Origin of the sequence: Actinoplanes sandaracinus, assembly GCF_030009775.1 — a bacterium.
In the GTDB taxonomy this organism is placed as follows: domain Bacteria; phylum Actinomycetota; class Actinomycetes; order Mycobacteriales; family Micromonosporaceae; genus Actinoplanes; species Actinoplanes sandaracinus.
Window position 1 is genome coordinate 143,088 of sequence record NZ_JASCTH010000018.1, and the last position, 90,677, is coordinate 233,764.

Annotated in this window: 74 protein-coding genes and 1 riboswitch; of the genes, 32 read left to right on the forward strand and 42 right to left on the reverse strand. The window is 70.9% G+C overall.

Annotated features, from left to right (window positions below; genetic code table 11):
• Positions 1–117: 117 nt before the first annotated feature.
• Positions 118–309: a CsbD family protein gene (locus tag QLQ12_RS26615; RefSeq protein WP_282763215.1), complete on the reverse strand. Its 192-nt coding sequence runs from the start codon at positions 307–309 to the stop codon at positions 118–120.
• A gap of 219 nt (positions 310–528) precedes the next feature.
• On the opposite strand from QLQ12_RS26615, the gene QLQ12_RS26620 reads away from it, so the two are divergent.
• A complete protein-coding gene (locus QLQ12_RS26620; protein ID WP_282763216.1) occupies positions 529–1,290 on the forward strand; it encodes a class I SAM-dependent methyltransferase in 762 nt (253 codons plus the stop codon).
• Between the two features lie 111 nt (positions 1,291–1,401).
• The gene (locus tag QLQ12_RS26625; protein WP_282763217.1) at positions 1,402–2,277 is read left to right on the forward strand and encodes a hypothetical protein; all 876 of its coding nucleotides are present in this window, start codon (positions 1,402–1,404) and stop codon (positions 2,275–2,277) included.
• Between the two features lie 26 nt (positions 2,278–2,303).
• Here QLQ12_RS26625 and QLQ12_RS26630 read toward each other — a convergent pair whose 3' ends face one another.
• Positions 2,304–5,435, reverse strand: a complete 3,132-nt coding sequence (locus tag QLQ12_RS26630; protein WP_282763219.1) for a BTAD domain-containing putative transcriptional regulator — start codon at positions 5,433–5,435, stop codon at positions 2,304–2,306.
• 271 nt (positions 5,436–5,706) lie between these two features.
• Here QLQ12_RS26630 and QLQ12_RS26635 point away from each other — a divergent pair, with 271 nt between their 5' ends.
• On the forward strand, positions 5,707–6,270 hold the full coding sequence (locus QLQ12_RS26635; protein ID WP_282763220.1) for a hypothetical protein: 564 nt from the start codon (positions 5,707–5,709) through the stop codon (positions 6,268–6,270).
• A 12-nt stretch (positions 6,271–6,282) separates the two neighbouring features.
• On the opposite strand, the gene QLQ12_RS26640 is transcribed toward QLQ12_RS26635, so the two are convergent.
• Positions 6,283–6,861, reverse strand: a complete 579-nt coding sequence (locus tag QLQ12_RS26640) for a maleylpyruvate isomerase N-terminal domain-containing protein (RefSeq protein ID WP_328518310.1) — start codon at positions 6,859–6,861, stop codon at positions 6,283–6,285.
• 35 nt (positions 6,862–6,896) lie between these two features.
• Here QLQ12_RS26640 and QLQ12_RS26645 point away from each other — a divergent pair, with 35 nt between their 5' ends.
• Both QLQ12_RS26645 and QLQ12_RS26650 read left to right on the forward strand, forming a co-directional pair.
• Positions 6,897–7,469: a TetR/AcrR family transcriptional regulator gene (locus QLQ12_RS26645; protein WP_282763222.1), complete on the forward strand. Its 573-nt coding sequence runs from the start codon at positions 6,897–6,899 to the stop codon at positions 7,467–7,469.
• Positions 7,470–7,519: 50 nt separating this feature from the next.
• Complete coding sequence (locus QLQ12_RS26650; RefSeq protein ID WP_282763223.1) at positions 7,520–8,725, forward strand: pyridoxal phosphate-dependent aminotransferase; 1,206 nt, start codon at positions 7,520–7,522, stop codon at positions 8,723–8,725.
• A gap of 1,669 nt (positions 8,726–10,394) precedes the next feature.
• On the opposite strand, the gene QLQ12_RS26655 is transcribed toward QLQ12_RS26650, so the two are convergent.
• The 4 genes from QLQ12_RS26655 to QLQ12_RS26670 are packed head-to-tail and all read right to left on the reverse strand — an operon-like array spanning position 10,395 to position 13,607.
• On the reverse strand, positions 10,395–10,847 hold the full coding sequence (locus QLQ12_RS26655) for an Lrp/AsnC family transcriptional regulator (protein ID WP_282763224.1): 453 nt from the start codon (positions 10,845–10,847) through the stop codon (positions 10,395–10,397).
• A gap of 54 nt (positions 10,848–10,901) precedes the next feature.
• Positions 10,902–12,044 (reverse strand): acyl-CoA dehydrogenase family protein, encoded by a 1,143-nt coding sequence (locus tag QLQ12_RS26660; protein WP_282763225.1) that lies wholly within the window; start codon positions 12,042–12,044, stop codon positions 10,902–10,904.
• 19 nt (positions 12,045–12,063) lie between these two features.
• Positions 12,064–12,801 carry a response regulator gene (locus QLQ12_RS26665; RefSeq protein WP_282763226.1) on the reverse strand — a complete coding sequence of 246 codons (738 nt, stop codon included), beginning with the start codon at positions 12,799–12,801 and terminating at the stop codon, positions 12,064–12,066.
• Positions 12,798–13,607, reverse strand: coding sequence for a sensor histidine kinase (locus QLQ12_RS26670; RefSeq protein WP_282763289.1), 810 nt, complete (start codon positions 13,605–13,607; stop codon positions 12,798–12,800). Before QLQ12_RS26670 ends, QLQ12_RS26665 begins: the two co-directional genes overlap by 4 nt.
• 150 nt (positions 13,608–13,757) lie before the next feature.
• Here QLQ12_RS26670 and QLQ12_RS26675 point away from each other — a divergent pair, with 150 nt between their 5' ends.
• A complete protein-coding gene (locus QLQ12_RS26675) occupies positions 13,758–14,447 on the forward strand; it encodes an ABC transporter ATP-binding protein (RefSeq protein WP_282763227.1) in 690 nt (229 codons plus the stop codon).
• The gene (locus QLQ12_RS26680) at positions 14,444–16,762 is read left to right on the forward strand and encodes an ABC transporter permease (RefSeq protein ID WP_282763228.1); all 2,319 of its coding nucleotides are present in this window, start codon (positions 14,444–14,446) and stop codon (positions 16,760–16,762) included. The genes QLQ12_RS26675 and QLQ12_RS26680 overlap by 4 nt, the downstream gene beginning before the upstream one ends.
• Positions 16,763–16,889: 127 nt before the next feature.
• Here the strand turns inward: QLQ12_RS26680 and QLQ12_RS26685 are convergent, their stop codons facing one another.
• Entirely contained in the window at positions 16,890–18,422 is a 1,533-nt protein-coding gene (locus QLQ12_RS26685) for a GGDEF domain-containing protein (protein WP_282763229.1), read from the reverse strand.
• Positions 18,423–18,506: 84 nt separating this feature from the next.
• On the opposite strand from QLQ12_RS26685, the gene QLQ12_RS26690 reads away from it, so the two are divergent.
• A complete protein-coding gene (locus QLQ12_RS26690) occupies positions 18,507–19,688 on the forward strand; it encodes an acyl-CoA dehydrogenase family protein (protein WP_282763230.1) in 1,182 nt (393 codons plus the stop codon).
• Between the two features lie 235 nt (positions 19,689–19,923).
• Here QLQ12_RS26690 and QLQ12_RS26695 read toward each other — a convergent pair whose 3' ends face one another.
• The 4 genes from QLQ12_RS26695 to QLQ12_RS26710 form a co-directional block, all read right to left on the reverse strand.
• Positions 19,924–20,583 carry a GNAT family N-acetyltransferase gene (locus QLQ12_RS26695; protein WP_282763231.1) on the reverse strand — a complete coding sequence of 220 codons (660 nt, stop codon included), beginning with the start codon at positions 20,581–20,583 and terminating at the stop codon, positions 19,924–19,926.
• A gap of 80 nt (positions 20,584–20,663) precedes the next feature.
• Positions 20,664–23,717, reverse strand: a complete 3,054-nt coding sequence (locus tag QLQ12_RS26700) for a putative bifunctional diguanylate cyclase/phosphodiesterase (protein ID WP_282763232.1) — start codon at positions 23,715–23,717, stop codon at positions 20,664–20,666.
• A gap of 177 nt (positions 23,718–23,894) precedes the next feature.
• The gene (locus tag QLQ12_RS26705) at positions 23,895–24,803 is read right to left on the reverse strand and encodes a 5'-3' exonuclease (RefSeq protein ID WP_282763233.1); all 909 of its coding nucleotides are present in this window, start codon (positions 24,801–24,803) and stop codon (positions 23,895–23,897) included.
• A 171-nt stretch (positions 24,804–24,974) separates the two neighbouring features.
• Positions 24,975–25,178 carry a hypothetical protein gene (locus QLQ12_RS26710; RefSeq protein ID WP_282763234.1) on the reverse strand — a complete coding sequence of 68 codons (204 nt, stop codon included), beginning with the start codon at positions 25,176–25,178 and terminating at the stop codon, positions 24,975–24,977.
• Positions 25,179–25,412: 234 nt separating this feature from the next.
• Between QLQ12_RS26710 and QLQ12_RS26715 the strand changes: the two genes are divergently transcribed.
• Together QLQ12_RS26715 and QLQ12_RS26720 are read left to right on the forward strand one after the other, a co-directional pair.
• Positions 25,413–26,060 (forward strand): HNH endonuclease family protein, encoded by a 648-nt coding sequence (locus QLQ12_RS26715; RefSeq protein WP_282763235.1) that lies wholly within the window; start codon positions 25,413–25,415, stop codon positions 26,058–26,060.
• Positions 26,061–26,187: 127 nt separating this feature from the next.
• On the forward strand, positions 26,188–26,427 hold the full coding sequence (locus QLQ12_RS26720) for a hypothetical protein (RefSeq protein WP_282763236.1): 240 nt from the start codon (positions 26,188–26,190) through the stop codon (positions 26,425–26,427).
• On the opposite strand, the gene QLQ12_RS26725 is transcribed toward QLQ12_RS26720, so the two are convergent.
• From QLQ12_RS26725 to QLQ12_RS26735, 3 genes are all read right to left on the reverse strand, one after another.
• On the reverse strand, positions 26,381–27,052 hold the full coding sequence (locus QLQ12_RS26725; RefSeq protein ID WP_282763237.1) for a GNAT family N-acetyltransferase: 672 nt from the start codon (positions 27,050–27,052) through the stop codon (positions 26,381–26,383). The genes QLQ12_RS26720 and QLQ12_RS26725 overlap by 47 nt on opposite strands.
• Positions 27,053–27,072: 20 nt before the next feature.
• A riboswitch (SAM riboswitch) is annotated at positions 27,073–27,189 on the reverse strand.
• A gap of 13 nt (positions 27,190–27,202) precedes the next feature.
• A complete protein-coding gene (locus QLQ12_RS26730; RefSeq protein WP_282763238.1) occupies positions 27,203–28,273 on the reverse strand; it encodes a serine hydrolase domain-containing protein in 1,071 nt (356 codons plus the stop codon).
• A 74-nt stretch (positions 28,274–28,347) separates the two neighbouring features.
• Entirely contained in the window at positions 28,348–29,181 is an 834-nt protein-coding gene (locus QLQ12_RS26735; RefSeq protein ID WP_282763239.1) for an SDR family NAD(P)-dependent oxidoreductase, read from the reverse strand.
• Positions 29,182–29,284: 103 nt separating this feature from the next.
• On the opposite strand from QLQ12_RS26735, the gene QLQ12_RS26740 reads away from it, so the two are divergent.
• Together QLQ12_RS26740 and QLQ12_RS26745 are read left to right on the forward strand one after the other, a co-directional pair.
• Positions 29,285–29,896, forward strand: coding sequence for a molybdopterin-dependent oxidoreductase (locus QLQ12_RS26740; RefSeq protein WP_282763240.1), 612 nt, complete (start codon positions 29,285–29,287; stop codon positions 29,894–29,896).
• 71 nt (positions 29,897–29,967) lie between these two features.
• Positions 29,968–31,014, forward strand: coding sequence for a hypothetical protein (locus QLQ12_RS26745; RefSeq protein WP_282763241.1), 1,047 nt, complete (start codon positions 29,968–29,970; stop codon positions 31,012–31,014).
• On the opposite strand, the gene dacB is transcribed toward QLQ12_RS26745, so the two are convergent.
• The 6 genes from dacB to QLQ12_RS26775 all read right to left on the reverse strand — a co-directional run bounded on the left by dacB (position 30,996) and on the right by QLQ12_RS26775 (position 39,011).
• Complete coding sequence (gene dacB, locus QLQ12_RS26750; RefSeq protein WP_282763242.1) at positions 30,996–32,513, reverse strand: D-alanyl-D-alanine carboxypeptidase/D-alanyl-D-alanine endopeptidase; 1,518 nt, start codon at positions 32,511–32,513, stop codon at positions 30,996–30,998. The two genes, QLQ12_RS26745 and dacB, sit on opposite strands and share 19 nt — an antisense overlap.
• Positions 32,514–32,578: 65 nt before the next feature.
• Entirely contained in the window at positions 32,579–32,995 is a 417-nt protein-coding gene (locus QLQ12_RS26755) for a DUF1810 domain-containing protein (RefSeq protein ID WP_282763243.1), read from the reverse strand.
• Positions 32,988–33,383, reverse strand: a complete 396-nt coding sequence (locus tag QLQ12_RS26760; RefSeq protein WP_282763244.1) for a ChaB family protein — start codon at positions 33,381–33,383, stop codon at positions 32,988–32,990. The genes QLQ12_RS26755 and QLQ12_RS26760 overlap by 8 nt, the downstream gene beginning before the upstream one ends.
• Positions 33,384–33,437: 54 nt before the next feature.
• Positions 33,438–35,795, reverse strand: coding sequence for a calcium-binding protein (locus QLQ12_RS26765; RefSeq protein WP_282763245.1), 2,358 nt, complete (start codon positions 35,793–35,795; stop codon positions 33,438–33,440).
• Positions 35,796–35,831: 36 nt separating this feature from the next.
• The gene (locus QLQ12_RS26770) at positions 35,832–37,838 is read right to left on the reverse strand and encodes a fibronectin type III domain-containing protein (protein WP_282763246.1); all 2,007 of its coding nucleotides are present in this window, start codon (positions 37,836–37,838) and stop codon (positions 35,832–35,834) included.
• 66 nt (positions 37,839–37,904) lie between these two features.
• On the reverse strand, positions 37,905–39,011 hold the full coding sequence (locus QLQ12_RS26775) for a glycoside hydrolase family 32 protein (RefSeq protein WP_282763247.1): 1,107 nt from the start codon (positions 39,009–39,011) through the stop codon (positions 37,905–37,907).
• A 78-nt stretch (positions 39,012–39,089) separates the two neighbouring features.
• Between QLQ12_RS26775 and QLQ12_RS26780 the strand changes: the two genes are divergently transcribed.
• A complete protein-coding gene (locus QLQ12_RS26780) occupies positions 39,090–39,449 on the forward strand; it encodes a MerR family transcriptional regulator (RefSeq protein ID WP_282763248.1) in 360 nt (119 codons plus the stop codon).
• Positions 39,446–39,787, forward strand: coding sequence for a VOC family protein (locus QLQ12_RS26785; protein WP_282763249.1), 342 nt, complete (start codon positions 39,446–39,448; stop codon positions 39,785–39,787). Before QLQ12_RS26780 ends, QLQ12_RS26785 begins: the two co-directional genes overlap by 4 nt.
• Position 39,788: 1 nt before the next feature.
• On the opposite strand, the gene glgX is transcribed toward QLQ12_RS26785, so the two are convergent.
• The 3 genes from glgX to QLQ12_RS26800 all read right to left on the reverse strand — a co-directional run bounded on the left by glgX (position 39,789) and on the right by QLQ12_RS26800 (position 44,412).
• Positions 39,789–41,897 carry a glycogen debranching protein GlgX gene (gene glgX, locus QLQ12_RS26790; RefSeq protein WP_282763250.1) on the reverse strand — a complete coding sequence of 703 codons (2,109 nt, stop codon included), beginning with the start codon at positions 41,895–41,897 and terminating at the stop codon, positions 39,789–39,791.
• Positions 41,898–42,001: 104 nt separating this feature from the next.
• Positions 42,002–43,390 carry a sensor domain-containing phosphodiesterase gene (locus tag QLQ12_RS26795; protein WP_282763251.1) on the reverse strand — a complete coding sequence of 463 codons (1,389 nt, stop codon included), beginning with the start codon at positions 43,388–43,390 and terminating at the stop codon, positions 42,002–42,004.
• Entirely contained in the window at positions 43,387–44,412 is a 1,026-nt protein-coding gene (locus QLQ12_RS26800; protein ID WP_282763252.1) for an ATP-binding protein, read from the reverse strand. The genes QLQ12_RS26795 and QLQ12_RS26800 overlap by 4 nt, the downstream gene beginning before the upstream one ends.
• Before the next feature lie 303 nt (positions 44,413–44,715).
• On the opposite strand from QLQ12_RS26800, the gene QLQ12_RS26805 reads away from it, so the two are divergent.
• Positions 44,716–46,737 (forward strand): SpoIIE family protein phosphatase, encoded by a 2,022-nt coding sequence (locus tag QLQ12_RS26805; RefSeq protein ID WP_282763253.1) that lies wholly within the window; start codon positions 44,716–44,718, stop codon positions 46,735–46,737.
• Positions 46,738–46,870: 133 nt separating this feature from the next.
• On the opposite strand, the gene QLQ12_RS26810 is transcribed toward QLQ12_RS26805, so the two are convergent.
• The gene (locus QLQ12_RS26810) at positions 46,871–48,448 is read right to left on the reverse strand and encodes a methyl-accepting chemotaxis protein (RefSeq protein ID WP_282763254.1); all 1,578 of its coding nucleotides are present in this window, start codon (positions 48,446–48,448) and stop codon (positions 46,871–46,873) included.
• 115 nt (positions 48,449–48,563) lie between these two features.
• Here QLQ12_RS26810 and QLQ12_RS26815 point away from each other — a divergent pair, with 115 nt between their 5' ends.
• On the forward strand, positions 48,564–49,409 hold the full coding sequence (locus tag QLQ12_RS26815) for a transporter substrate-binding domain-containing protein (protein ID WP_282763256.1): 846 nt from the start codon (positions 48,564–48,566) through the stop codon (positions 49,407–49,409).
• Positions 49,410–49,436: 27 nt separating this feature from the next.
• Here QLQ12_RS26815 and QLQ12_RS26820 read toward each other — a convergent pair whose 3' ends face one another.
• Entirely contained in the window at positions 49,437–51,377 is a 1,941-nt protein-coding gene (locus tag QLQ12_RS26820) for a hybrid sensor histidine kinase/response regulator (protein WP_282763257.1), read from the reverse strand.
• A 29-nt stretch (positions 51,378–51,406) separates the two neighbouring features.
• The gene (locus QLQ12_RS26825; protein ID WP_282763258.1) at positions 51,407–52,762 is read right to left on the reverse strand and encodes a hypothetical protein; all 1,356 of its coding nucleotides are present in this window, start codon (positions 52,760–52,762) and stop codon (positions 51,407–51,409) included.
• Positions 52,763–52,942: 180 nt separating this feature from the next.
• Here QLQ12_RS26825 and QLQ12_RS26830 point away from each other — a divergent pair, with 180 nt between their 5' ends.
• On the forward strand, positions 52,943–53,278 hold the full coding sequence (locus tag QLQ12_RS26830) for a spore photoproduct lyase family protein (protein ID WP_282763259.1): 336 nt from the start codon (positions 52,943–52,945) through the stop codon (positions 53,276–53,278).
• Between the two features lie 964 nt (positions 53,279–54,242).
• Here the strand turns inward: QLQ12_RS26830 and QLQ12_RS26835 are convergent.
• A complete protein-coding gene (locus tag QLQ12_RS26835) occupies positions 54,243–54,599 on the reverse strand; it encodes a hypothetical protein (RefSeq protein ID WP_282763260.1) in 357 nt (118 codons plus the stop codon).
• A 56-nt stretch (positions 54,600–54,655) separates the two neighbouring features.
• Here QLQ12_RS26835 and QLQ12_RS26840 point away from each other — a divergent pair, with 56 nt between their 5' ends.
• The 6 genes from QLQ12_RS26840 (at position 54,656) to QLQ12_RS26865 (ending at position 57,651) form a co-directional block, all read left to right on the forward strand.
• On the forward strand, positions 54,656–54,895 hold the full coding sequence (locus tag QLQ12_RS26840; RefSeq protein ID WP_282763261.1) for a hypothetical protein: 240 nt from the start codon (positions 54,656–54,658) through the stop codon (positions 54,893–54,895).
• Positions 54,896–55,146: 251 nt separating this feature from the next.
• Entirely contained in the window at positions 55,147–55,941 is a 795-nt protein-coding gene (locus QLQ12_RS26845; RefSeq protein WP_328518311.1) for a helix-turn-helix domain-containing protein, read from the forward strand.
• 9 nt (positions 55,942–55,950) lie between these two features.
• Positions 55,951–56,277, forward strand: a complete 327-nt coding sequence (locus tag QLQ12_RS26850; protein ID WP_282763263.1) for a PCC domain-containing protein — start codon at positions 55,951–55,953, stop codon at positions 56,275–56,277.
• Positions 56,278–56,383: 106 nt separating this feature from the next.
• Positions 56,384–56,692 carry a hypothetical protein gene (locus QLQ12_RS26855; RefSeq protein WP_282763264.1) on the forward strand — a complete coding sequence of 103 codons (309 nt, stop codon included), beginning with the start codon at positions 56,384–56,386 and terminating at the stop codon, positions 56,690–56,692.
• 75 nt (positions 56,693–56,767) lie between these two features.
• Entirely contained in the window at positions 56,768–56,938 is a 171-nt protein-coding gene (locus tag QLQ12_RS26860; RefSeq protein ID WP_282763265.1) for a hypothetical protein, read from the forward strand.
• A gap of 32 nt (positions 56,939–56,970) precedes the next feature.
• Positions 56,971–57,651: a recombinase family protein gene (locus QLQ12_RS26865; RefSeq protein WP_282763266.1), complete on the forward strand. Its 681-nt coding sequence runs from the start codon at positions 56,971–56,973 to the stop codon at positions 57,649–57,651.
• A 161-nt stretch (positions 57,652–57,812) separates the two neighbouring features.
• Here QLQ12_RS26865 and QLQ12_RS47115 read toward each other — a convergent pair whose 3' ends face one another.
• The 3 genes from QLQ12_RS47115 to QLQ12_RS26875 form a co-directional block, all read right to left on the reverse strand.
• Positions 57,813–57,983, reverse strand: coding sequence for an HNH endonuclease (locus tag QLQ12_RS47115; protein ID WP_407651586.1), 171 nt, complete (start codon positions 57,981–57,983; stop codon positions 57,813–57,815).
• Positions 57,984–58,404: 421 nt separating this feature from the next.
• On the reverse strand, positions 58,405–58,878 hold the full coding sequence (locus QLQ12_RS26870) for a hypothetical protein (protein WP_282763267.1): 474 nt from the start codon (positions 58,876–58,878) through the stop codon (positions 58,405–58,407).
• A 478-nt stretch (positions 58,879–59,356) separates the two neighbouring features.
• Positions 59,357–61,045 (reverse strand): recombinase family protein, encoded by a 1,689-nt coding sequence (locus QLQ12_RS26875; protein ID WP_282763268.1) that lies wholly within the window; start codon positions 61,043–61,045, stop codon positions 59,357–59,359.
• Between the two features lie 59 nt (positions 61,046–61,104).
• On the opposite strand from QLQ12_RS26875, the gene QLQ12_RS26880 reads away from it, so the two are divergent.
• Entirely contained in the window at positions 61,105–61,884 is a 780-nt protein-coding gene (locus QLQ12_RS26880) for a spore photoproduct lyase family protein (protein ID WP_282763269.1), read from the forward strand.
• A 53-nt stretch (positions 61,885–61,937) separates the two neighbouring features.
• On the opposite strand, the gene QLQ12_RS26885 is transcribed toward QLQ12_RS26880, so the two are convergent.
• Complete coding sequence (locus QLQ12_RS26885) at positions 61,938–63,035, reverse strand: alpha/beta fold hydrolase (protein WP_282763270.1); 1,098 nt, start codon at positions 63,033–63,035, stop codon at positions 61,938–61,940.
• A 190-nt stretch (positions 63,036–63,225) separates the two neighbouring features.
• Complete coding sequence (locus tag QLQ12_RS26890; protein ID WP_282763271.1) at positions 63,226–64,485, reverse strand: erythromycin esterase family protein; 1,260 nt, start codon at positions 64,483–64,485, stop codon at positions 63,226–63,228.
• Positions 64,486–64,543: 58 nt separating this feature from the next.
• On the opposite strand from QLQ12_RS26890, the gene QLQ12_RS26895 reads away from it, so the two are divergent.
• Positions 64,544–65,041 carry a group II truncated hemoglobin gene (locus tag QLQ12_RS26895; protein WP_282763272.1) on the forward strand — a complete coding sequence of 166 codons (498 nt, stop codon included), beginning with the start codon at positions 64,544–64,546 and terminating at the stop codon, positions 65,039–65,041.
• A 97-nt stretch (positions 65,042–65,138) separates the two neighbouring features.
• Here QLQ12_RS26895 and QLQ12_RS47120 read toward each other — a convergent pair whose 3' ends face one another.
• Genes QLQ12_RS47120 through QLQ12_RS26905 form a run of 3 tightly spaced genes read right to left on the reverse strand, consistent with a single transcriptional unit; the run spans position 65,139 to position 67,926 of the window.
• Positions 65,139–65,318 (reverse strand): hypothetical protein, encoded by a 180-nt coding sequence (locus tag QLQ12_RS47120; protein ID WP_407651587.1) that lies wholly within the window; start codon positions 65,316–65,318, stop codon positions 65,139–65,141.
• Positions 65,319–65,330: 12 nt separating this feature from the next.
• On the reverse strand, positions 65,331–65,741 hold the full coding sequence (locus QLQ12_RS26900; RefSeq protein WP_282763273.1) for an NUDIX domain-containing protein: 411 nt from the start codon (positions 65,739–65,741) through the stop codon (positions 65,331–65,333).
• A gap of 7 nt (positions 65,742–65,748) precedes the next feature.
• Entirely contained in the window at positions 65,749–67,926 is a 2,178-nt protein-coding gene (locus QLQ12_RS26905) for a SpoIIE family protein phosphatase (protein WP_282763274.1), read from the reverse strand.
• Positions 67,927–68,426: 500 nt separating this feature from the next.
• Between QLQ12_RS26905 and QLQ12_RS26910 the strand changes: the two genes are divergently transcribed.
• Positions 68,427–68,741: a type II toxin-antitoxin system PemK/MazF family toxin gene (locus tag QLQ12_RS26910; RefSeq protein WP_282763275.1), complete on the forward strand. Its 315-nt coding sequence runs from the start codon at positions 68,427–68,429 to the stop codon at positions 68,739–68,741.
• Between the two features lie 113 nt (positions 68,742–68,854).
• On the opposite strand, the gene QLQ12_RS26915 is transcribed toward QLQ12_RS26910, so the two are convergent.
• Positions 68,855–70,261, reverse strand: a complete 1,407-nt coding sequence (locus QLQ12_RS26915; protein WP_282763276.1) for a GGDEF domain-containing protein — start codon at positions 70,259–70,261, stop codon at positions 68,855–68,857.
• Positions 70,262–70,399: 138 nt separating this feature from the next.
• Between QLQ12_RS26915 and gndA the strand changes: the two genes are divergently transcribed.
• Positions 70,400–71,839 carry an NADP-dependent phosphogluconate dehydrogenase gene (gene gndA / locus QLQ12_RS26920; RefSeq protein ID WP_282763277.1) on the forward strand — a complete coding sequence of 480 codons (1,440 nt, stop codon included), beginning with the start codon at positions 70,400–70,402 and terminating at the stop codon, positions 71,837–71,839.
• 36 nt (positions 71,840–71,875) lie between these two features.
• On the opposite strand, the gene QLQ12_RS26925 is transcribed toward gndA, so the two are convergent.
• The 4 genes from QLQ12_RS26925 to pgm all read right to left on the reverse strand — a co-directional run bounded on the left by QLQ12_RS26925 (position 71,876) and on the right by pgm (position 78,866).
• Entirely contained in the window at positions 71,876–73,342 is a 1,467-nt protein-coding gene (locus QLQ12_RS26925) for a GGDEF domain-containing protein (protein WP_282763278.1), read from the reverse strand.
• 96 nt (positions 73,343–73,438) lie between these two features.
• A complete protein-coding gene (locus QLQ12_RS26930) occupies positions 73,439–74,794 on the reverse strand; it encodes an MFS transporter (protein WP_282763279.1) in 1,356 nt (451 codons plus the stop codon).
• A gap of 52 nt (positions 74,795–74,846) precedes the next feature.
• The gene (locus QLQ12_RS26935) at positions 74,847–77,153 is read right to left on the reverse strand and encodes a putative bifunctional diguanylate cyclase/phosphodiesterase (protein ID WP_282763281.1); all 2,307 of its coding nucleotides are present in this window, start codon (positions 77,151–77,153) and stop codon (positions 74,847–74,849) included.
• A gap of 87 nt (positions 77,154–77,240) precedes the next feature.
• A complete protein-coding gene (gene pgm / locus QLQ12_RS26940) occupies positions 77,241–78,866 on the reverse strand; it encodes a phosphoglucomutase (alpha-D-glucose-1,6-bisphosphate-dependent) (protein WP_282763290.1) in 1,626 nt (541 codons plus the stop codon).
• Positions 78,867–78,960: 94 nt separating this feature from the next.
• Between pgm and QLQ12_RS26945 the strand changes: the two genes are divergently transcribed.
• Both QLQ12_RS26945 and QLQ12_RS26950 read left to right on the forward strand, forming a co-directional pair.
• Positions 78,961–80,709, forward strand: coding sequence for a copper resistance CopC/CopD family protein (locus QLQ12_RS26945; RefSeq protein ID WP_282763282.1), 1,749 nt, complete (start codon positions 78,961–78,963; stop codon positions 80,707–80,709).
• A 21-nt stretch (positions 80,710–80,730) separates the two neighbouring features.
• Positions 80,731–81,528 (forward strand): YaaA family protein, encoded by a 798-nt coding sequence (locus QLQ12_RS26950; protein WP_282763283.1) that lies wholly within the window; start codon positions 80,731–80,733, stop codon positions 81,526–81,528.
• Between the two features lie 20 nt (positions 81,529–81,548).
• Here the strand turns inward: QLQ12_RS26950 and QLQ12_RS26955 are convergent, their stop codons facing one another.
• Positions 81,549–82,082, reverse strand: a complete 534-nt coding sequence (locus QLQ12_RS26955) for an FKBP-type peptidyl-prolyl cis-trans isomerase (protein WP_282763284.1) — start codon at positions 82,080–82,082, stop codon at positions 81,549–81,551.
• A 199-nt stretch (positions 82,083–82,281) separates the two neighbouring features.
• Here QLQ12_RS26955 and QLQ12_RS26960 point away from each other — a divergent pair, with 199 nt between their 5' ends.
• From QLQ12_RS26960 to QLQ12_RS26970, 3 genes are all read left to right on the forward strand, one after another.
• Entirely contained in the window at positions 82,282–83,055 is a 774-nt protein-coding gene (locus tag QLQ12_RS26960; protein WP_282763285.1) for a hypothetical protein, read from the forward strand.
• A 40-nt stretch (positions 83,056–83,095) separates the two neighbouring features.
• Positions 83,096–88,513, forward strand: a complete 5,418-nt coding sequence (locus QLQ12_RS26965; protein WP_282763286.1) for an MMPL family transporter — start codon at positions 83,096–83,098, stop codon at positions 88,511–88,513.
• Positions 88,514–88,877: 364 nt separating this feature from the next.
• Positions 88,878–90,305 (forward strand): SDR family NAD(P)-dependent oxidoreductase, encoded by a 1,428-nt coding sequence (locus QLQ12_RS26970; protein WP_282763287.1) that lies wholly within the window; start codon positions 88,878–88,880, stop codon positions 90,303–90,305.
• Positions 90,306–90,677: the final 372 nt, after the last annotated feature.

The following is a 90,677-nucleotide window of genomic DNA, read 5'->3' on the forward strand; positions in this document are numbered from 1 at the left end:
GCGGGGCTCCCCGCCCCCCCGCGTGGGGGCGGCCCCCCTGCCCCCCCCCTCGACTCGTATCCGACAAACCACTCCCGCCGTCACGGCCCGGGCCCGGTGGCCGGAACCGGCGGCCGGCTAGCTGAGGGCGTCGCGGACGTCGCGGCCGGCGTCCTTGACGTGCTCGCCCGCCTGCTTGGCGTGCGCCGCCGTCTCCTGCGCCTGGCCCTCGGCGTAGAGGCGCTCGTTGTCGGTCGCCTCACCGATGCCCTGCTTCGCCTTGCCGGTGACTTCCTCGGCCTTGTTCTTGACCTTGTCGGCGATGCTCATGCGTCAGTCCTCCTTGGTCGTTCGGCGCTGCGGCAGTCGATCTGCCGGTCGCGCCCCTCTGCCGATCGAATCGCCGCGCCCTGATCACGCCGTGGTCCGATCGATCAGATCGTTCGCTCTGACGATCAAGGAGTGCCCGGTCCGGGGAGTTTTGAAACGGCTTGCGCCACCGCACATCCGGTACGGCATCCTAGGACAATGCCGGTTAGGCTCTCCGCCGTGAACGAACCCGGCGGCCCGTCCGGTCCTCACCCTCCGCGGGCCCCCGGCGGCCCTCCCGCTCACCCCGGCCGCGCGCCGCGGAGCCGGCGGCCTCCGTACCCCGACGAGGCCCTCGACTGGCTGCTGCCCCGTGACGCGCCGCGCGTCCTGGATCTCGTCGCCGGCACCGGCCGCCTCACCCGCCGGCTCCGGTCCCGCGGCCTCGACGTGGTGGCCGTCGACCCGTCCGCCGCGATGCTCGCCGAACTCCGCCGCACGCTGCCCGGCGTCCCCACCCACCAGGGCGACACGGCGCGGATCCCGCTCCCGGACCACTGCGCCGACGTGGTCCTGATAGCCGAGGCCTGGCACGGCCTCGACCCGCCCCGGGCCCTGCCGGAGATCGCCCGTGTCCTCTCCCCCGGCGGCCGCCTCGGCCTGATCCGCAACACCCGCGACGAGCGCGTCGACTGGGTGGCCCGCCTCGGCGCCATCATCGCCGGCGCCGGGCCGCCCGGCGGCCCCCGCCTCGGCCCGCCCTTCGGACCCGCCGACCGCGCCGTCTTCGCCTGGAGCCACCAGCTCAAACCCGACGACCTGATCACCCTGGCCGGTTCCCGGAGCCGGGAGATCCTGCTGCCGGCCGACGAACGCGCGGCCGTCCTCGCCCAGATCCGCCAGCTGATGGCCACCCATCCGGCCCTGCTGGGCCAGGCCTTCCACACCCTTCCCTACGTCACCGAGTGCGTCCACGCCACGCTGCTGACACACCCTCCGTGACCGGCCCGCGCGGGCCCGCACCGGTCACGCGCACCATGACGCCACCGTGACGCACGTCCGGAGGATCGGTGACGGCCGCCCCGCACGGGACGGCGCGGACCGAGGAGAGACATGAGCACTGCGAAAATCGGGCGGCGTACGGCGGCCGGCGCGATCGTCCTGGCGTTGGGGACGGGCCTCGCGGCGACGCCGCACGGGCCGGCCCACGCGGGGGGATTCGCACCGGCACGGATCGCGGAGACCACCGACAACGACGACAGCACCACCAAAACCGTGACGGCGACCTGCACACGAGGGTCGGTCTTCGCCGCCGGCGCCCGGATCGTCGACGGCTCCGGAGGGGTGGCCCTGACCTCGATGGCGCCCGACCCGGGCCTTAACTCCGTGACGGTGACCGCCGCCGCCCGGAGCGGGCACACCGGCGACTGGGCGTTGACGGCGTACGCGACCTGCGCCTTCTCCGCACGCGCGCCGCTCTGGGTGTCGGCCACCGTGCCGTCCGGCTCGACGGCGGAGGTGGACTGCCCGGGCATCACCAAGGTGGTCGGCACCGGCTTCCGTGTCGAAGGGCCGGTGGATCACACGTACGTCGACGAGGTCGCCTTCGGGGCCGGGCTCAACGGGGTGCGGGTGCACGCGGGCGGCGAACCGGACGAACTCACCGCCTTCGCGATCTGCAAGGAACCCACCCCGCTGACCGGACCGCCCGGCGTACGCGTCCAGGCCGCCAGCGCCGGCGACACCTGGCCCCGCACGGCCGTCACCGGCGGTTCCGGCCCGGACCAGCACGTCTACGCCGTCGGCGCCCGTGTGGTGAGCTCCGGAGCGGCTTTCCTCAGCGTGCTGGCGCCCGGCCCGGACTCGCACCTGGCGCACGCCGAGGCCGTCCAGGCCGGTCCGCTCCCGGGTGCGCCCGCCACCGCACGGACCGGCGAGGACGACGCCTCGCTTACGGTCTCCGGCCTGCTCATGGGCGCCTTCCACTGACACCCGGTACGCGCCGGGCGCCGGTGCTACGGCGCCGGGGCCGGCCGGTCGGCGGCCGTCACCGGTCCGCCGGCCGGTGACCGCCGGGCCGGCCGGCGGGGCGCGAGGACCAGTTCGTCGGGGGGATGCACCCCGATGGCCCGCATCGCGTCGCGGTACCGGGCGAAAGCCCGGCGCGCCTCACCGTGCTGGCCGCCGGCCACCAGCGCGCGGACCAGCGCCCGGTGGGCCGGCTGGTCGTACGGATCCCGCTCCAGCAGCCTCAGCAGATATCCCACCGCGGCCGCCGGGCCGGACGTCGCGGCGCTGCTGCGGGCCAGCATCCGCAGCAGGCTGAGGAACGCCGCCCGGGCCTGTTCGCGCAGCGGGCCCGACCAGTCGGCGTACGGCTCGTCCTCGAACGCGTCGGCGCGGTACTGGCGATCGGCGGCCACCAGCACCTTCCGCCCCTCCACGAGGGCGTCCCGTTCCATCAGGCGACGGGCGTGCGCGACATGGTCGAGGAACTCCTCGACGTCGACCCGTACCCGGCTGATGTCGAGCGCGATGCACGCCTGATCGGCGACGAGGAAGTGATCGGGGGCGAACGTCTTCGCCGGGTCGAGCACGCCGCGGACGATGGAGAGCAGGACCGACAGCCGGTGCCCGGTGCGTTCCGCGTCGTCGTCCGGCCAGAGCAGCTCGCACAGCTCACCGCGCGGCACCGGCCGGCCACGCCGGGCGACCAGGATCCGGACCAGGTCGCGGGCCTTACGGGACTGCCACCGCGAGGCCGGGACGGGACGGCCGTCCAGGCGCACCTCGAACCGGCCGAGAGCCTGGATCGTGACGGTCTGGTAGGCCGGCCCGGCCCCGGACGCGCGCGCACCGGACATGCCCGCCGCCCGGTCGGTCAGCACACCGGCGGAGACGAGTTGCTCGGCGGCGAGAAGTCCGCCCAGCCGATCACCGTTCCCGGCGCCGGGAAGTCGCCCGAGCACGACGAGGATCCGGGCCGCCTCGACCACCGCCCCCGCCCGGCTCCAGATCGCGTGCGCCTCACGCAGCGCCTCGCGCGCCCGGTCCAGGTCGTGCTCGATGGCGGCCCGCAGTTCGAGCGCGTCGGCCAGCCCGGCCAGGTCGCCCTGAGCCCGCGCGATGTCGGCCGCCCGCCCGGCCGGGACGGCGGCCTGCTCGGGCCCGGCCGTCCGCAGCACGACCCAGCCGTGTGCCAGCAGAGCCGGGACGACGATCTCGTCAGCGGCGCCCCGGACGGCCTGCTCGGCGTGCATCGCCGCGGCCTTGGCGTCGTCGTCGAGCCGGACCAGCGCCAGCCCGGCCAGGGCGGGCACCAGAACATGGGCGTTGCCGGCCTCCTCGGCGACCCGGACCGTCTCCTCGTACGCCGCGCGGGCCTGTTCGCGCCAGCCCCGCCGGCGGTACAGGTCGCCCAGCCCGAGCAGCGCCGTGGTGAACCGGCGGGAGCCCTTGCTCTGATAGTGCGCCAGTGCCGCCTCGTACCGCCTGACCGCCTCGTCGTAGCGGCCGAGCATCGCCAGCGCCTCCGCCTCGTTACTCGTCGCGATGGCCCGCAGGCTGGGCGCGCCGGCCAGCGCGGCGTACCGGGCCGACTGCTCGGCCATCGCCAGCCCTTCGGCGAACCGGCCGGTGCGCAGCAGTTGATGCGTGCGGTTGATGTGGATGCGGGCGAGGAGCAGGACGTCGCCGGTGCGTTCCGCGATCGGCAGGGCCAGGGCGTAGTGCTCCTCGCCGCCCGCGATGTCGCCGGCCACGCTGAGGCACAGCGCGACGCTGAGGTGGGCCGAGGCCAGCACGCTGTCCTGCCCCGACTCCCCGGCGGCGGCCAGTGCCCGGCGCGCACATCCGCAGGCGGCGCCGGTGTCGCCGGCCAGCAGGTGGGCGTGCGCGGTCCAGGACAGCAACAGCGCCAGTTCGGCCGGCGCGGCGGATTGCGGACGCTGTTCCAGGATCTCCAGCGCGGCACGGGCGTCACCGCGCTGGTAGTGGATCCGGCCCCGCCGCCACGCCAGGCCGGCGTCACCGGCGGGCTCGGCGGCGGCCACGGCCTCGTACTCCCGTGCGGCCGCGCCGAGGTCGCCCAGGGTGCGCAGGGCGTCGCCGAGCAGCAGGCGCAGCCGCCGGCCGCGATGTCGCTCCGGCAGCCGGGGCACCAGCTCCACCACCGCCCGCGACCGGCCCTCCGCGATCATCCGGTCACCATGAGCGTCGAGCACCCGGGCACAGCGCGCGTGGTCACCGGCCCGCAGGTACTCCCGGGCGGCGGCGACCGGCGGGCCGTGGTCGTCGAACCAGGCGGCGGCGGTGGCGGCCGTGCCGGCGCCGGTGGGCGGCCGCCGCTGCCCGTGCCGCACGACCTCGGCGATCACCGGAATGACGTGCTCCTCCGGGGCCGGCGCGCCCGGGCACAACGCCGGCCAGGCGGGCCGGGTCAGCAGGCCGGCGCGGCGCAGCAGACCGACGATCCGTGGGGCCCCGCGAAGGCCGAGCGCGCCGCACAGGCCCGCGCTCACCGGTGACAGCTCGCCGACCTGGCGGAGCAGCCGGATCGCGTCCGCCGACAACGCGGTGAGGACCTCGTCGGCGACGTACCGCGCGATCGGGCCGCCGGGCTCGGCCAGGACCGGGGCCAGCGGGCCGGACGGCACCCCGCCCAGGCGCAGACTCTCGGCGGACAGGTGAACGAGCGCCGGCCAGCCCCCGGTCGCGGTGTACAGCCGATCGGCGAGGTCCGGGGCGGACAGGCCGTACTCGCCGGCCACCAGATCGGCGATCCGCTCCGGGGACAGGGCCAGGTCGAGCGGGCCCAAATCGGTCCACAGGCCACTGCCCAGCCAGCGGGTGGCCTGCGGCGGCAGCGGCCACCGTGAGGCGAGCACCACGGTCACGTCGTCCTCGCCGCTCTCGACCGCCTCCAGCAGGGGATGCAGGTCCTCCGCCGACATCCGCGGCAGCCCGTCGACGATGACCAGCCGGTCACCGGCCGTGACGGCGCCGGTGACGAACCGGTTCAGCGGGACGCTGTCGCCGTCGCGCGGGCGGACGGCCGCACCCGGGAACCAGCGGCGCAACGCGGTCGTCTTGCCGTAACCGGCGGCCGCCACGAGGCAGCGGACGCCGCGCTCCCGGGATGCCCGCAACGGATGCACCGTTCTCCCCCCTGCCACGCTCGCCGGCCGGGCGCGTCCAGGCTCACTGGACTCGGCCGGTGTGGCGGGGCTCTTGGCGGGGCGAGGCCCCTGGCATCGCCACTCATCGATCAAATCACGATCGGGGCGCCCACCGCGGCGGCCGGCACTGACGCCTCCCTGACACCACACTGACGGTCCGGTGTGACCGTCGTGGCAGGACCGCAGACAGCGGCTCGGACGACAGGGAGCAGACGACATGAGAATGTCAGGAAATTGCAGAATGCTGATGATTCCGGCGCTGGCGGTGCTGGCGCTCGGCGCGGCGGGCGCGGGCCCGGTGAACGCGGCGGCCACGCCTGCGGAAGGCACCGCCGGCCGGGCCCTGGCGGTCTCGGAAGACCTTCACCGGTGCGACGGCAAGGCACAGCTGAACGCCGCCGTCCTGACCAAGTCCGCGGCCGAGACCATCGGCGAGAACGGCGTTTTCGTCCCGGTGACGGACGCGTCCATCCAGGTCACCGGCCCGGCGGCGGCCGTCGCCACCGACCAGCTGATCGTGACCTTCACCGGCGAGGCCGAACTCGGCGGGCAGCCCAACGTCCTCAACCCCGTGGTCGACTCGATGCAGGTCCGCATCCTGGTGAACGGTGCGCCGCTGCCGCCGGGAGCCGTCGCCTTCACCACCGACGCGGGCCAGTCGGACGCCCTGCAGGCGTGCACCACCGTGAGCGGACCCGGCCCCCACGTCGTGACCGTGGAGTGGCGGCTGTTCGACTTCGCGAACAACAGCGCGCTGACCGGAACGCTGAACAGCTGGGAACTGCACGTCGAGCAGAACGACTGACCCCGCCCCGGCTCAGCCGGGGACGGCGGCCCGCAGCTTCCAGGTGGTGAGGCGGGGGCGGCCCGGGAGGGCGATGCGGCCGGTGCACCAGAGCAGCGCCTCGGCCGGGTCGCCCGGCGGGGCGTCCGGGAACAGACGGGCCAGGACCGCCGCGCACAGATCCCCCGGCGGGTTCCAGGGCACTCCCAGTCCCTGAGTGATGTCCCAGGTGTGGTTCAGGGTCTCGTTGACGCCGAGCGCGGCGAAGCCGGCCCCGTCGGTCGGGCCCCAGTGCCACGCCCGGGCGCCGGGGGCGGCGGCGCGCAGGGCGGCGCTCAACAGGCCGCCGCAGGCGGCGACGATCCGCAGGATCGTGGACGGGGCGGCGCCGGGTCGCACCTCCAGGTCCAGCGGCAGGTACGCGTCGGAGGCGCCCGACGTGACCTGGGTGGCGTACGCGGTCAGGTCGTGCGCCAGATGGGCCGCCGTCCGCCGGCAGTCCCAGTCCAGCGGCCCGGCCCGTACCCCCCAGTCGCGGTCTTGAACCGGTGTCAGGATCCGGAGCGTCTCCGCCACCGCCGCATCGACGTCTTGTGCATCCACGGGGCTCATCATCGCTGAAGAAGCACTGTGACAGCATCGACGGCATGCCCAAGAAAGTGGACCGTCGGGAGCGCCGCACCCAGATCGCCGACGCGCTGATGCGGGTCGCCGCCGATCACGGGCTGGAAGCGGTCAGCCTGCGCCACGTGGCCGCCGAGGCCGGGGTGTCCGCGGGGATGGTGCAGCACTACTTCCGCACCAAGGACGAGATGATGGCGTTCGCGCTGGAGGTCGTGCGGGAGCGCAACCAGGTGCGGGTCACCGAGGCGCTGGCGCTGCTGGGAGCCGACCCGGCCCCCCGCGAACTGCTGCGCACCATCCTCGCGACACTGCTGCCGCTGGAGGAGGAGACCCGCGCCGACGGACGGGTGGCGCTGGCGTTCCTCGCCTACTCGGCGGTGCGGCCCACGGCGTCGGCGACCCTGCGGGACGACACCGGGCAGATGATCGACTTCATCGCGGGCCTGCTCCCCGTACCGGAGAAGGAGACAGCGGCCCGCAGCCTGCTCGCCCTGATGGAGGGGCTGGGGGTCTATCTGCTCGGCGGGCAGTACACGCCGGGTGAGGCCCGGGCGGCGCTCGACGCCCAGCTGGACCTGATCTTCAAAGGGCCATAGGCCGGGGATTGGCCGTGCCTCGTCCCGAGCGGATGTGTCAGGCTGATCCGGTGAAACAGGCGCAGAGGCTCAAAGCTGTTCGTTACGACATTCGCGGGCCGGTGCTGCGCCGCGCATTGGAGCTCGAGGACGCGGGACACCAGATCCTCAAGCTGAACCTCGGCAACCCGGCGCCGTGGGGCCTGGCCACGCCGGAACCGATCGTCGCCGACATGATCTACAACCTGCGGTCGGCGCAGGGTTACAGCGACGCCCGTGGCATCTACTCGGCACGCGTCGCCGTCGCGCAGTACTACCAGACCCAGGGCGTCACCAGCGTGCAGCCCGAGGACGTGATGCTCGGCAACGGCGTCTCCGAGCTGATCGTGATGGCGTTGCAGGCGCTGCTCGACACCGGCGACGAGGTGCTGGTGCCGAGCCCCGACTACCCGCTGTGGACCGGCGCGGTGACGCTGTGCGGGGGCCGGGCGGTGCACTACCGCTGCGACGAGGACGCCGGCTGGCAGCCCGACCTCGACCATCTGGAATCCCGGATCACCGCCGACACCCGCGCCATCGTGATCATCAACCCGAACAACCCGACCGGCGCGGTCTACTCCCGCGAGGTCCTCGAAGGCATGCTCGACCTGGCCCGCCGGCACGGGCTGTTGGTCTTCGCCGACGAGATCTACGACCGGATCGTCTACGACGGCGCCGTCCACCACACCGCCGCCGCGCTCGCTCCGGACGTGCCGATGATCAGCATGGGCGGCCTGTCCAAAACCTACCGGGCCGCCGGATTCCGCTCCGGCTGGCTCGCGATCAGCGGCTTCACCGGCCGCGACACCGACTACCTCGAAGGCCTGCAACTGCTGGCCAACATGCGGCTGTGCCCGAACGTGCCCGCCCAGCACGCCATCCAGACCGCCCTCGGCGGATACCAGAGCATCAACGCGCTGATCCGCCCCGGCGGCCGCCTCCACGAGCAGCGCGAACACGCCTGGCGGCAGATCACCGCGATCCCCGGCGTCGACTGCGTCAAGCCGGAGGGCGCGCTCTATCTCTTCGCCCGCCTGGACCCCGAGGTCCACAAGATCCACGACGACGAGCGGCTGATCATCGACCTGTTGGAGCAGCAGAATCTGCTGCTGTCGCACGGGACCGGCTTCAACATCGACACGCCCGACCACCTGCGGCTGGTCTTCCTGGCTCCGGTCGACGTCCTGGACGACGCCGTCGCCCGGCTCCGCACGTTCCTCTCCACCTACCGCCAGTAACGGCCCCGCCCGCCGCCACTCACCCGCCCGCCGCCACCTGCCCGCCCGCACGCCAGCCGCCACTTACCCACCTGCCGCCACCTACCCACCATCCGGCCCGCCAGCCGCCGCCTGCCCCACCGCCACCTGCCCCACCGGCCCCATCGCCACCTGCCCGCCAGCCGCATGCCCGGAGACAGGCCGACCGCCGGCCTGCTGTCGACCGCCGGCCTGTCTGCGGGCCGTCGCTCAGGCACGTCAATCACCACATATTCCACGGACCCGGTGGTCATCGCATCAAGGTCTGTGGGGGCGGACAGTTGGCGACCTACCCACCGCGACCTTGATGCAGTGACCACCCCACGCGGTAGCCAACGCTCCAAGGTCTGTGTGTGGCGATTGTCGGCGATCTACTTGCCGCGACCTTGATGCGCCGCCCACCCAGCGCGGCAGCCAGCGCTTCAAGATCTGCCCGACGGGCGATGGACGACCCGACCACCGCGACCCTGAGGCGCCACCCACCCGGCGCGACGGCCTCAAGGCCGGTGGCCAACGCTTCAAGATCTGCGGATGGCGCACGGTTGGCGACCCCACCATCACGACCTTGATGCAGTGACCACCCCATGCGGTAGTCAACGCTTCAAAATCTGTGTATGGCGATTGCTGGCGATCTACTTGCCGCGACCTCGATGCGCCGCCCACCCAGCGCGGCAGCCAGCGCTTCAAGATCTGCCCGACGGGCGATGGACGACCCGACCACCGCGACCCTGACGCGCCACCCACCCGGCGCGACGGCCTCAAGGCGCGATGGCCTCAAGGCGCGGTGGCCTCAAGGCGCGATGGCCTCAAGGTCGGTGGCCAACGCTTCAAGATCTGCGGATGGCGAATGCTGGCGAGCTGCTTGCCGCAATCTTGGCGCACCGCCCACCCCGTGCGGTGGTTAGCGCTTCAAGGTCTGGGGTGACGGGTGGTTGGCGGGCTGCCTTCCGCGATCTTGATGTGTCGCCCACCTGGTGCGGTGGTCAGCGCTTCAAGGTCTGGGGTGACGGGTAGTTGGCGGCCTGACAACCGCGATCTTGATGCGCCGCCCACTCCATGCGGGGTCAGCGCTTCAAAGCATGCGGGAGGGCCAGTAGTCGTCGGTCCGGCCGCGGCGATCTTGATGCGATGACTCCCCAGCACGGTGGCCACCGCATCAAGGTCCGTTGGCGCTGGCGCGGTCCTTGTTACTCCCTGTTGATGCGGGTGCAGGGTGACTTTCGGGGCTCGGCTCTCGGCTCTCGGCTCTCGGCTCTCGGCTCTCGGCTCTCGGCTCTCGGCTCTCGGCTCTCGGCTCTCGGCTGTGATTTTGATGCGTTGACTACCTGATTCGGTGGTCAACGCAACGAGGTTGGTGAGCGGCGCGGATCGATGCCAGCCCAGTGTGATCTTGAGCAGCGCTGGCAGGTGCCTCTCGATCTGGCGCTGCGCCTTCGCAGGTGGTGATCTTGATGCACTGACTTCCTCGAACGGTGGTCGACACATCCACGCCTGAGAAACGGCTGAGCGGACCAGCGGAGCAGCTGGGCGGCTGGGCGGCTGGGCGGCTAGACGGCAGGGCAGTTGGACGGCGAACGGCTGGACAACGGGGATTGGCCGCCGCCGCGAACCCGTCGCTTGACGGGAGTCGGTCGTCGCGGCTCTGCGGTGATCAGTCGGTGGGGGCGATGCGTGGTGGGCGGTTCTCGTAGGGAGTGGACAGCACCACCGTGGTCCGGGTGGTGACGTTAGCGGCCGTGCGGATGTCCTGCAGCAGCCTCTCCAGGTCGGCGGGACTCTTCACCCGGACGAGAAGGAGGTAGAAGTCCTCCCCGGCCACCGAGTAGCAAGAGTCGATCTCGGCGAGATGCGCCAGCCGGTCGGGCGCGTCGTCGGGCTGGGAGGGGTCGAACGGCCGGATCGCCACGAACGCCGTCAACGGCAGGTCCAGGGCCTCATAGGAGACCCGGGCGGTGTAACCGTTGACGACGCCGCGCTGCTCCAGGCGGCGGACACGCTGGTGCACGGCGGAGACGCTCAGGCCCACCCGTTCGGCCAGGTCGGTGTACGACAACCTGCCGTCCGCGGTCAGGGCCGACACGATCGCCCGGTCGATCTCTTCCACGCCGTCACATTACTGGCCTGTCGCGGATGGGCCGTCAGCGGATCAGCGCCGCGATCAGCTCCCGGTCATCGAGCGGGCGATCACGAGCCGCTGGATCTGGTTGGTGCCCTCGACGATCTGCAGGACCTTCGCCTCCCGGAACCAGCGCTCGACCGGGTGGTCGGCGACGTAACCGGCACCGCCGAGCACCTGCACCGCGTCGGTGGTGACCCGCATGGCCGCGTCGGTGGCGAACAGTTTCGCCTTGGCCGCCTCGATGGAGAACGGCCGGCCCGCGTCCTTGAGCCGGGCCGCGTTGAGCAGCAGCGCACGGGCCGCGGAGACCTGGGTGGCCATGTCGGCGAGCATGAACCCGATCCCCTGGAACGACCCGATCGGCTTGCCGAACTGCTCGCGCTCCCGGGCGTAGGCGGTGGCGTAGTCGACGGCGGCCTGGGCCAGCCCGACCGCGCACGCGGCGATGCCGAGGCGGCCGGCGTCGAGGGCCTTCATGGCGATGCCGAAGCCCTCGTTCTCGGTGCCGACCAGGCGGTCCCGGGGGATGCGGGCGTTGTCGAGGACGATCTGCGCGGGCGCCGACGAGCGCAGGCCCATCAGCTTCTCCGGCGCCTGCGGTTGGAGGCCGGCGGTGTCAGCGTCGGCGAGCAGGCAGGAGATGCCGCGGGCGCCGGGGCCGCCGGTGCGGCAGAAGATGTTGTAGAAGTCGGCACGGCCGGCGTGCGTGATCCACGCTTTCGTGCCGGTCACCACGTAGTCGTCGCCGTCGGCGACCGCGCGGGTGGCGAGGGCGGCCGCGTCGCTGCCGCCCTGCGGTTCGGAGAGGGCGTACGCCCCGAGCAGCTCACCGCCGAGCATGTCCGGCAGTTTGGCCCGCTGCTGTTCGGTGCCGTAGGAGGCGACCGGGAAGCAGGACAGGGTGTGCACGCTGACCGCCTCGGCGATGCCCAGCCAGGTGCCGGCGAGGATCTCCAGGACCTGGACGTACACCTCGTAGGGCTGGGCGGCGCCGCCGTCGGCCTCGGGGTAGGGCAACCCGAGGAGCCCGGAACGGCCCAGAGTGCGCAGGATGTCGCGGGGGAACTCGCCGCGCGCCTCGAAGTCGTCGACCTTGTCGGCGAGCTCGCGGGTGGCGATCTCGGTGGTGAGGTCGAGCAGGTCGTGCGCTTCGGGGGTGGGAAGCAGTCGATCCACGGTCATCCTCGAACTTTAACGCTCGTTAACCAGCCGGTGTGACCAGGCCGGTCTCATAGGCCAGGACGACGGCCTGGGCACGGTCGCGCAGATCGAGTTTCGCGAAGATCCGGGCCACGTGGGTCTTCACCGTAGCCTCACTGAGTGTCAGCGATCCGGCCAACTCGGAGTTCGACAGACCGCGCCCCAGCAGGGTCAGCACCTCGAGCTCGCGCGGGGTCAGGGCGGTCAGATCGCGGTGCACCGCCGGCGGCTCGCCGGTGCTGGCGTACCGCTGGACCAGGCGGCGGGTGATCGACGGGGCGAGCAGGGCGTCACCGGTGCCGACCAGGCGGATCGCGGCGGCCAGGTGGTCGGCGGTGACGTCCTTGAGCAGGAAGCCGCTGGCGCCGGCGGCGAGCGCGGCGTAGACGTACCGGTCCAGGTCGAACGTGGTCAGCATGAGGATCCGGCAGTGGCGGTCGCGGGCCAGGATGCGCCGGGTGGCCTCGATGCCGTCCATGCCGGGCATCCGGATGTCCATCAGGATCACGTCGGGGCGCAGGCGCCGCTCGGCCTCGACCGCGGCGGCGCCGTCGGCGGCCTCCCCGGCGACATCGATGCCGCGGGCGCTCAGGATCAGCCGGAACCCGGTGCGGATCAGCTCCTGATCATCGACGATCAGCACCCGCGGGACGCCACCGACGCCACCGACGGCACCGACGGCAGGATTCCGCTGATCGGCCCCGACGCCACCAACGGCAGGCGTGTGCGGGGCGGTCATGGCGCGTCCAGCGGGAGGCGGGCGCGGACCCGGTATCCGCCGCCGAGGCGGCGCCGGGCGTCGAGGTCGCCGCCGTAGACCGCGACCCGCTCGCGCAGGCCGGCCAGGCCACGGCCGGCGCCGTCACCGGCGGCGGGCGGGGCGGGGTCGCCGGTCAGCACGCTCGGGCCGGTGGTCAGCACCTCGACCCGCAGGGCGTGACCGGCATAACGGATGGTGACCTCGGCCTTTCCCCCGGTGCCGTGCTTGAGCGCGTTGGTCAGGGCCTCCTGCACGATGCGGTAGGCGGTGACGTCGATGCCGGCCGGCAGGGGCCGCGGCTCGCCGGAGACCCGGACATCGACGGGCAGGCCGGCGAACGCGATCCGGTCCACCAGCGGGCTGAGCCGGGCCAGCGTGGGCTGCGGCGCGAGATCGGCGTGCTCGTCGTCGGGGTCGTCGCCGTCGGGGGCCGGCGCCAGCAGGCCCAGCAGGTGCCGCAGCTCGGTCATGGTGTCACGGCCGGCGCGCTCGACCGCGCCGAGCGCCGCGCCCGCCTCCTGCGGCATGGTGGCCAGGATCTCCCGGGCGGCGCCCGCCTGCACGATCATGACGCTGACGTTGTGGCTGACGATGTCGTGCAGCTCGCGGGCGATCCGGGCACGTTCCTCGCCGACCGCCGCCTGGGCGGCGGTCTCCCGCTCGCGTTCCAGGAGCCAGCCGCGCTCTCCCAAGGCCCGCTCGTGCCGTCGGCGCGCCCGCCGCAGTGCGACCCCGAGCCCCGCGGCGACCGCGCACGCCACCGCGAGCGCTGCCGCCATCCACATCGTCCCCACACCGGACACCCTGTCAGAACGGGGCGAGCGCGCGCATCCGCCCCGGTGTCCACACCGCGTACATCTGCGGGATGACGGCCGCCGTCGATTGCATCCGGCAGCCGATGCCCGCACGACGGCCGGTCCGTAGCGTTCCGGGCCATGACGACAGAGACGGTGGTACGCCTCGACGGGGTACGCAAGGAATACGGCGGAACAGCTGCCCTGGACGGCGTCTCGCTGGAGATCCGCCGGGGTGAGGCGGTCGCCGTGATGGGCCCGTCCGGATGCGGTAAATCCACCCTGCTCAACATGATCGCCGGGCTGGACCGGCCGTCCGCCGGCGAGGTGACCGTGCACGGCGAGCGCCTGGACCTGATGAACGAGACGAGGCTGGCGCTGTTCCGCCGGCACCACCTCGGCATGATCTTCCAGTTCTTCAATCTCCTCGACGATCTGTCCGCACTGGACAACGTGGCCCTGGCCGCCCAGCTGACCGGCTCGTCGGCGGCCACCGCCCGGCGCCGCGCCCTGGAACTCTTCGACGAGCTGGGCATCGCCGGCCGCCGGGACGTCTATCCGGCCGCGCTCTCCGGCGGCGAACGGCAGCGGGTGGCGGTGGCCCGGGCCCTGATGAACCGGCCGGCGCTGCTGCTCGCCGACGAGCCGACCGGCGCGCTCGACAGCAAGGCCGGTGAACAGGTGATGGACCTGCTGATCGACCTCAACCAGATCGGGCAGACCCTGCTGATCGTCACCCACGACGAGCGGCTCGCGCACCGCTGCGCGAGCCGGCTGGTGGAACTGGCCGACGGCCGGATCGCCCGCGAGTCCGCCCTGGACCGGGTGTGAGCGCGGTGTGGGCGGCCGCACGGGCCGCGATCCGCCGCCGGAAGCTGCAGACCTTCGTGATCGGCCTGGTCGTGCTGCTCTGCACCACCACGACCGTGGTGTCCCTCGCCCTGCTCGACGCCACCTCGGCGCCGTTCGACCGGGCCTTCGCCGAGCAGCGTGGCGCGCACGCGGTGGCGGTCTACGACCCGGCGGTGGTGACCGGCACCCGACTCGCCGCCGCGAAGTCCGGGGTGGAGAGCGCGGCCGGACCGTTCGGGCAGGTCGTGCTGGACCCGGAGAACGATCCCGGGCCGCTCCTGCGTGGGCAGATCACCGTGGTGGGACGGGCCGACCCGGGCGGCGAGGTGGACCGGCTGGACCTCTGGCGTGGCCGCTGGCCGTCCGCGCCGGGCGAGATCGTGCTGAACGAGACTCGCATGGACGATCCGATCGGCCTGCAGATCACCGACGACATGAAGACGGTCCAGGCGGGCGGGGTGACGCTGACCGTGGTCGGGTGGGCGTACAGCCTGAGCGCGACGGCGGACGCCTGGGTGACACCGGAGCAGATGACGGCGCTGCGGCCGACCGGGACACAGATGCTGTACCGGTTCTCCGGGGACGTGTCGACCAGGGAGGCGATCGAGCAGCGGCTGGCCGGGGTGACCGCGGGGCTTCCCGGCCAGGCGCTGCTCGCCGCCCGGCCGTACCAGGTGATCAAGGAGGAGATGGCCGAGTCGGCCGGCGTCTACCTGGCCCTCCTGGGCGCCTTCGGGGTGCTCGGCCTCCTGGTCGCGGTGATCATCGTGGGGAACGTGGTGAGCGGGGCGGTGGTCTCCGGGTTCCGGCACATCGGGGTGCTCAAGTCGGTGGGCTTCACCCCCCGCCAGGTGGTCGCGGTCTATCTGACCATGGTGACGGTGCCCGCGATGGTGGGCGCGGTGACCGGCACGGCGCTCGGCAGCCTGGCGGCACAGCCGCTGGTCGCGGACACCTTCCGCGACCTCGGCCTCGGGCAGGACGCCGGCGTGCGGATCTGGGTGCTGGCGGCGGGGCTCATCGGCGTGCCCGGGCTGGTCCTGCTGGCCGCGCTGCTGCCCGCGACGCGCGCCCACCGCCTCTCCGCCGCCGAGGCGATCAGCGCGGGCAGCTCGCCGCGACGCGGTCGCGGCCTGCGCATCCAGAGAGCCCTCAGCGGTACGCGCCTGCCGCGCTCGGTCAGCCTCGGCCTGGGCCTGCCGTTCGCCCGCCCGGCCCGCACCGCGCTGACCATGGCGTCGTTGCTGCTCGGCGTGACCACGGTGACGTTCGCGACCGGGCTCTCCGAATCGATCCTGCGGGTCGCCGCGCTCTCCGCGGAGGCGGGCGGCAACGTCGGTGTCGTCTCCCGCCCGCCCGGGCTCGGTGAGGGCACGCAGCGCACCCCCGCGGAGGTGGAGGCGATGCTGCGCGCCATACCCGGCACGGCGCAGGTCGGGGTCGCCGCCCGGAAGGACGTCGTCATCCTCGGGCACAGCGAACCCGTCGAGTTCGGCTTCGTCCGCGGGGACGTCGCCGCGATGGGATACGAGCGCCAGCTGCTCGAGGGCCGCTGGCTGAGCGGGCCCGGCGAGGTGGTGGCGCCCGTCCAGTTGCTCAACGCACGCGGCCTGAAGGTCGGTGACACCCTGACCGCCGACCTGGACGGCGCCAGGCTCAGCCTCACCGTGGTCGGCGCGATGTACGAGGGCCTGCCCGGCCCCAGCGACGGACTGATCGCGGCGTGGCGGGACCTCGACGGTCTCTCCAAGGACGACTTCTACTACATGGTGCAACTGCGTGACGGCGCCGACATGGAGGGGTACCTGGCTGCGGTGCGGGCGGCCGACCCGGGCCTGGACGCCTGGGACAACACCGGCGACGACGAGCTGACGGTGATCGTGACCGGGTCGTCCGCCCTGTTCGCCGTGCTGCTGGCCGCGGTCGCCGCCCTGGGGGTGCTCAACACGGTCGCCCTCAACGTCCAGGATCGCCGCCGCGACCTGGGCATGCTGAAGTCGATCGGGATGACGCCGCGTCAGGTGATCGCCATGCTGGTCACGTCGATGGCGGCCCTCGGCGTGCTGGGCGGGCTGATCGGCATCCCGGTCGGCATGGCCGCGCACCGGATCGTCGTCCCGGCGGCCGCGGACGCCGTCAAGCTCACCCTCCCCGACTACGTGCTGCGGGTGTGGGAGCCGGGGACGCTGGCCCTGATGGTGCTCAGCGGCGTGCTGATCGCGGTGCTGGGGGCGCTGCTGCCGGCCCGCTCGGCGGCCCGGCTGACGATCGCCCGGGTCCTGCACAACGAGTGACACCGGAGCGCCGGTCACCCCCCGTACCCGAAGATTCAGGGTGACCGGCGCCAGGCCGTCAGTGGCGCACGCACCATGGGCCCATCCAACACGGCCGATCTGCCAAAAATCTGTCAGCGGCCGGCGATCAGGCGGCGGCGAGATCCACCACCGGGGCCGACGGCTCCAGGGACTCGTGCCAGATCGCCCACCGGGTGTCCGGTCCCATCGACTTCGCCTTGTACATGGCCAGGTCGGCGCGGTGCACGATCTCGTCGTGGGTGAGTTCGCCGGGTTCGGTCACCGCCACGCCGATGCTGGCGGCCAGGGTGAGCAGGCGGCCGTCGACGACGACCTGGCCGAGGGCGCCGGCGAGACGCCCGGCCACCTCGTACGCCTCCTCGGGCCGCCCGACCTCGGGCAGCACCACGGCGAACTCGTCACCGCCGAGCCGGGCCGGCAGTCCCGGCCGCGGCACACAGCGGCGCAGCACCTCGGCGAACTCCACCAGCACCCGGTCGCCGGTCTGGTGCCCGAGGGTGTCGTTGATCTCCTTGAACCCGTTCATGTCGATCACCAGGATCGCCGCCCGCCGGCCGCGGCCCAGCGCGCGGCAGGAGGCCTGGCGGAACAGGCTCCGGTTGGCGAGCCCGGTCAGGCCGTCGGTGAGGGCGCGCTCGTCGCTCTCCCGCTGCGCCAGGGTCTGCCGGTAGAGCACCAGCACACTGAGCATCGCCCCGCCGAGCGCCAGGCCACCCCACGGGAAGAACCGGCCGTCCTGCCAGGCCTGCGCCAGCATCAGCAGGTGGGCCACGGCGACCGCGAGGAACGGCAGGTAGCGGCCGGCGCGGAGGGCACGGCGGGGCTCGCCGGCCGCGACCGCGACGAAGCCGGCCCGGCCCTGTGCCACGGCCGCGGCGGCGAGCAGCGCGTCGGCGGTGATCCAGCAGATGAACTGCCAGGACGCCGGCATCTCGGCGCCGTCGTGACCGCTCAGGTAACCGTGCACCGCGTCGCCGGTGAACAGGATCAGGGCGCCGGCGGTGAGCAGCCGCAGCGGCCGCTGCGCGGACTCGTCGGCGCCGCGCAGCAGGGCCCGGACGGCACTGAACAGCAGCGCCAGGTCACCGAGCGGGTAGACGGCGGCGCTGAGCATGACGTCCGCGGAGAAGCCGGTGCGTTCCAGCAGCGGGCCGATCGCGGTGTACCAGAGCACCACCAGGCCCCCGGCCATCACGGTCAGCGCGTCGACGGCCGCCTTGAGCCGGTCGCGGCGGCTGGTCGGCGCGAGCGGGAAACGCTGCAGGGCGATCAGCAGGGCGACCACGAACACCACGTGCGTCGCGTCGTCCCACCGGCCGGCGCCGCCGACACCGAGGACCATCAGCAGCGGTACGGCTACCACGAGCGCCGAGAAGCAGGCGGCGACCGCGCCCCAGGCCTGCCGCAGCCGGGGTGGCAGCTGCGGCATCCGGGCCGCACGCACCGCGGCGACCAGGCCGAACACCGCGAAGGCGAACCGGGCGGCCTCGGCGGCGGATTCGTACCAGGCGACCGGAGCGAACAGGTTCACCGCGGAGAGCGCCAGCACGACGGCGTAGAGCGCGCCCGCCGCCAGATAGACCGGCGGCAGCCCGCCGCCCGGGTGACGGCGCCGCGCGAGTCGACTTCCCGTGTGCAAGACGCCTCCTCCAGGGCCGTGCCGGACGAGCGTGCTGATCGGTGGCTCCCGGGCCGACCTGAGGAATGACCATAGGATCGGCGGATGGCCGTACCCCAGACGCACGACGAGGCGGTCGCCGCCGCCCACCAGCTCGCCGAGGCCCTGATGCCGGGCGCGGCCCAGCGCGACCGCGACGGCGCCGGCGTCGTCCCGCACGAGGCGATCGGGGCCCTGGACTCCTCCGGCCTGCTCGGCATCACCGTGCCGCGCGCCGACGGTGGTCCCGGTCTCGGCATGCGCACGCTCGCCGAGGTCACTCGTATCATCGCCGCCGCGGACCCGGCGATCGCCCAGATCCCGCAGGGCCACTTCCTGATCATCGACGTGCTCGCCGTGCACGGCGGCGCCGAGGCCCGTAAGCGGATCCTCGGTGACGTGCTCGCCGGGCGGCGGCTCGGCAACGCCCTCGCCGAACGCGGCGGCAAACACGCCCAGGACCTGCGGACCCGGATCACCGGCGGGCGGCTCGACGGCGTCAAGTACTACACGACCGGCGCTCTGACCAGCGTGTGGATCGCGGTGAGCGCCCTCGACGAGGACGGCCGCCTGGTCCTCGCCCTGGTGCCGCGGGACGCCGAGGGCGTCACCGTCGACACCGACTGGGACATGGTCGGCCAGCGCGCGACGATCAGCGGGACGGCCAGGTTCGAGCGGGTGGCGGTGGAGCCGGGGCTGCGCATCGACTACGCGCACGCCTATGAGACGCCGCAGCAGCTCGGCGCCCGCGCCCAGCTCGTGCACGCCGCCATCGAGGTCGGCATCGCGGGCGCCGCGCTGCGCGACGCCCGCGAGTACCTGCGAGAGAGGGCCCGCCCGTCCAGCGAGGCGGTGCGGCACGGCGCCGCGGCGGCCACCGACGACCCGCATGTACGGCACCGTTACGGGCGCCTGGCCACGCGCGTCCGTGCCGCTGAGGCGCTGCTCGAGTCGGCTGCCCGTACCGTCGAGGAAGTGGGGTTGGTCCCGGCGGACGCCGACGCCGCGGCGCGGGGCTCCCTCGCGGTGGCGGCCGCGAAGGCGTTCGGCAGCGAGATCGCGGTGGAGGCCGGGTCGGAGTTGTTCGCGCTCTGCGGCACCAGTTCGGCGGCCGCGAAACACGGCCTCGACCGGCACTGGCGCAACGCCCGCACCCACAGCGTGCACGACCCGGTGGACTGGAAGTACGCCCACATAGCGGCCTACGAGCTAGCCGACCAGCAGCCCCCCAACCACGGCCAGCTCTGAAAGCGCCAGCCGCACCACCGGGCCAGCAAACCGCAACCACCGCTACCCAGCTCTAACCGCACCCACCCCTACATAGTCTCCGCGAGGACGTATCCACAGAACTGCCCGCAAAACGCCGCCGGTGGGGAGGCAAGCGATTTACCGACGCCCGCGCTCTTTGCGGGCGGCGGGAAATCGCCTGCCTCCCCACCGGGTACAAGGCGTTTTGCCGCGGAGCGAAGCGGAGCCAGCAAGCTCAGCCCAGCCGGTAGGAGGCGAAAACGACGTCGGCGCTGTGCACGAATCCGAGGCGGCCGTAAAGCCGGATGGCGTTCTCGTTGTCATGTGTCGTGTGCAGGAACGGCAGGTCGCCGCGGGCGAGGATGCCGGCCGCCACGGCGAGCGTCAGCCGGGCGCCGAGGCCCTTGCCGCGGAACGCGGGGTCGGTGCAGACGGCGCTCACCTCCGTCCAGCCGGGCAGCCGGAACCGCTCGCCGGCCATCGCGATCAGGCGGCCGTCGCCGTCCCGGATGCCGAGGTAGCGGCCCAGGTCGATGGTCCGTTTCAGGAACGGGCCGGGCTGGGCGCGGGCGACCAGGTCGAGCATCTCGGGCACGTCCTTCTCGGTGAGCTGGACGGCGTCCGGGTCGTCGACGCCGGACATGCTCTGGCCGATCATCTGCACGCCCTGGGTCACCTCGACCTGTTGCCAGCCTGGTGGCGAGGAGATCGACGGGCCGGTGAGGACGGCTTGATCGGTGATGGTCGCCAGGTCGCGCCAGGCGGCCGGATCGGCGGGGTCGCTCAGCGCGGCGAACGGAGCGATCTCGGGCAGGAATCGGGCGGCGTTGCCCGCGGCCTCAGCGAAACACGCCTGCGGCCCGGTGAGGGCGGCCCACACGGGGTTGTTCAGCACACCTCGACCCTGCCTCTATCCGGCCCGCCGCGCCAGTAGATATCCGGCGAACCACCCCCACGCTTATCTGTCGGGTTCCGTCACACGCGTGCCGCCTGCCGCGCCGGGGCCGGCTCCGGCTCCACCGCCAGGGCCGGGATGTCGGCCGGCCACAGCGGCTTGGCGAACAGGTAACCCTGGCCGTACTGGCAGCCCATGGCGCTCAGGGCGGCACGCTGGCCGACCTCCTCGATGCCCTCGGCGACGACCGTCAGGTCGAGGTTGTGCGACAGCGTGACGATCGCGTCGACGAGCGCGTGCTGTTGCCGGCTGTGCAGGATGTCGTCGATGAATGACTTGTCGACCTTCAGCACGTCCACCGGCATCTGCCGCAGGTAGCTCAGGGACGAGTAGCCCGTACCGAAGTCGTCGATCGCGATGCGCACGCCCATCGCCCGCAGCGCCTTGAGGTCCGACAGGACCTTGGCGGCGTCCCGCAGCACCAGGCTCTCGGTGATCTCCAGCAGCAGCCACTCGGGCCGCGCGCCGGTCTCGGCGAGCGCCTGGCGCACCTCGACGGCGAAGTCCGCGTTGCGGAACTGCCGGGCCGACACGTTCACGCTGACGTACCGCAGCGTCGTGGCCGGGTTCTCGGCACGCCACTGCGCGAACTGCCGCAACGCCTCCTTCAGCACCCACGACCCGATGCCGACGATCGCGCCGCTCTCCTCGGCCGCCTCCACGAAGTGGAACGGGCCGAGCAGCCCACGGACCGGGTGCTGCCAGCGCACCAGCGCCTCGACACCGGTGATCCGCTGGTCGGCGAGTTCCACGATCGGCTGGTACTGGAGCACGAACTGCTCCTGTTCGATCGCCTCGTGCAGGGCGGTACGCATCTCCAGCCGCTGCATCATCGCGGTGTGCAGGTCGTTCTGGTAGCGCTGCCAGCCGCCCTTGCCGTTGCCCTTGGCCAGGTAGAGCGCGAGGTCGGCGTGGCGCAGCAGCTCGGTCGCGTTGTCGGCGTCCCGGTTGGTGGCGACACCGACGCTGCTCGCGGCGCTCACCACGTGCGTGCCGCCGAGACCGTCGGACACCTCCACCGGCACCGCCAGCGCCTCCACCAGCCTCGCCGCCACCGCCTCGGCCGCGTCGACCGAGTCGCTCTGCTCGACCAGGACGGCGAACTCGTCGCCACCCATCCGGGCCGCCGTGCTGCCGGTCCCGATGATCGCCGAGATCCGCTCGGCCACGGTGAGCAGCAGCTGGTCGCCGACGGCGTGTCCGAGAGTGTCGTTGACCTCCTTGAAGTCGTCCAGGTCGACGAAGAGCACACCCAGGGTGGCGCCGTCCCGCTCGGCCACACCGAACGCCTGCTCCAGCCGGTCCTTGAAGAGCACCCGGTTGGCCAGCCCGGTCAGGGCGTCGTGGAACGCCTGGTGGGTGAGGTCCTTCTCCAGACCACGCCGCTCGGTCACGTCGCGCAGTGTCACCACCAGCCCGGCCACGGTCGGGTCGTCGCGCAGGTCCCGCAGGTCGCACTCGATCTCGACGGTACGGCCACCGGCGCGCACCGCGGTCAGCTCGATGTCGTCGAGGTCGCCCGCCCCCGAGCGGATCCGGTACATGACCTCGCGCAGCGCGTCCTGCGAGGAGTCGGCGATCAGCCCGGACAGCGCGGTCCCGGTCGGGTCCTCGCCGAACAGCGCCTCGGCCGACGGGGTGGCGTACCGGATGGCGCCGTCGGGGTCGAGGATCAGGATGACGTCGGCCGCGCTCTGGATCAGCGTCCGGAACCAGGCCTCGCCCTCACGGCGGCTCACCTCGGCGGACAGCGTGATCCGTTCCAGCACCACCGCGATCTGCGCGCCCAGCGTCTCGAACGCCGGCAGCAGCCGGTGCAGCACCTGGTCCGGCGCGCCGATGACCACGGTCGCGACCCGGTCGCCGGCCAGCGGCTGGGTGGCGTACAGGACGTTGCGGAACCCGCCGGACCGCAGGCCCACGGGCAGTTCGGCGGTCGCCATCAGACGCACCCCCAGCTCGGCCGCGCCGATGGCCGGCCTCGGCTCGGGCATGTGCACGTGATAGGGCTCGTTCGCCGGCATCAGCCGGGCCACCGCCTCGCGGACCGCCTTGGACACGTCGCGCTCGGTGGCGGTCGCGAACAGCAGCGCACCCGCCTCCCGCAGCGCCCGCTCCAGGATGCCGGCCTGCCGCTGCGACCGCGCGAGATCGGCGACCCGGGCCAGGACCAGCAGGAACATCACGGCCGCCGCGGCCGCGATCACCGGCGCGTCCACCACGCCGTCGCGAGCGACCTCGACCTCCGCGCCCTGCGTGAACTCCAGCACCAGGACCGCCGGGGCGATCAGCGCGGCCGTGCTCAGCCAGAACAGCCGGTGGCCGCCCATGCCGGAGTGGGCGCCCTCGATCGGCTCGGACAGCTCCCGCATCGACGGTTTCAGGGCGGCGAAGCCCATCGCGGAGTAGAAGACGATCCAGCCCAGATCGACCGGGCCGCCCACCGCCCAGGCATGGTTGAGCTGCGACTGGCCGTAGAAGACGTCCGAGATCAGCATGCCGATCACGGCGATGCCGAAGACGCCCACCGCGCCCAGGCGCTTGCCCGACCCGGTGAGCATTCGCAGGACCATCGCGAGCACCAGCACGTCGCCGAGCGGGTAGCCGATCGAGACCAGCTTCTCCAGCAGCGACAGGTGGTCGGCGCGGGTGAACGGCGCGATCCAGTACACCCAGGCCAGCAGGCCCAGGCCGACCGTCGGCACCAGCGCGTCCAGCAGCGCCGCACGGTTCGCGTCACCGCCGTCGCGGGCCCGGATCAGCATCAGCAGGCCGGCCGTCAGCAGCGGATAGAACGCCAGGTAGAAGAAGTCCGCGACACCCGGGAACGACGGCTCACGGCCCATCGCCAGGATCAGGTTGTACGCGCTGTCGCCGGTGGTGAAGCACGCCAGGGAGGCACTGATCAGGTACCACGGCAACCGGCGCTGTGGCCGGTGCAGGCGTACCCCGACCAGCACCGCGATCGCGCACGAATATCCCAGCGCGGCCCAGCTGTACAGGTGAGCGTCCGGGAAGGCGTAGTAGACGCCGGTGATGGCCAGCGTCCAGGCGCCGAAGCACGCGCCAGCCACTCGGGTCGACAATGCGGACTCCGTTCGTCGGGCGGCGTTCTGCCAACCCGCCGATCGGCCGCGACCGGGTCCGACTTGAGGACCTTCGGCCGTCCGCACCCGGACGGCAACCTCGCCGCCGCGGTCAGGCGGCGAGAGCCTCCGTCAGGGCTTCCGTCAAGTCTTGTGTCACCCCGGTCAGGCGGCCATCGCCTCGACCAGGCGGCGGGCCGAGCCGGCCAGGTTCCAGCGCTCGGCCAGGGCGAACAGGGCCTCCGGGTCGCGCGGCGAACCCGGCAGGACCGGGTCGAAGTCCGGCAGCGGCACATCGGTCGCGACTCGGCACACCGGCAGCGCCCGGGCCAGGTAGTCGCGGGAGACGTCCAGTTTCGCCCGCACTCCCGGGGCGAAACCGGCGTCCGGATCGTCGAGGGCGGCCACGATCTGCTCGACACCGCCGTACCGCTCGATCAGCCTCGCCGCCGTCTTCTCGCCGACGCCGGCCACACCCGGTAGGCCGTCGCTGGGGTCGCCGCGCATCGCCGCGAAGTCCGCGTACCAGCGGGCCTCGACCCCGTACTTCGCCAGGACCAGCGCCTCGTCGGCGTCCTCCAGCTTCGCCACACCCCGCCCGCAGTACAGCAGCCGGGTGCCGCGGGCGTCGTCGACGAGCTGGAACAGGTCGCGGTCGCCGGAGACCACCTCGACCGGCCCCGGCTGCCCGGCCGCCAGGGTGCCGAGCACGTCGTCGGCCTCGTAGCCCTTCACCCCGAACGCCGGGATCCCGATCGCGGCCAGCGTCTCCAGCAGCACCGGGACCTGCCGCTCCAGCGACGCCGGCACCTCCTCGACCGCGCCGTGCGCGACCCGGTGCAACTTGTACGACGGCACGAGCTCCACCCGCCAGGCCGGCCGCCAGTCCGCGTCGAGCGCGCAGACCAGCCGGTCCGGGCGACGGGTCCGGATCAGCTGGGCGAGCATGTCGAGGAAACCGCGGATCGCGTTGACCGGCTCACCCGCCGCGGTCTGCGCCGCCTTCTCGGGAATGCCGTGGAAGGCGCGGAAGTACAGACTGGGGGCGTCAACGGCCAGCAGTGGTCGGCTCACCCGGCCCACCCTAGACCGTCGGAAACCGATCAGCGGGTACGGCCGGCCGGGTATCGCCGCCGGGCTGGGAACGGCCCCGCGGCCACCCCCCGGCACCCACGCCCATCCGGCCCGGCGGCGACACCCGGGACACCAGGCCGGCGGCCGAACCGGTGTGGCCGGGTCCGTCACTCAGCAGACCCGGGCGCTCCGGATGCGGTTGTTCCAGTTGCCGCCGATCGCGGCCGAGTCCAGCGACAGGTTCGCCCGGTAGCCGTACGCGTGCTGGTAGCCGTGCAGGCCGCTGCCGCGATGCCCACCAAACCCTTCCTCATTGTCTGTTCCCCTCGTGTCGAACCGGCCGGAAGAGCATCCGGCCGATGCCACAACTTTCACAGCCGTCGATACGATGGGGACAGGCTGTAGATCGGCGGCGGCGGGTGTCGCGGGGACCGCCACGGTTCGCCGGTTCGGTGGCCGTACGAAACAGGCATTTATTAACGTCTTGTTTCGGGGTCGGGTTTGTTCTTGTTTGTTCGGACACGAGAAATTCATGGTCCTCATCCTCCGGGGACGCCCGGCTCCCGTAGACATGTGTGGTCCGAATCGGACGACACGAAGGAGCCGTTCATGCGCCTCTCCCCCCGCCCTCTCCGTCCCCTGATTTCTGGTATCACCGCCGGTCTGATCGCTTTCGGCCTGATGGCCTCCCCAGCCCAGGCCGCTCCGACGGGTGTCCCGTCGAAGTCGACCGCCCAGACCTACCTGACCGCGCTGACCGTCGCCGCCGAGGCGAACGCCGGCACCTACGACCGTGATCTGTTCCCGCACTGGATCACCGTCTCCGGGACCTGCAACACCCGCGAGACCGTCCTCAAGCGGGACGGCACCAACGTCGTCACCAGCTCGGCGTGCGCGGCGACCTCGGGCTCCTGGCGCTCCCCCTACGACGGGGCCACCTGGACCGCGGCGTCGGACATCGACATCGACCACGTGGTGCCGCTGGCCGAGGCGTGGCGCTCGGGCGCCAGCGCCTGGACCACCAGCAAGCGGCAGAGCTTCGCCAACGACCTGACCCGCCCGCAGCTGATCGCCGTCACCGACAACGTGAACCAGTCGAAGGGCGACCAGGACCCGTCGACGTGGCAGCCGTCGATCACCTCGTACCGGTGCACCTACGCGAAGATGTGGATCGCGGTGAAGCACCACTGGGCGCTCAAGCTCCAGTCGTCGGAGAAGACCGCCCTCCAGACGATGCTCGACACCTGCTCCAGCTGAGGCCACGCCGGGTGAGGCCACCGCGCCCCGACGGGCACGGCGGCCTCGCCCGATCGCCGATCGTCCGGCGGGCGGGATCCGGGCCGCAGGACAGACAGGCCGCCCACGATCTGCGAAGGTGACCGATATGACGCCTGAACAACATGCCGTGCGTGCCGAAGAACTGGCCGCCGAAGCAGAACAGCTCTACGTCGACGTCCGCCTCGAGGTCGAGGCCGGAGACGACATCGACGAACCCATATGGCGATGGCTCGACACCACCGTCCAGCTCGGGCAACTGCACGCCACCCTCGCGCTGCGGCAGCCGGCCGGGCAGCCGTTCACGGCCGGCTACGAGGGTGCGGGGCCGGACGACCCGCCGGCGTGACCGGCGCGCTCCGGCTCTGCGCCGTCTCGGCCAGGCGGTGTTCCAGGTAGGCGCGGCACTCCGGCCACTCCTCCGCGACGACCGAATAGAGCGCGGAGTCCCGGAGGCGACCCTCCTCCCCCGGCACCCACGACCGGGACCAGTTGCGCAGCACCCCCTCGAACCGGGCTCCGATCCCGGCGATCGCGGCGCGCGAGCGGGCGTTGCGGACATCGGTGCTCAGGCCGACCCGGACCACCCGCCACACCTCGAACGCGTGCCGGAGCATCAGGTACTTGGCCTCGGCGTTGATGCCGGTGCGCTGTGCGGACGCGGCCAGCCAGGTGAAACCCACGTCGATCGCGGCGAGCCGGCCGCCGTCCGGGAACGGGCGCGGGTCCCAGTAGGCGGTGGCGCCGACGGCCCGGCCCGAGGCGAGAGAGATCTGGGCGTACGGCGTGAGTCGTCCCGTGGCAGCGGCCGCCCGCTGCTCGGTGACGTAACGTTCGACCTCCTCGGCGGCCGGCACCCAGGTCCAGGCGTAGGCGCCGCGGTCCTCCCCGGCGGCGCGGGTCAGGTCGGCGACGTGCTGGTGGCCGAGCGGTTCGAGGCGCACGAGGCGCCCCTGCAGAACAGGGCTGTCCATCGAAGAACTCCAGGCGGGGAGAACGCGGCTTGCCCGGCGCAGGTCGCGCCGGACCCGGTCATCACCCGGGGCACCCCGCCCGCGGTGCGGAGGGTTGCCGGCCAGCGAGCCGGGGCTTGACGCTGGCGCTCATGACCTGTCGGCAACCTATCACCGTCGATCGGTTTCGGCGGTCAACTCCGCCGCGGCTCGCGATGCGTTTCGCCCGGCCGTTTCCGTCAGGAGTGTGAAGCCGGGCCCGTCGACGGCCATCGCGGTCGCGGTCACGATGACCACTCCGGCGCCCGCGGCCCGGTCCAGTCCCAGCCACGACCGGAACCCACCGGTGCCGCCGTTGTGCCAGGTGATCTTGCGGCCCTCATGCTCGAGCGTGATCCATCCGGCCCCGATGTCCACGGCGCGTCCGGCGACCCCGGCGAATCGCGTAGTCGGATCCAGGGCGCTGAGGCCGGGAGCCGAACCGTCCAGCAATGCGGCGATCAGGCGGGCCATCGCCTCGATCGAGGCCCGGATGCCGCCGGCGGGACCGACGGCCTCGCCGGTCCACGGCTGCCGCTCACGCCCGAACCGGCTCACGCCGGTCAGTGCGCCGGGTCGCAACTCCGCCGGGATCGCCGGGGCATAGAAGACGTCGAGACCGAGCGGGTCGGCGATGCGTGCGCGCACCAGCTCGCGGTAACTCACTCCGGCGGCGGCCGCGATCGCGTGGCCGAGCAGTTCGAACCCCAGATTGGAATACCGCGGCCGGGGTTTGCCCACCGTCACCGACCTGGCCTGAACGATGAGCTGGTCCAGGCTGTCGCCATAGGGATTGGCGCCGTGACGCCACAACGCCACACTGCGCCGCACCAGCCCGGCCGACCGGGGCAGGATCGGCAGCCCTGAGCGGTGAACGCTCAGTGATGCCAGGGTCACCCGTGCGGCGGGGCAGCGCCCGAGCGGCAACAGATCCCCGAGGGTCGCCGTCCGGTCGATCTCACCGCGGGCGAGTGCCTCGGCATACAGCAGGCCCGTCACCCCCTTCGAGACGGAGCCGATCTCGAAGTCCGCCCCGGCGTCCGCGCCGAGGCCCGCCACCCGCCGCTCTCCGGGTGAGATCGTGGCGGCCGCGGCCACCGGGTGCCGGCCTCCCAGGAGGGTGCGAAGCCGCGCCGCGAGCGCCTCGTCGCCGTGCTGGATCGACACGGCCGATGTTCGACGGGGTTCCGATGATCGCTTCATCCGTCAACCGTAGTTGACAAGCCTCGGCGGCGTCAACTGACGTTGACACTGCCGAGGCGGATGTTCCTGGTGATTCAGGCGGCTTCCGGATCAGGGCCGTTGGCCGCTCGCCCTCCGTCAACGGGCAGGATGGCGCCGTTGATGAAGCCCGCCGCGGGTGAGAGCAGGAAGGCCACGGCGTCGGCCACCTCTCTCGTCGTCCCGACCCTCCCCAGTGGGTGCAAGGCAGCCATCTGCGCGTCCACGTCAGGGTGCTCCAACCGGTACTCCTCGAACCGGGCTGTGGCGATGGAGCCGAGCGCGACCGCGTTGGTGCGGATTCCGGCCGGTCCGTGATCGACCGCGATGGCGCGGGTCAACCCTTCGACGGCGGCTTTCGCCGTGGCGTACGGCAGGGCCCCGCGAACGGGGCGCTGCGCTTGATGGGAGGAGATGTTGACCAGGGCTCCTGGCCGTTGATGGGCCAGGAAGTGGTTGACCGCGACGTGACAGCCCGTCAAGGTCATGGCGAGGTTTGCGGTGATGAGCTCCATGACCTGAGCGACTGAGGAGTCGGCGAGCCCGGCATCCTGGAGGACGGCGGCGTTGTTGACCCACCCGGCGAGCGGGCCGATGGCTTCAGCGGTCAGGGCTGCCTGTCGCGCCACCTGCGGGTCGCCGGCATCACCGACCACCTGGACGACCCGGTCGTGGTGCCGGTCAGGTGAGGCGGTGACATCCAGAGTCACGACATGACCATCGCCGGCCAGGCGCTCGGCGATGGCTCGACCGATGCCTCGGGCGCCTCCCGTCACCACGAACGACGGCATGAAGGGCATGGCGAAAGGGCCTCCTGTATCTCGCTCGTCGTTGGCGCAATCTACCCGGGGGAAGCCATCCCGACATCCGCGTGCACGTTGTACTGTCATCCACCGACCTAGGGCGCGACACGACTGAAGTAGGTGCCGCATGATGCGCTACTGGCCACGGCGCGCTGATGGACTGCCACCGGGGCAACGCCTCATGGCGGAGATGCCCCGATTCAGCGATCTGCCCCACCTCCCTCCGCCCGCGATGCCGAGCGAGCCCAGACTGGAGATCAAGAACGCGGGCGAGCTGGTCGCCGTCCTTACCGCCGCTGACCTGGAGGCGCTCGGACCGCGCGACCACACGGCTGACTTCCACTGCGTCACGACGTGGTCCGTGACCGGGTTGGTGTGGACGGGCGTGCCGCTACGCGAGGTTCTCGCTTCGGTGGGGATGTCCGACGCGCCGGCACCGTACCTGGTAGCCCGCGCAGGCGATCACCGTAAAGCCGTCTTCACCTGGAACGACGCCGTCGCTGACAATGTGCTCCTGGCAACTCGTCTCAACGGCGCTGCCCTGGACGACCGGCACGGTGCTCCCCTGCGGCTCGTGTCGCCCAGCCAGTACGGCTACAAAAGCGTCAAGCACCTCATCGCCATAGATTTCCGCTCGGAGCAGCCCCGGGTCGGCTCGAAGGAACACCTGCGAGCCCGCGTCGCCCTCGAAGAACGGCATCCGCGACTGCCGAGTTCGGTGGTGAAGCTGCCGTACCGGCTGACGATCGCCCCGACCGCCTACCTGGCCGAGCGGACGTTGAGCCACCGTCGTACCGGCTGACGCCGAGTGCGCGATCCGGTCCGGCGAAAATCCACGTTGGGCTACCGGCCTGGTGGTATAGCCTTCGCCAGATGTCCCTGCAGGTGCCGGTATCGCCGTCCGCCGTCGATGTTCCACCGCCGATCGGCAGCGCGGCCTGGGATCGAGAACTCGTGGGGCTCGGCATCGATCGCGCGACCGTCGACAGGGAGTTGCGGCTGGCCGTCGAGGACGCTGTCGACGGCGGAACCGCCGAACCGGACGGCCACGACGTGTACCTGAACGACGCGTCGCCCGAGACGGCGGCGGTGCTGGTGCTGTTCCATCAGGAACACCCGTCGTACTCGGCGCTGATGTATCTGCGCTTCGTCTGGAACGACGGCGACGGCCGGCTGCGCGACTGGATCGTGCGCCAGTACGCCGCCATGCTCGTCCACGGCCCCCGGCCGGTCGCCGAATCGGGCGAGTACGGGCTGGCCATCGACTACTTCGAGGCCTACCAGGATGCTCCCGGCGTTCTCGCCGCCCTTCTGACGCAGGTGCCGGCCGCCCATTGGGGCGGGATCCTGCGCGCCGCGGGGCCGCTGGCATGGCCGGTGAAGCGGGACCTCTTCCAGGCCGCCGCCGAGATGCCGGCGCTGCACGCGCCGCTCGCGCGCGGGATGGCGGACTCCTTCTACGGCATATACGGCGACATCGACGCGCCCGAGGCGGCCGAGCTGCTGGGGCGCATCACCATCGCCGACGACCAGGTCCGTGCCCATCTGATCGAGGCCACCACCCAGCCGATGCTGATGCGGTCCGGGTCGGCGATCGTGGTGACCGACGCCCGCTGGACCTACCCGGACAGCTTCCTGCTGGAGATGACCGTCACCAGCGGACTGCGGCGATGGTCGTCTCGGTCCGAGCTGGTCGTCGACGGCCAGCCGGTTGGACGGATCGCCCACTGGTCCTTTCCGTTCCGGCACGAGACCGAGCACCTGGTGCTGCCGGGCCGGACGCTGCACAAGGCGCAGCTGCACCGGATCGCAGGGTCCCCCGACGATGCGGCGGATCTCGTCGACCGGGAACTGGAACTGTGGCCGGCGGGCCTGCGCGCATATCTCGCCCAGCGCCACGGTCACACCGCCGAAGCTTGATCATCCGGTCGTGTGCCGGACACGGCCAGGGCCACCGCGAAGCGGTCGATGAGGTCGGCGACGCCGGCGACGGCGTTGTTGACGACGACGGCGAAGACCAGGTGGCGGCCGGCGCCGTCGGTGACGTACCCGGCGAGGGCATTGACACCGGTCATGGTGCCGGTCTTGGCACGGACGGCGCCGGCGGCGGGAGTGCCGCGCATCCGGTCGCGCAGCGTGCCGCCGGCAAGCGGGTCCGGGTCACCGGCCACCGGCAGGGCGGCCCGGAACGCCGGGAACCAGGGGCGGCGCCGCACCACCGCCAGCAGGGTGGTGAGCTGCCGGGCGGTGACCCAGTTGCGGCGGCTCAGCCCGGAACCGTCACCCATGGTGAGCAGCCGGGTGTCAACGCCGAGGCGGCCCAGCGCGCTCGTGACGGCGGCCAGACCGGTCGGCCAACTACCGGGACGCTCCGGGAACGCGGCCCGGCTCATCGCCTTGACCAGCAGTTCCGCGATGCCGTTGTTGGAGAACTTGAGCAACGGCGGCAGGATCTCGCGCAGCGGCGGGGAGGCCTGGGCGGTCACGATCCGGGCGGCCCCGGGGGAGGATCCTCTGGTCGTACGCCTCGCGATCGTCACCCCGTGTCGCCGCAGTGCCGCCCGGAACAGGTCGGCGGCGGTCGCGGCCGGATCCGGCACGGACACCAGCGCTGTGCCGGCCCGTCCCGCCGGCACCGCGCCGCTGACCGTGACGGCGCCGGAACCGTGCGCACGGACGGCGGTGACCGTGTCGGAGCCGCGTGCCCGAACGGCGGCGGTCGTGTCCGCGGGGCCCCGGGTGATCGCCCGGTTGACCACGCGCACGCTGCCGGTCGGCGGCCACACCGCCACCACGGGCCGCCGCCCGGCCACTCCGCGATACCGGATCTCCACGGCGGCGGTGTCGAACCGGTCGTTCGCGGCGAACGTGAGCGCGGAGACCGGTGCGGAGTACGCGTGGGGCTCGTCCTGCCAGGACCAGTCCAGTCCCAGGGGCACCCGGTCGAACCAGGTGTCGTCGGCGACGAGCCGTGCGTACCGATGCGTCCCGGCCCGGGCCACGGCTGCGGCGAGGCGGTCGAACCGGGCGTACGTCATCGTGGGGTCGCCCTGGCCGTGCAGGTAGAGGGCGCCGCCGTCGGCGCGCACCGTGGTCCGGAACCGGTGTCCCGGGCCGAGCAGTTCGAGCGCGCCCGCCGCGGTCATGAGCTTCTGGGTGGAGGCCGGCATCACCCGCAGCCCGGAGCCGCGCTGGTGGACAGCCGTTCCGGCGTCGTCGCGGACATCCACCGCCACGGTCGCCCCGTCGAGTCGTGAGCCGGCCAGAATCCGGTCCAGCTCCGCGCCGAGCGGGTCCGCGGCCCGCGCGGAGAGCGTCAGCGAACCGGCGACAGGCGGCGGGCCGGCGGAGCGCGCGGGTGCGGGAAGCGGCAGGACCAGCAGAATCCCGGCGGTCGCCGAGGCAAGAGCGGAACGCATCATCGGATCTTCAACGAGCGGGCGCCTCCTCCGGCGGCGATTCGGCCCGGATCGCCGCCGATCGGCTACCGCTCGCCGAGCAGCTTCAGGGTGCGGTCGTCGGGCCCGTCGTAGTAGAGCTCCAGCACCCGCTCGAACGGGCGGGGGTCGTCGGCGGCCCGGGCGAACAGGGTCATCGACGAGCGCAGTTTCAGGTCGTCGGGATAGCCGAGGATCTCCTGCGCGGTCCGGCCGCGGTGCCGGGTCATCGCCTCCGCGCACGCGACCAGGCGCGGTCCGAGCACCGGGTGGGCCAGGTAGGCGCGGGCCTCGCCGAGATCACGGATGGCGAACCGCTGCGCGGTCGGGCTGTTGCCCAGGCCGGCCACCTGTGGAAAGACGAACCACATCCAATGGGTACGTTTGCGGCCGGCGACCAGTTCGGCGAGCGCCTGCTCGTGGACGCCCTCCTGCGCGTCCACGAACCGGTCCAGGTCAGCCACGGGCCCGCCGCGATTCCCGGGCGTTGGCCTTCCTGATCGCCTCGACCAGCTCCGGCTTGGTCATCGTCGACCGGCCGGCGATGTCCAGCCGGCGGGCCAGGCCCAGCAGGTGCTCCTTGCTGGCGTTGGCGTCCACGCCCTCGGCGGTCTTCGCCTTCGTGTCACGGCCGCCGGCGGCCTTGGCGTCGCTGGGGCCCTTCTTCTCCTTGGCCTCCCAGTGATCGCCGACCTTCTCGAAGGAGTGTTTGACCGCGGAGAAGGCGGTGCGGTGGGCACGCTCACCCTCGCCGTACTGGTCGACGGCCGAGTCGTGAGTCTTGACGAAGGTGTCCTGTGCCTTCTTCGGGGAGCGCTTGAGCGTCTCGGGGAGTTCGTCACGTCCAGGCATGCCTTCAGGGTTGCCCGGTGCGACCCCCGGCAAACGCCGGCCCGCACCGGCCGGTCAGCCTCCGATCGGAGTGAGCGTGTAGGTGGGCAGGGTCGCCGTGCCGCTCTCCCCGTCGGCTATGTAGCCGCCGTCCGCGGCGATGGCGTACTCCTGGGAGCGCCCCACCTTGTCGTTGACCCCGATCCGGTCGACGCGCCATTGTCCCGGGGAGGTGGTGGCGGGCAGGGTTCCGCGCAGTTCCCACCATCCGTTGTCCTCACTGCCGTAGACCAGGTCGAGGTTGCTCTCGGCGCCGGGGTAGCCGTTGCCGCCCGCGGTGACGAAGTGCGCCCAGATGTGCTGGATGCCGCTCCGGTCGTCGCTCGCCCTGATCCGTAGCCGTACCGTCCGGTCGACGCCGTTGTCGCCGCTGCTCTCCCCGAGGAGCTGGCCTTGGGTCAGGTCGACGGCCGGACGCTGCAGGTCCTCGAGGGCGCCGGAGACGGTCAGCGCCGACGGCCAGTTCACGCCGTCGGTGGCCTCCGGCGGCCGGTACCTGTTGACGTTGCGGTTGACCTCGTCACGAACCCAGACATGGTGGACCCGCCACGTCCCCGTCGGCAGATAGGCCGGCACCCGCCCGGTGACCTCCCAGACACCGTCCCGCGGGGTGCCCTCCACCAGCGAACTGCCGCCCAGGTGGACCTGGGGGCCGTTCTCCTCGGCGCCGGCCAGGACGACGCTGACCGAGGTGGCGCCACTCAGGTCGTCGGTGACCGGTACGCGTACCCGGACCTCCCGGTCCTCGGCGTTGTCCACCTCGAGCGGCGTCTGCCACACCATCGCGCCGGTGTCCACGACCGGCGCGTCGACGTCGAACGTGCCGGTCACGGTCATCGGGGCCAGACTCACATGGCCGCTGCCGGTCTCGTTGAGGGTGGTCTGGAGCTGGTAGTCGCCGTTGGGGGCGATGTAGTACCGGGTCGACCGGTTCACGCGGTCGCGCAGGTGAATGTGGTCGATCTTCCACTCACCCGCCCGGGACATCGACGGCAGCGTGCCGGTCATCTCGAACGTGCCGTCATGGGTGTGGCCCTCGACCACGTTTCCCCAGGTGCCGACCCAGAGACCGGGCCCGTCCGGCTCGGGGTGGCGGAACCAGATCTCGACCAGCACCACGCCGCTGCGGTCGTCGGTGATGTGCCCGCGCACCTTCACCGGGGCCGTCTCGCTGTTGCTCACCGTGGGCCCGACGGCCCAGGCCAGCGAGGCGGTGTCGATCCGTGGGGTGGCCTTGTCGGTGCACTTGTCGCCGCCGAGGTCGCTCGGGTCCGGGACACAGGCGTTGAGGCCGGGGCCGCCTTCGACATCGTCGTTGCCGGCGCCGCCGTTCATGGTGTCGTCGCCGAGGCCGCCGTCCATCCTGTCGTCGCCGTCGCCGCCGTTCATCGTGTCGCTGCCCTCGCCGCCGGCCAGTTCGTCGGTGCCGGGGCCTCCGGTGATCGTGTCGTCACCGCCTCCGCCGTCGAGGCTGTCGTTGCCGTCCCCACCGGTCACGGTGTCCGTGCCGTCGCCACCGGCCACCGCGTCGTTGCCGCCGCCACCGTCGAGGCCGTCGTTGCCGGGGCCGCCCACCAGCTTGTCGCTACCGTCACCGCCGGTGGCCTGATCGTTGCCGACGCCACCGCGAACCGTGTCGTCCCCGATGCCGCCGGCCAGGGTGTCGTCGCCGCCACCGCCGTTGACGCCGTCGCTGCCCGCGCCGCCCTCCAGGTGGTCGGTGCCGTCGCCGCCGTCGAGCCGGTCGCTGCCGTCACCGCCGTCGACGGTGTCGTCGCCGGTGTCGCCGCCGGCGATGTCGTTGCCGTCACCGCCGTTCACGACGTCGCTGCCGTCGCCGCCCTTGAGCGTGTCGGCGCCCGGCCCGCCGTGGAGCGTGTCGGCGCCGTCGCCACCGATCACCCGGTCGCCGGCGGTCACCGGGTCGGGCTCGTCGATCGGCGCGCCCCCGTCGACGGTATCGTCACCGGCGCCGCCGTCGACCAGGTCGGCGCCGGCGCCGCCGTCCGCGTCGTCGGTGTCGTCGCCGCCGCGTACCTGATCGTTGCCCCGGCCGCCGTGGACCTTGTCGTTGCCGGGACCACCGATGACGGTGTCCGCGCCGTCCTCCCCGTCGATGTCGTCGTCGCCCTCGCCGCCGTCGACGACGTCCTTGCCGCCACCGCCCTTGATCACGTCGTTGCCACCGAGGCCGCAGATCACGTCATAGCCGTGGGTGCCGAGGAGGTGGTCGTTCCCGACCGTGCCGAGGACCGTGCAGGCCTTGCCGGTGGCGGAGACCGGCTTCCCGGCCTGTGCCGGAGCCGGGGTGACCGCCACGATCAGCGCGGCCACGGTGGCCGCGCCGTACCGCCGCGAGCGGGCGAGTCTCATGAGGATCACTCCTGGCTGCAGGGATGAGAACGGCGTTCAGCCGCGGACCTTGACCTTGACGGCCGCGGAGGGCGCCGAGACGCCGGCCGCGTTCACGGCCAGGACCCGCACGGTCACGGTGCGGCCGGCCTTGAGCCCTTTCACGGAGCAGGTGCGACCGGTCGCCGGGACCGTGCAGCGCGACGGTCCGCCCCCGCCGGACACTTCGGCCCGGTAGCCGGTGATCGCGGCGCCGCCGGTGGTCGCCGGCGCCTTCCAGGTCACGGTGATCCTGTTGCCGGACGACTTGGCGGAGACCGACCGGGGTTTGCCCGCGACGCCCCAGGCGGTGGCCGCCGGCCGGATGCCCTGGTCCGGGCCGCGGCCGGCGCTGTTGACCGCGGCCACCGCGACGTAGAACCGGTCGCCGCCGGTCAGGCCGGTGAGCACGCAGGAGTTCGTGCCGCCGGTCGCCTGGCAGCCCGCCACGGCGCTGCCGCCGGTGGCGACGCGGAACGCGCGGACCACATGGCCGGTGATCGGCGATCCACCGTCGGACTCCGGATCGTCCCAGGTCACGGTGATCGCCCGTACGCCCGGAGTGAGCCGGACGGCACGCGGAGCCGACGGGGGCGCCGGTTGCGCGGAAGCCGGCGGGGTGGGCGTGGGCGACGCGGGTGTGCTGGGGGATCGGCTCGGCGCCGGTGAGGCCGGCGGGGTCGGTGACGCGGTCGGCGTCGGTGAGGCCGGCGGGGTGGGCAGCGTCGGCGCGGGGCCTGGGTTCATCAGCGGCGGGCCCGGATCAGGTGGCGCCGGTGTCGCCGTCACCGCGGCCAGCACCTCGGCGCGGGCGGCCGGAGCACTCTCGCCGAACTGGTTCACCGCGCTCACCGCGACGTGATAGACGCTGTCGGCCACCAGGTCGGCGATCGTGCAGCCGGTCGCCGCCGTCTCGCAGGACGCCACCACGCTGCCGCCGCTGGAGGCGCTGTAGGCACGGATCCGGTATCCGGTCACCGGCGAGCCACCGTTCGACAGCGGCGCCCGCCAGCGCACCGTCGCGGTGCCGGTGCCGCCGGTGACGGTGACGGCCTGGGGCGGCCCGGGAGCGGTCGCGCCGGGCGTCGCTGGTGAGGCGCGCCGGTGCAGCGCCGCCGACGCGAGGTCCGCACCGAGTCCGACGTCGGGGGCCTCGATCCGTACGCCACCGTCCGAGACCGTGGCCGTGAGCCGCTGATGCACGGCCGCCTCTCCGCTGGTGACCAGGTCGAACCCGGTGGCGACAGCGGTCGTGGGATCGGTGGAGGCGGCCGCGAAGTACGCGCCCGGCAGGAACAGGGTGACGAAGTTGCGCACCGCCTCGCCGTTCGCGTCCAGGTGTGGGTTGCCCAGCACTCCCAGGCTGATCGGCGGCTGCCCCTCGGGGTCGTAGGTCAGCAGGTCGGCGCGGGCCTGCGCGTCAGTGGCGAGGTACGCCCCGTCGAGCGCCGTGGTGTACGAGCCGGCCGACCCCTCCAGGTCCTGGGTGCGGCCCTCGAACCGGTGCTCGGCCGGGTCCGCCGTCGTGTCGGTGTCACCGCAGGAGAAGCCGGCCGCGCAGTCGGCGTCGCCGGTCCAGGCCACCGGGGCCGCCCGGCCGATGAGGGCGAGCGCATATCTGCCGTCCGACACGGTGCGGGCCGCCCGGAAACCGTCTGCCACGGCGTTGGTGAACCGCGGCACGAACGTCCCGGTCCTGATCACCAGGCGGATCGTGCCACCGGTGACCGCCGCCGTCTTTCCGGCGAACCCGTCGACCGACCAGCGCACCCAGTCGCCGGAGTCGTCGGAGACGGTGGCCGCGGACGCGATGAGCCCCTCGCCGGTGAGCGCCGTGGACGATCCGCTGACCGGAACGATCGTCGCCGACTCGATGCAGTAGACCGACTCCGGGCCCGCGCAACTGGGGGCCCAGGCGCCGGCCGGCAGGTCGTCGGGGGTGTCCGCGAGAGCGGCTGCTCCGGCCGGCACCGCCGCGGCGAGGGTTCCGGCCGCGACGATGATCGCGGCGCGTCGGCTCGGCATCCGGCTGTCCCTTCACGTCTGCTTTGACGGACAGAGACGTGATCGGCAGCACAGAGTCGTTACTTACTAAGTTCGCGGGTGGATCTGCCGAGGCACGCCGCCGGGGCCCTCCGGGGTCGAGCCAAACCGGGCGAAACGGACACCCGGGGCGGTCGGGCCGGTGCGGCGGGCCACGCCCAGGCCACTCACGCCCTCGACGGTCACCTCGACGATGTCGGCGTCGGCGAAGACGGTCGTCTCGCCGCCGGCGGGCATCGTCAGGATCAGGTCGCCGTGGTCGCGGACCTCTCCCCCGGCGGCCGTCAGACCGGTGCCGCCGCTGATCAGGTAGGAGTCGAGATTGGGATGCGGGGAGACGATCAGCCGGTCGTCGCGGACCGACAGGACCCAGGGAAGGCTGAGCGAGCCCGCCCACACCGTCCCCGGCCGGCCCTCCGCGTCACCGAGGCGGGCGAGCACACAGCGGCGCCCGGCGGCGTCCACGAACGTGACGGCGGGGCCCATGCGGCCGCGGCCGAACGCGCCCCACGTGCGGGCGGTGAAGTGCAGGCCGTCGTAGCCGCCGATCGCGTACGTCACCTCGTCACCGGTGGAGACGAGCAGCACCCACGAGCCGTCCAGCGGGAAGAGCCGCGGGCAGCCCCAGGTCGCGCGCTCCCGGGAGACGATCACGCCGTCGTACGCCCAGTGCAGCAGATCGGTGGAATGGTATTGCAGGACGCCCGCCGCCCCGCCGCGCAACGTGGCGCCGAGGAGCATCCGCCAGCCGCTGCCGGCCCACCAGACGTAGGGGTCGTTCATCGCGGCGACCCCGGCGGGCGGCCCGGTGAGCAGCGGGCCGGCCGGGTCGAGCCGCCAGCCGACGAGGCCGGGCAGGGCGGCGGCCCGGGCGATCTGCCCGTCGGAGCGGGTGTGGAACAGCACCGGGCCCTCCGGGCCGGCGACGACGGTGCCGCAGCGGGCCGAGCCGGGTTCGCCGGGCGGCGGGCTGACGGCCTGCTCGCTCCACAGGATCAGGTCGTCGGAGATCGCGTAGCCCCAGGCCGGGTCCTGCCCGGACAGGTGCTCGTAGTAGAGGTGGTAGCGGCCGCCGGAGAGCAACACACCGAAGAGGTCACCGACGCGGCCGGCACGCGGGGTGAAATGGAGCCGGGGGCGCGCTACGCGTTCCATGCCTCAGCCTGGCATCGCGACGGTCCCCGGCACCAGTGGGGACGGCTGCCAAAGCGGGAAGGCGGTTACCCTGGCGCCGTGCCATACACACCGGGTGAGACGGCGGAGCGGCTCGGCGTCAGCATCGACACGATCCGCTACTACGAGAAAATCGGTCTGCTGCACGGCATCCAGCGCACGTCGAGCGGCCGGCGAGTGTTCTCCGATGACGACCTGTCCCGGCTCGGGCTGCTGCGCTGTCTGCGCGACTCGGGGATGCCGATCGCGCGGCTGCGCCGCTTCGCCGAGTTGCTGCAGGAGGGCGACGCGGCCGCCGACCGGCGCACCGCGCTGCTGGAGGAACACGACCGGGAGATCGACGAGAAGGTGGAGCGGTTGCGGTTGGAACAGCAGCGGGTGCGCGAGAAGATCGCCTGGTACCGGTCGGTGGCCCGATGACGGTGTCCTGGGTGAAGAGCCTGACCTTCGACTGTGCCGACGCGCTGGTGGTCGCCCGGTTCTGGGCCGCCGCCCTCGGCGGGGAACTGGACGAGGACGCCACCAGCGACAAGGCCTACGTGGAGGCTCCCGGCTGGGGCGGCCCGAACCTGTGGTTCCAGCGGGTGCCCGAGCCGAGGACCGCCAAGAACCGGCTGCACTTCGACCTGCGCGCCCCGGGCGGGGACGTGCCGGCCGAGGTGCGGCGGCTGACGGCGCTCGGCGCCACCGTGGTGACGCCGGGCGAGCTGACCGTCATGGAAGACCCCGAGGGAAACGTCTTCTGCGTGGAGCTGTGACTCAGTAACGGCAGCGCAGCACGACCATGCTGTGCCGCTGGACCGCGAGCTGTCCCCCGGCGCGGGTGGTCTTGCGCCGGGTGGCCAGCAACGGGTCGGCGGTGTTCGCGGCGATCTCCCAGGTCCGGCCGTAATCGCGGTCCGGCAGGGTGAACGCCACGTCCTCGTCGAGCGGGTTGAACAACAGCAGGAACGAGTCGTCCCTGATCTCCTCGCCGAGGGCGTCGCGTTCCGGGATGCCGTGCCCGTTCAGGAAGACGGTCATCGTCATGCCGCTGCGGGTGTTCCAGTCGGACTCGGTCATCACCTCGCCGTCGCGGCGCAGCCAGGCGATGTCCGGCAGCTTCGAGTCACCGGCCGGGTCGCCGGTGAAGAACCGCCGGCGCCGGAAGATCGGATGCTCGGCCCGCAGTTTCAGCAGTTTGCGGGTGAAGCTGGTGAGCACGTCCTCGAGCCGGGCGCCCTCCCAGTCCACCCAGGCGATCTCGCTGTCCTGGCAGTACACGTTGTTGTTGCCGCGCTGGGTACGGCCGAGCTCGTCGCCGTGGGAGATCATCGGCACGCCCTGGCTCAGCAGCAGGGTGGCCAGGAAGTTGCGTTTCTGCCGCTCGCGCAGGGTGACGATGTCAGGGTCGTCGGTCTCGCCCTCGACACCGCAGTTCCACGACCGGTTGTGGCTCTCGCCGTCACGGTTGCCCTCGCCGTTGCCGTCGTTGTGCTTCTCGTTGTACGACACCAGGTCGTGCATGGTGAACCCGTCGTGCGCGGTCACGAAGTTGATCGACGCGATCGGCCGGCGCCCGTCGACCTCGTAGAGGTCGGAGCTGCCGGTGAACCGGGACGCGAACTCGCCCAGGCTGGACGGCTCGCCACGCCAGAAGTCGCGCACCGAGTCGCGGTACTTGCCGTTCCACTCCGTCCAGTTCGGCGGGAACCCACCGACCTGGTAGCCGCCGTCGCCGACGTCCCACGGCTCGGCGATCAGCTTCACCTGCGACACCACCGGGTCCTGGTTGACCAGGTCGAAGAACGCCGCCAGCCGGTCCACCTCGTGGAACTCCCGGGCCAGGGCGGCGGCCAGGTCGAACCGGAACCCGTCGACGTGCATCTCGGTCACCCAGTACCGCAGCGAATCCATGATCAGCCGCAGCGACTCGTGGTGGCGCACGTTGAGGCTGTTGCCGGTGCCGGTGGTGTCGTAGTAGTACTGCTTGTCCTCGTCGACGAGCCGGTAGTAGGCCGGATTGTCGATACCCCGGAACGACAACGTCGGCCCGAGGTGGTTGCCCTCGGCCGTGTGGTTGTAGACCACGTCCAGGATGACCTCGATCCCCGCCTGGTGCAGGGCCTTGACCATCGCCTTGAACTCCTGCACCTGACCGCCGCCCTCGGGGAACGACGAGTAGCCGTTGTGCGGGGCGAAGAACCCGATCGTGTTGTAACCCCAGTAGTTCGTCAGGCCCCGCTCGGTCAGCCCGCTGTCGTGCACGAACTGGTGAACCGGCATCAGCTCCACCGCGGTGACGCCGAGCTCCTTCAAGTACTTGATCATCACCGGGTGGGCCAGGCCGGAGTACGTGCCCCGTACGTCATCGGGGATGTTGGGGTGCCGGATCGTCATGCCCTTGACGTGAGCTTCATAGATGACCGTCTGCCACATCGGGATCTTCAGCGGCCGGTCGTTGCCCCAGTCGAAATAGGGGTTTATCACGACCGAACGGGGGGAGAAGGGCGCCGAGTCCTGATCGTTGTAGCTTGCGGGGTCACCGAAGTCGTAGGAGAACAGCGCCTGATCCCACCGGTAGTCCCCGTCGATCGCTTTCGCGTACGGGTCGAGCAGCAGCTTTCCCGGGTTGCACCGCAGCCCTCGCGACGGGTCGTAGGGGCCGTGCACCCGGTAGCCGTACCGCTGGCCCGGCACCACCCTCGGCAGGTACCCGTGCCAGACCAGCGCCTCACGTTCCGGCAGGTCGATACGGGTCTCGGTGCCGTCGTCGTCGAACAGGCAGAGTTCGACCCGGGAGGCGGCCTCGGAGAAGAGCGCGAAATTGGTACCGCCACCGTCGTAGGTGGCGCCCAGCGGGTACGGGTTGCCCGGCCAGATATGCATGGGCCAACCTTGCCCCGTCCGCACCCGGGGGAAAACTGTGACCCGCGTCCCCGGGCCTGCGATCTCCGGCCGCCGGCGTCAGAGGCGTCGTGATGGATCGGTGGTCACGCCGCCTGTAACCGGTCGGGCGGCCAGGTGACATGCGGGTCGGTGGCCGGTCTGCTCAGGTAGTAGCCCTGGGCGTGGTGCAGGCCCTCCTCGGTCAGGACGGCGAGTTCGGCGCCGGTCTCCACGCCTTCGGCGACGACGGTCACGCCCAGCGACGTCCCGAAGTTGCACATCGCGCCGATCAGGGCCCGCCGGGCGGGGTCCTGGTCACTGTCGGCGATGATGCTGCGGTCGAGTTTGACGATGTCCGGGCGCAGCCGCAGGATGTGCTGCATCGAGGCATAGCCGGCGCCGGCGTCGTCGACCGCCAGCCGCGCGCCGGTGGCGCGGACCCGCCGCATCGTCTCGGCCAGCGTGTCGTAATCGTCGACCGCGACGTGTTCGGTCACCTCGATCACCAGCCGCGCCGCCTGATCGCCGAGCCCGGCGAGCAGGCGATGGAACCGGGGGTCCAGGATCGTCTGCGCCGAGACGTTGACCGCCAGGTACGCGTGGCCGGGCAGGCCGGGCAGGCGCCGGCACGCGGACTCCACCGCGTGCATCTCCAGGTCGACGCCGAGGCCCACCTGCCACGCCTCGGCGAACCAGACGTCGGGCGTCCGATACGGCTCCGAGGTGAACCGCGCCAGCGCCTCCATCCCGGCGATCTCGTGCCGGTCGAGGTCGACGATCGGCTGCAGGACGATCTCCAGCGCCCCGGCATCCCGGATGCTGTGCTCGATGCGGGCCCGGATCTGCGCCTTCTCGTCCTGGAGGCGTTGCTCCGCCGAGGCGGCAGCCGCCTCCCAGGTGACGTCGGCGCTGAAGCCGCGATAGCCCACGAGGCGGGCCCCGGCGCCGTACACCGGTGTCGCGGTGCTGCTGAGGGTACGGACCGTGCCGTCCCGGTGAATGGCGCTGCTGGTCCAGTCCTGCCGCGCCGAGGTGTCGAAGGCGTGCGCGGCGTCCGCCGGGTCGCGGTCCAGCAGTTCCCGGACGTCGCGCCCGGCGATCTCCCGCGCGTCGTATCCCAGCATCGCGCCCACGCCGTCGCTGCTGTAGGTGATCCGGAGGTCGGCGTCGACCTGCCACACCCAGCCGTGCGCGGTGTGCACGGTGTCGCGGAAGGCCTCCACCGCCTCCTCGACCCGGGCGGCGAGGCTGCGGTTGAAACGCACCAGGCGGACGGTGGTGGCCGCGGCCAACGGCAGCCACGCGACGCCGACGAGGCCGAGCCACTCGTCGGGCTCGATGGTGTCACCGCTGACCAGCACGTCGATCCAGTCCCACGCGTAAGAGACCAGAGCGACGACCATGCTCACCGCCAGCACGGTGACCGCGGACGACACGACACTTCGCGTACGCAGCAGCTCAGCGGCGTCGCCGGACGGAGCGGTCTCCTTCACCTCCTGCTGATCGGCGGGAAGCGGAGCCGCATGAGCTGCCGCGGGAAGTGCAGCCGAACCGAGGTGCGGCCGGGCGCCGAGGACACGGTGACCACGTCGGCCAGTTGACGGGCCAGCCACAGACCGCGGCCGCCGGCCGTCACGGCGAGCGGCTGGGGCCGGTAGTAGCCGGCGGTGGCCGGGATCGGCTGGTCCCCGGTGTCGTCGCACTGGACGAGCAGAGTGTCGCCGTCGCGCCAGGCGCGGACCCGGACCGGGGCCTGGCCGTGTCGCAATCCGTTGGTCGCCACCTCGATCACCGCCACCACGAGGTCCTCCGCCCCTTCCTCGGCGACGTCGTGCCCGGCGGCCCAGGTCCCCATGACCGAGCGCAGGACGCCGAGTTCGGCGAACTCGTGCAGCGTCACGTCGCGGTCGGGGCGCGAGGGCGCCGGCCGCGCCGGCACGTCGTGCCGTTCGGCCAGGTATCGCTCGGGAGGCAGGTGACGCGGGGACGGGGCCGGTCCGGTGGAGGTGAGTTCGTACGCGTGCGTGGCGCGTATCCCGTCGATGACGGTGTCCTGGTGGTCGCGGCTGTCCCAGATGCAGGTCACCGCGGATCCGCCGATCGCGTACGTGTCGTTGCAGACCGCTTCGTACGCCAGATAGGCCGTGGTCCGTTCGGCACGGAACCCGGGATCCACGGCGGCGGCCAGGTCGGGTTCGGCGATCACGTGCAGCCGGCGGCCGGCCTGGTGCTGTGCGGTCAGACAGCGGCGGAACGCCTCGTAGGCGGAGCCGAGCCGCTGGTAGAACGCGGCGGGCTCGCCCCAGCTCACCACATCGGGGCGCACTTCGGCGGCGGCGTCGGCCAGCGCGGCGCGGGTCTGGGCGCTGACGACCAGCAGCACCTCGTCGTAGATCTCCGCCGAGCGGTGCAGCTCCGGCACCAGCACGGACGGCAGGTCACGGTCCGCGCCGACGATCAGCGCGGTGTGGGCGAACTCCAGCACACGCCGGTCGGCCGCCTGGTCCACGCTCATCGCCGGACCATCGCGGCCGCTGTGGTCCGTACGCCAGTGGTCATGATCGCAATCTTCTTCAGATCCTCCGGTAGAGGGACCGGTGTGCGCCGCCGAAGGCGGACACCGACATCGGTACCCCAGCCGGAGCGGCGCACACCCATCGGCCGCCGGTAGTCGGAGGCTCGCCGCGGCGCCCGCCGCCCGTGGTGGCCGTCCGGCACCCGGCCCCGCCCCGCCGATGGCTGCCTCGATCGGGCGACGGGATGCCGCCCGGCGTGGGCGTAGGCTGTCGGCGATGAGGTCGCAGAGGGGTGGCAGTGCATGGCGGACAGCCCGGACACCGCTCCCTTGGCGGACGTTCGCGCCCTGCTCGACGCTGACCCCCATGGATGCGCGCTGGCCCGCTCGGTGCGCGGCGACGACGGCACGATCGTCGACTTCACCCTGGTTCACCTCAACGACGCCGGAGCACGGTTTCTGGGCCGTCCTCGGGACGAGTTGATCGGGCGGACGTACCGGGATCTGTGGCCGGACACGGTCACCGACGGCACGCTGCCCCTGTACCGGCAGGTCGTCAGCGACCGTGTGCCCGTGACCCGCACGGTGTACTACGACCGGAGCAGCCTGTCCGGGCACTTCGAGTTCCGGGTCGTGCCGTTCGGCGACGGATTCGTGGCCCGGTTCGTCGACCTGACGAAATTGACCCTCGGCCTGGAGACGGCCGCCGGAGCGCATCTGTACGACGCCCTCGACGCGGCGTTCGACGGATTCGCTCTGCTGCGCGCGGTCCGCGACGATGCCGGCGCGATCGTCGACTTCATCCGCGAGTACGTCAACCAGGCCGGCGCCAAACTGGCCGGGCGCACGGTGGAGGACCTCGTCGGCGGCAGCCTGCGGGAGTCCGACGGCGAGGCGGCGGCCAGCTTGTTCGGCCCGCTGTGCCAGGTGGCCGACAGCGGCGAGGTGTGGCAGGAACAGCTGACGTCACCCCATGCCACCCAGGTGTGGGAACTGAAGCTCGCCCGGGTCGGTGTCGATGTGGTCGCCGTCTCGTACCGGGACATCACCGAACACATCGACCATCAGGAGCAGATCGCGCGCAGCGCGGCCGCGGTGCGGGCGGCGGCGGTGCGCACCGCGGCGCTGCAGGCCGTGACCGCGGCGCTGGTCACGGCGAGCACCCCGGACCAGGTCTACGCGGCCATCGGCGCCGTGGTGCGGCCGTCCGCGGGCGGGCACGGCCTGGTGGTGCTGCTCGTCGAGGACGGCCGTCTGGTGCTGCGCTACCACGCCGGCTACGAACCCGACGTCGTCGAACAGCTCCGCGAGTTGCCTCTGTCGCACCCGTACCCGGCGGCGCGGGTGAGCGTCACCGGTGAGCCGCGGTACCTCGGCTCACCGGCCGCGTTCGCCGCCGCGCAGCCGGACCCCGGCACCGCGGTCTCCGGGGGCGGACGCCAGGCGTGGGCGTTTCTCCCGCTCAGCACCGGCGGTCAGGTGCTCGGCACACTCGTCATCGGTTACGCGCGACCGCGGGCCTTCGACGCCGACGAGCGCGACGACCTGATGGCGTTCAGCCGGCTCGCCGCCCAGGCGCTGCAACGGTCCCTGCTGTTCCAGGCGCAGATGTCGATCGCCGCGGACCTGCAGCGGGCGTTGCTGCCGGCCGCGCTGCCCACGTTGCGCGGTGCGCGGCACGCGGTGCGCTATCTCCCGTGGACCCACGGCGCGGACGTCGGCGGCGACTGGTACGACGTCATCCCGCTCGGTCCGGACGCCTGTGCGCTGGTGATCGGGGACGTCGCCGGGCACAGTGTCAAGGCCGCCGCGACGATGGGACAGTTGCGCAACGTGCTGCGCGCCTACGCCGTCGACGGCCACAGCCCGGCGGCGGTGATGCGGCGGGTGAACGAACTGCTGATCCGGCTGGAGCCCGATGCCATGGCGACCTGTTGCTACCTGGAGCTGCGCCTGGCCGAGGGCACCGGGACCGGGGTGCTGGCCGGGCATCCGCCCCCGGTTCTGCGCACCGGCGACGACGCCCGCCAGGTGGAGCTGCGGGCCGGGCCGCCGCTGGGTGTCCGCGGCGCCCGTTACCACGACACCGATTTCGTGCTGCCGGCCCACAGCGACCTCGTGCTCTACACCGACGGCCTGGTCGAGGACCGGCAACACACGATCGACCAGGGCATGGCCGACCTGTGCGCGGCGGTGCGATCGGCACCGGCCGGGGACCCGCATGCCGTGATAGACCACATCCTGAGCGCCGGCGTCGGACCGGCGCCCCGCCGGGACGACGTGGCGATCCTGGCTCTCACCGTCGGCGCCGGACCACCCGCCTGAGCGGGCGCCGTGGCCCTGACCGGCCGCGCAGACCGAGAGCGCGATGCCGGGCACGATCCCGGGCAGGCGATCCCGGGGGCGCGATCCGGGGCGGGTACGGCCCCGCGGCCCGCTCCCGGCGCGGCCGGGGCTGTCAGGAGTGCCGGAAGCGGTCGGAGACCAGCCGCAACTGGTGGGACAACATGGCCAGCTCGGTGGCCGCCGCCTCGGTCTGGCTGGCCGCCTCGTGCGTCAGCGTCGTCGCCTCGGCGACGCTGTTGATGGAACCGGCCACTCCCCCGGCGGAGTGGACGGCCGTGTTCACGCTCGTCACGATCTGCCCGGTGGCGAACGTCTGGTTCTCCACCGCGCCGCTGATCGCGTTCTGCAACTGGTCGATGCGGTCGATGACCTGGCTGATGCGGGTGATCGCCTCGAACGCCCCGGCGGTGTCGCGCTGCATCGCCGCGACCTTCGCCGAGATGTCGCCGGTCGCGGACGCCGTCTCCTGGGACAGGTCCTTCACCTCGCCGGCCACCACCGCGAAGCCCTTGCCGTGTTCGCCGGCCCGGGCCGCCTCGATCGTCGCGTTGAGGGCCAGCAGGTTCGTCTGCTCGGCGATGGCGGTGATGATGCTGACCACGGCCGAGACCTCCTCGCTGGAGCTGCGCAGCCGTTCGATCGTCTGATTGGTCGTGTTGGCCAGCTCCACCGCCTCCCGGGCCACCGCGGCGGCCTCACTCACGGCTGAGGTGATCTCCTCGATCGACGACTCCAGGCCCTGCGCCGCCGATGTCGCCTCGCTGACGCTCGCGGTCACCTGCGTGATCTCGAGGCTGGCCTGGGCGGCTTCGTTCGACGCCGTGCCCGCGCCCGCGGAGAGCTGGCGGCTGGTCGCGGTCAGCTCCTCCGACGCGGCGGCCACCGAGTTGGCGTTGCCGCCGATCTCGACCATCGCGGCACGCAGCGATCCGACGATGGCGTTCAGGCTGTTGCCCAGTTGCGCCAGCTCGTCGCCGCCGGGCAGGGAGGCGTCGACGGTGAGGTCGTACTCGGCGATGGAGCGGGCCGCCGACAGGCTGTGGTCCATCCGCCGCGCGATCCGGCGGGCGAGCATGAGCGCCGACCCGCCCAGCAGCAACGCGGCCAGAAGACAGGTGATCACCGTCATGGTCTGCGCGCCGCGCGCGACGGAGGTCGCGTTCTCGTACGACTCCTTCACCTTGAGTTTGATCGCCTCGGTGAGCTTGCTCAGCGTCTCGGCGGCCTTGGCGTCGACGGTGTCGTACGCCGGGCGGGCGGCCAGCGCCGCCTTCCGGGTCGGGTCGGACGCCACCCGGCTCGCCAGGGTGACGATGCGCTGGCCGGAAGCGATCAGCTCGTTCAGGACCGGCAGCACCGCGTCCGCCGACGGCCGCACCTCGGGCAGGTACCGGATCACCTCGTCGACACCGGCCCGCGCCTGGGCGACGTTCTGCCCGAGCAGGTCGAGCACCGTCTGGCGTTCGGTGGCGTTGTTGGTCACCAGCGTCGCGAGGATGTTGCCACGGAACAGTGCCCGCGCCATGTCGACCGACTGGGCGGCCGTCAGCGCCGTCGCGGCGTTACGAGCGGTCGCCTGCTGATCAGCGATCGCCGCGGTGCCCCGGTATCCGATCGCACCGGCCACGATGACCAGCACGAAGCCCGCTGCCGCCAAGGCCGCGATCTGACGTCGAATGGTAAAGGTCACGGTTGCCTCCCCTGACGCACCGTAACGTGTCATCCATACGCAAAAGGTGAATTCGGCTAATGAGCGGCCGCCCGACGCCGACGGGAGAGGTACAGATGTCTCGCGGAGGGTCGTCATGCGCATCGTTGCCTTGGCACTTGTTGTCACACTCGTCGTCTCGGCCGGCGCCGGATGTACGAGCACACAGGACGAAGCCGGTGAACCCATCGACCGTCTCGCCGAGGCGCGGGCCGCTCTGCCCGAGGACATCACGAAGAAGGGCACCATCACCGGGGGCACCGACCCCACCTTCGAGCCGATGACCTTCAAGAAGGGCGCCACCTACACGGGCCTGGACATCGACATCGCCGAGGCGATCGCCGGCAAGCTGGGGCTGACCGTCGAGTGGCAGACCGTGTCCTTCGGCGAACTCCTCGACAAGGTGAAGAACCACGACATCGACTTCTCGATCTCGTCGATGTTCGACCGGTCTCAGCGGCAGGAGAAGGCCGACTTCATCGACTACCTCAACGCGGGCACCTCCATCGTCGTGCCCAAAGGCGTCGGTGACATCGGTGGCATGCCCGGCCTCTGCGGCCGGCGTGTCGCCGCCCAGCCGGAGACCGTCTTCGTCGACATGGCCCGCGCGCAGAGCAGTGCCTGCGGAGGCAAGGACCTCAAGATCGTGCTGAGCAACAGCCCGTCGGCGGACGTGCGGGACAAGAAGGCCGACGCCGCTCTCAACGACTTCCCGATCGCGGCGCTGGACGTCGAGAAGATGACGACGCTGGAGTTGTCCGGTCCGCAGATCGAGGCGATCCCCTACGGCATCGGCGTCGCCAAGGACCGCGAGACGCTCACCGCGGCGGTGCAGACAGCGCTCTACGCCATGATCAACGACGGCACCTACGACGCGCTGCTGAACAAGTGGAAGGTCAAGGAAGGCGCGCTGCGTACCGGCGCCATCAACGGCGGCGCCTGACCGGCCCGCCCGCGCCGCCGACCGGGGTCACAAACGCTCGGCGATCAGCCGGTGCACCTCGTTGAGCAGGGTCTGCTTCTCGAACGGCTTGCGGATCAACGGCGCGTCGGCGGGCATCTCCTGGCCGCCGGGCGCCGGGCCGCTGGTGTAACCGGACATGAACAGCACCGGCAGCCCAGGGCGGTCCCGCCGCAGTTCGGCGGAGAGTTGGGTGCCCGACATGCCGGGCATGATCACATCGGTGAGCAGGACGTCGAACGCGAGCGCGTCATCGCGGCACATGCGCAGGGCCTCGGCCGGGTGCGGGGCCGCGAACACCTGGTAGCCCGCCTTGGCGAGCAGGCGGCAGACGATGTCGCGGACCGCCTCCTCGTCCTCGACCACCAGGATCCGCCGGCCGTCGCCGGCCGAGGCGGCCGCCTGCGGCGCGGCCGGGCTGACTCCGGGCGCGTTCTCGGCGCTGGCGGGCAGGCGGACCCGCAGGGTCGTGCCCCGGCCCGGCTCCGACTCCAGGCTGATCGTGCCGCCCGCGTCGGTGACCACCCCGTACGCGGTGGCCAGTCCCAGCCCGGTGCCGCTCCCCCGGCCCTTGGTCGTGAAGAACGGCTCGAAGGCGCGTGCCATGACCTCCGGCGTCATCCCGCAGCCGGTGTCGGTCACCGCGAGACAGACCTGGTTGCCGCCCCCGCCGTCGTGTTCGAGGCTGGTGCTGAGCGTCAGCCGACCGCCGGACGGCATGGCGGCACGTGCGTTGAGCACGGCGTTCATCAGGACCTGCTCCAGTTTGCTGCGGTCCATGACGACCGGCGGGAGATCGGGGACCAGCACCGTGCCGAGTTCGATGTCCTCACCGAGCGTGCGGGCGAGCAGCCGCAGCATGTCCGACGCGACGGCGTTGAGGTCGAGCAGCTCGGCCTGCGACGGTTCGGAGCGGCTGAACAGGAGCAACTGGCGGGTCAGCGCGGCGCCCCGGGAGGCGGCCTGCTTGATGCCGGCCGCGTCCGCCCGGCTGGGGTGGTCGTCGGTGAGCTCGTCGACCAGCATGTCGGCGTACCCGGAGATCACCGCCAGGATGTTGTTGAAGTCGTGGGCGATACCACCGGCGAGCTGGCCGAGTGAGTCGAGCCGTTCGGACTGGCGCAACTGCTGTTCGAGCTCGGCGCGTTCCCGTTCGGCGGCCATCCGCTCGCTGACGTCGCGCAGGATGCCCTCGACGGCGACGAGGGCGCCGGAGCCGTCGGTGACCGCGCTGGCCCGCTGCTCGATCCAGACCACCTCGCCGTCGCGGCGGCGCAGGCGGAAGGTGATGGTCCGGGCTCGCAGGGCCTGCCACGACGCCTCGAAGGCCGGCCGGTCCTCGGGCTCGACCTGGTTCACGATCAACCGGGGATCGGCGTAGAAGTCGGTGGCCGTGAAGCCGGTGATCGGCTCGACGGCCCGGCTCAGGTACTCCATCGCCGGGGCGGGGCCCAGCCGGTAGCGGAAGATGATGTCCTGGGCGTGCTCGGTGAGCAGGCGGAACCGCTCCTCGCTGTCGCGCAGGGCGGCCTCGGCCCGGCTGCGTTCGGTGATGTCGGTGGAGATGCCGGCCACCGCGTACGGGGTGCCCTCGTTGTCGATCAGCGGGAACTTGACGGTCAGGTAGATGCGCATGCCGTCGTCGCCGGGCACGCGCTCCTCCATCTGGATCGGCACGCCCCCGGCCAGCGCATGCCGGTCGTTGTCACGGAACGCGTCGGCGACGTCCAGCGGGAACAGGTCGTGGTCGGTGAGTCCCACGATGTCTTCGCGGCGCAGGCCGAACAGGCGCTCGTACTCCCGGTTGACCAGCAGGTACCGCCCGCTGGAGTCCCGCATGTAGATCACCGCGGAGGTGTGGTCGATCAGAGCCATCAACTGGTCGCGGCCGAGCCCGGGCATCGGCTGGCGGGTGTCCTGGCGCCCTCCGGCACCGGCTCGAGCTTTCACCCCACCCCCGGCTCCGTCGACTGTTTCGATCATCCGGTCAGTTCCAGCACGACCGGCGCGGCCGTTCCCCGTCCGGAACGTACTCCCGGATCCGGCGCCCTTTCCAGGTTTTCCGCAATCAGCACCGGGCGCAGCGCGGCGAGCGCGTGGTTCTGGCGAGCCCGGGTGAGCCGATCCAGGAAGGTCTCCGTCATTCCGGTCGTGCCGGCCCGGTTGGAGACCAGGAGCCGGTCGCCGAGCCCGGCCTCGTCACGCTGCCGCTGCGGCTTGAACAGGAACTTCTTACTCAACATGAGGTGCGCCCCGGAGACCCGGGCGTGCATGGCGAGCAGCCGGTACCAGTCGATCAGCGCCGGGTGGTGGGCGACCAGCCGGCGCAGGTCGCCGTCGTCGGACAGCCGCAGAGCCGACTCGTTCGTCCCGATCTCGGCGAGCAGCCTCTGCGGCAGTGTGGGCGCGCACAACAGGGCGCCGATATCCGCGCGTTCTCGTTCGAGCAGAGCCGGAAACAGACGCCGGGCCTGCTGGTCGTAGCCCGGCTCGGCGATGCCGAGCAGGAAGTCGCGTTTCAGCGCCTCCGGGTCCAGGGCGCCGCTGGGTGGGATGTCATCCGGGGTCCAGTGCGCGGCGAACTGCCGGAACACGTCCATGAACACCTCGGCGGCCATCGTCTGGTCCGACGGCAGAGCCGCGAAGTCGATGAACAGGCGGCGCAGCTCACCCAGCAGGACGGTGGCATCCCGCACCCGGTGCCGGGCGTTCTCACCGATCAGGTCGGCGTGCTCGTGGCCGAGCGGCTCCAGGATGCAGTTGACCGCCATCTCCAGCGTCTCGCCCTGCTTGACCAGCAGGAAGAAGCGCTCCTCACCCGGCGTGCCGGTGTAGGTGCGGATCCGCCCGTCGTCGAAGACGCCGGGCAGTTCGGCCACCACCTCGCCGTCCAGGCGCACCTGGACCGTGCCGACGTTCCACCGCACCAGCGACGCGTAGCTGTCGCGGTCGTAGTGGCCGGTGCCGGTGTGCTCGGCCAGGGCGGCGAAGTAGCACCGGAACGGGATCCGCTCACCCCCGACCACGAGCGGGGCGAACGCGCGTTCCGGATGTTCCGTGCCACCCTCGGTGTGCTCCTGATAGTGGCGGGCCGCCGAGGCGCCGACGAACCCGAGATGAACCACTAGCTGCTGGGCCTGCGCCGGCGTCAGCCGGGCGACGTCCGGCAGGTGGCGGAGGACGTGCTCGCGTAATTCGGTGACGAGCAGCTCGGGCGGAGCGTGATCTTGCAGGATCGCCCGGTTGAGCCGGGGCAGTTCGTGCAGCACCCAGTCGCCGACCTGTTCCGGAACCATCCGGACCATCACCTCCGCGGACGTCTCACCTGTTCTCATCGGCTCATTACCGGCGGGGGTGAGTACGGCGCTCACCGCCGAGTTGCGCCTTCCGCATGATCGGCGGTCCGGCACGTTACGCCCCGGCACGGCGGTTTCATCGGCAGAACACCACGAACCAGACATCCGCCTGCGACAGGCCACCGAGGGCGCGGCCGGGCTCGGGGGGACAATCGTGGCGTGAGCGAACTGCTGGACATCCGGCGCATCTACCTGGAGCCGGCCGCGGCCGAGCTGCCGCGAGGGCGGGAGGTGCTGGCGCGCTGGCCGGAGGCGACCCTCGTCGAGGTGGAGAGTCACCAGCGGATCCCCGAGCTCTACGGGGACGAGACGAATGTGCGGCGCTGGGTGCGCATCAAGCGGGAGGCGCTCGTCCTCGGAGTCAAGAAGACGCTGACGGCACGGCCGAACGGACGGTCCGCCGATTTCATCGCGCCGTCGACGGCGAACGGGTGCGCGATGGCGTGCGCCAATTGCTACAAAAATCGCTCGGAGCGCACCCCCAGCCGCTGTTGACTCCCTGGCCAACGTGTCCCGCGCGGCCGGAGTCGTGACGGGATGGAGTCCTCCGATGAACCACACCACTGAACGAGTGGCCGCCACCCTTGAGGCTCTGGCACCGTTCTACCTAACCGACCCTGACAGCGCCCCTATTAGCCCCGTCGGGGCATTTCTCGTCTCTACGGCCGTTTCGGGGCTGCTCCTGGTTGCTTGGTTCCGATCGAAGGGAGTGGCTTGATATGCGCTGTCGGCGGGACTCGAACCCGCGCTCACCAACTAACCCATGCTGATCGCGTCTGGGCGGCGTCCTGGCGGACGCTCGACGGCATGACTAGGACTAACAATTGAGATGGCGATTTAGTGCGTCGATCTCCTTGCGTAGCTCTGCCGCAGTCCAACCAATAGCCGAGTATTCCTGCCACACTGCGAAAAACTGTCCCGTCTGAAGTCTCGCTATTCTGGGGTGCCTGCTGTCAGGGCCATAATGACTGACCCTCCAGTCCGGATAGCGGCTAGTGACTTCGGCGACAATGGCCTTTATGCGTTCACTGTCAGCCACGGCTAGGGCATCCGTGAGCGCCGGGATGTCAGATCCCACTACGCACGGCACATCCGGAATGTGATGCGCCGCCCAGAATTCGCCTGGTAGGACCACCTGGTGAGGCGGGGTACACGGGTCTTCAAGGGGTCGCCGAACGCACCGAGCATCAGGGGACCACTGAACCCTCCATCCGGGATATCTACGCTCCAGGAGGGCCATCTCGTAGAGGACGTCACCATCCAAGTGAATTGGGTTCGTCATCAATGCTCCCAGTTCTCCATGCGATCGCAATCTGCCTAGTCAGGTGTGTACCTCGGCCCGTCGGAAGGTCACGACCGTTGAAAATGTTGGTGCAACCAGCCCCAACAGGGGCGTTGCAGATCGGGCAGGCCTCTGTCGTATCCGTAACCGGGGAAACCGATACGGAAACGGCGAGACTCATGGCCGTTCCGCGCCCGGCGGCAGAGTCAAGCGCGGTTTCGGTTGTGTCTTGACCGTGATCACTTCTCTATCCTCATCTTCCCCATGCGTACCGAAGCACTTCCGGCACAGGGAACGGATGGCGTCTTCAGGTCGCGTCCCGCTCGGGGAGTAGCCGTGGTCACCCATGGACTTTTCGACGACAACGTAAGGAGTGATGTCGATAGCCGCACACACGTCCAGATGATGATTCGGGTATTTAATGCGGGCCTCATTTAGCGGCAGCGAAATGAATCCGTCACGCATCGGTGCGAGCCCCGGACAATCGGGCGCATGAAAAGTCATCATCGGCGGATAATGCCTACGCTCCGGCATGGTCAATCTCTCCTAGAGCCCGTTAGCCAGCTTCCGCGAGCATTTCTGACCACCGAATGACCCCGCATAGCTTCTGCCGTTTCCGTGGAGACACGCGACAAGAAAGCGCGGAGAACTCCAAGCGACGTTTGCTCATTCAGCTTGAGATTGATCCGCCCAGTCCGCTCGTCCAGTTCAACCCCGACAATCTCAAGCGGGATGCGATCAAGCGTTACCTGAACTTCGAGGTTCAATCCTTGCGCCTGGAGCGCCGCTACCAGCTCGTCACGCGCTATCACGTCGCCTCCCTCCCGTAGGTAGGTAGTGGCAGGTGGGACACACGAGAAGCCCTTGACAGTGCTCGCAGCTCCGACACCATTGACTCTTGATCTTGAATACGGTCAGGCCCAGCGTGAAGCCAAGACACGGGGACACAACCGCGACGCCTAGCACCCCGGCCCCCTCTTGGGTGAAGATTCGTTGTGGACACAGCGTCAGCCGGTGGACAGTCGGAAGCCAGGCAGTGACTGTCTCCAACCGGCTCCAAACCGACGGCAGGGGTAGCGGCATGAACCACCTAGGCGCGATCTTGAGGGAGGCGCGTGTCAAGGCCGGTCTATCCCTGGCCGGAATGGCGAAGCGAACCGGCTACAGCCGTTCGTACATCGGCAACATTGAGACAGGCGAACGCCAGGCGACCCCTGACGTGATACGCAAATACGAAGAGGCGTTAGGGGAAGATTTGAACCGCCGTAGCCTGCTTATGGGCAGCCTCGGCATTCTGGCCGCTGATTCAGCCGACGACACAGCAACCGCGATAGCACATGAGGTTTCGAATGGGCGTTATGGCCTGCTGACCGAGCTGCAAACGTCGCACGCGACCGACAGAGGTATTGCCGCACTAGTCGGACGGGATGCCGCCTCTCTCGCGTCTCTCACTAAATGGAGTGGCAGGGGTAACCCGTTGTTGCGTGTAAACGCTGCCGGAATCCTGGCAAAGGTTCCGTCACCGGTCGTTGGTTCAGAGGCCGTCACGGTTCTTCGCAACGACGGACATGTGCGAGAGCTGTACGTCACAGCCGTACTTTCCCGCGTCTTGGCATTGCCGTGGAATGAGGCGGCAGGTTTCGCTACGGCCGACGGCCTCAATGAACAGCAGGTCGGCAAGCTCACCAATGAGCTTGGAAACCAATACGACGCCGGGGCTAGGTGGTGCGCTGCCGTCACTCTCTATCGCAATCGCTCCGCCAACCATGAGGCCGTTACCGGCTCACTCTTGGCCGCTCTCCGGACGGAGACTGCCACGGAGAATGTCCGCACCATTGGGGCTGCGCTTGCAGGCGTGGACCCCTTAAAGCTATAGGGGAGAGGAATGCACCTAATCAAGGTCGGCAAGGGTGACGAAGTGCTTGCCACCCTCTGGACTGCCGTCGCCGAGCTGGGAATCACCGCAGGTTCAATCACCCTCATCGGTGCTGTACAGACGGCCACGGTGTCCGTGATGAAAAAGGATGACGCACTTACCGACTACCTTCGGACTTACGATCAGCCGCTTGAATTGAGCGGAACAGGTGAGATAGCGGATGGAAAGGTTCACTTGCACGTGACGCTCTACGGGGAGGATTTCGTCACGGGTGGACACCTTCACAATGCCACGGTTCAGGACTTCTTTGTTCATGCCTACGTAACCCCCCTGTAGAGACTCCGAACGACCCAAGGGATGCCGGGGTACCTGCGAGTACCTCGGCTTTCTTATGCCGCTAGAATTGCTTTCCGTCAAACAGCGACACCACGGGGGACACATCGTGAGCGTGCACCGCTACAGCACCAAAGCGGGCGATAGGTGGAGATACGTTATCAGGCCCGAACCAGGAGGTAAGCAGATCGCAAAGGGCGGCTTTCTGTCCTCGGGGGCAGCGCAGGTGGCCGAAGCCGAGTATCGGCAAACCCTGGACGGCACCAAAGAGCCGAACCAAGACACTCTCGGCGAGTTGACATTGAGTGAAATTGCGCTTCTGCGAAAGGAGGTTGCCGAGTTGCGGAATCTTGTGAAAGACAGGCTCTACGGTATCGAGAAAGCGCTAGGGGTGCGAGGCGGATCTAGCATCACTTGACGGCTTCTTTCTATCGACTTCGTTGGACTTCGTAGAGGCGCGGGAACACCGACGCCGTTGCGGCATCATCGACACGTGGACACACGTGACCTTGCCGACGTGATCGAGATGTTGAGTCGCCTGATCGATCGGGTGGACCGAGGGGAGCTTGACGCGCCCCCTCTCATGCTGGCCCGGTTCGCCGGTGCCAGGGATGCACTCGCCCTGTTGCCGCTGTCGGCAACCGAGAGTGACAACCGGGGTTGATAGCAAACGGTCGTTTGCTATAAGGTCGGCGTATGCCGAAGACGAAGACCGCCCCGCAGAACACCGCCGTTGCCTACCTCCGAGTCAGCACCGAGGAACAGGCCGAGTCGGGAGCGGGCATCGCTGCGCAGCGAGCGGCAATCGAGGCGGAAGCGGCACGCCGTGGATGGGTGATCGTTGGATGGCACACCGACGCCGGAGCGTCCGGTAAGTCCATGACGAAGCGGCCGGCGCTTGCCGACGCTCTAGAGGCCGTAGAGGGCGGCGAAGCGGCCACCCTGGTTGTGGCCAAGCTGGACCGCCTTTCGCGGTCCCTGGTGGACTTCGCGGCCCTTATGGAGCGTGCCCGTGGCAACGGCTGGAACCTGGTTGCCCTTGATCTTGGTATTGACCTCTCGACGCCTGCCGGTGAGTTCCTGGCGTCGGTGATGGCCTCTGCGGCGCAGTGGGAGCGCCGGATTATTGGGCAGCGCACCCGCGAGGGGTTGGCTGCCAAGAAAGCCGCCGGGGTTCGTCTGGGCCGTCCGGCGAGCCTGCCGACGGAGGTTCGTAGCCGGATCGTGAAGGCGCACCGGGAGGGTGCCAACTACAGCGCCATTGCGCGCAGCCTGAATGCCGACAGGGTGCCGACAGCGCAAGGTGGTAAGCAGTGGTACCCGGCCACAGTTAAGGCCGTGGTGAACTCCCAAGAGGCCGAATCCGTCGGCCAGTAAGTACAAAGAATGGTGTGGAATGGCGGCTCTAATGGCCGCCAATTCCCACAAAACCCGGAAACACTCCGGGGACACACATGGGCCTAATGCGAGGGTCCCGAGGGGAGGTTTCGGGAAAGTTTCGATCCCCCCTCACCCCTACAGGCTCACGTCTTCACAGCTCACGGCCGGTTGCCCCGCCCGAAGTTGCATCGACCACAGCTAGGCCGGAGGTTGCTCAACTCGTTCATTCCCCCTTCAGATAGGGGAACAATGTGATCGGCCGTCGTGGCTGTAACACGTCGGCATAAAGCGCATAGGGGTGATCCCTCAAGGATCACATTCCTATTCATCTGATACTGATAGTCGTAACCTCTACGACTTGCACTCAATGTGTGCCGTCGCTTCGGTTTGTGTTTGGCGCATCGGCTTGTGCCGTATGCGATCAGGGTCCTACATACGGTGCAGCTTGACTGCAATGGTTCTCCAATCCGTTCCGGCCCTTGAAGGCGCGGAACAGTGTTGTTGTGTCCGACGTGGGAACCACGGAGGTTGTTACCTCCATTAGGTCAGCAATCACCCTCATGGTGATTGGTGAGCCTTGGTAGTTCGCCGTGGTTCTTACTCCCACGTCGGCATAGCTCTAGCAGGAAAGCTAGAGCGGACAGTTACATCTGATAGGTAGTTCTGAAACCGTTAGAACGGAAAGTTCTAACGGACAGGTAGAGCTGATAGGTAAACATGAAAGGTAGTCCCCCCGCCAGAGGGGGTAACTCACTTCAGTACGTCCGGCAACGCCGAACCATCATGCTCATGTCCGCAGTCAGGCACGGTCAGCCGGTACCTGTCGTTGGCCCTCCCGTTTGGCAACGTCGGACCCTTGCCGTCCCGGTAGAGCCATCCGTCATCCCGTAAGGATGAAAGGATGTTGCTTACAGGCTCCGTCTTGCTATAGCCGCACATGGCGGCAATCTTTGCCTGTGAAGGGTGCGCGTTCCGTCCCGTCTCGAAGTCGGCGAAACGGCTAACCATGATGGCTACCGCCTTGGGCTTCAACTCCACGTCGGGGCAGTTCATCAGAGCCCATTCCCAATCTGAACGGTTCACCGATCGGGGTGGCTTCGGGCTAGGGGTGACGGATTGGTCCGTCCCCTGGTCATCAACGTTGGCAGCCATGCCGGAAACGTCATGCACCGTCGGCACCGGAACGGGTGTCGCACGCTCGGCTAGGCATCCGTCGAACGGCATCGAGCATTCCCAGTAGTAATCCGTTCCCACCGCGACCAGGGCGCGCGGTCCATGTTCACAAGCGGGAGGGCTTCCGTAGGCCGCTGAAACGGCCGGAGAGGCAATGGGAGTGCTGAATAGGTGACTGGTGTTGGTCGTGTCGCTTGAGGCGTCAGAAACGCTCTCAACGGGGTTACCGGCCCACGTTGCCGGATAGATTACAGACAGAGTCTTCTCCTAGGTTGATGAGACAGGATGTGCGGCAGACCTGTCGGGATGCCTGCTGGCCGAGAGAGCATAAGCCCCCGTTTACCGGTCATCTGGCAAGGTCGGAAAAACTGTAGGGCCGTCGGGGACGTGCCGTACCCCGTCGCCAGCAAAGGCGCAGGCCAAGGGGCGTGTGACGTCAGGCACAGCAAGGCCCCCGCCGATGTCGACAGGGACCGTTTACACGGCTATAAGGCAGCGCAGGCCGTTTACACGCTACGTTTACACGCTGTCAGGCGTTGAGTTCGGCTAGCGCCTTGGCAGCTTCCTCTTCCTGACGTGCTCTAGCCTTGCGCCACTCGAAATACTCTTCGGGCGGTTCCCGCTCCCATTCAACCGGCTTACCGTCAATTGAGACGGGGTTGCCGTACCGCTCGGCGTGAGCAAACTGCCTCACGCTGATCTCCCAATAGACCTCTTGATCGATGGGCAACGGCCGCAGTCGGCCTTTTCGGTCGTAAGCGTGCACGTAGAATTCAACCGGCGGTGCAGGATTGGAACCGGCAGGGAACACCCTCACCTCCGGCAACAGGTCACGCAGGTAGAGCCGCCTCTGCTCGATTGAGAGCGCATCAAACTGCTCCCGGCTTGCCGAGCTATAGCGGGCCGCTAGTTCCGCCCCCTCGGCTGCCTCTGCTACCTCTTGGTCGATCTCTGCAATACGACTTTCAATCCGCTCCGTGCCGGACTCCAACTGAAAGAGCCGGATGCGCTTTCGGTTGTAAGAGTTGGTCAACTGGACAAGTTCTGTCTCAAGGTCGGCCCTCTCCTTATCAAGCGCCCCCCTGTCGATCTTCTTTCCACTATCGAGGAAGTCGGCCAGATCTTCTTTTGTCAGCAGGGAGAGCAACAGGTCTGTGATGTACTCATCAATCGGATCAGCCTTGAGGCTGACGTGTCGCTTGAGACACTTGTAGGTGCGCCGGTTCGGCGAGGGACGATTCTTACCGGCGTTCGCTACGCCAGTCTTGAGGGTGTCGCCACAGATGCCGCACTTGATGATTCCCGCACACAGATAGCGAACGTGATTGCCCGCCTTGTGTCGCGTCCGGGTAAGGACGTTCACCACGTCTTGCCAGTCGGCAAACGGGATGATCGGTTCCCAGTTCCCCGGCGTCAGGTCGTTCTTGTAACGCGCCTGATAGTCCTCGTCGGACACAGTAAGAATGCTGCTTGGCTTGTAAGCCAGCATTCCCGCAACATGCGGATTGGTTAGGGTCCACTTCACCGTCGGGAACCGGTAGGGAGTCTTCTTCTTCGGCGTGACGAAGCCACGCTCATTCCACTCACGGGCAACGCTCGCCAGGGTGCCCCCGGCCATCACGTGATTGACCGCCCACTTGATCGCGTCGGCCTCTTCCGGCACCTGCTCAAAGGTGCCCTCACTCTGGGCGTTGGTGGTGTATCGATAGCCGAACGTCCGGACACCTCTCAATGGTTGTCCGTTCGCCACTCGGAAACGGTTGGTGGACTTTTGCCGCTCCGACTTGCGCTCTACCTCTTGGCGTGCAATAGCTCCACGAATACGGGCGTTGGCACGGCCGCCCGACGACGTTAGATCTACGTCACTGCCTGCAGTGAAGAATACGGGGCAGTCGGCTGGTTGCAGGACGTCAATCAGACCCTCAAGCTCGATCGGTTGCCGGACCAGCCGGTCATCGTCACGACAGACGATGCGGACAACGTTTCCGGCCTTCACGTCGGCCAAGAGAGCTTCATACCCCTTGCGCACCTTGGAGCGGTCCGACGCTGATGACTCGTCGGCATACACCACTACAGGTTCCGTCCACGGCTGCCGATCGACGTAGGCGCGTCCGTCGGCATCCTGTGTAGCGATCGACACAGACACCTTGGAACGCTTGGAGAGCCGAAGGTAGAGAGCCGTCCATCGGCCCTCTCTCGGCCGCTGCGAGGAGTTCATGCCTGCATCGTGGCACGGGGCTACACTGCGACGCCAAGTGCTACGAGATTTTGTGACAGTTGGCGTGCGCGTACTGCTACGTGCCACGGCACAAGGGGTACAGCAACCCGATCACCGTGTTCGCCAATATCGAGCGCATTTCGGCGTACGTCAAAAGGCATGCGGCCCGGCAGGGAAGCAAACCTGAACCGAACGAGTGCGACCCGGTGTCGTGGGTCTATGACATCGGTGAGAATTCGGACTGCTCGGTGGACGCCCGGCTCAGCGACAACGTCCGAGATCTGGTGGAGCTGTTCCGGGACCTGCCCAACGCGAAGGCGAGTTTCGCGACCAAACATGTCAACCGGGATCTGCTCGACTGGGACCCGCGAGGGCGGACGCGGGTCCGGTTCTCGCTGATGCCGCCGGTCGACGCCAAAACGCTCGACATCCGGACCAGTTCGATCGAGGAACGGATCGCGGCGATCGACGACTTCGTCGCCGCCGGATATGAGGCGCATGTCAACTTCAGCCCGGTGGTGGTCCGACCGGGATGGCTCCAGGACTGGGGTGACCTGCTCGACCGGCTCGACGCGGGGATCGGCACGGCCGCGAAACGCCAGCTCGCCGCCGAGATCATCTTTCTGACGCACAATCGGGGGCTGCACGAGGTGAACCTGGGCTGGCATCCGCGGGCCGAGGACCTGATCTGGCGTCCCGACCTGCAGCAGGTGAAACGCTCGCAGAACGGTGATCTCAACGTCCGGTACCGCACCGGAGCCAAGGGCTCCTACGTGCAGGCGCTCACCGGCCTGATCGCCGAACGCACGCCGTACCTGCGCATCCGGTACGCGTTCTGACGCGCTGGGCGCGCCCGGCGGAACGAGCCCGCCGGGCGCGGCACTCGTGATGGTCAGCTGAACCGGGTGGCGATCCAGTCGGCGACCCGGTCGGGGGACTCGGTGACGGCGTCGTGGGGGGTGGCGTTCTGCACGGTCTGGAAGGTCAGCGGCACCCCGTACGCCAGGATCTGGTCGGCCAGGATCTCGGACAGGAAGTAGGGGACGGCCTCGTCGTCGGTGCCGTGCACGAGCAGGATCGGGGCGCTCGGCGCGGTCTGCAGGGGGTTGAAGTAGGACGCCATCTTGGCGACCACCGCGTCCGGCACGACGCCGCCCTCGACGAGCTGTTTCGCCTTGAACTTCTCGTAGGTTTCGAGGATCTCGTAGAGACAGCCGGTCTGCAGGACCCCGAGTTTCGCCTCGGCGGGTCCTGCCAGCACGGACTTCGGGTCGAAACTCGGCTCCACGGCGTTGACCCCGTACAGGGCCATCACCAGGTAGCCCTGGACGTCGGTGCCGGCGATGTACGGAATGATCTCCTGGGCGTTGGAGAGCGGGGCGATCGCCGCCGATCCCTTCAGCACCAGGTTGCCGTCGTAGGACGGGGCGAGCTGGTTGGCGAAGAGCGCGCCCGAGCCGCCCTGCGAGTGGCCGTCGACGACGTACTGGGTGGAGAGGGCGGCGTCGAGATGGCGGGCGGCCCGGACGTTGTCGATCATCGATCGGCCGGCGCTGGCGCCGATCAGGTACGGATGCGGCTGCGGCGTGCCCAGGCCCGGATAGTCGGGCGCCGCCACGGTCCAGCCACGGCTGAGCAGCTCGGCGACCGCGACCCGGGCCTCCTCCCAGAAGACGGCCTGGTTGGTCGACGGCGCGCACGAGTCGGCGAGCCCGGTGGTGCCGTGCCCCCACGCCACGACCCGGTTCTTCTTGCCGGTCTTCGGGGTGAGCACCAGCCCGGTAGCGGTGATCAGGCCTCCGTTGATGTTCGTGGTGAGGTAGTGGATCCGTTTCCCGGTGGCGAGAGCGGACAGAGTCGGCGGCAGGCTCGCGGTCGACGAGCTCAGCACGAATCCCGGCACGGTCGCGTGCGCCGGTCCGGCGGTCGCGACGAGCATCCCGGCCACGGCGATCAGCGCGGCGAGGAGGAGTCGGGAGATCTTTTTCATGGCACCACGTTCCCCTGCGTAATCCGATTCGGATGATCGATGGAAGACACAGCCTAAAACCGATCTACCCCCCGACGGATCGGCAATCACGGGTAATCGTGCATGCCTTTTCGGGTATCCGCACACGTCAACAGAACGATGTGCCACCGAAATTCAAAAGATCCATTTAATCGTTGGTTCAAAATCAAAGTCAGACACCGCTGGGGTACGTCTCCGGCTCGTGCACATCCACCCGGAGAGTGTGCAGTGGCAGCAACGCCCGCGTCTCGGCAAACCACAGAAACGCGTCGTAGCGCTCGCCGAGGACGGTCGGCACGTAATTGGCCCAGCGCTCCCGCTCCGGCCGGTAGACGACCCCGATCGCCCGGTGAGGCAGAACCGTGGTGAGCAGATCCGGTCGCGGACCCTGATCACCGAAGACGAAAAGCGCGGCCGGCGGTGCGTGATTCTGTAAGACTTCCTCCAGCGATCCGCGCCGCGCCGCGGGGACGCCCATCACCTCCATCGGCGCGCCCCAGCCCGCACCGGCGACCACCGTCCCGTGATGGGTGCCGAACCCGACGAGCACCACCCGGTCCGCTCCGTACCGGTCACGGGCCAGCTGGCCGATCGTCACCTCGCCCTGCTCGGCCTGATCCGTGGCCCGGCCGTCGCCGACGTGCGTGTTGTGCGCCCACACCACCGCTTTCGCCTCCGGGCCGTACCGGCGCAGCAGCCGGTCCAGAGTCTCGTCCATGTGCCGGTCCCGGATGTTCCAGGCGCCCGGGCCGCCGTGCACCATCGTCCGGTAGTAGCGCTCGGCGCCGGCCACCACCTCGGCGTTCTGCCACACCCCGAAATCCCGGTCTCGGACCTCGGCCAGCATCGCGACGACCTTGTTCTCGCACGCCGCCGGCAGGAACCGGGTGGCCCAGCCGTACGCGTTCGGATCCTCGTTGTACGGCTCGAAGCACCGGTACGCGTCCAGGGCCGCCGGCACCGCCTCCGGGTCGTGCTCGCGCAGCCAGGTCAGGATCTCCCGCATCGACTCCCACAGCGAGTAGACGTCGAGCCCGTGGAACCCCACTCGGTCGTCCGGCGCCCGCGACTCGTTGAGCGCGTGCAGCCAGCAGGCGAAGTCGACGGTCTCCTCGTTCGCCCACATCCACGTCGGCCAGCGGTCATAACCGACCAGCGCCTCCCGCGGGCCGGCGCCGTCACCGCGGACGGCGGCGTTCACCCGCTCGCAGTCCGGCCAGTCCCCCTCGACGGCGACGAACGAGAAACCGCGCTCCAGGATCAGCCGTCTCGTCAGCGCGGCCCGCCACTGGTAGAACTCGTGCGTGCCGTGGGTGGCCTCACCGATCATGACGACCCGTGCCTGCGCGGCCCGGTCCAGAAGGATCTCCAGATCTCCCGGATCGCGCAACGGCCGGGCGATGGACGCCACCTCGTCGGAGTACCGGATCATCACCGTGAGTTACCCGGCCAGGGTCGCCTCATACGTCCGACCTTGCCATGCTGGACCGATGGGACGTCCCACGCTGTACGAAGCGGCCGGTGGAGCACCCGCCATGCTCGCCCTGGCCACCGACTTCCACGCCCGCTGCCTGGCACACCCGGTGCTGGAACACCCGTTCTCGCACGGCCTCGACCCGGCCCACGTCCAGCACCTCGCCGACTACTGGGGTGAGGTGTTCGGCGGGCCACCGGAGTTCACCCGGCGACACGGCGGGCACGCGGCGATGCTGCGGGTGCACGCCAACCAGAGCGACGACGGGGACCCGTTCTCCGGCCCGTTCGTGACCTGCTTCGACGAGGCGGTCGCGGCCACCCTGCCGGACGACCCGCGGCTGCGGGCGGCGCTCGGCGGCTACATCCGGGCGGCGACGGCCGAGGTCGGCTCCTACTTCCCGATGGCGGCGCGGGTGCCCGAGGATCCACCCATGCCACTGTGGTCCTGGGACGGGCGCCAGGGCCGGTCCGGGTCGGTCGGCGCGGCGCCGGACGTCACGCGTACCCCGTAGGTCGGTCTGGGCCGGTCTTGCACCGGCCCGAGGTAGACGTGACCGGTCAGATGACACCAGGCCGGCAGGTCGAGCGGCGCGGCCGGGTCGGTGGCGATCAGATGGATCTCGGTGCCGGGCGGCACCGTCGTGGTGAGCTTGCGCAGCTCGATGAGCAGCAGCACACACCGGCGGTCGCCCCCGTCCAGAACCACCGGACCGGCGCCGGGCGGCCCGCTGTCAGCGCCCGCGCGGCCGACCGGGCCCACGCCGGGCCGCCCGCTGTCAGCGCCCGCATGACCGACTGGGCTCATGCCGGGCCGGCCGGCATCAGCGCCAGTGTGGCCGGCAGCTGGGAGTGCAGCGGGGACGGCAGGTCTCCCGGGGCGAACCAGGCCAGATCGTCGAACTTGTGCGGCTCTCCGATCCGGGCCTCGGCGGGATCGATCCGGACCGCGAACACCACCGCCACCCAGTGCGACGGCGGATCCTCGCGCAGCACGTTCCGGACGCCCAGCTGCCGGATCTCCCGGGGCACGGCCGTGTACTCCTCGCCGACCTCGCGGGTGACGGCCGCCTCGAACGTCTCACCGAACTCCAGCGCGCCCGCCCCGCAGTCCCAGGCGCCCGGCTCGTCCCGGGCCTGGGCGGACCGGCGCGCCAGCAGGATCCGCCCGTCGCCGTCATGGCACACGAACACGACTGAGATCGAAGGTTTCATGCCACGATCATGCCGTGGGCCGTGCCGCCAGAATGCAGGTGTCGTCGTCGGGGTTCGCCCGCCGCAGCCGGGCCAGCAACTCCCCGAGCGGCTGCTCCGGCGACACACGCACCGCGTCGTCGACCGTGGTGATCACCGCTTCCAGGCCGACGTCCAGACCACGCCGCCGATGCTCGACCAGCCCGTCGGTGTAGAGCAACAGCACGTCACCGGGCACGAACGTGGTGGTGGCGGACGCGTACCGGGCATCGTCGACGACGCCCAGCATCGGCCCGGCCGGCCGGGACATCGGCGTCGTCCGCCCGCCCCGGCACAGCAGCGGCGGCGGATGACCCGCCTGTGCCCACACCAGCTCGTGCCGCGCCGGGTCGAACCGGGCGATCACCGCCGTCGCCGCCAGCTCCGGCGTCTCCGCCTCCAGGTCACAGGTCAGCCGGTTCAGGTGCTCCAGAAGGATGCCCGGATCGCTGGTGGTCACGGCGAGCGCCCGCAGCGCATGCCGCAGCTGGGCCATCGTGGTCGCCGCATGCGTGCCGTGCCCGGCGACGTCACCGACCGCGAGCAGCACCGACCCGTCCCGCAGCGCCGCCGCGTGGAACCAGTCCCCGCCGAAGTTCGTCTCCTGGCCCGCCGGCAGGTAACGCACCGCCGCCCGTACCCCCGGCAGGTCGATCGGCCCGGACGGGATGGGCAGGATGATCCGCTGCAGCCGGGCGGCCAGATCGTGCTCGGCCGCCAAGGTCCGCTCCACCTCGGCCAGGCGTTCCGCGCCGGCCTGCTGCTCGGTGACGTCCTGCACGACACCGTAGATCCGCAACGGGCGGCCCTCCGCGTCGCGTACCGCGTCCGCGATCGTCCGCAGATGCTTGACCCGGCCGCTGACCCACACCCGGGTCAGCACGTCCACCCGCTCCGACCGCTGAAACGCCTCCAGCGCGGCCATCCGCAGCGGCTGATCGTCGGCGACCGCGATCGCATCCGCCTCCTCCGTGCCGAGCGGGCCGAGAGCCGGGTCCCGTTCGTAGATCCGGTACAGCTGCGGCGACCAGTAGATCTCGCCGCTGACCAGGTCCCACTCGCCCCAGCCCAGGTTGCCTAGCTGCTCCATGCCGTCGATCCGGTCGGCCTCGCGGTCCGCATCCTCCAGCCGTTCCCAGCTGACCAGCAGCCCCGGCCCCAGCCGGCCGGCCCGGAGGGTGAAGTCGGCCTCGCCGACGCGGACCGGGCCCACGTCGGCGGGCTCCCCGGTGTCCAGGACCCGCTGATAGGCCTCCCACCGACTGTCGGCGACCAGCTCCGGATAGAAGCGGCTCACCGGCAGGCCGAGCAACTGCGACCCGCGCCGGCCGTCGGGGGCCATCGCCTCCGGGCTGGCGGCCGCCCACACCAGGTCGGCCAAGCGGCCGGCGTCGTCCCGCTCCGCCGTGAGATATCCCGACATTCCCGGCAGGGAGTCGAGGACGTCTTGCACGGTGGCCAGCCACGGCGTGAACCGTCGTGCCGGATCCGCCTCCGTCAGAGCGGGAGCGGGGCTGACGTGGGCGGGACTCGCCCACGACAGCCCCACCCGCCCGCCGGGCCCGGCCACCGGATCCGTGGCCGCCGCCGGGGCCGACATCCCCTGGCTCACCGCGGCCTCACTCACCGCCGCGCCGGCGACCGGGGTCGCACCAGTCCCCGCCGGGCCGGTCACCGCCGGGCCGGTCACCGCCGGGCCGGTCACGGCCGCGCCGGTCATCGCTGCCGCTACCAGTTGCGGCAGCGTCTCCGGTGACGGCCGGTCGGCGACCGCCTCCGCGTTGTCCAGCAGCCGGATCACCCGGCCGGCGAGTTCGGTGACGTCACACCGGCGCTCGGCGGCCATCCGCAGCAGATGCCGGTGCGCCTCGGAGAGCCGGCACCGCGCCCGCCCGGCCAGCAGGCCGACAGCCCGCTCCACCGCGACCCGCCCGGCCTCCAGCGGCTGCACACCACGCCCGCCCGCGGTCAGGCTCACCCCACGGCCACCGGGCGCCGGGCTCACACCGGAACAACCGGCCGCCGAGCCGACGCTGCACCTGCCGTCGGCCGGGATCACGCCGGGCGCATCCGTCACCGGCACCGCGCCACGCCCGCCGTCCGGCCAGCCCCAGCCCGCACCGGAATGCAGGCCGCTCGCTGTTCGCGCGTACGCCTGACCTCCCACAGCGACCTCCCCGCCCGCTCCGGGTTCCTGCTTACGCCAGCGCACGGCAGCTCGACATCCCCCGATCATCCGGCCGGGTACCCGAGGGAGTCCTCACCTCGCGCAGGTCACCCGGTCGAGCGTCCAACGTTCGGCCCATCCCCACACACCACTCCGGACAGACGCCCCTCCCCCGCTCCCGGCGGCCCCCATTCCGACCTTTCTCCGGGTACGGAACTCCCCGCCCCGCCTCCCGCCGGCCCGCTCCGTAGCGCACGTCAGCGACGGCTGAGGCACCCCGGCACCGGGCGGGCATCGGGTGGGAGGCCCGGGGCGGTGATGGTGCGGTTGGGGGTGGGGTGGCCGTACCAGCGCATGGTTTTGGGTCGGGGTTGTCGGGCTGGAACGGCGGCGGGCGGGCCGGGGATGGCCGGGCGGGGCGACGGCGTGCGGGTTCGGTGCGGCGGTACGCTTCCTGCCATGCCGATCCGGACCGCTCCGACCTGGAGGATCGCGCTGATATGAGACGCGGCGAGATCTGGACCATCGGTGACCGCGCCGACCTGCGATACCGGGTTCTTGTCCTGTCCGGTGACAGCTACAACGAGCGGAAGACGGCTTCGCCGTTCTGTGCGCCGATAGTTCGCCAGCGGGGGGCCACCGAGTTGCCGCCCTATGCGGTGGCGCTCACCGAGCAGGATCCGATCACCGGCGTGGTGGTGGTCAACCGCATGCGGCGTCTTCCCGCGTCTACCGGCGCCGAGCGGATCGGCATGGTCACCGGCGCGAGCATGGCCCGGCTCGCCGAGGCGATGCGAGACCTTTTCGAACTCTGACCGGCGCCGCGAGATACGTCCGCCCGGCGACATCAGACGGCACGGACACCACCGCGCGACGACATCACATGCTGCGGGAGACCGGCGCGGCGACGTCAGGCGGCGAAGCGGCGTCAGGCGGCGCGGCGGGTGGCTTTGTCGCGGTACATGGCCTGGTCCGCGCGACGAATCAGCTCGTCGGCGTCGAGATGCCCGTCGGAGAGGACGGCGCCGACGCTGACGCCCACCCGGACGTCCTCGCCGGCGAGCGGGACCGGCGGGGCGAGGGCGGCGTGGACGTGGGCGCTGAGCCGATCGGCGGCCGAGACCTGGTCGGGGTCCTCGCAGAGGAGGACGAACTCGTCGCCGCCGTACCGGGCGGTGAATGCTCCGGCGATGCGCAGGCGGCCGGCGACCTCGGTGAGAAGAAGATCGCCGGCGAGGTGGCCGAGGCGGTCGTTGACCTGTTTGAAGCCGTTGAGGTCGCAGAAGAGCAGCACCACCGACGGTTCACCGGAGCGCTGTTCGCGGGTGAGGGCGTCGTCGAGCCGGTTCCAGAGGTCGGCGCGGTTGGGCAGGCCGGTGAGCAGGTCGTGGGTGGCCTGGTGGCGCAGCAGCAGTTCGGCGGCTTCGCGCTGGCGGCCGAGGCGGGCGATGCGGAACGCGACCAGGCCGACGATCAGCAGGTTGCCGACGGTGAGCAGGGCGGCGTCGCCGTGGACGCCGAGGATCTCGCGGACGCCGGAGACCGTGGGGACGACGGTGACGGCCGCGGTGAGCAGGACGACCCGGCCGGCGAAGAGGCGGTCGGGTGGGACCGGGCCGGGGCGGGCCATCAGGGCGGTGCCGGGGTGCAGCGCGGCGAGGCCGAGCAGGCTGTAACTGACCATGAACACCATGTCGATCAGCACCGACGACTGGATGGTGACCGTGCCGGTCGCGGCGATCGCGGCGACCGTGGCGGCCAGGTCGGCGAGGATGGCGGCGGCCAGCAGGATCAGGGGCGCCGGACGGTGCCGGGAGGTACGGATGACCCGCACCATGGTGCCGAGCACCCCGGAGAGCAGCAGGACCGTGGCGAGCAGGCTGGCCTGCGCCGAGAGCGCGACCCCCGCCGCGTCGAGACCGGGTTGCAGCAGCAGGGTCCAGATCAGGGCGGCGATGACGGTCGCGATCACTCCGGCGTCGAGCAGACCGCCGACGTCGTTGCGGCCCCGCCGCAGCACCAGGGCGACGGCGGCGGCGAGCAGGTGCAGGTTGGCGACCGCGAGCACCACGTCGGCGAGAACGACGAGGCTCTCCCCGCCGAACCAGCCGATCAGCGCGTTCGGCACCAGCCAGATCGTGCCGAGGGCGAGCAGGACGAACGGGTTCCGGTCGCCGCGCGGCGCCCGCCGCACCAGCCGGATGACCACGGCCACGTCGAGCAGGGACACCAGCAGGAACAGCGCGTGCCGGCCCGGCCCGGAGGCCACGGGCAGGGCCGCCGTGCAGGCGGTTGCCACGGCGACGAAGGCCACCATGCCGGGGAAGCGGGTCACGGGGCATGCGATCGGCCGGCCCGGCACACACCTGAGGTTGTTCACCACGTGGACGTGTTCGAACCACCGGGCCTCGGTTCCCGTAAGAATGTCCGCGGGGCCCGTAACGGGCGGGTAACGAGGAAGGACGTAGTAGCGATGTCGCAGAAGGCGCAGATCGGTGTCACCGGCCTGGCGGTGATGGGCCGCAACCTGGCCCGTAACTTCGCCCGGCACGGGCACACCGTGGCGTTGCACAACCGGTCCTACGGCCGCACCAAGGAGCTTGTCGAGGAGTTCGGTCACGAGGGCACGTTCCTGCCCGCCGAGACCGCCGAACAGTTCGTGGCGAGCCTGGAACGCCCGCGCCGCGTGGTCATCATGGTGAAGGCCGGCCCGGCCACCGACGCCGTGATCGACGAGTTCGCCCCTCTGCTGGAAGAGGGTGACATGCTGATCGACGCGGGTAACGCGCACTACGCGGACACCCGGCGGCGGGAGGCGGCGCTGAAGGCGAAGGGTCTGCATTTCGTGGGCGCCGGCGTCTCCGGCGGCGAGGAGGGCGCGCTGCACGGCCCGAGCATCATGCCGGGTGGGCCGAAGGAGTCGTACGAGGCTCTCGGCCCGCTGCTGGAGGACATCGCCGCGAAGGTGGACGGCGAGCCGTGCTGCGTGCACGTCGGCCCGGACGGCGCCGGCCACTTCGTGAAGATGGTGCACAACGGCATCGAGTACGCGGACATGCAGCTCATCGCGGAGGCGTACGACCTGCTCCGTCAGGTGGGCGGCCTGTCCCCGGAGGAGATCGCGGGCACGTTCAGCGAGTGGAACGAAGGCCGGCTGGGCTCGTACCTGATCGAGATCACCGCCGAGGTCCTCAAGCAGGTCGACGCGGCGACCGGCAAGCCGTTCGTGGACATCGTGGTGGACCGGGCGGAGCAGAAGGGCACCGGCCGCTGGACTGTGCAGGCGGCCCTGGACCTGGGTGTGCCGGTCTCCGGCATCGCCGAGTCGGTGTTCGCGCGTGCCATCTCCGGCGGTGTGCAGGAGCGCGAGGCGGCCGTGAGCGCCGGGCTGCCCGGCCCGTCGGCGGGGGCCGACCACGTCGGCGGCGACCTGCGCGCGGACGTCGAGCAGGCGCTGTTCGCCTCCAAGATCGTGGCGTACGCGCAGGGCTTCCAGCAGATCCAGGCGGCCAGCAAGGAGTACGGCTGGGACATCGACCCGGGCGCGATGGCGAAGATCTGGCGGGCCGGCTGCATCATCCGGGCGAAGTTCCTGGACTTCATCAAGCAGGCGTACGACAAGAACAACGAACTGCCGACCCTGCTCGTGGACCAGTACTTCCTGGACGCGGTGGCCGGCGCCCAGGACGCGTGGCGCCGGGTCGTGGTGACCGCCGCCCAGCAGGGCATTCCGGCGCCCGGCTTCTCGTCGGCGCTGGCCTACTACGACAGCCTGCGGGCGCAGCGCCTGCCGGCCGCTCTGATCCAGGGGCAGCGTGACTTCTTCGGCGCGCACACCTACCAGCGGGTGGACAAGCCGGGCTCGTTCCACACCCTGTGGGCCGCCGAGGGCCGCCCCGAGGTCGACGCCTGACGTTTCACCTGGAACACCCTCGGTGGAGGGCGCGGTTCAGACGGGCCCGGCCACGGTCACCGGCCGGGCCTCGCGCAGGCCGGCTTTGACCGCGTACATGGCGGCGTCGGCACGGGCGATCAGGTTCTCCCGGTCGGCGCCGTCGCCGGGCCAGGCGGTGGCGGTTCCGATCGAGGCGCCGATGCGCACGGTGTCGCCGGCCACCTCGATCGGGGCGCGCAGCAGTTCGTTGATCCGGTCGGCGACGGGTTGGCCGTCGCGGGTGTGTTCGCCGCGCAGCAGCACCACGAACTCGTCGCCGCCGAGCCGGCCCACCGCGTCCTGCGGCCGCACCGCCCCGGTGAGCCGGTGCGCGACCGTCTGCAGGACCAGGTCGCCGGCCTGGTGGCCGTACCGGTCGTTGACCGGTTTGAAGCCGTCCAGATCACACAGCAGCAGGGTGACCTCGGTGAGTTCGCCGCGGTCGAGGGCGAGCATCGCCTCGTCGATCTGCGTGACGATGTGCCGCCGGTTGAACAGGCCGGTCAACTCGTCGTGGTGCGCCTGGTGAACGAGGGTGCGCTCGGCGCGGGCCCGCTGTGAGGACAGCAGGTGCAGCCTCAGCAGCACCACCGGGATGACCAGCATCGTGCTGACCGGCAGCACCACGCTGGCCGGCCGGTCACCCTGCGCCGCCTGGATCGCGGCGATCAGCGGGTTGGCGCAGAGGGCGGCGGCGAGCCAGCCGAGCGGTGGGTGCCGCGCGATCACCTTGCCGGGCACCGGCTGGGTGACCCAGGGCGCGGACGGCAGCACGGGAGCCGCGGCGAGGGTCAGGTACGCCAGCATCATCATCTGGGCGGTCCACACGGAACTGCCGTGCACGGTCAGCACCGAGACCACGTCACAGGCCAGGGTCAGCGCTCCGGAGAGCATCAGGTAGGCGAGCGGGCCGCGCGCCTTCCGGGCGGTCGTGCCGATGCGGATCACGCAGCCCAGCACGGCGGAGAGCACCAGCACGTCGGACAGCACCAGCGTCTCGCCGAGGGGCGTCGCCTCCGGCCCGAGGTTCGGCCCGATCAGCCACACCCAGAGCGGACCGGCGGCGCAGAGCCCGAACAGGGCGGCGTCGATCAGGCCGCCGGGGTCCTTGCGGCCGTGCCTGCGCAGCGCGGTCGCCGTGCCGACCAGGAAGAGCAGGTGCGCGGACGCCATCACCAGGTCGGTGGGGGCCCCTTCGGCGCGGCCGAGATGGTGGTCGGGAATCCAGTTCGGCCACAGCACCTGCCCGAGGGACAGGAAGCCCAGCCCGGCGACCGCGGCCAGCCACGGCAACCGGTCGGTCAGGTGGCCGGCGCCGAGGGCCAGCAGATAGGTGATGACCGGGACGGTCGTCACCGCCGTGAAGACGACGATCCGGAGTTCGGGGCCGGCCAGCGCGTACGCCGTACCCGCCGCCAGCGCCAGCCCGACCAGCACCGCATGCACGGGCCAGGCAGGCGCCGTAGCACGCGGCCATCCCATCGGCGGTTCCTCCTCAGCGCCGGATTCGCTCCGACGAGAGCAGATCGGCCGTGCCGCGCCGGGTCTGAGGAGAAGCCGCGTGTGAGAAGAAACGGGCTAGGTGGTGGCGGGGGTGGGTTCGGCGCGGGGCGAGTCCTCGGCGACACGGCGGCTGAGCATCCGGTAGGGGCGGCTGGCCAGGGCGAACATCGTGGCGATGACACCGATGATGCCGGTGAGCACGAAGACCAGGGCCATGCCGCGGTCCGGGCCGGTGCCGAACCAGGAACCGATGGCCTCGGCCCCGGCGCCGCCCTCGCTCATCAGCGGGATGAACACGAACTGGGTGACCGGCGAGATCAGGAAGGCGGTCAGGGGGGATGCCGCCTGCTCCGCGCTCTGCGCCAGCCCGAACACCCGGCCCTGCCGCTCGTAGGGCACGACCCGCTGCAGGATGGTCTGCTCGGTGGCTTCGGCGTAGGGCATGAGCAGCATGTACAGGTACATGCCGACGGCCATCGGGATGATCGACGCCCAGAGCGGGAAGACCAGAATGATCACCCAGAGGACGACGTTGATCAGCAGGAGCAGGCGGACCGGGCGGGACCCCAGCCCGGTACGCGCCACGAGGAGCCCGCCCACGATGAAGCCGGTGCTGAGCACGCCCCACAGCAGGCCCCACGTCTGCACGGACACCAGCGACAGGCCGTACGCGTCGGCGAGCGCCATGAAGACGCCGCCGAGGAAGTTGTTGAACGTGCTGAACAGGATCAGCGCGGTCAGCCCGGGCACGGCCGTGATGAGCCGCAGCGTGCCGCGCAGGTCGACGCCGGGTTTGGCGGCCTCGCTGTCGGGGTGCTCGGCGACCCGCTCCGGAATGGTGACGAAACTCAGGTGCAGCACCGACAGGCCGAGCACCACCAGTGCCAGCAGCAGCACCGAGAACATCCCGTCGAAGGCCACCAGCACGCCGCTGATCACCGAGGTGACCAGGAAGGTGGCGCCGGAGACGGTGCCGACGAGGCCGTTGGCCCGGTCCCGGCGGTCCTCGTCGATCAGCAGCGTGACCAGGGTGGGCAGCGCGATGGTGCGGATGTTGCCGGCGATCACGCCGAACATCAGCAGCAGCACGAACAACCAGAGCCGGGCGCTCGCCGGGTCGCGGAACTCCTCGGCGGGAACGGCCTGGTGGACGGCGAACGCGGCGGCGTAGAGGGCCAGCGACGCGATCGCCGACGCTTGGAGCGCGGTCTTCTTGCGGTGGCCGTCGACGACGCTGCCGAACCAGATGCCGGTGAGCGCGGTGAGCACCAGGAAGATGCCGGAGATCATGCCGGTCGCGAACACCGACCGGGTCTGGAGGTACACCCAGAAGGTGACGGCGAACCAGACCGTAAAGTTGATCACCGACACCAGGCCGGTGTTGAGCAGGAGTTGATAGAAGGTGCGGACATGGCCGGTCACGACGGTCATGGACTGCACGGTAGTACTTCGACCCCGGTTGAGGTCCACCCCGGACGAAAGATCAGGCGGCCCGAACCGGATCGGCGGCCATCAGCGCGCCGCACTCGGCCGGGGGCAGCGGCCGGGCCATGAAGAACCCCTGCCCGTACCGGTAGCCCATGTCGCGCAGCCGGTCCAGCTGCTCCTGGTTCTCGATGCCCTCGGCGACCGCTTTGAGCTGGAGGTGCTCGGCGAGCTGGGCGACCGCCGCGGCGACCGCGAGGCGGCCCCGGTCGGCGCCGTCGGCGATGCCGTCGACGAACGACTTGTCGAGCTTGAGCACGTCCACCGGGAAGGCCCGCAGCAGGCTCAGTGACGACTGGCCGGTGCCGAAGTCGTCGAGGGCCAGGCTCACACCCATCTCGTGCAGCGCCCGCAGGGTCTCCTGCACCTGGCGGCCGTCGACCACCGACGACTCGGTGACCTCGAGGATCACGTTGCGCGGGGTGAGCCCGGTGTCGCTGAGCACGGCCGCCACCTCGTCGACGAAGCCGGCCTCGCGAAGCTGCCGGACCGCGACGTTGATGTTGACCGCCTCGACCGCGCCGTCGCCGTAGGCGGAACGCCAGGCGGCCAGTTGAGAGCACGCCTCGCGCAGCACCCACGCGCCGAGCGGCACGATCAGCCCGGACCGTTCGGCGACCGGGATGAACTCGCCCGGCGAGACGAACCCGCGCACCGGGTGCTGCCAGCGGACCAGCGCCTCGGCCCCGTGCAGGCGGCCGGTCACCAGGTCGAAGACGGGCTGGTAGAGCAGTCGCAGTTCGCCGCGGACGATGCCGTTGCGCAGTTCGCTGGCGAGCCGCGCGTGGTTGACCATGTCCTCGCGCATCCGCGCCTCGAACCGGACCCAGGAGGCCTTGCCGGACTCCTTGGCCGCGTACATCGCGATGTCGGCGTTGCGCAGCACCTCGTCGGCGTTCTCGCCGGTGTCGGCGAGGGCGATGCCGGCGCTGGCGTGCAGCAGGAGCTGCTGGTCGGCGATCCGGAACGGTTCGGCGAGCGCGAGCAGGATCCGGCTTGCGGCGGCCTCGGCGAGGTTCGCCTCATCGACGGGCAGGAGCACGGCGAACTCGTCCCCACCGAGCCGGGCCGGCAGCTCACCGGCCGCGCACTGGGCGCGGAGACGCTGCGCCACCTGGTAGAGCAACTGGTCGCCGGCGGCCGGTCCCAGCGTGTCGTTGATCATCTTGAAGTCGTCGACGTCGATGAGCACGGCGCTGGCCGGCTGGTGCGCGTCGAGCCGCTCGCCGAGCGCGACGAGGAACCGGGCCCGGTTGGGCAGCCCGGTCAGGTTGTCGCTGAGCGCGAGCCGTTCCAGTTCGGCCTGCTGGCGGCGGATGCCTCGCAGGGCCAGCGCGTTCTCGCGCAGGCTGAGAAGCTGGCGGGCGACGACGCAGCCGGCGATCAGCACCGCGCCGACGATCACGGTGCGCTGCCGGTGAGTCATGTCCTGGGCGCTGACGCTGATCACCAGACCGGCCGTGGCGGTGACCGCGACGAACGGCAACAGGTTGAACAGCGACCGGTCCGGGGAAGACGCGGCCCCGGCCGCGGGCCGGCTCAGGGCACGGCGCTGCAGCAGGCCACCGGCACAGAACGCGGCCCCGGTCAGCGGGAGGGCGAGCACCGACAGCGCCATGCGGGATTCGTCGGCGCCGGCGATGAGCAGGATGGTGCCGGCGATGCAGGTGATCGGCGCGACGGTGAGCACACGCAGCGCGGCCCCGTCGACGACGGTCTCCGGGGCGGCCGCGGCCTTGCCGATCACCACGAGCAGCAGCACGCCGCCGACCCCGACGACCGCGGCCGCGATCCGGGCGCTCAGCGAGGTGCCCTCGGGAGCCAGGTCGAGCACCACGTACCAGAAGATCAGGGCGCTGGCGACGGCGATGGTCACGGTGTCGAGCAATGCCCGGGCCCAGCCGGCCGCGGTGCGCCGGGGCCCGGGCAGGCCGAGGAAGGCGAACATCAGCAGCACCACGCCGAGCATCAGCGGCACGGCCACCCAGAGCGACAGGCCGGTGTTGTTGTTGGCCCGGGCCAGCGTGACGACCGCCGCGATCGACAGGGCGATGCCGGAGTACTGCAGCCGGCGCCAGAAGAGGCGCACCGGCCGGGGCAACTGGATCACCCGGGCGATCCGCTGGCAGGCGAACGTGCCCGCGGCCATGGCCAGCGGGCCACCGAGGTAGCCGTAGGTGACGTCGCCGGCGTCGCGGATCAACAGCCAGACCAGAACGCCGGCGACCGCACCGACGGCCACCAGCGCCGGCACCAAGCCCGCGGTGCGCAACCGCGGTGCGCCGGCGGTCTCCGGTTCGCTCATCTGTTTCGTACGGCTCCTGCCCGGTAGGCGCATTTCACCCTGCAGACTGCCTGTCGGCGAGGGAGCCGCTTTACTGAGTCGAAACCGTCAGCCGGACAGTGCGGCGGACACCACGCCGCGCGCCTCCTCCTGGATGCGGGCCAGGTGGTCCGGGCCGAGGAACGACTCGGCATAGATCTTGTAGACGTCCTCGGTGCCGGACGGCCGGGCCGCGAACCAGCCGGACCCGGTCACGACCTTGAGGCCGCCGATCGCCGCGCCGTTGCCGGGCGCGCTGGTCAGCACCGCGGTGATCGCCTCCCCGGCCAGTTCCTTGGCGGCGACCTGGGACGGCGACAGTTTCGCCAGGATCGCCTTCTCCGCGGGCGTGGCGGGGGCGTCGATCCGGGCGTACGCCGGCTCACCGAACCGCGCGGTCAGTTCCCGGTAGTGCTCGCTCGGGCTCTTGCCGGTGACCGCGAGGATCTCGGAGGCGAGCAGGTCGAGGATGAGGCCGTCCTTGTCGGTGCTCCACGGGCCGCCGTCGCGGCGCAGGAACGACGCCCCGGCGCTCTCCTCGCCGCCGAACCCGATCGAGCCGTCGAGCAGGCCGGACACGAACCACTTGAAGCCGACCGGCACCTCGTCGAGACGACGGCCCAGGTCGGCGGCGACCCGGTCGATCATCGACGACGACACCAGGGTCTTGCCGATGCCCGCGGCGGACGGCCAGCCGTCGCGCGACGAGTACAGGTAGGCGATGGCGACCGCGAGGTAGTGGTTGGGGTTCATCAGGCCGCCGTCGGGCGTGACGATGCCGTGCCGGTCGGCGTCGGCGTCGTTGCCGGTGGCGATCTGGAAGCGGTCCTTCTGCTCGATCAGGGAGGCCATCGCGTACGGCGACGAGCAGTCCATCCGGATCTTGCCGTCCCAGTCCAGCGTCATGAACCCGAACCGCGGGTCCACGTTCGGGTTGACCACCGTCAGGTCCAGACGGTGCCGGGACGCGATCTCACCCCAGTAGGCGACGCTCGCGCCGCCGAGCGGGTCGGCGCCGATGCGGACTCCGGCACTCCGGATCGCCTCGACGTCGATCACGTTGGGCAGGTCGTCGACGTAGTTGCCGAGGTAGTCGTACGTCTCGGACGTCGCCGGGCGGGCGGCGCGCCGCACCTGTTTGAGGCCTCCGGCGATCAGCGCGTTGGCGCGGTCCTGGATCCACCTGGTGGCGTCGGTGTCGGCCGGCCCGCCGTTCGGCGGGTTGTACTTGAAGCCGCCGTCGGCCGGCGGATTGTGCGAGGGCGTGACGACGACGCCGTCCGCTTTGGCCGAGTTGTCGTTGTTCCAGCGGAGGATCGCGTGTGACAGGGCGGGTGTCGGCGTGTAGCCGTCCCGGTCGTCGACCAGGACGGTGACCTCGTTGGCCGCGAACACCTCGATCGCGGTGATCATGGCGGGCTCGCTGAGCGCGTGCGTGTCGCGGCCCAAAAAGAGCGGGCCGGTGGTGCCCTGCTCCCGCCGGTACTCGACGATGGCCTGGCTGGTCGCGGCGATGTGATCCTCGTTGAAGGCGGTCCGCAGACTGGAGCCGCGGTGCCCGGAGGTGCCGAACGCGACCCGCTGCCCCGCCTCGGCCGGGTCCGGGTGCTCGGTGTAGTAACGCGAGATGACCTTGGGAACGTCGATGAGGTCGGCCGGTTCGGCCGGCCTACCGGCACGGGGGTGGACGGACATGACGGCCTCCTCGGTGGCGGGGTCGGGCGCTGTCACGGATCGTATCCACAGGCGCCGGTTGAACCTTTCCCCCCGTCGCCACGAACTACCTCATGTGATCCGCGTGCTCCTCTTCCTGTCCGTCCTGCTGACCACCGCTGTCGCGCTGCCCGCCGCCCCCGCGGCCGCCCATGCCGCGCCGGTCGGTTCGAACCCCGCGCCGGGAAGTGTGATCGGCGCCTCGCCCACCGAGGTCACCGTGACCTTCAGCGAGCCGGTCGCCCCAGTCCCCGGGAACGTGCAGGTGATCGCCCCGGACGGCGAGCGGATCTCCGGCAAGGCCACGGTCGAGGGCACGACCGTGCGCATCCCGGTCCGCAAGGCGAAGAAGCCGCTCGGCACCTACCTGATCAGCTTCCGGGTCATCTCGGCGGACAGCCATCCGGTCGGCGGCGCGATCACCTTCTCGGTCGGCGGGCCTTCGGCGCGCCCCGAGGCCCCCGCCGCCTCCACCGGCACCCATCCCTCCGTCGCGGTCGCGGTCCCCCTCTTCCGGACCATCGGGTACGGAGGACTCACGCTGATCGCCGGCCCCGCGCTGTTCCTGGCGTTCCTGTGGCCACGGCGCCGCGACCGGCGCGGGGCGCTCCGGCTGATCCGGGTCGGTCTGGGACTGACCGCGGCGTCCGCGCTCGCCGCGATCGGTCTGCAGTCGCAGCAGGGCAGTGGGGCGGCGCTGTGGCAGGTCACGGGCGCCGAACTGACCGAGGTGCTGACCAGCCAGTTCGGGCTGCTGCTGGTGGCCCGGCTGACGGTCCTGGGCGCTCTGGCCGTACTCCTGCCCCCGCTGCTGCGGCGACCGGAGCGGACCGTGCGGGTGGCCCGGACCGTGCCCGAACCCGTTCTGGTCGGCGCGGGCGCGGCGGAAGCGTCCGCGCCGTCCGCGCCGGCTCCCGCGCTGTCCACGCCGCCCGCGCCGCGGCCCCGCCCGCACCGGGTCCGGGTGGCCGCCGTCCTGCTGCTCGCCGTCGCCGGGCTGACCACCTGGCCGCTGACCGGGCACGCGATCGCGGTCCCGCTGCCCGCGGTGACCGTCGTGGTGGGCGTGGTGCACATGGCCGCGATGGCGGTCTGGCTCGGCGGCCTCATCACGTTGACCGGGTTCCTGCTGCGCCGCACCGAGGCGCGCGTGCTCGGGGTGATCCTGCCGGTCTGGTCCCGGTGGGCGGCGCTGTCGGTGATCTGGCTGGTGGTCGCGGGCGCCGTGCAGTCCGTGGTCCAGCTCGGCTCGCTGCCCGCGCTGTGGCAGACCGGGTACGGGCGGCTGCTGCTGGTGAAACTCGGCATCCTGGCCGTGGTGCTGGCCGCCGCGGCCGGCGCCCGCCGGATGGTGACGTCCCGGCGCAGTGGCTCCGGGCTGCGGTGGACCGTCGGCATCGAGGTCGCCGCGACCACGGTGATCCTGGCGCTCAGCTCGGTGCTGGTGCAGGTGGACCCGGGCCGCAGCGGGGCCAAGCAGAGCGCGATCACCGGCAAGGGCTTCTCCGAGACGCTGACCAGCGACCTCTACACGGTCCAGTTCAACATCTATCCGGTCGAACTGGGCGAGTACAACACGGTGCACGCGTTCCTCTATAAACCGGACGGGGCGCCGCTGACCGCCGAGGAGTGGGAGGTCTCCGCCCGGCTGCTCGACCCCAGCCTGGAAGCGGTGAAACAGCCAATGGCCGGCCTGATCCCCGGAAACCAGGCGCTGGGCTCGCTGTCGTTCCCGCTGCCCGGCACCTACGAGGTCACCTTCACCATCCGGGTCAGCGAGATCGACCGCGCCACGGTGAAGACCACCGTCAAGGTCGCGGGGTGACCGACCGGCTAATCTCGCGGCGTGCTGATCCTGCTCCCGCCCTCTGAGGGCAAGACCCCGGCCGCGTCCGGCGCACCCGCCGACCCGTCGGCCCTCTGGCTGCCGTCGCTGGCCACGGCCCGGACCCGGGTGCTCAAGAAGCTCGTCACGATGTGCGCGCGGAGCAGTGAGCGGTCGGTCGCCGACAGCCTGGCGGTGCTCGGCCTGAGTGACGGGCAGCGGGCGGAGATCACCCGCAACGCCGGCCTGCTGTCGGCCGCGGCGGCACCGGCGTCGCAGATCTACACCGGGGTGCTCTACGAGGCGCTCGAACCCGCGGGCCTGGACACGGCGGCCCGGGAGTGGCTCGACCGGACCGCGGTCGTCTTCTCCGGGCTGTGGGGCGTCGTGCGGCTCGGTGACCGCATCCCGGCCTACCGCTGCTCGGTCGGTGTCACTCTGCCGGCGCCCGTGGGCGGGCTCACCGCGTACTGGAAGAAGGTCTTGAAGTCCGCTCTCGACGAGGCGACGGCCGGGACGCCGGTGCTGGACCTGCGCTCCGGCGCCTATGCCGCGATGTGGGCCCCGGGTGCGAACGCGGCCGCCCTGCGTGTGCTGCACGAGCGGGTCGTCGACGGGGTGACCAGGCGGTCCGTGGTGAGCCACTTCAACAAGGCCACCAAGGGCCGCCTGGTCCGCGCGCTGGCGGTGGAGTCCGCGAACCCGGGCTCGGTGGACGAGTTGGTCACCGCCCTGCGCGATCTGAAGTTCACGGTCGAGGAGCGGCCCGGCCGGCCGGCCGGGCCGCGTCAGCTCGACGTGGTCGTGACGGAGCTGTGACTACTCCGCGGACGCTGTGATCACTCCGCGGACAGGATGTCGACGATGAAGCGCAGGTCGCCGCGCTCCGGGCCGTAGGCGAGGGCGGCCGGCACGTCCAGCTGGATGCGGCTGCCCACCTTCTGGCCGGGGATGCCCTTGTCCCAGCCCTGAATCAGCTGGCCGGTGCCGATCTCGAAGCTGATCGGGGTGGACTTGCCGTCCTTCCACGACGAGTCCATCACCTCGCCCGAGGTGTAACCGGTCAGCATGTAGTTCACGCTGATGGTCTGCCCGGCCTTGACCACCTCACCGGAGCCCGGGATCAGCTCCTTGATGACCAGATCGGTCAGCGTGCCGGTGCCCGTGGTCACCTTCGGCTCCTGAGTGATCCCGGCGTCCCCGGACGCCGCCTGCGCCGCCTGCGAGGCCGGCGCGGCCGTCGGGACCGGCTGGTCGTCGTCGCGCACCATGAAGAAGACGCCCACCAGGACGGCGAACACGAGCGCGCCGCTGAGCACCCCGGCGATGGCCTGCCCGCGGCGCTTGCTGGTGGACGTGGTCTGATCGCTCATTCGTCAAACTCCCGGTCGGCAAGTCGGAAACTCCGGACACGCTACTCGCAACCGGCCGTAACGCGGCGGAGAACCTCCCCCGAACCGCCGATAGGGATGATCATCCGTACGTCTCCGACCTGGCCTGCCCTCTTCTCCAGGGCCCTGAGGGATGAGATCGTTTACCGCTCCTGCCCGTCCCGCCTGATCTGGAGGATCTTTGCCTCTGCTCGATCCCGAGGGACGGCGTCACTGGCGGGAGTACCGGCAACCGGCTGCGGTGATCATGGCCGGGGTGCTCACGGTGGTCGCGTTCGGCCTGGTCGTCCAGAACACCGCCGACCGTGGGGAGGAGCCACGGGCGTCCGCGCCCGCCGCCGGCGAACCGTCCCAGCAGCTGCCCATCCCCCTGCCGACGGCCGCCGGATCACCGTCGTTCACGCCGGTCGACTCGATCGCCATCGAGCGGGTGCCGATCGCCTCCAGAATCGACCTCGCGGCCCGCGGCACGATCGACTGGGTGCACTGGGGCGAACAGGGCCGCTTCTCCCTCGAACGCAAAGCCGGCGGCGGGTTCTCGATCCTCGAAGGCACCCCCACCGAACCGCGCAACCGGCTCACCGCCGGCCCGCAGCGGTACGCCTGGACCGGCGGTGAGCCCCTGGCGGCGTCGTCCGGCGCCACCAGCGGCATCGGCACCTGCGGCAGCGGTCACGGATTCACCCTCTCGGCGCCGGCCGGGATCCAGCAGAACACTCTGACCCTGTACGTCGGGGCGACCAAGGCCCGCGGCAGGCTGCGAGTCGAACTCAGCACCGGCGGCGACATCGTCACCGACGTCTGGGGCAGCCGCGGTGAATCGATGGCGACAACCGCCTACGTCATTTCCTACCGGGCCTCCGCTACTGGCAAGATCTCGGTCAAGTGGATCACCGCCTCCACGTACGACGAGAACTGCGGCGGCGTGGCCCTTCAGGCCGCAACCCTGAGCTGAACTGCTCGAACTCTCTGTTCAACCCGGAAAGGGGAACCCTGTGTTCGCGGGCTGGGGATCGCGGGTCGCCCGCCTGAGGTGGCTGGTGCTCATCGTCGCGCTCGTCGCGGTGATCGGTGCGGGCACCTGGGGCATCGGCGTGTTCGGGCAGCTCACCGAGGGTGGCTTCAACGACCCACGCAGCGAGTCGTCCCGTGCCGCCGACGTGGTGGCGGCCGCGACGGGTGGGCAGGGCGGCGACGTCATCGCGATCTACACGCCCGACCAGGGCACCATCGACGACGCCGCGCTCACCAAGCGCATCCAGGAACGGCTCGGCGCGCTGCCGGAGAGCGCGGTGAAGGCGCGGGCCTCGTACTGGGACGAGAAGGCTCCGGCCTTCGCCGCCGAGAACAAGTCCAGCGCGGTCGCGGTCATCACCCTCACCGGCGACGACGACGCGGCCAGGATGGCGGCGTACGGCGAGATCGAGGACTCCTTCACCGTCGCCGGCGCCCAGGTCCAGCTGGCCGGCGGCATCCCGCTGAACCACGCGTCGTCACAGCGCTCGACCGAGGATCTGGCCTTCGCCGAACTGGTGTCGCTGCCGATCGTCCTGATCCTGCTGCTGATCATCTTCGGGTCGCTGGTAGCGGCCTCCCTGCCGGTGCTGGTCGGCGGCTGCTCGGTGCTCGGCTCGCTCGGCGTGCTGCACCTGATCGCGCTCAACCACGAGGTCAACTCGTTCGCCATCAACGTGGCCAGCCTGCTCGGCCTCGGCATGGCGATCGACTACGGCCTGTTCATGGTGGGCCGGTTCCGCGAGGAACAGGCCCTGCACGACACGGCCGAGGCGATCCGGCGCACCGTGGCGACCGCCGGCCGGACCGTCGTCTTCTCCGCGACGTTGCTGATGACGGCCCTCGCCGGGCTCCTGCTGTTCCCGCAGGGCTTCCTCAAATCTCTGGCGTACGGCGGACTCGCGGCCGTCTTCCTCGCCATGCTGCTGTCCCTCACCCTGCTGCCGGCGCTGCTCGCCGTGCTCGGGCCGCGCGTCGACATGCTCCCCGTCCGGCTGCCCCGCTTCGGCCGAGGCGGAGACGGCGGCTGGCAACGGCTCGCGGCCGGGGTGCTGCGGCGACCGGTGCTCGTGGCCGTACCCATCCTCGCGCTTCTCCTGCTCCTCGCCCTTCCGATCCTGGACGTCCGATTCGGCGAGAACGACGAGCGGCAGCTGCCCGCCGGAGACCCGTCCCGGGTCGCGGTGGAGACGCTCAAAGCCGACTATCCGCAGTTCGGCTCGGACGGCGTGCAGATCGTGGTGCGCTCCACCGACGCCGCCGCGACACCCGACATCACTGCGATCAGTGAGGCCGCCGCGAAGGTCGCCGGCGTGGAGAAGGTGTCGCCCACCGGCGGCAACGGCAAGGAAGTCGTCGTGCTCACCGCCGATCTGGCGAGCACCGACGCGTTCAGCACCGAAGCCCGCGACGCCGTCGACGGCCTGCGCGCCCTCGCTGCTCCCGACCGCGCCGAGGTGCTCGTCGGCGGCCTCACCGCCCGCAACGTCGACAGCCTGGAAGCCATCGGCGCCAAACTGCCGGCGATGATCGGCATGCTCGTCGGGGCCACCCTGGTGCTGATGTTCCTGGCGTTCGGCTCGATCCTGCTGCCGATCAAAGCGGTCGTGATGAGCGCGCTCAGCCTCACCGCCACCTTCGGCCTCCTTGTCTGGATCTTCCAGGAGGGGCACGGAGCGTCGCTGCTCGACGTCACCCCGACGCCGCTGGAAGCCGGCATCGTCGTCCTGATGGCCGCGGTCGTGTTCGGCCTCTCCACCGACTACGAGGTGTTCCTGCTCTCCCGCATGGTCGAGGCCCGCCTGCGCGGCGCCACCACCACCGAGGCGGTGACCATCGGCCTGACCCGCACCGGCCGGGTCATCAGCGCGGCGGCGCTCCTGCTCATCGTGGTGACCGGCGCGTTCTCGCTGTCATCGGTGACGACCATGCGCTTCATCGGCGTCGGCATGATCATCGCCCTGCTGCTGGACGCGACGGTGGTCCGGGTCCTGCTCGTGCCCTCCGTGCTCGCTCTCCTCGGCGACGCCTCCTGGTGGGCGCCCGGCCCGCTGCGGCGCCTCCAGGAACGCGCCGGCCTCGCCGAATACGCGGGCGAGGAAGAAGCTTCCGGGCGTCACGCGTGGCGGCCGGTGGACCCCTCCCTCGAAGAGACCACCGTCCTCGACGGGACGCTCCTCGCACGGGCCGTGCCGGCGCAGGCCGCGCTGACCTCCGGCGCCCCCGGCCCGGACCCCTCCAGCACGGTGGTGCTGGACTACGACGCGGTCCTCGGCTATCTCTCCGACAAGGAGCAGGCGGAGGCCCACGCGGGCGGGCTGCTGGCGGATCGTTCCTCCGACGGTACGGACGACGTCCCGCACATCTCGGACGAGCTGGACGTGGCTTCGGACATGGCCGCCGCTTCTGACGTTTCCGCCGTTTCTGACGTGGCGGACGTTGCCGCTCTTCCCGTCGACGAGGCTCAGTCGCCGGAAGCGGACCTGGTCACCTTCCAGGCGGTTCACTCGGAGGTCGTCAGCGCCGAGGCGGCCGACGCGGAACCCGTCGACTCCGAGGCGATCTGGGCGGAGGTCGAGGCCACCCTGGCCGCCGGCGTCGAGATCTCCAAGCCGGGCCCGGACGAGCGCGACCGCACGCCCACAGCCCCGGTGGAGCTCCGTTCCGACCCGTACGCCACGCAGGTTCTTCACCTGCCCGGCGCGCCCACGCCGGAGCTCGGGGACGACGTCCCGGCAACCGGAGCCCTGCCGACTCAGGGCCTGCCCATCCTCTCCAGCGAGGCCCTCGCCGAACGCCGCGAGCATAGCGAGTCCGAGGCCGCTCCCGACGCCTCGGTGACCCAGGTCCTCCACCTGCCCGTCACCGAGCCGCAGGAACCGGCCTTCCCGGTGACGGTCGGTCCGTCGGGGGATCCCTCCGACTCGTCCGGCCCTTCCGCTCCCTCGGACCTCGCAAACCCCTCCGACCTCGTCGACCTCACCGACTTCGCGGGCCCCTCCGTTCTCGACTCCGAGACAGACGCGGCGTCCGTGTCCGCCGCCCCGGCGGAACCGGCGATCACCGCCTTCGAGGCCGCCGCCTCCTCCCCCGCCGCGGCCTCTTCTTCCGGCACCGGGTTCCCGGCACGGTCCTCCCGGGACCTGTTCGACGCCACGTCACCCACGGATCCGGAGAGGGAAGCGGTGACCACGCCGCAGCCCGAAGCCAGCCTGCCGCACCCCTACGCCGAACGAGCGGGCCGCCCGCAGACGCTCGACGACTGGCTGGCCGGCGCGCCGGCCGCGCCCCGGCACCGGCCCGATGCCGCGCAGCCACGCCCGCGGACGCTCGGCGATCTGCCGGTCGCCCCGGTGAGCTCCCAGCCCGCCTTCCGGCAGCGCCCGCAGTCCCTCGAAGAGTTGCTGGCCACATCCACGCCCGGGGTGACTCCCCCTGGTGCGGTGCGGCCCTCTGACCCTTCCCTGCCGTCGGAGTCCTCCCACGAGGCACACTCCGACGAGGCCTTCGCCGACGCGCCGGTTCCGGCCGAGTCAGTCATCCCCGCCGAACCCGATGCGGACGCGGCCCGCATCCCCGCCGAACCCGATGCGGACGCGGCCCTCATCCCCGGGGCCCAGACCGCGCCGGCTGAAAGTCCGGCTGAACTGGAACAGCCTGAGATCGCTGCTGCCAGCGTGTCAGACCTCGCGTCCGAGGCTGTCCCGCCGGTCGCGCTTGTCTCGCCGGTCTCAGCGATCTCGCCGGTCCCGCCTGTCTCGCCGGTCCCGCCTGTCTCGCCGGAACCGCCTGTCTCGCCGGAACCGCCTGTCTCGCCGGAACCGCTGAGTGAGCTGACCACGCCCGAGCCCGGCGTGCCCCAACCCGCGAGCAAGCCGGCCGCGTCCGCCCAGCCGGACGAGGTGGGCGAACACACGGTGTTCGACTCCGCGGACGAACCGGACACCACCCGCGCTGTGGAGGCCGACGAATTCGCCGAGCCGGCCTCGGCGGACCCACTCGACTTCCTCGCCGAACATGGTCACCGGGAGGCTGAGCCGGTCACCGATCAGGATCGGACCGAATCCCCCGCCTCCACCGACGAAGAGCCGGTCGCCGCAGAGCCCCACCCGCCCATCCCCGCCGACGAGCCCCTCGGAATTGAACCGGCAACCGCGGCGGAGCCGACGATCATGGTCGAGCCTGCGGTCACGACCGAGCCTGCCGTCACCGCCGAGCCTGCCGTCACCGCCGAGCCTGCCGTCACCGCCGATGACCTGACCGAACCGGTCGGTCAAGCCGAATCGACCGCCGACGCCAAGTCCATGGATTCCGTCGACCCGGCCGGCGTGAACGACGCCGCTGATATGGCCACTCTCGATGGCTCGCCGGCTGAGCCCGAGGCCATCCCCGCCATCGATCGGGCGGCGGCACACACGGCACCGCAGACCAACCCCGATCCTGCCGCCATCCCCGACACATCCACCGAGGACGAAACCGTCGTCGACGCGGTCGAACCCGCGGAGTCCACGGTCACGGCCCATGCCGCCGACGCCGACGCTGCGGCCGACGCCGAGACACCGGTGCGGAACCGCCGCCCGCAGACCCTCGACGAGTGGCTGAGTGGCGCCTCCACCTCACCGGACCCGGTCCCAGCCCGCCGCCCGCAGACTCTGAGCGACTTCTCGGCGGCCGCGGCGCACCGCCCCCCGCCGCTGGAGAACAACCCCACCGCCCCGATCAGCCCCGCTGTTCCCATCGGCGGCGGGGTGTCGACTCAGCGACCGCTGAGCTTGCAGGACGCCTCCACGACCCCGGTCGGCGCCGGGGCCTCGGTTCAGCGACCGCTGAACGCGCAGGACGTCTCCACGACCCCGGTCAGTGCCGGCGCTCCGGCGCATCGGCCGCAGAGCCTGGGCGACCTTCCGGCCGGTTCTCGCAGCCGCCCGCAGGTTCCGGGCGAGGCTGCCACCGCTCCGATCAGCGCCGGAGCACCGGTGTACCGGCCGCACAACCTCGGCGGTGTCCCGGCCGCCCCGGCCCGCCGGCCGCAGACCCTCGACGAGTGGCTGAACGGCGCGGAGACAGCACCGCCCGCCACTACCGGGGTCGAGCCGTACACCGTCGCCGAGCCTGGGCCCGGCGAGCCCGGACATGCGCCGGAACCCGGGCCGGAGCTCTCGGAAGGACGGCTGGGCGATCCCGTTCGCCCGGCCACTCTCGCCGACCACCTGCCGGAGCATGGGCGCACCTCCCGTCGCCCGGCCAACACCGGGCCGTCCTGGGCGGACGGATCGAGCGAGCACCCCTACGACCGCCCGGCACGCCGCCCCGCTTCCCTGGCCGACCATCCCGGTCCGGTCCGGCCCCACCGGGAGCGGCCCGCGGACGAGCCGGATCCCGACTCCCCCGCTCGCTGACGGCGGCAGCGGTGAGCGCTGGCCGGTCCGGCGGCGGTCACCGCCGTACCCCGGCCGGTCCGGCGGCGGTCACCGCCGTACCCCGGCATCCGCGCAGCGCCGGGCATGCCGGCCGTCGCTCGGACACCTCACCGAGACCCGTCCACCAGGGGGCGCAAGACATGTGCCGCCGGCCTTGTTCCGGCGGCGCACGCCGCCGCCGGCGCCGGCGGCGGCGGCGTCACCACGTGACCGCTTGACAGCTGATGGAGTCGGCTGCATGTTCTCGCTTGGCGGGTGCGGTGGCCGATAGGACGGCCGGTGGGTCGATGGCTCCACCGGTAAGTACAGTGCGTGCGGGCAGCAACAGAGGGAGACGTACGAAATGACCGGCAGTGTCGACCCGGACGCCGTGGGCGTGGATCCTGACCGCCTCGCGGTCTGTCTCGCGGTCTTGACCGAGGTGGAAAGCCTGCCGCCAGATCACCCGGACGCGGTGCGGGTGCGGCGTGCGACCGCCGGCCTGTTCAAGACGGTGAAGGTTCAGCGGCGCCGTGATCGCCGGCAGGCCGTGCTGGCGAACGATCGCGCGGTGACCGAGGCGACCGCGACCGGCGCGCCGGGACGGATCGACGACGAGACCGCGGGCATTCCGCTGCGCAGCACGGTGCGTGGTGCGACCGCGGGCGTCCTGAAGCAGGCGCGCGGCTGTTATGTGTGCAAGCAGCGGTTCACCGTGGTGGACGCGTTCTATCACCAGCTCTGCCCGTCGTGCGCCGAGCTGAACCACTCCCGGCGGGACGCACGCACCGACCTGACCGGGCGGACCGCGCTGCTCACCGGCGGGCGCGCCAAGATCGGCATGTACATCGCGCTGCGGCTGTTGCGCGACGGCGCGAATCTGACGATCACGACGCGGTTCCCGCACGACGCGGTCCGCCGTTTCACGGCGATGCCGGACAGCGCCGACTGGCTGCACCGGCTGCGGGTGGTCGGCATCGATCTGCGGGACCCGTCGCAGGTCGTGGGCCTGGCCGAGTCGGTCGCGGCCCGGGGGCCGCTCGACATTCTGATCAACAACGCGGCGCAGACGGTACGGCGTACCGCGGGCGCCTATTCGGAGCTGGTGTCGGCCGAGTCCGCTCCGCTGCCCGACGGTCCCCTGCCTGAGCTGGAGTTCTTCGGTGGCGCCGCGTCGATCGGCTCATCTCCGGCGGCGGCGCTGACCGCGGCACACCCGCCGACGCTGTCCGCCAAGGAGGTCACCGAGATGGCGCTGACCGCCCGATCGGTGGCGATCGACGCGGGTGGCCTGGTGCCGGACGTGACGTCGACGAACAGCTGGAGCGACCGGGTGCACGAGGTGGCGCCGCTGGAGCTGCTGGAGGTGCAGCTCTGCAATGTGACGGCGCCGTTCATCCTGGTGAGCCGCCTGCGCCCGGCGATGACGGCGTCGAAGTTCAAGCGCCGCTATGTGGTGAACGTGTCCGCGATGGAGGGTATCTTCGCCCGTGGCTACAAGGGCGCCGGCCACCCGCACACGAACATGGCGAAGGCCGCGCTGAACATGTTGACCCGCACCAGCGCGGACGACATGTTCGCCGACGGCATCCTGATGACCAGTGTCGACACCGGCTGGATCACCGACGAGCGGCCGCATCCGACGAAGATGCGCCTGCACGAGGAAGGCTTCCACGCACCACTCGACCTGGTCGACGGGGCGGCCCGGGTGTACGACCCGATCGTCCGCGGGGAGCAGGGCGAGGACCTGTACGGCTGTTTCCTGAAGGACTACGCCCCGGTCGCCTGGTGATCGACGCGAAGCGGGCCGCACCGGTGAGGTGCGGCCCGCTTTGTCATGGAGGGACATTGACCGCTGAAGTACGCGGTTATCGAAGAGCCGGAATACCCAAGGGCATACCACCGGGACCGCCGCCAGGACCGCCACCGGGACCGCCACCGGGACCGCCGCCAGGACCGCCACCGGGACCGCCACCGGGACCGCCACCGGGACCGCCGCCAGGACCGCCACCGGGACCGCCGCCAGGACCGCCGCCAGGACCGCCGCCAGGACCGCCGCCAGGACCGCCGCCAGGACCGCCACCGGGACCGCCGCCAGGACCGCCGCCAGGACCGCCACCGGGACCGCCACCGGGACCGCCACCGCGACCGACCGCGGGACCGC

What these genes read in the sequence shown, in the direction of transcription:
- QLQ12_RS26615 (WP_282763215.1), bottom strand. Translation starts at nt 309, where the DNA reads ATGAGCATCGCCGACAAGGTCAAGAACAAGGCCGAGGAAGTCACCGGC.
- QLQ12_RS26625 (WP_282763217.1), top strand. Translation starts at nt 1,402, where the DNA reads ATGAGCACTGCGAAAATCGGGCGGCGTACGGCGGCCGGCGCGATCGTC.
- QLQ12_RS26635 (WP_282763220.1), top strand. Translation starts at nt 5,707, where the DNA reads ATGCTGATGATTCCGGCGCTGGCGGTGCTGGCGCTCGGCGCGGCGGGC.
- QLQ12_RS26640 (WP_328518310.1), bottom strand. Translation starts at nt 6,861, where the DNA reads ATGAGCCCCGTGGATGCACAAGACGTCGATGCGGCGGTGGCGGAGACG.
- QLQ12_RS26645 (WP_282763222.1), top strand. Translation starts at nt 6,897, where the DNA reads ATGCCCAAGAAAGTGGACCGTCGGGAGCGCCGCACCCAGATCGCCGAC.
- QLQ12_RS26660 (WP_282763225.1), bottom strand. Translation starts at nt 12,044, where the DNA reads ATGACCGTGGATCGACTGCTTCCCACCCCCGAAGCGCACGACCTGCTC.
- QLQ12_RS26665 (WP_282763226.1), bottom strand. Translation starts at nt 12,801, where the DNA reads ATGACCGCCCCGCACACGCCTGCCGTTGGTGGCGTCGGGGCCGATCAG.
- QLQ12_RS26670 (WP_282763289.1), bottom strand. Translation starts at nt 13,607, where the DNA reads ATGTGGATGGCGGCAGCGCTCGCGGTGGCGTGCGCGGTCGCCGCGGGG.
- QLQ12_RS26675 (WP_282763227.1), top strand. Translation starts at nt 13,758, where the DNA reads ATGACGACAGAGACGGTGGTACGCCTCGACGGGGTACGCAAGGAATAC.
- QLQ12_RS26690 (WP_282763230.1), top strand. Translation starts at nt 18,507, where the DNA reads ATGGCCGTACCCCAGACGCACGACGAGGCGGTCGCCGCCGCCCACCAG.
- QLQ12_RS26715 (WP_282763235.1), top strand. Translation starts at nt 25,413, where the DNA reads ATGCGCCTCTCCCCCCGCCCTCTCCGTCCCCTGATTTCTGGTATCACC.
- QLQ12_RS26720 (WP_282763236.1), top strand. Translation starts at nt 26,188, where the DNA reads ATGACGCCTGAACAACATGCCGTGCGTGCCGAAGAACTGGCCGCCGAA.
- QLQ12_RS26725 (WP_282763237.1), bottom strand. Translation starts at nt 27,052, where the DNA reads ATGGACAGCCCTGTTCTGCAGGGGCGCCTCGTGCGCCTCGAACCGCTC.
- QLQ12_RS26730 (WP_282763238.1), bottom strand. Translation starts at nt 28,273, where the DNA reads ATGAAGCGATCATCGGAACCCCGTCGAACATCGGCCGTGTCGATCCAG.
- QLQ12_RS26735 (WP_282763239.1), bottom strand. Translation starts at nt 29,181, where the DNA reads ATGACAGTACAACGTGCACGCGGATGTCGGGATGGCTTCCCCCGGGTA.
- QLQ12_RS26740 (WP_282763240.1), top strand. Translation starts at nt 29,285, where the DNA reads ATGCCCCGATTCAGCGATCTGCCCCACCTCCCTCCGCCCGCGATGCCG.
- QLQ12_RS26745 (WP_282763241.1), top strand. Translation starts at nt 29,968, where the DNA reads ATGTCCCTGCAGGTGCCGGTATCGCCGTCCGCCGTCGATGTTCCACCG.
- dacB (WP_282763242.1), bottom strand. Translation starts at nt 32,513, where the DNA reads ATGCGTTCCGCTCTTGCCTCGGCGACCGCCGGGATTCTGCTGGTCCTG.
- QLQ12_RS26760 (WP_282763244.1), bottom strand. Translation starts at nt 33,383, where the DNA reads ATGCCTGGACGTGACGAACTCCCCGAGACGCTCAAGCGCTCCCCGAAG.
- QLQ12_RS26765 (WP_282763245.1), bottom strand. Translation starts at nt 35,795, where the DNA reads ATGAGACTCGCCCGCTCGCGGCGGTACGGCGCGGCCACCGTGGCCGCG.
- QLQ12_RS26770 (WP_282763246.1), bottom strand. Translation starts at nt 37,838, where the DNA reads ATGCCGAGCCGACGCGCCGCGATCATCGTCGCGGCCGGAACCCTCGCC.
- QLQ12_RS26775 (WP_282763247.1), bottom strand. Translation starts at nt 39,011, where the DNA reads ATGGAACGCGTAGCGCGCCCCCGGCTCCATTTCACCCCGCGTGCCGGC.
- QLQ12_RS26785 (WP_282763249.1), top strand. Translation starts at nt 39,446, where the DNA reads ATGACGGTGTCCTGGGTGAAGAGCCTGACCTTCGACTGTGCCGACGCG.
- glgX (WP_282763250.1), bottom strand. Translation starts at nt 41,897, where the DNA reads ATGCATATCTGGCCGGGCAACCCGTACCCGCTGGGCGCCACCTACGAC.
- QLQ12_RS26800 (WP_282763252.1), bottom strand. Translation starts at nt 44,412, where the DNA reads ATGAGCGTGGACCAGGCGGCCGACCGGCGTGTGCTGGAGTTCGCCCAC.
- QLQ12_RS26805 (WP_282763253.1), top strand. Translation starts at nt 44,716, where the DNA reads ATGGCGGACAGCCCGGACACCGCTCCCTTGGCGGACGTTCGCGCCCTG.
- QLQ12_RS26815 (WP_282763256.1), top strand. Translation starts at nt 48,564, where the DNA reads ATGCGCATCGTTGCCTTGGCACTTGTTGTCACACTCGTCGTCTCGGCC.
- QLQ12_RS26825 (WP_282763258.1), bottom strand. Translation starts at nt 52,762, where the DNA reads ATGAGAACAGGTGAGACGTCCGCGGAGGTGATGGTCCGGATGGTTCCG.
- QLQ12_RS26835 (WP_282763260.1), bottom strand. Translation starts at nt 54,599, where the DNA reads ATGCCGGAGCGTAGGCATTATCCGCCGATGATGACTTTTCATGCGCCC.
- QLQ12_RS26840 (WP_282763261.1), top strand. Translation starts at nt 54,656, where the DNA reads ATGACCCCGCATAGCTTCTGCCGTTTCCGTGGAGACACGCGACAAGAA.
- QLQ12_RS26845 (WP_328518311.1), top strand. Translation starts at nt 55,147, where the DNA reads ATGAACCACCTAGGCGCGATCTTGAGGGAGGCGCGTGTCAAGGCCGGT.
- QLQ12_RS26850 (WP_282763263.1), top strand. Translation starts at nt 55,951, where the DNA reads ATGCACCTAATCAAGGTCGGCAAGGGTGACGAAGTGCTTGCCACCCTC.
- QLQ12_RS26865 (WP_282763266.1), top strand. Translation starts at nt 56,971, where the DNA reads ATGCCGAAGACGAAGACCGCCCCGCAGAACACCGCCGTTGCCTACCTC.
- QLQ12_RS47115 (WP_407651586.1), bottom strand. Translation starts at nt 57,983, where the DNA reads ATGAATAGGAATGTGATCCTTGAGGGATCACCCCTATGCGCTTTATGC.
- QLQ12_RS26870 (WP_282763267.1), bottom strand. Translation starts at nt 58,878, where the DNA reads ATGCCGTTCGACGGATGCCTAGCCGAGCGTGCGACACCCGTTCCGGTG.
- QLQ12_RS26875 (WP_282763268.1), bottom strand. Translation starts at nt 61,045, where the DNA reads ATGAACTCCTCGCAGCGGCCGAGAGAGGGCCGATGGACGGCTCTCTAC.
- QLQ12_RS26885 (WP_282763270.1), bottom strand. Translation starts at nt 63,035, where the DNA reads ATGAAAAAGATCTCCCGACTCCTCCTCGCCGCGCTGATCGCCGTGGCC.
- QLQ12_RS26890 (WP_282763271.1), bottom strand. Translation starts at nt 64,485, where the DNA reads ATGATCCGGTACTCCGACGAGGTGGCGTCCATCGCCCGGCCGTTGCGC.
- QLQ12_RS26895 (WP_282763272.1), top strand. Translation starts at nt 64,544, where the DNA reads ATGGGACGTCCCACGCTGTACGAAGCGGCCGGTGGAGCACCCGCCATG.
- QLQ12_RS47120 (WP_407651587.1), bottom strand. Translation starts at nt 65,318, where the DNA reads ATGCGGGCGCTGACAGCGGGCGGCCCGGCGTGGGCCCGGTCGGCCGCG.
- QLQ12_RS26900 (WP_282763273.1), bottom strand. Translation starts at nt 65,741, where the DNA reads ATGAAACCTTCGATCTCAGTCGTGTTCGTGTGCCATGACGGCGACGGG.
- QLQ12_RS26910 (WP_282763275.1), top strand. Translation starts at nt 68,427, where the DNA reads ATGAGACGCGGCGAGATCTGGACCATCGGTGACCGCGCCGACCTGCGA.
- gndA (WP_282763277.1), top strand. Translation starts at nt 70,400, where the DNA reads ATGTCGCAGAAGGCGCAGATCGGTGTCACCGGCCTGGCGGTGATGGGC.
- QLQ12_RS26925 (WP_282763278.1), bottom strand. Translation starts at nt 73,342, where the DNA reads ATGGGATGGCCGCGTGCTACGGCGCCTGCCTGGCCCGTGCATGCGGTG.
- QLQ12_RS26930 (WP_282763279.1), bottom strand. Translation starts at nt 74,794, where the DNA reads ATGACCGTCGTGACCGGCCATGTCCGCACCTTCTATCAACTCCTGCTC.
- QLQ12_RS26935 (WP_282763281.1), bottom strand. Translation starts at nt 77,153, where the DNA reads ATGAGCGAACCGGAGACCGCCGGCGCACCGCGGTTGCGCACCGCGGGC.
- pgm (WP_282763290.1), bottom strand. Translation starts at nt 78,866, where the DNA reads ATGTCCGTCCACCCCCGTGCCGGTAGGCCGGCCGAACCGGCCGACCTC.
- QLQ12_RS26955 (WP_282763284.1), bottom strand. Translation starts at nt 82,082, where the DNA reads ATGAGCGATCAGACCACGTCCACCAGCAAGCGCCGCGGGCAGGCCATC.
- QLQ12_RS26970 (WP_282763287.1), top strand. Translation starts at nt 88,878, where the DNA reads ATGACCGGCAGTGTCGACCCGGACGCCGTGGGCGTGGATCCTGACCGC.